94 protein-coding genes, 9 tRNA genes and 1 riboswitch are annotated in these 105,368 nt (G+C 55.1%); of the genes, 67 read left to right on the forward strand and 36 right to left on the reverse strand.

What is annotated here, in order from left to right; genetic code table 11:
• From GXP58_00155 to GXP58_00175, 5 genes are all read left to right on the forward strand, one after another.
• The coding region (locus GXP58_00155; protein NOY52021.1) for a hypothetical protein at positions 1-961 on the forward strand (961 nt) is incomplete at its 5' end.
• 28 nt (positions 962-989) lie between these two features.
• A complete protein-coding gene (locus GXP58_00160) occupies positions 990-1,574 on the forward strand; it encodes a hypothetical protein (protein NOY52022.1) in 585 nt (194 codons plus the stop codon).
• Positions 1,562-2,227 (forward strand): nucleotidyl transferase AbiEii/AbiGii toxin family protein, encoded by a 666-nt coding sequence (locus tag GXP58_00165; GenBank protein NOY52023.1) that lies wholly within the window; start codon positions 1,562-1,564, stop codon positions 2,225-2,227. Before GXP58_00160 ends, GXP58_00165 begins: the two co-directional genes overlap by 13 nt.
• Positions 2,228-2,390: 163 nt before the next feature.
• Positions 2,391-2,894 carry a molybdopterin-guanine dinucleotide biosynthesis protein B gene (mobB, locus tag GXP58_00170; protein ID NOY52024.1) on the forward strand — a complete coding sequence of 168 codons (504 nt, stop codon included), beginning with the start codon at positions 2,391-2,393 and terminating at the stop codon, positions 2,892-2,894.
• A gap of 229 nt (positions 2,895-3,123) precedes the next feature.
• Positions 3,124-3,747 carry a ParA family protein gene (locus tag GXP58_00175; GenBank protein NOY52025.1) on the forward strand — a complete coding sequence of 208 codons (624 nt, stop codon included), beginning with the start codon at positions 3,124-3,126 and terminating at the stop codon, positions 3,745-3,747.
• A 90-nt stretch (positions 3,748-3,837) separates the two neighbouring features.
• On the opposite strand, the gene GXP58_00180 is transcribed toward GXP58_00175, so the two are convergent.
• The 4 genes from GXP58_00180 to GXP58_00195 form a co-directional block, all read right to left on the reverse strand.
• Positions 3,838-4,584, reverse strand: a complete 747-nt coding sequence (locus GXP58_00180) for a PEP-CTERM sorting domain-containing protein (protein NOY52026.1) — start codon at positions 4,582-4,584, stop codon at positions 3,838-3,840.
• Between the two features lie 47 nt (positions 4,585-4,631).
• Positions 4,632-5,552 (reverse strand): PEP-CTERM sorting domain-containing protein, encoded by a 921-nt coding sequence (locus GXP58_00185; protein ID NOY52027.1) that lies wholly within the window; start codon positions 5,550-5,552, stop codon positions 4,632-4,634.
• A gap of 678 nt (positions 5,553-6,230) precedes the next feature.
• Positions 6,231-6,908, reverse strand: a complete 678-nt coding sequence (locus GXP58_00190; protein NOY52028.1) for a glycosyltransferase — start codon at positions 6,906-6,908, stop codon at positions 6,231-6,233.
• A 14-nt stretch (positions 6,909-6,922) separates the two neighbouring features.
• On the reverse strand, positions 6,923-7,234 hold the full coding sequence (locus tag GXP58_00195) for a TatA/E family twin arginine-targeting protein translocase (GenBank protein NOY52029.1): 312 nt from the start codon (positions 7,232-7,234) through the stop codon (positions 6,923-6,925).
• A 324-nt stretch (positions 7,235-7,558) separates the two neighbouring features.
• Between GXP58_00195 and GXP58_00200 the strand changes: the two genes are divergently transcribed.
• The 5 genes from GXP58_00200 (at position 7,559) to fdhD (ending at position 12,710) form a co-directional block, all read left to right on the forward strand.
• On the forward strand, positions 7,559-8,665 hold the full coding sequence (locus GXP58_00200) for a pyridoxal phosphate-dependent aminotransferase (protein ID NOY52030.1): 1,107 nt from the start codon (positions 7,559-7,561) through the stop codon (positions 8,663-8,665).
• Complete coding sequence (locus tag GXP58_00205) at positions 8,659-10,062, forward strand: L-seryl-tRNA(Sec) selenium transferase (protein NOY52031.1); 1,404 nt, start codon at positions 8,659-8,661, stop codon at positions 10,060-10,062. Before GXP58_00200 ends, GXP58_00205 begins: the two co-directional genes overlap by 7 nt.
• 33 nt (positions 10,063-10,095) lie before the next feature.
• Positions 10,096-10,815 carry a twin-arginine translocase subunit TatC gene (tatC, locus tag GXP58_00210; protein ID NOY52032.1) on the forward strand — a complete coding sequence of 240 codons (720 nt, stop codon included), beginning with the start codon at positions 10,096-10,098 and terminating at the stop codon, positions 10,813-10,815.
• Between the two features lie 125 nt (positions 10,816-10,940).
• Entirely contained in the window at positions 10,941-11,846 is a 906-nt protein-coding gene (locus GXP58_00215) for a LysR family transcriptional regulator (protein ID NOY52033.1), read from the forward strand.
• 48 nt (positions 11,847-11,894) lie between these two features.
• Positions 11,895-12,710 carry a formate dehydrogenase accessory sulfurtransferase FdhD gene (fdhD, locus tag GXP58_00220; GenBank protein ID NOY52034.1) on the forward strand — a complete coding sequence of 272 codons (816 nt, stop codon included), beginning with the start codon at positions 11,895-11,897 and terminating at the stop codon, positions 12,708-12,710.
• Positions 12,711-12,749: 39 nt separating this feature from the next.
• Here fdhD and GXP58_00225 read toward each other — a convergent pair whose 3' ends face one another.
• The 4 genes from GXP58_00225 to GXP58_00240 form a co-directional block, all read right to left on the reverse strand.
• On the reverse strand, positions 12,750-13,160 hold the full coding sequence (locus GXP58_00225; GenBank protein ID NOY52035.1) for a 4Fe-4S dicluster domain-containing protein: 411 nt from the start codon (positions 13,158-13,160) through the stop codon (positions 12,750-12,752).
• A 65-nt stretch (positions 13,161-13,225) separates the two neighbouring features.
• Positions 13,226-14,155, reverse strand: a complete 930-nt coding sequence (gene cysK / locus GXP58_00230; GenBank protein ID NOY52036.1) for a cysteine synthase A — start codon at positions 14,153-14,155, stop codon at positions 13,226-13,228.
• 22 nt (positions 14,156-14,177) lie between these two features.
• Positions 14,178-15,389 (reverse strand): hypothetical protein, encoded by a 1,212-nt coding sequence (locus GXP58_00235; GenBank protein ID NOY52037.1) that lies wholly within the window; start codon positions 15,387-15,389, stop codon positions 14,178-14,180.
• Between the two features lie 17 nt (positions 15,390-15,406).
• Positions 15,407-15,868, reverse strand: a complete 462-nt coding sequence (locus GXP58_00240) for an Rrf2 family transcriptional regulator (protein ID NOY52038.1) — start codon at positions 15,866-15,868, stop codon at positions 15,407-15,409.
• Positions 15,869-16,043: 175 nt separating this feature from the next.
• Between GXP58_00240 and GXP58_00245 the strand changes: the two genes are divergently transcribed.
• Together GXP58_00245 and dksA are read left to right on the forward strand one after the other, a co-directional pair.
• Positions 16,044-17,774 carry an ABC-ATPase domain-containing protein gene (locus tag GXP58_00245; GenBank protein NOY52039.1) on the forward strand — a complete coding sequence of 577 codons (1,731 nt, stop codon included), beginning with the start codon at positions 16,044-16,046 and terminating at the stop codon, positions 17,772-17,774.
• A 94-nt stretch (positions 17,775-17,868) separates the two neighbouring features.
• Positions 17,869-18,258, forward strand: a complete 390-nt coding sequence (gene dksA, locus GXP58_00250; protein NOY52040.1) for an RNA polymerase-binding protein DksA — start codon at positions 17,869-17,871, stop codon at positions 18,256-18,258.
• 28 nt (positions 18,259-18,286) lie between these two features.
• Here dksA and GXP58_00255 read toward each other — a convergent pair whose 3' ends face one another.
• A complete protein-coding gene (locus GXP58_00255) occupies positions 18,287-19,057 on the reverse strand; it encodes a 2-hydroxyglutaryl-CoA dehydratase (GenBank protein NOY52041.1) in 771 nt (256 codons plus the stop codon).
• Positions 19,058-19,206: 149 nt separating this feature from the next.
• Here GXP58_00255 and GXP58_00260 point away from each other — a divergent pair, with 149 nt between their 5' ends.
• From GXP58_00260 to GXP58_00300, 9 genes are all read left to right on the forward strand, one after another.
• The gene (locus tag GXP58_00260; protein ID NOY52042.1) at positions 19,207-19,764 is read left to right on the forward strand and encodes a methyl-accepting chemotaxis protein; all 558 of its coding nucleotides are present in this window, start codon (positions 19,207-19,209) and stop codon (positions 19,762-19,764) included.
• Between the two features lie 141 nt (positions 19,765-19,905).
• On the forward strand, positions 19,906-23,067 hold the full coding sequence (glnE, locus tag GXP58_00265; GenBank protein NOY52043.1) for a bifunctional [glutamate--ammonia ligase]-adenylyl-L-tyrosine phosphorylase/[glutamate--ammonia-ligase] adenylyltransferase: 3,162 nt from the start codon (positions 19,906-19,908) through the stop codon (positions 23,065-23,067).
• A gap of 312 nt (positions 23,068-23,379) precedes the next feature.
• Positions 23,380-24,528 (forward strand): alanine--glyoxylate aminotransferase family protein, encoded by a 1,149-nt coding sequence (locus GXP58_00270; protein NOY52044.1) that lies wholly within the window; start codon positions 23,380-23,382, stop codon positions 24,526-24,528.
• 40 nt (positions 24,529-24,568) lie between these two features.
• Positions 24,569-26,140: a phosphoglycerate dehydrogenase gene (locus GXP58_00275; protein NOY52045.1), complete on the forward strand. Its 1,572-nt coding sequence runs from the start codon at positions 24,569-24,571 to the stop codon at positions 26,138-26,140.
• A 129-nt stretch (positions 26,141-26,269) separates the two neighbouring features.
• The gene (locus tag GXP58_00280) at positions 26,270-27,565 is read left to right on the forward strand and encodes an adenylosuccinate synthase (protein ID NOY52046.1); all 1,296 of its coding nucleotides are present in this window, start codon (positions 26,270-26,272) and stop codon (positions 27,563-27,565) included.
• Positions 27,566-27,672: 107 nt separating this feature from the next.
• Positions 27,673-27,748, forward strand: a tRNA-Lys gene (locus tag GXP58_00285).
• Between the two features lie 43 nt (positions 27,749-27,791).
• Positions 27,792-27,869 (forward strand) — tRNA-Glu (locus GXP58_00290).
• Positions 27,870-27,967: 98 nt separating this feature from the next.
• Positions 27,968-28,043 (forward strand) — tRNA-Val (locus tag GXP58_00295).
• Between the two features lie 208 nt (positions 28,044-28,251).
• A tRNA-Asp gene (locus tag GXP58_00300) sits at positions 28,252-28,328 on the forward strand.
• Between the two features lie 45 nt (positions 28,329-28,373).
• Here the strand turns inward: GXP58_00300 and priA are convergent.
• Positions 28,374-30,611, reverse strand: coding sequence for a primosomal protein N' (gene priA, locus GXP58_00305; protein ID NOY52047.1), 2,238 nt, complete (start codon positions 30,609-30,611; stop codon positions 28,374-28,376).
• A 142-nt stretch (positions 30,612-30,753) separates the two neighbouring features.
• On the opposite strand from priA, the gene GXP58_00310 reads away from it, so the two are divergent.
• The 5 genes from GXP58_00310 (at position 30,754) to GXP58_00330 (ending at position 35,735) form a co-directional block, all read left to right on the forward strand.
• Positions 30,754-31,809: a P-loop NTPase gene (locus GXP58_00310; GenBank protein NOY52048.1), complete on the forward strand. Its 1,056-nt coding sequence runs from the start codon at positions 30,754-30,756 to the stop codon at positions 31,807-31,809.
• 96 nt (positions 31,810-31,905) lie between these two features.
• Positions 31,906-32,856 carry an AAA family ATPase gene (locus GXP58_00315; GenBank protein ID NOY52049.1) on the forward strand — a complete coding sequence of 317 codons (951 nt, stop codon included), beginning with the start codon at positions 31,906-31,908 and terminating at the stop codon, positions 32,854-32,856.
• The gene (locus GXP58_00320; protein ID NOY52050.1) at positions 32,840-33,016 is read left to right on the forward strand and encodes a hypothetical protein; all 177 of its coding nucleotides are present in this window, start codon (positions 32,840-32,842) and stop codon (positions 33,014-33,016) included. The genes GXP58_00315 and GXP58_00320 overlap by 17 nt, the downstream gene beginning before the upstream one ends.
• A 635-nt stretch (positions 33,017-33,651) precedes the next feature.
• Complete coding sequence (locus GXP58_00325) at positions 33,652-35,043, forward strand: sigma-54-dependent Fis family transcriptional regulator (GenBank protein NOY52051.1); 1,392 nt, start codon at positions 33,652-33,654, stop codon at positions 35,041-35,043.
• Between the two features lie 212 nt (positions 35,044-35,255).
• On the forward strand, positions 35,256-35,735 hold the full coding sequence (locus GXP58_00330; protein NOY52052.1) for a chemotaxis protein CheW: 480 nt from the start codon (positions 35,256-35,258) through the stop codon (positions 35,733-35,735).
• A gap of 43 nt (positions 35,736-35,778) precedes the next feature.
• On the opposite strand, the gene GXP58_00335 is transcribed toward GXP58_00330, so the two are convergent.
• Positions 35,779-37,677 (reverse strand): hypothetical protein, encoded by a 1,899-nt coding sequence (locus tag GXP58_00335; protein NOY52053.1) that lies wholly within the window; start codon positions 37,675-37,677, stop codon positions 35,779-35,781.
• Between the two features lie 224 nt (positions 37,678-37,901).
• Here GXP58_00335 and GXP58_00340 point away from each other — a divergent pair, with 224 nt between their 5' ends.
• The 5 genes from GXP58_00340 to rodA are packed head-to-tail and all read left to right on the forward strand — an operon-like array spanning position 37,902 to position 43,327.
• Positions 37,902-38,927 carry a rod shape-determining protein gene (locus GXP58_00340; GenBank protein ID NOY52054.1) on the forward strand — a complete coding sequence of 342 codons (1,026 nt, stop codon included), beginning with the start codon at positions 37,902-37,904 and terminating at the stop codon, positions 38,925-38,927.
• Positions 38,928-38,958: 31 nt separating this feature from the next.
• Positions 38,959-39,816 (forward strand): rod shape-determining protein MreC, encoded by an 858-nt coding sequence (gene mreC / locus GXP58_00345; GenBank protein ID NOY52055.1) that lies wholly within the window; start codon positions 38,959-38,961, stop codon positions 39,814-39,816.
• Positions 39,813-40,319 (forward strand): rod shape-determining protein MreD, encoded by a 507-nt coding sequence (gene mreD, locus GXP58_00350; protein NOY52056.1) that lies wholly within the window; start codon positions 39,813-39,815, stop codon positions 40,317-40,319. Before mreC ends, mreD begins: the two co-directional genes overlap by 4 nt.
• A gap of 27 nt (positions 40,320-40,346) precedes the next feature.
• Positions 40,347-42,227 (forward strand): penicillin-binding protein 2, encoded by a 1,881-nt coding sequence (mrdA, locus tag GXP58_00355; protein NOY52057.1) that lies wholly within the window; start codon positions 40,347-40,349, stop codon positions 42,225-42,227.
• Positions 42,227-43,327, forward strand: coding sequence for a rod shape-determining protein RodA (gene rodA / locus GXP58_00360; protein ID NOY52058.1), 1,101 nt, complete (start codon positions 42,227-42,229; stop codon positions 43,325-43,327). Before mrdA ends, rodA begins: the two co-directional genes overlap by 1 nt.
• A gap of 38 nt (positions 43,328-43,365) precedes the next feature.
• Here rodA and GXP58_00365 read toward each other — a convergent pair whose 3' ends face one another.
• The 12 genes from GXP58_00365 to rpmH form a co-directional block, all read right to left on the reverse strand.
• Positions 43,366-43,932: an isoprenylcysteine carboxylmethyltransferase family protein gene (locus tag GXP58_00365; GenBank protein ID NOY52059.1), complete on the reverse strand. Its 567-nt coding sequence runs from the start codon at positions 43,930-43,932 to the stop codon at positions 43,366-43,368.
• Positions 43,933-44,007: 75 nt separating this feature from the next.
• Positions 44,008-44,454 carry a polymer-forming cytoskeletal protein gene (locus GXP58_00370; protein NOY52060.1) on the reverse strand — a complete coding sequence of 149 codons (447 nt, stop codon included), beginning with the start codon at positions 44,452-44,454 and terminating at the stop codon, positions 44,008-44,010.
• 29 nt (positions 44,455-44,483) lie between these two features.
• Positions 44,484-45,353 carry a ParB/RepB/Spo0J family partition protein gene (locus tag GXP58_00375; GenBank protein NOY52061.1) on the reverse strand — a complete coding sequence of 290 codons (870 nt, stop codon included), beginning with the start codon at positions 45,351-45,353 and terminating at the stop codon, positions 44,484-44,486.
• Positions 45,304-46,098: a ParA family protein gene (locus tag GXP58_00380; protein ID NOY52062.1), complete on the reverse strand. Its 795-nt coding sequence runs from the start codon at positions 46,096-46,098 to the stop codon at positions 45,304-45,306. Before GXP58_00380 ends, GXP58_00375 begins: the two co-directional genes overlap by 50 nt.
• 238 nt (positions 46,099-46,336) lie before the next feature.
• Entirely contained in the window at positions 46,337-46,999 is a 663-nt protein-coding gene (gene rsmG / locus GXP58_00385; protein NOY52063.1) for a 16S rRNA (guanine(527)-N(7))-methyltransferase RsmG, read from the reverse strand.
• Between the two features lies 1 nt (position 47,000).
• The gene (gene mnmG / locus GXP58_00390) at positions 47,001-48,878 is read right to left on the reverse strand and encodes a tRNA uridine-5-carboxymethylaminomethyl(34) synthesis enzyme MnmG (GenBank protein ID NOY52064.1); all 1,878 of its coding nucleotides are present in this window, start codon (positions 48,876-48,878) and stop codon (positions 47,001-47,003) included.
• A 51-nt stretch (positions 48,879-48,929) separates the two neighbouring features.
• Complete coding sequence (gene mnmE, locus GXP58_00395) at positions 48,930-50,342, reverse strand: tRNA uridine-5-carboxymethylaminomethyl(34) synthesis GTPase MnmE (protein NOY52065.1); 1,413 nt, start codon at positions 50,340-50,342, stop codon at positions 48,930-48,932.
• A 129-nt stretch (positions 50,343-50,471) separates the two neighbouring features.
• Positions 50,472-51,215 carry a KH domain-containing protein gene (locus GXP58_00400; protein NOY52066.1) on the reverse strand — a complete coding sequence of 248 codons (744 nt, stop codon included), beginning with the start codon at positions 51,213-51,215 and terminating at the stop codon, positions 50,472-50,474.
• A gap of 44 nt (positions 51,216-51,259) precedes the next feature.
• Complete coding sequence (gene yidC / locus GXP58_00405) at positions 51,260-52,870, reverse strand: membrane protein insertase YidC (protein NOY52067.1); 1,611 nt, start codon at positions 52,868-52,870, stop codon at positions 51,260-51,262.
• Positions 52,871-52,919: 49 nt separating this feature from the next.
• Positions 52,920-53,129: a membrane protein insertion efficiency factor YidD gene (gene yidD / locus GXP58_00410; GenBank protein ID NOY52068.1), complete on the reverse strand. Its 210-nt coding sequence runs from the start codon at positions 53,127-53,129 to the stop codon at positions 52,920-52,922.
• A 45-nt stretch (positions 53,130-53,174) separates the two neighbouring features.
• On the reverse strand, positions 53,175-53,510 hold the full coding sequence (gene rnpA, locus GXP58_00415) for a ribonuclease P protein component (protein ID NOY52069.1): 336 nt from the start codon (positions 53,508-53,510) through the stop codon (positions 53,175-53,177).
• A 16-nt stretch (positions 53,511-53,526) separates the two neighbouring features.
• Positions 53,527-53,661, reverse strand: coding sequence for a 50S ribosomal protein L34 (rpmH, locus tag GXP58_00420; GenBank protein ID NOY52070.1), 135 nt, complete (start codon positions 53,659-53,661; stop codon positions 53,527-53,529).
• Positions 53,662-54,314: 653 nt separating this feature from the next.
• On the opposite strand from rpmH, the gene dnaA reads away from it, so the two are divergent.
• The 22 genes from dnaA to GXP58_00530 all read left to right on the forward strand — a co-directional run bounded on the left by dnaA (position 54,315) and on the right by GXP58_00530 (position 74,324).
• Entirely contained in the window at positions 54,315-55,670 is a 1,356-nt protein-coding gene (dnaA, locus tag GXP58_00425; GenBank protein NOY52071.1) for a chromosomal replication initiator protein DnaA, read from the forward strand.
• A gap of 16 nt (positions 55,671-55,686) precedes the next feature.
• A complete protein-coding gene (gene dnaN / locus GXP58_00430) occupies positions 55,687-56,802 on the forward strand; it encodes a DNA polymerase III subunit beta (GenBank protein ID NOY52072.1) in 1,116 nt (371 codons plus the stop codon).
• Positions 56,803-56,810: 8 nt separating this feature from the next.
• The gene (locus GXP58_00435; GenBank protein NOY52073.1) at positions 56,811-57,947 is read left to right on the forward strand and encodes a DNA replication/repair protein RecF; all 1,137 of its coding nucleotides are present in this window, start codon (positions 56,811-56,813) and stop codon (positions 57,945-57,947) included.
• Positions 57,948-58,020: 73 nt separating this feature from the next.
• Entirely contained in the window at positions 58,021-60,426 is a 2,406-nt protein-coding gene (gyrB, locus tag GXP58_00440) for a DNA topoisomerase (ATP-hydrolyzing) subunit B (GenBank protein NOY52074.1), read from the forward strand.
• A 13-nt stretch (positions 60,427-60,439) separates the two neighbouring features.
• A complete protein-coding gene (gyrA, locus tag GXP58_00445; protein ID NOY52075.1) occupies positions 60,440-62,881 on the forward strand; it encodes a DNA gyrase subunit A in 2,442 nt (813 codons plus the stop codon).
• A complete protein-coding gene (locus GXP58_00450; protein NOY52076.1) occupies positions 62,868-63,695 on the forward strand; it encodes a tetratricopeptide repeat protein in 828 nt (275 codons plus the stop codon). The genes gyrA and GXP58_00450 overlap by 14 nt, the downstream gene beginning before the upstream one ends.
• Positions 63,696-63,865: 170 nt before the next feature.
• Positions 63,866-65,170, forward strand: a complete 1,305-nt coding sequence (gene serS / locus GXP58_00455) for a serine--tRNA ligase (GenBank protein NOY52077.1) — start codon at positions 63,866-63,868, stop codon at positions 65,168-65,170.
• Between the two features lie 10 nt (positions 65,171-65,180).
• Positions 65,181-65,266, forward strand: a tRNA-Ser gene (locus GXP58_00460).
• A 281-nt stretch (positions 65,267-65,547) separates the two neighbouring features.
• Positions 65,548-65,641, forward strand: a tRNA-Ser gene (locus tag GXP58_00465).
• Positions 65,642-65,934: 293 nt separating this feature from the next.
• Positions 65,935-66,022: transfer RNA gene (locus GXP58_00470), tRNA-Ser, on the forward strand.
• Between the two features lie 327 nt (positions 66,023-66,349).
• Positions 66,350-66,426, forward strand: a tRNA-Arg gene (locus GXP58_00475).
• 101 nt (positions 66,427-66,527) lie between these two features.
• A complete protein-coding gene (locus tag GXP58_00480; GenBank protein ID NOY52078.1) occupies positions 66,528-66,956 on the forward strand; it encodes a nucleoside deaminase in 429 nt (142 codons plus the stop codon).
• Between the two features lie 114 nt (positions 66,957-67,070).
• Positions 67,071-67,159: transfer RNA gene (locus tag GXP58_00485), tRNA-Ser, on the forward strand.
• A gap of 198 nt (positions 67,160-67,357) precedes the next feature.
• Positions 67,358-68,998: a DNA polymerase III subunit gamma/tau gene (gene dnaX / locus GXP58_00490; protein NOY52079.1), complete on the forward strand. Its 1,641-nt coding sequence runs from the start codon at positions 67,358-67,360 to the stop codon at positions 68,996-68,998.
• 36 nt (positions 68,999-69,034) lie between these two features.
• Complete coding sequence (locus tag GXP58_00495) at positions 69,035-69,358, forward strand: YbaB/EbfC family nucleoid-associated protein (protein NOY52080.1); 324 nt, start codon at positions 69,035-69,037, stop codon at positions 69,356-69,358.
• Positions 69,359-69,406: 48 nt separating this feature from the next.
• Positions 69,407-70,006, forward strand: coding sequence for a recombination protein RecR (gene recR / locus GXP58_00500; GenBank protein NOY52081.1), 600 nt, complete (start codon positions 69,407-69,409; stop codon positions 70,004-70,006).
• 47 nt (positions 70,007-70,053) lie between these two features.
• Positions 70,054-70,629, forward strand: coding sequence for a pyruvate synthase (locus GXP58_00505; protein ID NOY52082.1), 576 nt, complete (start codon positions 70,054-70,056; stop codon positions 70,627-70,629).
• Positions 70,626-70,916, forward strand: a complete 291-nt coding sequence (locus GXP58_00510) for a 4Fe-4S dicluster domain-containing protein (protein NOY52083.1) — start codon at positions 70,626-70,628, stop codon at positions 70,914-70,916. The genes GXP58_00505 and GXP58_00510 overlap by 4 nt, the downstream gene beginning before the upstream one ends.
• A gap of 11 nt (positions 70,917-70,927) precedes the next feature.
• Complete coding sequence (gene porA, locus GXP58_00515) at positions 70,928-72,109, forward strand: pyruvate ferredoxin oxidoreductase (GenBank protein NOY52084.1); 1,182 nt, start codon at positions 70,928-70,930, stop codon at positions 72,107-72,109.
• Positions 72,110-72,126: 17 nt separating this feature from the next.
• Positions 72,127-73,071 (forward strand): pyruvate ferredoxin oxidoreductase, encoded by a 945-nt coding sequence (locus GXP58_00520; protein NOY52085.1) that lies wholly within the window; start codon positions 72,127-72,129, stop codon positions 73,069-73,071.
• A gap of 133 nt (positions 73,072-73,204) precedes the next feature.
• A complete protein-coding gene (locus GXP58_00525) occupies positions 73,205-73,705 on the forward strand; it encodes a roadblock/LC7 domain-containing protein (GenBank protein NOY52086.1) in 501 nt (166 codons plus the stop codon).
• 25 nt (positions 73,706-73,730) lie between these two features.
• Positions 73,731-74,324 carry a gliding-motility protein MglA gene (locus GXP58_00530; protein ID NOY52087.1) on the forward strand — a complete coding sequence of 198 codons (594 nt, stop codon included), beginning with the start codon at positions 73,731-73,733 and terminating at the stop codon, positions 74,322-74,324.
• A gap of 65 nt (positions 74,325-74,389) precedes the next feature.
• On the opposite strand, the gene GXP58_00535 is transcribed toward GXP58_00530, so the two are convergent.
• A complete protein-coding gene (locus GXP58_00535) occupies positions 74,390-75,463 on the reverse strand; it encodes a response regulator (GenBank protein ID NOY52088.1) in 1,074 nt (357 codons plus the stop codon).
• A gap of 139 nt (positions 75,464-75,602) precedes the next feature.
• A riboswitch (cyclic di-GMP riboswitch) is annotated at positions 75,603-75,679 on the reverse strand.
• A 275-nt stretch (positions 75,680-75,954) separates the two neighbouring features.
• Here GXP58_00535 and GXP58_00540 point away from each other — a divergent pair.
• The 4 genes from GXP58_00540 (at position 75,955) to GXP58_00555 (ending at position 80,153) form a co-directional block, all read left to right on the forward strand.
• Complete coding sequence (locus GXP58_00540; protein ID NOY52089.1) at positions 75,955-76,827, forward strand: DUF547 domain-containing protein; 873 nt, start codon at positions 75,955-75,957, stop codon at positions 76,825-76,827.
• A 59-nt stretch (positions 76,828-76,886) separates the two neighbouring features.
• Positions 76,887-78,902 carry a glycogen debranching protein gene (locus GXP58_00545; GenBank protein NOY52090.1) on the forward strand — a complete coding sequence of 672 codons (2,016 nt, stop codon included), beginning with the start codon at positions 76,887-76,889 and terminating at the stop codon, positions 78,900-78,902.
• 74 nt (positions 78,903-78,976) lie between these two features.
• Positions 78,977-79,486, forward strand: a complete 510-nt coding sequence (locus GXP58_00550) for a polymer-forming cytoskeletal protein (GenBank protein ID NOY52091.1) — start codon at positions 78,977-78,979, stop codon at positions 79,484-79,486.
• A 142-nt stretch (positions 79,487-79,628) separates the two neighbouring features.
• A complete protein-coding gene (locus GXP58_00555; protein ID NOY52092.1) occupies positions 79,629-80,153 on the forward strand; it encodes a class I SAM-dependent methyltransferase in 525 nt (174 codons plus the stop codon).
• Positions 80,154-80,157: 4 nt separating this feature from the next.
• On the opposite strand, the gene GXP58_00560 is transcribed toward GXP58_00555, so the two are convergent.
• The 6 genes from GXP58_00560 to rpsF form a co-directional block, all read right to left on the reverse strand.
• Positions 80,158-81,696 (reverse strand): DUF4388 domain-containing protein, encoded by a 1,539-nt coding sequence (locus GXP58_00560; GenBank protein ID NOY52093.1) that lies wholly within the window; start codon positions 81,694-81,696, stop codon positions 80,158-80,160.
• 370 nt (positions 81,697-82,066) lie between these two features.
• On the reverse strand, positions 82,067-83,239 hold the full coding sequence (locus tag GXP58_00565) for an LL-diaminopimelate aminotransferase (GenBank protein ID NOY52094.1): 1,173 nt from the start codon (positions 83,237-83,239) through the stop codon (positions 82,067-82,069).
• 24 nt (positions 83,240-83,263) lie between these two features.
• The gene (locus tag GXP58_00570; protein NOY52095.1) at positions 83,264-84,064 is read right to left on the reverse strand and encodes a 4-hydroxy-tetrahydrodipicolinate reductase; all 801 of its coding nucleotides are present in this window, start codon (positions 84,062-84,064) and stop codon (positions 83,264-83,266) included.
• Between the two features lies 1 nt (position 84,065).
• A complete protein-coding gene (gene murA, locus GXP58_00575) occupies positions 84,066-85,325 on the reverse strand; it encodes a UDP-N-acetylglucosamine 1-carboxyvinyltransferase (protein NOY52096.1) in 1,260 nt (419 codons plus the stop codon).
• A 75-nt stretch (positions 85,326-85,400) separates the two neighbouring features.
• Positions 85,401-85,655, reverse strand: a complete 255-nt coding sequence (gene rpsR, locus GXP58_00580) for a 30S ribosomal protein S18 (GenBank protein ID NOY52097.1) — start codon at positions 85,653-85,655, stop codon at positions 85,401-85,403.
• A 3-nt stretch (positions 85,656-85,658) separates the two neighbouring features.
• Positions 85,659-86,015 (reverse strand): 30S ribosomal protein S6, encoded by a 357-nt coding sequence (gene rpsF, locus GXP58_00585; protein ID NOY52098.1) that lies wholly within the window; start codon positions 86,013-86,015, stop codon positions 85,659-85,661.
• A gap of 208 nt (positions 86,016-86,223) precedes the next feature.
• Between rpsF and glpK the strand changes: the two genes are divergently transcribed.
• The 4 genes from glpK to hcp all read left to right on the forward strand — a co-directional run bounded on the left by glpK (position 86,224) and on the right by hcp (position 90,644).
• Entirely contained in the window at positions 86,224-87,729 is a 1,506-nt protein-coding gene (gene glpK / locus GXP58_00590; protein ID NOY52099.1) for a glycerol kinase GlpK, read from the forward strand.
• 61 nt (positions 87,730-87,790) lie between these two features.
• A complete protein-coding gene (locus GXP58_00595; protein NOY52100.1) occupies positions 87,791-88,285 on the forward strand; it encodes a ferritin family protein in 495 nt (164 codons plus the stop codon).
• 192 nt (positions 88,286-88,477) lie between these two features.
• Positions 88,478-88,678 carry a cold-shock protein gene (locus GXP58_00600; protein ID NOY52101.1) on the forward strand — a complete coding sequence of 67 codons (201 nt, stop codon included), beginning with the start codon at positions 88,478-88,480 and terminating at the stop codon, positions 88,676-88,678.
• Between the two features lie 295 nt (positions 88,679-88,973).
• The gene (gene hcp, locus GXP58_00605; GenBank protein NOY52102.1) at positions 88,974-90,644 is read left to right on the forward strand and encodes a hydroxylamine reductase; all 1,671 of its coding nucleotides are present in this window, start codon (positions 88,974-88,976) and stop codon (positions 90,642-90,644) included.
• A gap of 192 nt (positions 90,645-90,836) precedes the next feature.
• Here hcp and GXP58_00610 read toward each other — a convergent pair whose 3' ends face one another.
• Positions 90,837-91,058: a CopG family transcriptional regulator gene (locus tag GXP58_00610; GenBank protein NOY52103.1), complete on the reverse strand. Its 222-nt coding sequence runs from the start codon at positions 91,056-91,058 to the stop codon at positions 90,837-90,839.
• Positions 91,048-91,320, reverse strand: a complete 273-nt coding sequence (locus GXP58_00615) for a BrnT family toxin (GenBank protein NOY52104.1) — start codon at positions 91,318-91,320, stop codon at positions 91,048-91,050. The genes GXP58_00610 and GXP58_00615 overlap by 11 nt, the downstream gene beginning before the upstream one ends.
• A gap of 202 nt (positions 91,321-91,522) precedes the next feature.
• Here GXP58_00615 and GXP58_00620 point away from each other — a divergent pair, with 202 nt between their 5' ends.
• From GXP58_00620 to GXP58_00635, 4 genes are read left to right on the forward strand one after another with little or no spacing between them, the layout of a single operon-like run.
• On the forward strand, positions 91,523-91,840 hold the full coding sequence (locus GXP58_00620) for a hypothetical protein (protein ID NOY52105.1): 318 nt from the start codon (positions 91,523-91,525) through the stop codon (positions 91,838-91,840).
• Between the two features lie 13 nt (positions 91,841-91,853).
• On the forward strand, positions 91,854-93,932 hold the full coding sequence (gene fdhF, locus GXP58_00625) for a formate dehydrogenase subunit alpha (protein ID NOY52106.1): 2,079 nt from the start codon (positions 91,854-91,856) through the stop codon (positions 93,930-93,932).
• A gap of 29 nt (positions 93,933-93,961) precedes the next feature.
• Positions 93,962-94,990, forward strand: coding sequence for a hypothetical protein (locus GXP58_00630; protein NOY52107.1), 1,029 nt, complete (start codon positions 93,962-93,964; stop codon positions 94,988-94,990).
• Entirely contained in the window at positions 94,987-95,820 is an 834-nt protein-coding gene (locus GXP58_00635) for a hydrogenase (protein ID NOY52108.1), read from the forward strand. The genes GXP58_00630 and GXP58_00635 overlap by 4 nt, the downstream gene beginning before the upstream one ends.
• On the opposite strand, the gene GXP58_00640 is transcribed toward GXP58_00635, so the two are convergent.
• The 4 genes from GXP58_00640 to GXP58_00655 form a co-directional block, all read right to left on the reverse strand.
• The gene (locus GXP58_00640; GenBank protein NOY52109.1) at positions 95,792-98,317 is read right to left on the reverse strand and encodes a glycosyltransferase family 1 protein; all 2,526 of its coding nucleotides are present in this window, start codon (positions 98,315-98,317) and stop codon (positions 95,792-95,794) included. The genes GXP58_00635 and GXP58_00640 overlap by 29 nt on opposite strands.
• A gap of 136 nt (positions 98,318-98,453) precedes the next feature.
• Positions 98,454-100,817, reverse strand: a complete 2,364-nt coding sequence (locus GXP58_00645; GenBank protein NOY52110.1) for a phosphoketolase family protein — start codon at positions 100,815-100,817, stop codon at positions 98,454-98,456.
• 19 nt (positions 100,818-100,836) lie between these two features.
• The gene (locus GXP58_00650; GenBank protein NOY52111.1) at positions 100,837-102,039 is read right to left on the reverse strand and encodes an acetate/propionate family kinase; all 1,203 of its coding nucleotides are present in this window, start codon (positions 102,037-102,039) and stop codon (positions 100,837-100,839) included.
• Between the two features lie 150 nt (positions 102,040-102,189).
• Positions 102,190-103,467, reverse strand: a complete 1,278-nt coding sequence (locus GXP58_00655) for a TIGR03790 family protein (GenBank protein NOY52112.1) — start codon at positions 103,465-103,467, stop codon at positions 102,190-102,192.
• 249 nt (positions 103,468-103,716) lie between these two features.
• On the opposite strand from GXP58_00655, the gene GXP58_00660 reads away from it, so the two are divergent.
• Positions 103,717-104,043 (forward strand): winged helix-turn-helix transcriptional regulator, encoded by a 327-nt coding sequence (locus GXP58_00660; protein ID NOY52113.1) that lies wholly within the window; start codon positions 103,717-103,719, stop codon positions 104,041-104,043.
• A partial coding sequence (locus GXP58_00665; protein NOY52114.1) for a TolC family protein occupies positions 104,040-105,368 on the forward strand: 1,329 nt, incomplete at its 3' end. The genes GXP58_00660 and GXP58_00665, both read left to right, overlap by 4 nt.

A 105,368-nucleotide genomic window follows, 5' to 3' on the forward strand; every position in this document is an offset into this window, starting at 1 on the left:
TGCCGGGTTGCTCAATCCTCTTGTCCGGGGAAATTCACAGAATGTTTCACAAGAAAACAACAACCTCTTCAACACATTCAAGTTAGAGAAGATTGCAAAGCTCTTCGACCAACGGATGAACCGGGCACGTCGGACCTTAGGACTCAGCAGCCAACCCCCGGGCGCACTCCTTCGTCCCTCCCGGTGGCTTCAGATCTTTCTGACCACCCACGAGTTGGAATTTCTGCAGGAGGACTTAGGCCCTACGGCGGTCTTCGTCGGCCCGTCATGGAAAGGACGCAACGAGACGGTGGCCCAAAAGGATTTCCCCTGGGACTGGGTCTTGGAGGGGCCACCGATTGTATACGTTTCCCTGGGCAACTTCTTCAACAGGCGTCCCGATTTCTTTTCCCGGATGATCAAAGCATTGGGCGGGTATTACCTACGGGTTGTCATCAGCACGCCACTCGCCGGATCAAGGCGGTTCCGACACCTCCCCTCAAATATCCGGTTCTTCCATAAGGTGCCCCAACTCTCGCTGCTTCCCAAGGTGTCCCTGTTCTTATTCCATGGAGGGAACAACTCCATGAATGAGGCCATGGCCGCCGGCGCCCCCATGTTGATTACCCCCATTGGGGGTGAGCAGATCTATAATGCCGAACGGGCATACCGACTCGGCGTGGGTCTTTATACTGATGTAGACCACACCAGCCCGGATGAACTGCGCAGAATGACGTTTCAAATCATCCGGGACGATTCTTTCAAAACCTCCGCTGACCGGGCACGCCGAATGCTTTCCCGCTGTGACGCCCCTGGGATTACGGCCACACTCATCCAGAGAATCCTCGCAACCGGGAAACCGATCCAGCGGCCGGCCAGTGAAAGACCGACACTCTACTGCGACTCCCCGCTGCCGGACTGGGCATCATTTTTTCCCGGTTCATCACCGCTTGACATCGGGCATTATACTGAATATACTTAATTAACAAGTCTGTTAAGAAAGTATATTTATGTCACTTCGCCAACTTCGCGCAATCCAAGCGCTCTATTTTACGTATCAGGATGTAGCGGACCTCTTGAAGATCACACCGCAGTCCGCCATGGTGACTTGTTCCCGGTATGTGCGGTCCGGAGACCTTGTCCGCCTGAAAAGAAATTATTATATTCCGAGAGAGAGGTGGAGCAGGTTGGCCGAAGATCAGATCTTTGTTCTTGCCAACATGTTGCAAGTTCCATCTTATATCTCGTTAACAACGGCCCTTGTTTTTTACGGGTATACAACGCAGATTCAACGGGATTATATCGAATCCGTGGCCGTGAAACGAACCCGTGAATTCCGGATCGAGGAGGTTACCTTTTCTTTCACGAAGATCAAGAAGGATTACTATTCGGATTTTATCAAGAAAGAGGGCTTCTTTATCGCCACGCCGGAAAAGGCCCTGATCGATACATTATACCTGGAGTCCCTGGGGCGCTACCGATTGGATATCGGCTCTATCGATTTCAGCAAATTCGACAATAAGGTGATTCGCAAGGTTGCGTCCAGATACACGGACAAGGTTCGACAAAGGGCGGAGGAACTATGCGGGACTTGATCACACACGAAAAACTTGAGATAGAAGTATTGGAAGCTTTGAATTCCCGGAAACTTCTGGAGCCCCTTGTCTTTGGTGGCGGAACCATGCTCCGGCTCTGCCATGATCTCAATCGGTATTCAGCGGGCCTTGATTTTTGGTTCGTGAAAGAAACGGATACCTCCGCCTATCACAAGAGAATGAAGGCATTCCTGAATGAGCGTTATCAGGTATCGGATGCACACAATAAGCGATATACCCTGGTTTACGAATTCCGGACCGCCGGGTATCCCAGGCATCTGAAAATCGAGATCCGCAAAGAGATCCGGAAGTGCAAATGGAAAGAGATGATCGCTTTTTCAAAACACACCCATCGCCAGGTGCTCCTGAAAGCCATGACGCTGGAACAGATGATGCAGAACAAAATTGAGGCCTTCCTGGACAGCGAAGAAATTCGAGATTGTTTCGATATGGAATTCATGCTCCGAAAGGGGGTCTCCCTTCAGACCCCGAAAAACCAATTGGAGAAATTGCGAAGCAGAATCCTGAAATTCAAGGCCCGGGATTTTTCCGTAACCCTCGGCTCTCTCCTGGACCGGGAGACCCGGGAGTACTACAGGAAGAACCGTTTCGAATACCTGGTCGGGAACATCAATCACCTGCTTTCAGAGTGATGAAAGGAAGAGCCCCCGGCGAAGGCAACGGCCACATAGTCAGGCTTCTTCCCGTCAATCACCTTCCTCTCCCGATTTTCAAGGAGAAGTTAAGAATTCCCATTTCTTGACAAGCCGGTCGCAGCCCCCTAAGATAACCGCCATGGACACTGAAAGACATCCGATGCCCGTCCTCTCTTTTGTGGGCCGGTCCGGTTCGGGCAAGACCACCTTTTTGGAGAAATTGATCCCCCTCCTCGTTACCCGCGGCTGCCGCGTGGGGGCACTGAAACATGCCCATCATATGGTGGAGATCGACAAACCGGGGAAGGACTCTTATCGCCTGCGGGAGGCCGGGGCCGTCGAGGTCGTCGCCTCCGCCCCGAACATGCTGGCCCTGATCCGGACGGAGGAGGCCGACCTTCCCCTCCGTGAAGCCCTCTCCTATTTCCGGAAATCCGATCTGGTGCTGATCGAAGGATATAAAGGTGAGGACCTGCCCCACATCGAGATCTTCCGGCAGAACGCCGGTCATGATGCCCTTCTCTTTCAAACCGGCCCGCCGCCGTCGGCACTGATCACCGACGCAGACTTTCCGGGGATCCACTGCCCGGTCTTTGCTCTTGATGATTATGAAGGCGTCGCGGAATGGATGGTAAGGGTTTTTTTAAGAAACCGACGTCCTTAAATCTTTGCAATAAGATGGTTGTGGGCGGCAAAGTAAAAAGTTCCAGATGCAAGGAGCGAAGGTTTGGAGAAGTGAGGCGTACTTTTCCGTACGCCGCAGCGAACTCAAAACCTGATAAACGCAGCAGATGGACTTTTTACACAGCCGCCGTCCTTGACGTGTCCGGCTCAATCTGCTATACACTACCTCCAAACTTATCCTTTATTATCATTCCTCGGGAGACAAACCCATGAAATCAATCCTCATCGCCAACCCCAAAGGGGGGTGCGGCAAGACGACTCTCGCCGTGAATTTGGCCTCCTACTACGCAAGGCGCGGAAAGTCCGTCGGACTCGTAGACCTGGACGACCAGGGAAGTGCCATGGGCTGGCTCGGCCTGCGCCCGGAAAAGCATCCCGGAATCAAGGGATGGCATGCCGCCCGGGGCGGTCGGTCCTCCTTCAACGGTTCGGATGTGATCATTATGGACGGCCCGGCACGTATCACGTCGAGCAAACTGGAGAAGGCCCTGAACAATGCTCATGTGATCCTCATCCCCGTCCTCCCCTCCCTCTTCGACATGGATGCCGTGGCCCGTTTCCTGGAAGGGGTCTGTGCTCTGCCGGCTGTCAAACGAGGGAAGAAGCGGATCGGCCTCGTAGGCAACCGGGTCCGTTCCAACACCATCAGCACCCGCGATCTGAAGAAGGCGTTGAAGAAGATGCCGCCGAAGGTCGTGGGGAATCTCTCCGACTCCCAGATCTATGTCCGGGCCGGGGCGCTGGGACTCGGGATCTTCGACATAGCGCAAAGCCAGTGTCAGCACCTGCGGGATGAATGGAAGTCACTCATCCGCTTTGTGAACAAAGACTGATGCTGCAAAAAAGTCTTCCGGTAAGATGAAAGGCGGCGGGAGAAAAATCTCCCGCCGCCTTTTTGTGGATCGATACTTTTTCAAACGATTCTATCGGTTTATCCTTCCCTTCCGGCTCAGGGCAACGAGTCCCAGCAAACCCGTCCCCAGGAGGAGAAGGCTTGCCGGTTCGGGAACGGCCGAGGCATGCTGGACCACATCCTGAGGATCGATCTCAGGGTATCCGGACGCCTCGGCAAAATAGGTATAATCGATATCCGTCATCGGCACCCACTCGGGCATCAGCTCCACTCCAGGAATGGAGAGAGAAAAACCGTAGTCACCGTCCATGACCGAAACGGAGGCAAGGTCCGTCCATTGCAGCTCATCGGTCGACCCGTTCGTGGCGTAAAGCTCCGCCCAGGGGGGGCCGGGAAACATCTGGTTCCACTGAAAGTTCAGAACATATTCCGCACCGATCGGGGCAAGACCCAGCCCGGACAGGTCGGGGTAGCCGACCCCCATCTCGACGGTGGACGGTCCGTTGTAGGTAAACTGCGCCCCCGTCAGGGGGTCCCGATCCACATCCAGCTCGATGATCCCCCGGGAATAGGTGTTGTAACCGGCGATCGAATTGTAATAAGCGACGTTGAAGACCAGGGCGCTCCCGACCGTTGTCGTTTCCACACTCTGTACGTCCATAAACCCTCCGGCCTGCGCCCAGGGAAGATAGTCCCCCTGCGGATCCATGACCATTGTCGCCTCCACAGGAGACGTTCCGAACCAAACGAGGCTCAGGACCAGCAGGACAGCAGACAACAGGACTAATTTATTCTTGTTTTTATGGATATTTTTCATGGATTATTCTCCTCATTTTCCCTGTTCACAGGGAAGAGATTTATATTCTATGATTGTTTCTTCCGCCTGATGCAGAGCAAACCGGCCAGTCCCGAACCGATCAGCAGAAGAGACGCCGGTTCGGGGACGGGTGTTGCCAGAAAACCGTGATATCCAGATCCGTCACTGTACATTCCGACGGCCTGTCCAGCATCATTAATACCGGAGATATAGAGCTCGGATGCACCAGGCAGGTCGATCACACTCATAATCCCGTCACTCTGAATAAAACCATGCCATGCGCCGGTTCCATCCATATAGCTTCCTGCGATCTGTCCGGAATCATTGATGTCTGCAGCTTCGAGCCCGTTTGCGCCGGAATAATCAATGGAGCTGAAGATTCCGCCGGATAGTAGAAACCCGTGAGTGCCTGATCCATCTCCGTATTTGCCCACCACCTGATCCAGGTCATTGATACCAAAGGCCTGCGTCCAAGTTGCACCGGGAACCTCAATGGAACTTGAGTTGCTCCCGGAGATCAGCAAACCATTATTTCCGTAAGCATCAAGGTAATCGCCCACAATCTCACCGGCATCGTTGATCCCACGGAGCTGTGTCGAATAGGACCAGGGATAGTTGTAATCAAAGGAAGTGAAGTTTCCGTTATAGAGCAGATAGCCATGCAGTCCGTTTTCGTCCACGTAAGATCCCACTACCTGGCCGTTATCGTCGATGTCCGAGGCAATCGTAAGTCCGGGATAGTCAAAGGAGCTAAAGAGCCCTCCGGATAGGATAAATCCATGATCCCCTGTCCCATCCTCGTAAATTCCGGTGATCTGACCGGCGTCATTTATGCCGTAAGCATAAGTAGAAGACGCTCCGGAATAGTCAATCGTGCTGAAATGATAACTGGTTGCGGACGCTGCCTGTCCCAGACACAAGATAAAACAAGATGTCATCAGGACAAAACATAAATAGTACCTCTTCATGAATGTTCCTCCTCGCATAGTGTCCTTTTACAAGTGATTCAATCCCGTAATCCCCCTTCTCCCTCAAACCGACTTGAGGAAGAATTTGATCCTGTAAAGCTGTTCCGGTTCACCTCCTTTCTTTCGTGATGTTATTGAAATAAACGTCCACCCCATCCACAGGGTCGCATCCCCCACAAACACCCGGCAGTCCCGGCACAACGTCGCGCACAAATCCGGCCGGAAAGATCCGGAAGACCGAAACCGCGGATGATCCAAGTCATTGCCCTGCAGGACGTCCCGAAGAACGTGAGGGAGATGCTGGTTTTCTTGTGTTTTCCCATTGGATCCGGCACCGAAAACTGTTGCACTCGATGAACCGCGTGCCCGAAAAGGTGTCGCCAACGGAAGCGAGGAGGCGGGTTCGTTCAACAATGTTCCAACCCTGCATCGAAAATAAAGCAAGGATCATGCCAAAGCCTCGGGAAGGCACTTGCCCGTTCTAACCTTTCGGCAATACAAGGGAAAGCAGTATTTTCACTCAGAAGAAGAAATCGGCGAAACCCGGCCGAATGGGACAAATTTTCACAATCTTATCGATCAAATTCCGGGGTTTGTCAGGAATACCGGGAGGTCTATCCCAATGGGACAGTTTTGCATGCCCTGTGTGACATTACACAAGTGCGACGGAATATCGGGTTATCTCCGAGGAGGTGGTCCCTTGCGGTCGAGTGCGGCAAGAAATCCCCGCGTGGATCTTCCCGGGATCTGTTGCGGATCCCTTTGGAGATCCAGGAGGTCCTCAAAGGTGTCGGCATCAATCCATTCCGGCATAAACCGGATCGAGAGTCCCATATTGCGGGCATTATCAAGCATCTTCGGAAGGACCCTCTCCGTTCCCATCTCCACACCATCGTACAGGGAAGGTGCCGGACGGCGCAGGGCCAGGAGATAGTAGCCGCCGTCATTGGCCGGGCCAAGGGTCATGTCGTAATCCTTGAGGACGGCAAAGGCCTTACGGATATGAACGGCCCGGATCTGGGGGGTGTCTGTTCCGATCTGCACGATCCGGTCATACCCCTTTTCAAAAGCGAAACTCACGGAATGAGCACACCGCTCCCGCAAATCCGTCCCCTGCTGGGGAATCAGGGCGATTCCTTCCGGGGCAAGTTCACGGAAAAAGGAGTACGACTCACGGGGAGTGTAAAAGAGGTGAATATCCGTCCCCTTGGCCTGTGATGCAGCCGCCAGTGTATCGGCAATAAAGGCGGAAGAGAGAGCCGCCGCCTGATCCGGGGTAAGGGGAGGGGTCATGCGTGTTTTTGCTTTTCCCGGCCGGGGTTCTTTTGCAAGGATGAGGAGGGCTTGCTTCTGCATTGCTGGAAAAGATCTCAGGAAGTCTTCTCACTTTTGTTGTCGACCGGATCCTGCTTTCCTTCATCCCCCGGATCCGGTACCGGCGGGGTCGGAACGGCAGCGGACGGCCCGGGAATGGAGGGTGGTGGCTTCACAATATCGTCTTTTGCCTTTTCTTCTTTCTCCATCTCCATGTCGATAGTACTCTTGAAATCCTGTGAGGCCCGCTTGAATTCCGCAAGCCCACGCCCCAGGGAACGGGCAAGGTCAGGAAGTTTCTTGGGGCCGAAGATCAAGAGCGCCACCACGAGGATGACTAACAGTTCCGGCATCCCGATTCCAAACATGATTCTTTTCCTCCATAGAGTGAATCGATGTCTTTATACTATGCAGCGCCGGTTTTTTTGTCAAGGTGAAAGGGATATCAGCCCAGGCACAAAGGCAGCAGGCACATAGGCACAAAGTTTCGGGGCATAAAAGCAGATCCTTTCTTTCGTTGAATCAATGGATTTTCCCGGGTTGATTTCCCTGTGCTTGACTTCGCAGGAAGGGTTCAGGTATCTTACAGCAACTGTTGACGGCATCCGATCAATCCGTGTGACGCTGCATAAAACATAAGGTGAAAGCTCTTGTTCTCCGAAACGGCCCTAAAAATTCCTCCATTCATCGTCATGGACATCCTCGAAGAGGCCCAGGCGATGGAACGGAAGGGGAGGAAGGTGATCCATCTCGAAGTGGGGCAACCCGATTTCCCGACCCCCCCCGCGGTCCGGAAGGCGGGGATTGAGGCAATCCGGGCCGGCAAGACCCACTATACCCACAGCTTAGGGCTTTTGCAGCTTCGTGAGGCGATCTGCGAATGGTATGAGAAGACCTACGGTGTTTCGGTTACGCCCGGCCGGGTCCTGGTCTCCCCCGGCACCTCGCCGGTGATGCTCCTCCTCTTCTCCCTTCTCCTCGATCCGGGAGATGAAGTCATCCTCGGGAACCCTTACTATGCCTGCTACCCGAACTACATCCGGATTTTCCGGGGGGTCCCGAAGTTCATCATGACCCGGGAGGAGGCGGGGTTCCAGTTGACGGCGGAGGCGGTCCGGGAAAGGATCTCCCCGAAAACCCGGGCGATCCTGATCAACTCTCCCTCCAATCCGGCGGGGACCCTCATCCCGGAAAAAGAGATGCAGGCCATCGCAGAACTCGGCCCCCCGGTGATCTCCGATGAGATCTATCACGGATTGGTCTACGAGGGACGCGCCCATTCGATCCTCGAATATACCGACCGGGCCATCGTGATCAACGGTTTTTCCAAACGGTATGCCATGACCGGATGGCGCCTCGGCTATGCGATTCTGCCGGAAGCGATGGTGCGGCCCCTGCAGCGGCTGCAGCAGAACTTCATCATCTCCGCTTCGGACTTCGTCCAGTGGGCGGGGATTACGGCCCTGAAGGAAACGGGGAAACAGTGCGCGGAGATGGTCCGGACCTACGACGAGCGGCGCAGGTTCATGATCCGGCGTCTCCGGGAGATCGGGTTCGGCGTCGCCGTCGAACCGACGGGGGCCTTCTATATCCTGGCCAACGCACGCCGGTTTTCCGATGACTCCCATGCACTGGCACTGGAACTGCTCCGAAAGACCGGTGTCGCCGTCACACCGGGGATCGATTTCGGAGAAAACGCCGAAGGGTATCTTCGCTTCTCCTATGCCGGAAGTCTCGAAGTCATCGGCGCCGGCCTTGACCGCATCGACGCCTATCTTCGGGAAGGGAAGGAATCGTGAAATCTCTCCGGGAAAGATTGAAGGCCCTCCCCTCTGTGGAAAAACTCTTGCAGGTACCGCAGATCGTACAGTTCCTGAAAGAACGGCCCCGCTGGATGGTCCTTGACGCCATCCATCAGGCCCTTGATGATGAGCGGACAAGGATTCGCTCCGGTGCCGGGGAGTACGCCCCGGCGGCTCTGGTGCCGCGGATCGGCAACCTTCTCCGAAGGATCAACCGCCTCCACTTGCACCGGGTCGTCAATGCCACGGGGGTGGTCATCCACACGAATCTCGGCCGCTCGGTCCTGACGGAGTCGATGATGGAAAATGTCACGGCCGTCGCCTCGAGTTATTCCAATCTTGAATATAATCTTACAACCGGCCGGCGGGGATCCCGCTACAGCCATGTGGAGGCACTCCTTTGCCGGATCACCGGGGCCGGGTCGGCCTTGGTGGTCAACAACAATGCCGGCGCCGTTCTGCTCGGCCTCAACACTCTGGCGGAAGGGAAAGAGGTGATCGTCTCCCGGGGGCAGCTCGTGGAGATCGGCGGCTCCTTCCGGATCCCCGACGTGATGAAGAAGTCGGGCTGCACCCTTGTGGAGGTCGGCACAACCAACAAGACCCATCCCGCCGATTATGAAAAAGCCGTTACCGAGCGGACCGGCTGTATCCTCAAGGTCCACATGAGCAACTTTACGATGCAGGGGTTCACGGAGGAGGTGGGACACCGGGATCTTTTCTCTATCGCCCGGGCGCACCATCTCCCTCTCATGGAGGATCTCGGCAGCGGCAGCCTGCTTGATCTCTCGCCCTGGGGTCTCCCGAAAGATCCGACGGTGCAGCAGAGTGTCAAAGCGGGGATCGATCTTATCACGTTCAGCGGGGACAAGCTCTTAGGCGGTCCCCAGGCGGGGATTCTCGTCGGAAAAGAAAAGATCCTCGACCGGGTAAGGAAGAATCCCCTGACCCGCGCCCTCCGGGTCGACAAGATGACGTTGGCCGCCCTGGAGGTTACCTTGCGGAAATATCTTGATACGGACACGGTCCTCCAGTCCATCCCCACCCTTCGGATGCTGACGGAACCGCCGGAGGCCCTCAAGGCCCGGGCGGAAAAGCTGGCCGGGGCGATTTCTTCGAATGCCGGAGGAGGTCTTTCCGTCGAGGTTCATTCCGATCACTCTCAAGTGGGCGGCGGCGCCCTTCCGGAGGCGGCACTTCCGACCTTTGTGGTGGCCCTTGAATCATCCGTGCTTACCGTCAACCGGCTGGAGGAACATTTTCGTAAGGCCGATCCGCCGGTGATCGGACGGATCTGCAGGGGGCGTCTCTTTCTCGACATGCGGACCCTGCGGGATAAGGATTTTGAGGCGGTTATCGCCGCAGCGGATTCCCTGGGCCGGGAAAATGAATAGCATGAAATCTGCTTATCGGCCGGAGGAGTTTCTATGACGGAAGATCAAAAAATGCCGGTAACGGGACACCTTGAAGAACTCCGTTCCCGCCTGCTCAAAATCGTCACCGCCATCCTGGTCGGAACGATCGTGGCCTATTTCTTCCGTCATCAGGTGCTGGCGTTCCTGGAAGTACCGATCAAGAAGGCCTTGAAGGATAACCCCCTGCGCTTCTTTTCCCTCATGGAGCCCTTTATCGTCCACATCAAGGTCGCAGTCTATACGGGGATCTTCTTTTCCGTCCCCGTGATCCTTTATCAGGTCTGGATGTTCGTCTCTCCCGGCCTCCTCGAAAAGGAAAAAAAATATATCCTCCCCTTTATTTTCATGGGGAGTATCTTTTTCCTTCTCGGTGCATCTCTCTGTTATTTCATCATCCTCCCCTATGGTACGGAATTCTTCATCAACTTTGATAAAACCCTGCAATCCACGATCAATATTGCCGGCTATATCAATTTCTGCACTCGTCTGATCCTTGCCTTCGGGATTGTCTTCCAACTTCCCCTTGTTCTCCTCCTGCTCAGCAAAATCGGACTGATCTCCTCAAAGACCCTTTCGGGCTACCGTAAATATGCCTATATCCTCTTTTTCATCATCGGGGCGATCCTCACCCCGCCCGATCCGTTTACACAGATCCTCATGGCAACTCCTCTGGTCTGCATGTATGAACTGAGCATCTTCTTGACCCGCGTATTCGGGAAGAAAACGCAATAACGAAGATTAAGTTTATTTTTTGTTGTACACATCCGTTTTACAAATCATTGACCCTTCGGAGGACTTGTGGTAGGTTATTAAAATATTTTATAGCCCCATTAGCAAACCTTCTCAACGGGTGTCTTATGGACGATCACAAGCTGAAGGTCTTCTGCTCAGTAGCGGAGACGAAGAGTTTTTCCAAAGCCTCCAAGGCCATGTATCTGACCCAGCCAGCGATCAGTCTGCAGATACGCTCGCTGGAAGAAGATCTGGGCACAAAACTTTTTACCCGGAGCAACAAGGCAGTCTCCCTGACAAAGACGGGAGAGATCCTCTATCGTCATGCCAAAAAGATCCTCTCTTATTATGGAGAGATTGAAAAAGAGATCAACGAAGCGACGGGACTGGTCAAGGGAAAACTGATGATCGGCGCCAGCACCACACTGGCGACCTATTATCTCCCCAACGTGATCGTCAAGTTCAAGAAACGTTACCCCGACATCCTCATTGACTTCGAGCGGGGAAACACCCGGAAGATCATCGACAGCCTGCTCCACGCCCGGATCGACCTGGGGCTTGTGGAAGGGGAGGTCAATGATCAGCGTCTGGAGGTAGAAAAAATGAACTCCGACGAACTGCTCCTGATCGTGAACAGCGATCACCCCTGGGCGGGCCGGCAGGATCTCTCGATTCATGAGATCATCGAAGAACCCTATATCATGCGGGAAGAAGGATCAGGGACTCGCCAGGTCGTGGAGAGTACCCTGGAGCGGGCCGGGATTCATGCCGGGGATCTGCATGTTGAAATGCTTTTAGGGAGTACGGAGGCGATCAAGACGGCCGTTGAAAACGGGCTCGGGATCTCGATCATCTCCGGTTCGGCCGTTCAGAAGGAAGTGAAGTTCGGTGTCCTGCGCGCCCTCTCGTTCAAGGACATTCGGTTCAAGCGGGATTTCAGCCTCATCTATCAGAAAAAATCTTTCCGGACGCAGCCGGTGGAAAAATTTATTGAATTGCTGAACCAGACCCCCATGGCCTACCGGACCTGAGAAAAACGGACGGTACGCCTCCCCCTCCCTTCCGCAGGCAGGAGAATCATGGCTGAAGAAAACGGGAAAAACTTCATTCGACGGCTGATCCATCGTTATCAGGATGGTACCCTCCGGCAGCTCGAAGACAGGATCACGACGGAACGTCCTCTCCATGTGGAGATCAACGGACAGGAGTTCATCACACTCCTTTGCACGCCGGTACGGCGGAAGGAACTGACGGCCGGCTTTCTCTTTTCCGAAGGATTTGTACGAGAGCCGACACAGATCCGGGGCCTCGATCTGTATGAAAAAGAGGATCGGATCAACGTAACTCTCACCGGGATCGATTTCAACCTTGAAGACCGGACCAGGAAGATCACCCTTACCTCGGGCTGCGGACGGGGAACCATCCTCTGCGATGTGATGGATGCCCTGAATCTCGGCCGGGCGGATCCGGGGCACACCTTCGCCCCGGAAAAGATCCTCGACCGGATGAGGGAACTCGAACGCTGCTCCTCCACCTATCTCGCAACGGGGGGAACCCACAGCGCCGCCCTCACCGACGGGGAGAGGCTCTGGGCCTTTGCCGAGGACATCGGGCGGCACAACGCCGTTGATAAGGTTCTGGGCGCCTGTTTTCTTGACGGTACCCCCACCGATGACAAGGCCCTCCTCGCCAGCGGCAGGATCTCTTCTGAAATCATCATGAAGGCGGGGCGGAGCCGTTGCCCACTCCTGGTGACGCGCGCGGCACCGACGGATCAGGTGGTCCGGATTGCCGAGACCCTCCGGATCACCCTCATTGGTTTTGCCCGGGGAAAACGAATGAATATCTACACCTGCCCGGAACGGGTCCTCGGGGGAAAGTACATAGAGAAATAATGTACGTATTGCATGTTTTTACTGAACACCGACCGTTGCCTACTTGATATGGACCTGCATTGCCCTGGACGGGCAGGTTCCCACGCAGAGTTCACAGACGATACATTTTTCCGGATTGAAACTGACGAGCATGGTCGACCGGTCGATGGAGATGGCGCCGCTGGGGCAGACCCCCGTGCAGGCACTGCACTGGTAGCATCGCTCCTCTTCCTTGATGATCTTCTTCGCCGTATCCAGAACTTCCACGCCCGACTCCTTGAGATAGGCAATTCCTTTCTTGTAGTTTTTCAAATCTCCCGCAATTTCCAGGACCATCTCTCCTTCGTCGTCGGGACGGATCGCCGCCTTCAGGATATTAAAGGTCAGATTGAAGTCCTTGATCAGCCGATAGACGATCGGTTGGCTAATCCGGTCACTGGAAAATCGCAGGAGGACTTTTTTCGCTGCCATGGTTTGATTTCTCCTTGATATTATCATTTCATGAAAAGACGCTTTGCGCTTTTGATGAGATGATTCTATTCCGTTGTATACAGGTCCGTACTCAAATACCTCTCTCCCGTATCCGGAAGGATCACGACCACCGTCTTTTGCACGCCTAAATCCCGGGCGACTTCCAGGGCCGCCACCATGACGGCTCCCGACGAGATCCCGCAGAGGATTCCTTCTCGTCGGGCCATTTCCCGTGCCGCCTCGGCCGCTTCCTCATCCCCCACGGGAAAGACCTGATCGACAATCCCCATATTCATGACCTCCGGGACAAAACCGGCGCCGAGCCCCTGGATCTTGTGGGGACCGGGCTCACCGCCGGAGAGAACCGCCGAGGTCTTCGGCTCCACGGCCACAACCCGGACGGAAGGATGATAATGTTTCAGGATTTCGCCCACCCCCGTGAGGGTCCCTCCCGTACCCACACCGGCCACAAAGGCATCGATCCCGGAACCCACCTGATTCAGGATCTCCTGGGCCGTCGTCATCCGATGGATCTCCGGATTGGCCGGGTTGTTGAACTGCTGCGGCATAAAGTAATCGGGATGGGCCGCATCAAGCTCCTCCGCCTTCCGGATCGCTCCGCTCATCCCCTCGTTTCCAGGCGTCAGGACCACTTCGGCGCCGTAGGCGTGGAGAAGAGTCCGCCGCTCCTCGCTCATGGTTTCCGGCATGGTAAAGATCGCCCGATACCCTTTCACCGCCGCCACAAAGGCCAGACCGATCCCGGTATTGCCGCTCGTCGGCTCCACGATCGTTCCGCCCGGTTTCAGTTTCCCTTCCCGTTCCGCCGCTTCGATCATGCCCAGGCAGATCCGGTCTTTCACACTCCCGCCCGGGTTGAAAGACTCGAGCTTGGCCAGGATCCGGGCCTCCCCGGGGCCGGTCATCCGCTGTAATTGCACGACCGGGGTATTTCCGATCAGATCGGTGATCTTTTCCACATTTTCCCGTTTCATGAACCTCTTCTCCACACGGTTGTTATATTCGTTCTTTCAGGGGTTTGAAGGAGATGCCCGAATCCGCCGATGGGAGCAATTCCTGCGGCTCTCCGAGGAGAAACTCTCCCTTGAGAATCCATTCCTTCAGGGTTTCCGCAATCTCGACAGCCATGGGATAACTCGATAGGGAGGCGGTCTTCACCTCTTTTCCATCAATCGTAATCTTCCCTGATTTCAGTTCCTTGTAATTGACCTCGCCGTAGCTTTTGGAAACACCCTCGGGGTAATCGATACCGTAGTCGACGATCTGGGTCACGATCTGTTCATCGGAGACGCCGGTCGACCGGGCGATTTCTTCATTCAGGACCGGGATGGGAACCCCAATTCCCAGGGCGAGGGTGCTGCCGTACCCCTGAATGCTCACTCCCTTGATATAGCGGGTGTTCATCCCCCGCAGGTCTCCATAGGTGGCCAGGGTCCCGGCCGGCGCCCGGACCACACCGTTTTCCCCCCGCTTGACCGTGGGATTGTGCTGAGTGCCGGGGGCCACCACGTAGCCGACCCCGCCGCCGATAAAGATCCTCGTTCCCAGCCCGATCGTCCGGTAATAGGGATCGTTGAGCAGAGGAGAGAGCTGCCCGGCGCTGCAGTAATTGGCATTACCCGCCTTCGGTTTGAGCCCGCCCATGTAAGTATAGATCATCTTCGAACTCAGATTAACGGCACAATTGTAATTCTGGTAGGCATTCCGGGGATTAAAAAGATAACATTCATTCAGGCCTTCGAGATTGATCATGCTTTCCAGCTCTTTTCTCGGATAGCAGTCGGTTCCGTAAGAGAGGGCCTTCATCCGGACATCACGCCCGGCGATCAAGTCTTCGATCACATGGCCGCCGCCGTAGAGAAACTTCCCCGGATAGACCTTGTTGGCCGGATCGTCATCCGGAATCTCGGTAACGCCGATGTAGAGATCGACCGCCGCCAGACCGGCATAAGCGGAAACGCCGTTCAGCCAGGCCTTCTGCACCTTCATTTTCGGTTTGCTGTGCCCGAAATTCAGAAAGGCGCCGGAGGAACACATCGGCCCGTAGGTCCCCGTCGTCACCACATCGACCCTTTTCGCCGCTCCGACCGCACCTTCTTTGTTGACGATATCGATCATCTCCTCCGCGGTGACCACAACGGCCTCTCCCTTTTTGATCCGGGCATTGATCTCCGCGTAGGTCTTGGTTACTTCTGCTTCCTTCGCCATCCTCATCTCTCCTTCACCTAAATGGAAAACATCAAACAGTGACTATCCCCCTTCAACCCCAGCTCATTCGCCCGCCGACAGAGATCCTCCAGGGAGATGGCATCGAAATATTCCGTCAGGAGGTCCCCCGCCCCCTCCCAGACCCTTCGGGTGACACACTTGTCGATATAGTGGCAGGCCGAACCGTCCTCTTCCATGGTCGTGCAGGGAACCGGCTCGATCGGTCCTTCAAGCACCCGAATGATGTCCCCTACACTGATTTCACCGGGTGCGCGGTGGAGGGAATAGCCCCCCTTCGGTCCCCGGGTACTGTCGATCATCCCCGCCTTTTTCAGGACGAAGAAAATCTGTTCCAGGAAACGGCGCGGGATCCCCTGCCTCTTCGAGATTTCATGGATCTGCATGGTCCGCCCCTCCCCGTAATAGGCAATGTCGAAGAGGGCCCGGACCCCGTATTGGCTTCGATTGGAGAGCTTCATAAACGAACCTTAATCTTTACCAAAAAAATCGTGTTCTATATTTATAGATTACCCGATGGACAAAGTCAAGTTGTTTCGTACTGATTCAGGTCCTTTGCCCTTTTCCCGGGATTGACAGCGATCTCCCCGTGTGATAGAGAGAATCCGGACCCGTCCGGAGGAGAGAAGGGGAAATATGAAGACCATCGAAGCACTCAAGGGGATCCTGACCCGAATCGACGGTCGGGGATACAAGGCGTACAAGGATCTGAAGGGGACCTACGATTTTGGGTTCTTCACCCTCCACATCGATCATGTCCAAGGCGACCCCTATGCCGCCCCGTCGCGCCTGCGGATCAAGGTTCCACAGGCGGAAGCCGGACTGCCCGCCCGTCATTTTGCAAACCGCTTCCGGCGGATCGGTCTCGAAGATTTTCTGACCCGCTCCTTTGCCGCCGCAATCCGGAAAATCGCCCGCGGGAGCCGGGGGATGGGCAAGAGCGGCTTGATCGCCATCGACTGCGGCAATCAGGAAGTGCTGGAACGAACCTCCATGTTTGTTTCCTCCTCCGAGGTGGAAGCCCGTTTCGTGATGGGGCTCCCGGCACGAGGCCGGTCGATCCTCGGCCGGGAAGCGGCGGAGATGTTTCTTGAGGAGGTCCCGCAAATCGTGAGGCAGTCGCTCTTTCTGTCCCACCTTGATACCGGCCGGATGGCGCTCCATGTCGACGTTGTGGAAGATCATGCCGCCCTGCAGAAGACGCTCAAAGAAAGAAAACTCGTCGCCTTTATCGCGGACGGATCGACTCTCCCCCGCCGAAGCGGGATTGATCTCCGTCCACTGCAGGAAGGCGCCATTCCCTTTGCTTCTCCTCCGGCCTTCCGGACTGTTCTGAGCGCCCCGAACCGGGGAGAGATCACCGGCATGGGGATCCCCTGCGGGGTGACCCTGATCGTGGGGGGCGGGTTCCATGGGAAATCGACGATCTTAAATGCCCTGAAATATTCTATCTTTCCCCATATCCCCGGCGACGGAAGAGAGTATGTCGTGACTGACGCCACGGCCGTCAAGATCCGGGCCGAAGACGGCCGGAGCATCTCCGGTGTCGACATCTCTCCCTTCATTAACAACCTTCCCTACGGCAAGGAGACCGGATTTTTTACAACCATGAATGCCAGCGGCTCCACTTCCCAGGCGGCCAACATCATGGAGGCCCTGGAGATGGGGAGTCGGCTCCTGCTGATCGACGAGGACACCTCGGCCACGAATTTCATGATCCGGGACCACCGGATGCAGTCCCTGGTCGCGAAGGAGAAGGAACCGATCACCCCCTTTGTCGATCAAATCCGGCCGCTCCGTGAAGACCTCGGCGTCTCAACGATTCTGGTCATGGGCGGATCGGGAGACTACCTGGACCAGGCCGACCGGGTTATCCTGATGGAAAGATACCGTCCCCTTGACGTTACGGACCGCGCCCGGGAGGTCGTCGAAAAGATCGCCACCCTGCGCCGACCGGAAGGGAGCGGAGGTTTCGGAAAAGTTATCGATCGCAGACCCCTGCCTGCCTCCTTTGATCCGAGCCGGGGAAGGCGGGAGGTCAGGATCGATGCCAAAGGTTTGCAGGAAATTCTCTTCGGCCGGGAGCGGATCGATCTTTCCGCCGTGGAACAGTTGATGGAGATCTCCGAGACCCGGGCCGTCGGAGAGATCATCCACTATTTCGCGAAGACCTGTGTCTTGCGGGGAATGAACCTGCGGGAAGGCTTGACCCTTGTCCTGCAGGAAATGAAGGAAAATGGCCTTGACCTCCTGTCCCCTTACAAGCTCGGCTGCTTTGCCATGCCCCGCATCTTTGAGGTCGCCGCGGCCGTCAACCGGATGCGTTCTCTGAAAATCTCCCGGGAAGGCGAAGAAGAATCAAGGTGAATAAAACTTGACATTAAAAAGTGGAATTGCTAACATTTAGGAATTCAATTCCTCCTGCATCAGGAACCGTTGTTAACCGGGAGACGAGGCGCAGATGGCTCCAAAGAATGGATCGGCAAAACAGAAGAAAACATTCGAGAAGATCAAGAAAGGTCTTGTCCGGAAGAAGCAGTTGATTCTGGAAGGGGCAAACGAGGCGATCACCAGCCAGCTCGTTAAAGAGAAGGAGAATCTTCCCGAATTAGGAGATCAGGCCTCGGCCGAAATCGATAACAACTTTCTTCTTCGCCTGAAAGGTCGTGAAAAGAAACTTCTGGCCAAGATCGATCAGGCACTGGAACGGATCGATAACGGGACCTTCGGGATCTGTGAGGAATGCGGGCAGGCGATCGGATTGAAACGGCTTGAGGCCCGGCCCGTCACCACCATGTGTATCGAATGCAAAACGGATCAGGAAGAAAAGGAAAAGATCAAAAAGACCTGACCGCCCCCCTCATCCCATAGGCTGTTGCTTAAGGCAGTTTTTGCGCCGCCAGGGCCGCTCCCAGCGCCCCGACAATCTGGGGCATCTCCGGAACCTGCAGGGAAACCTTCAGGCCGGCCTCCAGTGCCTGTACCACCCCCCGGTTGTTTGCCACACCGCCGGTCATGATCACAGGCGGGACAGCAGCAATCCGCTTGAAAAGTGCCACCGTACGTTCTGCTACCGATGTCTGAAGACCGCAGACGATCTCTTCTACGGCCCTTCCTTCGGCCAGAAGGGAGATCACCTCCGATTCCGCAAAGACGGTACAAAGATTGCTGATAACCGCCGCCCGGCCGGGATCGTGGGAGACCGCACCAAGTTCACGAAGATCCATCTCCAGGACCTTCGCCATCACCTCCAAGAACCGGCCCGTCCCCGCCGCACAGCGGTCGTTCATGGCGAAATCGACAACATGACCGGCCTCGTCGATCCGGATCACCTTGCTGTCCTGCCCCCCGATATCAATCACCGTCCGGGTCTCCGGAAAAAGATGAAAGGCTCCCCGGGCATGGCAGGTGATCTCCGTAATTCGGGCGGTGGCCGGGGAGACCTGTTTTCTTCCATAGCCTGTTGCCGTAACGGCGGTTAGGGACGCCCGTCCGAGCTTTCCCTTTTTCAGGGCGATCTTCAAAGCCGCTTCCGCCGCCCGGCCCCCGCTCACCCCGGTATCAACAATCCCGTAGGCATATAAACGTCCATGCGATAAAATCACGGCCTCGGTCGACCTTGATCCCACGTCAATGCCGGCATAAAACATATAACATCCTGATTTTGTTATAGAATTTTGTAATCATAACATTCGAACGTATACTTTGCAAGACTTTCATGGCCCCCATTCGCTTTGCCTTGACACATTTTCCATAACTGGGCTATACTGAAAGAAATAAGGTTATAGGTATTGTTTTCATGGAAAAGGCCCACCTGAAAAAACAGCGTTATTTCATTGAAAGGGATCTTTTCTTTCAAACACTGACGCTTCTGCTCACGGTCCTGTTAGGCGGATTCCTTCTGTTGCTCCTTTCCAAGACGATCAGCGGCTATGTCGACTCCTCCATTCTTTTTTTAATGCTCTTTGCCGGCTATTTCCTCCTGATTATCTTCTTTTCCTGGTCCCTGTCGCGTAAATTCATCGGCCCGTTCAGCCGTCTGAAGGCGAACATGAAGGATATCTCCCAGGGAGATTTTACGCTCCGCCTCATGGTCCGGAAAGGAGATGACGTTCGGATTACGCACTTTGTCGAAGAGGCCAATCGCATGGTCATTTCATTCAATAATGCTATTGAAAAGATCAAGGACCCCTGCACGGAGCTAGACGCCCTTGCCGTTCAGATGATTCGGAAGCTTAAAACCGATAACGACATTCCGAAAGCGGAATGCCTGGAATTACTCCAGTCCCTGCAGGAACGGACAGCCGTCATCAAGGAGTCTGTCGGACGTTTCAAAACAGGCAAACGCTCGCTTTAGACCCTCCCGAATGATTCGTCCCGGATCTTTTCTTATCCCTTTTCAATCGATTTTGACAATCACTGCCATTTCGGATATTCTGCCGGTATCATTAGATGGACGGCGGACAACGCTTCCCATCCCTCTACCCGGCAGGCCGGCATGGGCACAATCAAACATTTCCTTCAGGAAGGTCCCTCCCGGAAAAGATTCGAGGCCTTTCTCGCTCCTTTTCGCCTGCGGGGGACCCCTTCGGTTCGGAAAAACCTTGCTTCTTTACAGAAACTTTTAGCGCCCCACTGCGATCCGGAACGGTTTCTTTTGCGGGCCTTGCACTCCATCGGAGAAACGGCCGACTCAGAACAGGCGCTCAATCAACTGGAACGTTTTTTCCACGCCCTCGACGATCCGGCAACGGTTCTCCCGCTGCTGACCGAAGGGCGCCCCGCACTCCATACCCTTTGCACCCTCTTCGGCGCCAGCCCTTACCTTTCCGGGATCCTGATCCAGGAGCCCTCTCTTTTTGCCTGGTTGATGCAGGAGCGAATCTGGAGCGGTTCCGTCGATCGTGAGGCGCTGTTGGAAGAGATTCTCATGGCCTGCACCGAAATTGAACAAATCGAAGAGGCCTATCCGATCCTGCGACGGGTCAAACAACGGGAGATCCTCCGGATCGGCGCAAAAGACCTGACGGGCTTTGCCGGGATTACCGAAACCATGGAAGGGTTGACGGCCCTCGCCGAGGCCTCCCTGGAGGCGGCCCGGCAGGTGGCGGACCGTTTCCTTAAAAAACGGTTCGGCACCCCGCAGATCATCGACCCGGACGGCAACCCGGGGGAATGCCCCTTTGCCATACTCGGGATGGGGAAACTCGGGGGGGAGGAACTGAATTTCAGCTCCGATATCGATCTCCTCTATCTGTACGAATCGGATCAGGGGGAGACAACGGGGATTCCCGACACCTCGGGGAGGGTTCAGGGAAAGATCGAGAACCATCTCTATTTCGCCCGTCTCTGTGAACGGATCACCGACATGATCCAGGCGAATACGGAAGATGGTTTTGTCTTCCGAGTCGATCTCCGTCTCCGGCCGGAAGGAGGCCAGGGCCCGGTCGCTTCCTCTCTGAGAAGCTACGAACTCTATTACGAATCCTTCGGGCAGACCTGGGAGCGGGCAGCCCACCTCAAGTGCCGGCCCGTCGCCGGCGATCTCGCCCTCGGGCGGAAGATGATCCGGCTTCTGCGCCCCTTCGTCTACCGGAAATATCTCGACGACGGGGCTATTGCCGAAATACGGGAAATGAAGGGACGGATCCTGCAAAAACTCGCCCGGGGGCGTGCCCGGGAATTCAACGTTAAGCTCGGTCCGGGGGGGATCCGGTCAATCGAGTTTCTGATCCAGTCCCTGCAGCTTCTCTTCGGCGGAAAGATCCACTGGGTCCGGGAGCACAACTCACTGCGGGCCCTGCACCGTCTCTGCGACAAGGAGATCATTACCTATGACGATTATGCCGTTCTCTCCAAGGCCTACCTTTTTCTGCGGGACGTGGAACACAAACTGCAAATCGAACACCAGCTTCAGACCCAGACGCTTCCGAAAGACCCCGCCGCTCTCGATTGTTTGGCATATCGCTGCGGTCTGAGCGGTGGCCGCGAACTGATGGAAGAACTTTCGACCCACACCGCCCGAGTGGAAGCCCTCTTTGAAGAACTCTTTCGGCAAGAGGAGGAAGGAACGGAAAGTATCTCCCCTCTTCCGGCCATTGCCTCGGGGATTGCTGAGGGTGACGAGGCGGCTCGGGAGCTTGCGCACCTCGGCTTTGCCGATCCCCGGCGGGCGTTAAAGAATATTGAGATCCTCCGGGAGGGTCCTCCCTATCATCACAACTCCTCCCGTTGTCGTGCCGCCTTCCTTCAGCTCGCTCCCGCCCTGCTCCGGGAGGCCGGCACCTCACCCGATCCCGACATGGCCCTAAACCACCTGGAGCGCTTTGCCTCGGGCTACCAGGCACGGGAAACCTTCTATGCGATCCTTGGGAAAAATTCCGAAGCCCTGCACCGAATCATCGCTCTCTTCAGCATCAGCAGCTATCTTTCAAACCTGCTGATCCGTCATCCCGGAGCCATGGAGATCCTCCTCGGGGGCGACCTCCTGGAGCAGTGTGTCCTGAAGGATTCCTACTACCGGAGGATCATGGAAGAGGTGAAGCGCTCTTTGCCCGGTGGTCCGGTTCTTGATCTGATCCGGCGGTTCAAACATCTCGAAGAATTAAAGATCGGCCTTCGGGATATCCTGAGCGAACCGGATCTCCTTCAGACGGCCCATTCCCTGAGTGGCCTCGCCGATGCCTCCCTGGAGGCGGCGTACACCCTTGCATTCGAGGAACTGACGAAGGTCTTCGGTCCTCCCCGGGCAGAGGGAGGAGAACCGGCGGAACTTGCGATCTTCGGGGTGGGAAAGCTCGGCTCGCAGGAGCTGATCTACGGAGGAGACCTCGATCTCCTCTTCGCCTACACTGCCGAAGGGGAGACGGAAGGACCCGAACGAATTACCAACCGAGACTTCTTTACCCGTCTCGCCAGCCGGATCGTTTCTCTCCTCTCCACCCTCACGGGGGAAGGGGCCGCCTACCGGATCGACCTGCGTCTTCGTCCCCTCGGGGAAAGCGGCCCCCTAGTACAGTCGCTGGAGGGGTACCGGGGCTACTTTCACCGGAGCCTGATGCCCTGGGAACGACAGGCCCTGACGCGTATCCGCTTCTGCGCCGGCGGCAACCGATGCGGAAGGGCACTGATCGACGTCATCGAAACGACCCTCTTCGACACCGCTCCCCTGCCGGATCTGGCCGAATCGGTCCGCACCATGCGAAAAAAGATCGAGGCCGAAAAAAGCACTTCACGGCGCCGGGAAATCCATTTCAAGACCGGGGCCGGCGGATTGATCGATATCGAATTTCTTGTTCAGTATCTGACGCTCCGCTATGGTCATACAATAAAGGAACTCCGATTTGCACCTCCGCTCTCTGTTCTGGAGGTCTGCCGGAACCGGAGTCTGATTGGAGAGACCGATTATCAAGGGCTCAGAAAGGGTTATCTCTTTCTCCGGCGCCTTGAGGGGAGAGCCCGCATCCTCCAGGACCGCCCCATCACTTCCCTCTCTTCCGATCCCGGTATGAACCGGGCACTGGCCCTCCGGATGGGCTATCCGGTCCGTGGAGAAGACCCGGGCACGGCCCTTCTCCGTGATCTGAAGATCACGACACAAAGGACACGGAAGATTTTCGAACGGATCCTGAGCAACCAAAAAGCCCCCGGACTCACCTGAAAACAGAAATTCCCCCAAAAACAGCCATTCTGCAGGTCTACCTTTTTGAAAAGAAGAAGGAAGCTCGTTTTATAACGTATCCGGGAGGAGGTATCAATGAAATATAGCGACGTTGTCGGTAGATTACGAGACCAAATTGCAAGATTTCCGGAGGAACTTTCATCTTTTTTGCCTTGACATTGAATATCCCCTATGCTATCAACAAAACTTTGTTTTGGAGTAACTGCTCAGGCCTCATCTCCTTTTTACCCGGTGTCTCATGCGGTTTGGCATCGGCGAATACTCAGCCAGCTTGCGGAGGAAGGATCTACCATGAAAAAACGTTATCTCCTGGCCCCCGGGCCGACACCCGTACCGCCGGAAGCACTGTCGGCCATGTCGGAACCGATTATTCACCATCGCTCACCGGAATTTTCCGTGATTATGAAAGAGGTTCTTGAGGGGTTGAAGTGGCTCTTCCAGACGGACAACACGGTAATGCTCCTCACCGCATCGGGAACGGGCGGCATGGACGCCGCCGTGAGCAATTTCCTCTCCCCCGGTGATAAGGCGATCTGTGTGCGGGGTGGAAAATTCGGTGAACGCTGGGCCGAGATCTGCGAGGCCTACGGCATTACTCCCATCAACATCGACGTCCCTTGGGGCGCCTCGGTCAAACCGGAGGCCATTGAAGAAGCCCTGGAAAGGGACCCTTCCATTAAGGCCGTTTATGTTCAGGCAAGCGAAACCTGTTCCGCCTCGGTCCATCCGATCAAAGAGATCGGAGAGATCGTTCGGAAGCACGACGACACAATTCTGGTCGTTGATGCCATTACGGCCATCGGCGTTATGGACCTCCCTGTAGACGCCTGGGGCGTGGATATTTGCATCACCGGTTCACAGAAGGCCCTCATGCTCCCCCCCGGCACCGCGTTCATCAGTGTCAGCGACAAGGCCTGGGGATTCAATGAAACCGCAAAATGTCCTCGCTTCTACTTCAACCTGAAAAAGGAGCACGCCAAGGCCGAGGCGGGACAGACGAATTTCACCAGCCCCGTCGCCATGATCATCGGCCTGAAAAAAGTTCTGGAGATGATGCGGGCGGAGGGATTGCAGAACATCTTTGCCCGTCATGCCCGACTGGCGGACGCAACCCGGACAGCGCTGAAAACATTGGGATTGGAACTACTGGCCACCGGCATCCCGAGCAATGCCGTCACCGGCGCTTATCTTCCGGACGGGATCGACGGCGGCGCATTCAACAAGAAACTCCGTGAAGAATACGGCGTCACCATAGCCGGAGGCCAGGCACAACTCAAGGGAAAGATCTTTCGCGTCGCCCATCTCGGCTATGCCGATACGATGGACGTCATCACCGCCATCGCGGCCATTGAGCGGGGGCTCCATGCCTTCGGGTATGATTTCGAACTCGGTTCCGGTGTACGGACAGCGGAAGAAGTCCTTTACGGGAAAACGCAATAGTCGATTCCAACATGCATGAAATTCAAAAAGGAAAAGGATAATGAAAATCCTGATCAGTGACAATCTGGCCGCCGAAGGTATGAAAATTTTCGAGGAGGCCGGTTTTGAGGTCGATGCCCGAACCTCCACCCCGGCCGATGAGATCCTGAAGATTATCGGGGAATACGACGGTCTGGTCATCCGGAGCGCCACAAAGATTACGCCGGAACTGCTGGAGAAGGCGACCCGCCTGAAGGTCATCGGACGCGCCGGTGCCGGGCTCGATAACGTCGATATCCCGGCCGCCAGCCAAAAGGGGGTCGTCGTTATGAACACCCCCGGCGGCAACACGGTGACCACCGCAGAACATACCGTGGCCATGATCATGTCCCTCTGCCGGAATATTCCCCAAGCCACGGCCAGCCTTAAGGCCAATAAATGGGAGAAGAAGAAATTCACCGGCACGGAACTGATGGGGAAAACTCTCGGCATCATCGGTCTCGGGAACATCGGGAAAAACGTGGCAAAGCGTGCCCGGGGGCTCGAGATGAAGGTGGTCGGCTACGACCCCTACATGACGGAGGAGATGGCCCGCTCCCTCGGTGTACGCCTCGTCTCCCTGGACGAGATCTATGCCGAATCGGATATCATTACAGTCCACACACCGATGACACCGGAGACGAAACACCTGATCAACCGAGATACCATCGCGAAGATGAAAGACGGCGTCCGGCTCGTCAACTGCGCCAGGGGAGGGATCATCAAGGAAACCGATCTGCTCGAGGCGCTGCAAAGCGGGAAGGTCACGGCGGCGGCGCTGGATGTATTCGAAACGGAACCGCCCGTCGACAATCCGCTTCTTGCCCTCGATAACGTCATCGCGACCCCGCATCTCGGCGCATCCACGAGCGAGGCCCAGGTCAACGTGGCCGTGATGGTTGCCAGCCAGATGGTTGAATACCTGACCACCGGCGTCGCGAAGAACGCCCGAAACATGGCTGCCGTTTCGCCCGAGGAGATGGAGAAAATCCAGCCCTACATCTCGCTGGGGGAAAAACTGGGATCCTTCTTGGGCCAGGTCGCCGACGGGCGGGCCGACCGGGTGACCATGGAATACTTCGGTGATGCCGCCGATTTGAACAGCGAACCGGTTACCACGGCAATCCTCAAGGGTTTTCTCTCCAATTTTGCCGACGTCAATTATGTAAGCGCCCCTTACCTTGCAAAAGAGCGGGGAATCAAGACCTCCGAAGTGAAGTCGAATGAAAGTCCCAACTTCAAGAACAAGATCACAATTAGCGTGGAAGGAAAATATGGGAAGAACTCCATCTCCGGGACCCTGTTCAACAACCGGGACCCGCGCATCGTCATGGTCGATGGGATGACGCTGGAGGCCGTCCCCGAAGGAGAGATGCTCATCTTTCGCAACCACGACAAGCCGGGGGTGATCGGTAGTGTGGGCCGGGCGCTTGCCGATGCAAAGATCAACATCGCCCGGATGCAGTTTGGTCGGGAAGAACCGGGCGGCAAGGCGATCTCCATCGTCAATGTTGACAGCCCCGTCGATGCGGAACTTCTGGACAAACTGGCGGTCCTGCCCAATGTCGTCGATGTTCGGGTTGCACGCCTGTAATCCCCCGACAGAGCAAAATTTTCATCCGCACCGAAGTATCGGAAATCAGCGACATCTTCTTGTTCCTCGGCAGAATGGAATAAGGAGTGTAATCGTCGTGTGCGTCAGACACCCTGAAAGGAGTCATTGGTGGCAACCTTAGTTGTAGTCGGCAGTCAGTGGGGAGACGAAGGAAAAGGAAAAATCGTAGATCTTCTCACGGAAGATGCGGCGCTGGTCGCCCGTTTCCAGGGGGGACACAATGCCGGACACACCGTCGTCATCGGCGACGAGGAACATATTCTCCACCTGATCCCTTCGGGGATTCTCCATCCGGACAAAGCCTGCGCCATTGGAAATGGCGTGGTCATTAATCCGGCGGCATTGATCGAAGAGGTCAAAAAACTGGAAGAAAAAGGATGCACCGTAGACGGACGCTTCCACGTCAGCAAGAACGCCCACCTGATCATGCCCTACCATATGGCACTGGAGATCGGCAATGAAAAGGCCCTGGGAACGGCACGGATCGGGACCACCGGACGGGGGATCGGCCCCGCCTACACCGACAAGATGGCCCGGTGCGGCATGCGCGTCTCCGATCTGCTCCATCCGGACCTCTTCCGGGAGAAGCTGAAGACAAATCTTGAATATTACAATTTCCTGATCCAAAAGAAATTCGGGGACAAAGGGCTGGAAGAGGGGCCGATCTTTGAAAACTACATGGGCTACGCCGAGCGGATCCGGGGATGGGCCGACGATGTCTCGTTGCGGCTTCGGGAGTCGATGAAGCGGGGAGAAAATATCCTGTGTGAAGGAGCACAGGGGACCCATCTCGACATCGATCACGGGACCTATCCCTTTGTGACCTCTTCCAATCCCACGGCCGGCGGAGCCTGTACGGGACTCGGTTTCGGACCTACCGAGGTGGACCATGTCCTCGCGATCGTCAAGGCCTATACAACCCGTGTCGGCAGCGGTCCCTTCCCGACGGAACAGGAGGGAACATCCGGAGAAGAGTTCCGGCGTGTCGGTCGGGAATTCGGGGCATCCACCGGACGGCCAAGACGATGCGGCTGGTTTGACGCTCTCCTGGTCCGTTATTCCGTCCGAATCAACTCGTTGACCTCCGGCGCCCTGACCAAACTTGATGTTTTGGACGGTTTTGATCCGATCCGCATCTGTACCGGATACAAATACAAAAACTCCCTCCTGACGGAATTTCCTACAGAGCTTTCCGTTCTGGAGGAGTGCAAACCCGTGTACGAAGAACTCCCCGGATGGAAGAAAAATACGATCGGCACAAAATTCATCACCGACCTGCCCGTCCGGGCCCGGGAGTATATCCGGAGACTGGAGGATCTCATTGAGATTCCCTTCTCCATCGTCTCCACCGGCCCGAAGCGGGAGGAGACCATCATGATGAACAATCCCTACCGGCAGGGTTGAAGAAAGACAAGAGCAAGATTTCCGGAATTCATTTTTTATTGACAAACATTTCCGGATTTTGTATAGTTTTCAACTCTTGACCAGGGCGGATTGTTCCGCCTGATTAAGGGCCGTTAGCTCAGTTGGCAGAGCACCGCCCTTTTAAGGCGGGTGTCGTTGGTTCGAGCCCAACACGGCTCACCAGAACAAACGGGGAATTGAAAGAATTCCTTTTTCATACAAGACGGTCCCCATCGTCTAGCCTGGCCCAGGACACCGCCCTTTCACGGCGGCGACGGGGGTTCAAATCCCCCTGGGGACACCATTATGGCTTTATGGGCGGGTAGCTCAGTTGGGAGAGCATCCCGGTTTGCAAACGGGAGGGTCATTGTATCTGTCCTGCTGAGTCGGCAATAACATCGTGGGCGGGTAGCTCAGTTGGGAGAGCATCGGCCTTACAAGCCGAGGGTCACAGGTTCGAGCCCTGTTCCGCCTACCATAAAAATTTAAAAACACCTGAGAGCAGCTTTTCTGGGGGGGCGGTAGTTGACGATTTCCGGAAGTTCCTTCCGCAAATCGTCGAAATGAAAGGAAAGACATTCATCTCCTCTGCATTTCACAAAAACAGCGAAATACAGAGGGTGCATTTTCAGTTGGTCAGAATGCCGGCCTGTCACGCCGGACAAAAAAAGAGCAGCTTTTCTGGGGGGGCGGTAGTTCAGTTGGTTAGAATGCCGGCCTGTCACGCCGGAGGTCGCGAGTTCGAGTCTCGTCCGCCCCGCCAGAAAAGCTGCTCTTTTTTGTCCAGGTGTCGGATGCCTTACTATAATTATTGGAAATTAACCGGATCGACATCGACGGTCAGATCTATGCCGGAAGTCCCTTTGAGGCCGGTGAACCGCTTGATTCCTTCTCCCACAAGACGGTTCAAAGATCGGACGCTCTTCCCCTTGATCAGCAATTGAAACCGTTTTTTTCCCCGCAGTGTCGAGAGGGGTGCTTGGGCAGGCCCCAGGATCTCCATTCCCCGATGGTGCAGGGCGAGACTCCTTAGGATCTTTCCAAGTTGTGTTGCGGCATGTTCCACTTTTTTCCCTGAGTTTGCGGACAGAACGAGATTGACCAACCGGGAATAGGGGGGATAGTTGAGAGCTTCCCGGAAGGAGATCTCCTCGTCATAGAAACGGGTATAGTCGTGTTCCACGGCGGCTTGGATCGAGTAGTGCTCCGGCGTATAGCTCTGCAGGTAGACCTTGCCCTTCGTCTTGCCCCGACCGGCCCGGCCGGCGACCTGTATCAGGGTCTGGAAGGTTCGTTCCCCGGCGCGGAAATCCGGGTGGTGCAGAGAGGCATCGGCATTCAGGACACCCACCGTGGTGATCCCCGGCAGATGATGTCCCTTGGTGACCATCTGGGTACCGATGAGAATATCTCCCTCCCGGGAACGGAATCGGTCCAGGATCTTCTGCGCGGCCCCCTTTCGGCGGGTGGTATCCCGGTCGAGGCGGAGAAGAACGGAATCATGAAAGGTCTTCTCCACCACTTCTTCAATCCGTTCCGTGCCGCATCCTTTGAGTTCGAGGGTCTCGGTCTTGCATTCGGGACAGGATTGAATAAGAGGGGTGGTGTAATCACAGTAGTGACAGGTGAGATGCCCTGCCCCGCGGTGGTAGGTGAGACTGACGCTGCAGTTCGGACAACGGTGGACATAGCCGCAGGTAGAACAGAGGAGGAAGGGGGAAAACCCCCGTCGATTCAGAAAGAGGAGAACCTGTTCTTTCTTCTGTAGCCCCTCTCGCAGGGCTTCGATCAGTTGCGGGGAGAGAGGATCCCCGTTTTTAACCTCCTTCATGTCGATCAGGCGGATCTCCGGGAGTGGGCGTGCATCGATTCTCTGGTTCAGGGTCAGCAAGCGATATTTCCCCGACCGGGCATGGTGAAAGCTTTCCACCGAGGGGGTGGCGCTCCCCAGGATCACCGTCGCATGATTCTGCTTGCCCCGGACCACCGCCAGATCCCGGGCGTGATAGCGTGGCGTCTCCCCCTGCTTGTAGGTAGTGTCGTGTTCCTCGTCGACGACAATAATGCCGAGGTGGGAAAAGGGGGCGAAGACGGCCGAACGTGCGCCGATGGCGACGCCGGCCTCGCCCCGTCGGATCCGCCGCCACTGGTCGACCCGTTCCCCTTCGGAAAGACCGCTGTGGAGTACGGAGACCTTGTCTGCAAAACGGGAGCGGAAGATCCGGACCAGTTGCGGAGTGAGTGCGATCTCCGGGACGATGACGATGGCCTCTTTTCCCCGGGCAAGGGTGGTTTCAATTGCCCGGAGATAGACTTCCGTTTTTCCACTTCCGGTGACCCCGTGGAGGAGAAAAGGTTGAAAAAGCCCCTCCTTAAGCGAGCCGTTGATCTGCCGGACGGCCTTTTCCTGTTCCTTCGTAAGTCTCGGAGGGGAGGACTGTTGGGGCTTCTCCCCGGCGAAGGGGTCCCGCAGAACCGTTCGTTCCTCTCTGCACAGGAACCCGTTTTTCACCAGACGTCGCAGAACATCGGGGCCGGTACCGGTCCGGGTCCGGAGAAAAGCCGAAGTATATTCTCCAGGGGATGCAAGAAATGCCTTCAGGACCCGAACCTGGGCCGGGGTTTTTCGCTCCAGTCGGGGCAGCTGCTTCCGGATCTCTCCGGCAGGGAGATTCATCCGGTAAACCCTTTCTCTTTTCTCCCGTACCGTGTCGATCCCGGCAGGAAGGACACACCGGATCACGGTACCCCAGGGGGCCAGATAGTAGTCGGAAATCCAGCGGGTCAGACGAAGCATCTCTTCCGTCAGGAGGGGAGCTTCATCGAGAACATCGGAGATGTCCTTGAGTTTCGGAACAGAGCTTTCCGGAATCCGGGAAACGAGATAGCCGATGGTTTTCCGGCGTCCAAGGGAGATCCGTACCCGAATACCGGGGAGGGCGGATTTCCTCAGGGAAGAGGGAATAGTGTAGTGAAAGATCTTTCGCACGCCCGGCACCACCACCTTGGCAATGCCGGGTCGGATGTCTTCTCCCCGGGCTTTCATGGAAGAATTTTAACAGAGGGAATCTTTGAAAACAAGATACACTTTTTGCTTGCAAGGCCCGTTCTACTTTTGTACAATAGCCACCCAAATCTGAACAATCCATCATTGAATCGTACCGCATAATTTTCCCTGTCAGGAAAAGATGGTGTCGAAAAAAGAGTTTTATACTCTTGAAGAAGTTTGTTCTACCCTGGGTTTGGAAAAAAGCCTCATCCAATTCATGGAACGGGAATTCGGCGGCTTTTTCGGTTTCTCCAAACTCTCTCCCTTCCCCTCACTTTACTCTCAAAAACAGGTGAAGATCTTTGGAAAAATCCACCGGCTCCTCAATCGTCCCGATCTCTCTATAGCGAAGATCAAGGCGGAGTTTCGGCAGCTCTGTCTGGAGCGGGGCAAAGGGGTCTTCGTGATCACCGTTGCCAGTGGAAAGGGAGGGGTTGGGAAAACCTCTCTTGCCGTTAACCTTTCGGTCATGCTGGCACATCGGGGGCTGCGGACGGTTCTCTTTGATGCCGACTTCGGACTGGCGAACGATCATGTCTTCCTCGGTCTTAACCCGCAAAAAACCTTGATCGATCTTCTGAAGGGAACGGCACCGGTGGAAGAAATCCTTGCCGAAGGCCCCTTCGGCCTGAAACTGATTCCGGGGGCTTCGGGGGTCTTTCAATTAGCGGAGATGAATCAGGATCAACGGGACCTTTTAGTGGACGAGATGATCCGCCTTCGTAAGATGACCGATGTTCTGGTCATCGATACTTCCGCCGGCATCTCCCGGAATGTCCTCCATTTTCTCGGACTGGCCGATGAGGTGTTGGCTGTCACGACACCCAATATTGCGGCGACCCTAGATGTATTCGGCCTGCTCCGGGTAGCCGCCGGACAAAACGTCCCGGGAAATCTGAATCTTCTCGTCAACCGGGCACACAGTCGGAGAGAAGCGGAGCAGGTCCACGAAAAGATTGCCCGCTGTTCGGATCAGTTCCTCGGGAAGAAAGTGGGGGCTCTCGGCTTTATCCTGGAGGACCCCGCCATGGAGAATGCGATTCAGCGCCGGAGATCTCTTGCAGAATGGTCTCCTCTGGCGCCTTCCATCGTCTGCCTGGAGAAGGTTGTACAAAAATTGGTGCGGAAAAAAAAGCAGTGGAAGGGGGGGAGCAAATCAAAATTTTACGATCTTTTCTACCCATTGGCGGTGTAGAAGGGTCATGTGGGGAGTCTGGACCGGCGTCAACGCTTTCGGCCCCGGCAAGACCTCTTTCCGGAGAGTTGCAACACACACAAAGGAGGACAAGACATGTCGGAGTTTTTCAATGCACTGAACGAGGTCTCGGTGGCACCGGATCCCGATGAGGGTGTGACGGCGGATCTTACGGAACTGATCTCTGCCGATCCAATTGTCCTGGATCGGGCGGAGGAGGGGAGCTGGAACCGCGCCCCGATGAATCAGATGAACTTTTTCGGGTTGATATCCCACCCGTTCAGTGATGCCGTAAATCCCGACTTCTTTTACAGCAGTCGAGGCCACGAAAGAGCACTGAGGAAAATGGCCATGACGGTTGAAGACAATATTTCATTGGGGCTGGTCCACGGAAAGAGCGGGACGGGAAAATCTCTCCTCTCCGTAATGCTCCTCAAACACCTCGATCCGGAAAAGTACCGTTCCGCCCTGGTACTCGTTTCACCCGGAATGACGAAAACATCCCTATTGAAAGAGATCCTGAGGGAGTTGGGAGAATACAATGAAAAGCTCCCCTCGAAGACCCAGGATCTCCTCGACCTGCTTCATGAACAGATCATTGATCTCTACAGTCACCAGCGGAGGCTGGTCATTCTCATTGACGAGGCACATTTCCTCAGTTCCGGGGCACTCCACCTGTTGCGGACAATCAGTAATCTGGAGACACCACAACAGAAGCTTACCACCTGCCTTCTCTTCTCAGAGGACCTTTTTCTTCGGCGTCTTTCCCATCCATCCTACCAATCCCTCCGGAACCGGATGTATATGAAAGTGCGTCTCTCCGGTATGGAAGCGGACGAGACAACCCAGTACATCAAATATCGCCTTCTTGCCGCCGGCTGCAAGGAACCGATGTTTGATGAAGCGGTCTATGCCGAAATACAGAAGGCGACCGATGGTGTGGCTCGGGACATCAGCAGGGTCTGTCATAACTGCCTGGCGGAAGGCTTCCTGCAAAAGAAGAAAACCGTTGATGTGGAGCTTCTCCGGAATGTCCTTGACGAATGACGGACGGCATTCCGTCCGGAGGAACTGGAAGAAGACCGACCTCCGGCAGGGGAAGCTCAACCCACAGGAAATGCAGACAAAGAGGTCCCGGGGAAAGGGGGTGACCCCGGATTTCCAGGAAGATCCGGAAGCACTTCTTTTGATCCCTCCTGAGAAATAACGTTATTGCAATCCACGAGGCTCCGATTCGTCCATGGGGTGAGCTGTCCGTATGCGGGCACGTACAGGCGGCCCCTCTCGGCATGCTATGCCACAGCATTGACGACACGGGACCACGCACATTATCGGGATGGCAAGCGTGTTTGCAAAGCATCCCCTTGTCGGTGCCCCTGCTCTCTGTTCTTTCTTCCAAGCCTTCCTATATCTCTTTTACTTTTCTGTAGCATTTTACGACCTCCGTCATCATTACCGTAACAAGAATGCCCCAGAGAAGCAGGGAACCGTGTATCTCCATGTTTTATATTCTTCTTATATTCTATGACCTTATAAAAAGTCACAAACCGCCTTTTTATAAGACCGGGGAGGAGAATCCTCTCCCGCCATTTTAAGTAAATTCAAATGGTTCCGCCCCCACCCCAGGCCGGGGCTTACCCACCCTCGGCTTGTTAATGACTTCTTGCGAAGCCATCATATTTCAACTTGTTAAAATATTTCATCCGCATTGGCACAATATTTGCTGTTTTCAATTTATGGTGTTGTGCGGATGGACGGACCACGAATTCTAATTCCTTTCGGATATCCTTCGTACGGGATCCTTCAGGTCGGCGAAAGAGAATGAACCGGGAAGAGATGTACATGGAAGCCAAAATTCTTGTCATCGACAATGACCCCTCCATGTGTGAGATGTTGCACAAATTTCTGACGGAAGCGGGATATCGGGTCCGGTGGACGAGAAATGCAAATGCGGGATTAGCCCTCATGGTTGAGGAATCGTTTCAACTCGTTATTACCGATTTATGTATGCCGGAGAACGACGGCATGAAGGTCTTGCGTTCCATCCGGGAGAAGGAGCCCGGACTTCCGGTGGTTCTGCTCACCACCCATGCCACAATGAATACCGCTGTAGAGGCGATCAAGATCGGGGCCTATGACTATCTGACGAAGCCCTTCAACCCGGACGCCGCTGAGATCACCATTAAAAATGCTCTGACCCACAAACGTCTGGTCGATGAAAACAGGAAGTTGAAACAGCGGCTCCGCCATGTGAAGGAAGATACCCGAATCATCGGGGTCTCTTCACCAATGAAGGAGGTTTTGCGTCTTGTGGAAAAGGTAGCCCCCACCGATGCCACCGTGCTGATCCAGGGTGAGAGTGGAACGGGCAAGGGACTCATCGCCCGCAGGCTGCACCGAATGAGTCACCGGGCCGGAAAGACCTTCCTGTCCATCAATTGCAACATCTCTACCGGGATGTTGCCGAAACTCTTCGGGGATGAAAACAGTGCCTTCTCCGGGACGCTCACCACCGGAGAGAGGCTCTTCAATGCGGCGGCTGGAGGGACCCTTTTTTTTGACGAAATCGGAGATATGCCTCCGGTCATGCAGGGGAAACTGCTCCGTGCCTTGCAAAATCATGAGATGTTACCCCAGGCAGAAAGGAGATCTTTCCCCGGAAATGTCCGCATCCTGTCGTCGACCCGTAAGGACTTGAAGAGAGAGGTTGAGGCGGGACGGTTTCGGAAGGACCTGTTCTACCGGATTAATCTTTTCACCATTTCTCTGCCGTCATTGCGGGACCGGACCGATGATATCCCTCCTCTGGTGAATCATTTTCTCCGGAAATACAACCGGGAATTCGGAAAGCATGTGGAGGCGGTCTCGCCCCGGTTGATGCACTTTTTCCTGCAACACTCCTGGCCCGGAAATGTGCAGGAATTAGAGAACTATATAGAACGGGCGCTTCTAAGAACCGAGGGGAACGAATTGAAGCTCACTTCTGTGCCCGGGGAGTTTCGCCAACAATTGGAAGACGCTCAGGCAGGCAAGGCGGAGAGCATGCTGATCTTCAAAGAGGCCAAGGAGCGATTCGAACGGGATTATATTCTCACCATGCTGAAACGGCACAACGGCGTGATCTCCCGGGCAGCCCGGGAAGCAAAGATCCCCCGCCCGAACTTTTATGAGAAGCTGAAGAAATATGGAATTTCGCCGAGAAAGAATCCAATGATCAACAGTCATGCCGGCTGACTTGTCAACCTGCGTAGTGATCCCACCAATATTAATCAACGACCCCATCGCAAGTGAATGAGGTATCAATTTCTCTGTTCGGCACAAGCCTCGCAGCAAGCTGCGGAGAGTCAGGCCCGAAACGCGAAAATCTGTTGAAAATACAGGGTTCCTCATATATCATAAAAGAATCAAGCTTACAGGATAACGGTCATCAATTTCAAGGGGACTTCATGAAGACCCGGAAAAGCAGAGAGAAAGTCAAGGAAGCGGATCCTCTTCTTCAGATGGTCAGTTTTCATTTGGGGAACGAGAACTTTCTGGTCGATATTCTCCGAATCCAGGAGATTATTCGAAGGATTGAGATCTCACGGATGCCCAAAGCACCGGAGTATATCGAGGGGGTTATCAATCTGCGGGGAACCGTGATCCCGGTGCTGGATCTTCGGAAACGTTTCGGGATCCTCCTCCCGGAGAAGAACGCGGAGGAGCGGATCATTGTAATCAAAACCGAAGGAAAGCCGATGGGGATGATCGTCGATTCCGTGGCGGATGTCCTGCGGATACCGAAAGAAACCATCGACCCGGCTCCGACCGTTGACTCCGCCGTGGATGCCCAGTATATTTCGGGCGTGGCAAAGGTCAAGAAAAAACTCCTTTTCCTCCTCAACCTGGAGCCATTGCTCCGCCTCTCGGAGCAAAACATGCCTTGACAAGACCCGCTTGGTCGTCACAATATTTGCGAACAGGACCCGCTCAGATCCGGTCAAGGAGATCCTGATTCACCTTCACGGTTGTCCCCTTGCGGATCTGGTTGACCCAGGCCGCCAACAGGTTTTTCTTCTTCTCTTCCCGCAAAGATTTTTTAATCTCTTCTTTAGCCCCGGCATAGGCGGATTCGTCGGCGGGGATCTTTTTCCGAAGAAAGAGGACATACTCCCCTTGCTTCGTCTCTATCCGGTCGGCAGGGTGATCCGCCGTCAGGGCAAACGCTGCCTTCGTAAAATCGGGGGAGACGGGTGACTCCGTACGGGTAAACGGAGCCGTCGTCTTCGTTTCCACGGCCTTCGCCTGCTTCGCCGCTTCGACAAAGGGGTGTTTCCCCTTGAGAGCCTTCACCATTTCCACCGCCGCTTTCCGGACATTCTCTCGTCCCATTTCCACGGCGACCGCCGCATTCACCTTCGCCCGGACCTCTTTTAAGGCCGGAATGCGGGGCGGACGACGCTTGAGTACCTGCAGCAGGAGAAAACCCTGATCACCCCGTACTCTTCCGACGCCGTTGTCCCCGGCGGCAAAGGCCTCCTCATTAAACGCTCGGGCCAGATCCGTGGGAATCCCCGCAATCCGGTTGTCTGCACGTGAAAAATACCCCGTTTCCCGAAGGGAGTATCCCGCCTCTTCGATGGCACCCCGGAAATCTTTCCCCTTCCGGATCTCGGCGTAGAGATGCATGGCCTTCTTCCTGGCGTGATGAAGGGCTTCTATGAATTTTAATTTCGCTTCGATCCGGGGACGAACCTCTTCGAAGGATTTTGCAATCGCCGCCTTGTGATCTTCCATTTTGATGATATGGAACCCGAACTTCGACTGAACAATCCCGCTGGTCTCTCCCGGCTGCAGAGCAAAGGCGGCCTTTTCAAAGGCCTTGACCATCTGTCCCTTTGCAAAATATCCAAGATCTCCACCTCGGGAAGCACTCGAATCCTGCGAATACTTCCGGGCCAGCTCGGTAAAATCCTGTCCGGCCTTTACCTGTTTCAATATTCCCTCGATTTTTTCACGCGCCTTCTGCAAGGCTTCCCCGTCGGCATTCCGGGGAACCCGAATCAGAATATGACGGACACGGATTTTCTCCGGCTGGACATAATCTTCCTTGTTTTCCTTGTAATACCGCTTTGCCGCCCCTTCCGGGAGAGTGACTTCCCGGAAAAAATCCTGCGGTGTCAGGTAAGCATAGAGAACATTGATCTCCTCCTTCGTCCGGAAATCCTCCTGATGCTTCTCGTAATAGGCCTGCGCCGCGGCTTTCCTGATCCGCCCCTTCGGCCGATGGTCATCGGCACGAAGGAGGGCATATTCAATCACCACCTTTTCATTTTGTCTTACATAGGCCTGATGAATCTCCTTTTCCGAAACCTTTACGGTATCCCCGATAAGATCCTCAAGTTTCTGCACCTGCAACGCAGCCCGTTGACGGTTTTCAAAAATAGTGGGGGTCATCTTGAAATACTGGGAGAGGGCGGTCCGGTAGGCCCGCTTGCTGAAGGTTCCGTTTTCCTGAAAATAGGGGAGTGTCTCGATCGATCTCGCCAGCTCTTCATTGGGGATCTCAATCCCCATCCGCTGCGCCTCCTGTTGGAGAAGCCGCTGACGGATCAGGCCCTCCAGGGTCCTCTCCTTGAGGTTGAGCTTTTTCACCAGTTCGGCAGGGAGATCCTGAAACCGATCCTGCATACGCTGCAGTGCACGCTCATATTCCACGGCGGAGATCTTCTCACCGGCAACGTGGGCCACCCAGTTTTTTTCTCCCCGCTTGCCGCTCCCCCGACGGGCACTGCCAACCCCCCAGGCGTAAAAGATCGTCGCCAGAAAGGCACCGATAATGAACCACATCACTACCGACTTAATTTTATTACGCATCAGATAGAGCATCTTTTTCTTCTCCTTGTATGATAATTATCAAACTTCTTTTCACGAGTTCGTTGATTTTAATACAGGGGAAATCAATTTACAAACGAAATCTGACCGTACCATCGGAGTTTTCTCTTGAAATAATCTCATTTTTTCATTATATTTAAAATAGTTAGACTGATTCATCCCTTTGCCGGACCCACTCACAGCCAACACTTTTTTCGCGAGCATAAGGAGTCGATTCCATGATCCTGGACACGATCTTAAGCTGGGTCTCAAGCGACCTCGCGATCGACCTGGGGACCGCCAATACCCTGGTCTACGTTAAAGGCAAGGGGATCGTGCTGAACGAACCCTCCGTGGTCGCCATCCAGACCGATACCGGCAAGGTTTTAAAGGTCGGCAAGGAAGCAAAAATCATGGTGGGACGGACACCTGGCAATATCGTCGCCATCCGCCCCATGAAGGACGGCGTCATCGCCGACTTCAAATACACCGAGGCGATGCTCCGCTATTTTATCCAGAAGGTGCATAACCGCAAGTCCCTGATCCGCCCCCGGATCATCATCAGCGTCCCCTCGGGAGTCACCCAGGTGGAACGGCGTGCGGTACGGGATTCGGCCCAGTCGGCCGGTGCCCGGGAAGTCTACCTGATTGAAGAGCCGATGGCAGCGGCCATCGGGGCGGGCCTTCCCATCACGGAGGCGAACGGCAACATGGTCATCGACATCGGCGGCGGGACCACGGACATCGCCATCATTTCTTTGGCGGGGATCGTTTACAGCAAATCGGTACGGACCGGCGGCAACAAGATGGACGAAGCGATCATTCAGGCGATCAAAAAGAAATACAACCTCCTCGTGGGAGAACGAACCGCGGAAGAAATCAAGATCGAGATCGGCTCGGCCTTCCCCATCGAAGAGAACAAGAATTTGGAGGTCAAGGGACGGGACCTGGTCTCGGGGATCCCGAAGACCATTGTCATCAACGAAGAGGAGATCCGGGATGCCCTGATTGAGCCGGTCTCGCAGATTGTGGAAGGGGTCAAGGCCGCTCTGGAAAACACACCCCCGGAACTCTCGGCCGATATCGTCGACAAGGGAATCGTCCTGGCCGGAGGTGGAGCGCTTTTGCGGGGGCTCGATATCCTGCTGCGGGAAGAGACCAGTCTTCCCATCACGATTGCAGACGATCCCCTCTCTACGATTGTGCTGGGTACCGGCCAGGCTTTGAATGAAATCGAATTGTTGAAACAGATCTCTATCCGCTGATACGGCCACAGCGTCGTATGGACCCGAGGGTATGTCCACCTTATTTTCTCATTTCAGACAATCTTTGACGCTCCTGGCATTGCTTCTTCTCTCTCTCGTCCTAATGACCAGCCAGGCCGACCGGAAAGCCGGGGGGAACGATTATCTCTCCATTCTTTTCGAGGCCGTCTCCTGGGTTGAAACGGGGCTCTCTACGATCTCTTCGGGGGCCCTCGGAATCTATCAGGGATATTTTCACCTTGTGGACGTAAAGAGAGAGAATCAAGCGCTCCGGAAACGGGTGGCCCTTCTGGAAAACAGGTTGCACATCCTCCACGAAAAGGCTGTGGAGAATCAACGTCTGCGGAAGCTCCTCCATTTCCAGGAAACCCGCCCCTTCGCCCTCCTTCCCGCCGGCGTCGTGGGCAAGGATTTCAATAGCTGGTCCCGAACGCTGGTGATCAACCAGGGAAGCCGCTCCGGCGTACAAACAGGCATGGCGGTGGTCCGCCCGGAAGGGGTCGTAGGGCGGATCCTTACGACTTCGAATCATTTCTCTCTGGTGCAGCTCATTTTAGACAGCAACAGTGACATCCCCGCCATCGTCGAACGGACCCGTGCGGAAGGGATCGTCTCCGGAAAGATCCCCGATCGTTGCAGAATAAAATATCTCAACCGACTCGCGGATATCGTTGTGGGGGACCGTGTCCTCTCCTCAGGCCTGGGAGGAATCTATCCCAAAGGACTCATCATCGGCACGGTCAACTCAGTACACAAAAAGAAATACGGCCTCTTTCAGGAAGTCATCATCACCCCCGCCGTCGATTTTGCTAAAGTAGAAGAAGTCTTTGTTGTAAAAAACCGCCGCCTCTCCGAATATGACAAACTGATGAAAAGTAGACAGGAATGAAACCAATCCCTTACCTGCTCCTGATCACCCTTGCGATACCGGTCCAAATCCATCTCTTGAGTCTTCTCCCTTTCTCCTGTCCCCTGGACTTGATTCTGGTCATTACTTTCTACGCCGGCTATTTCCACGGGAAAAGCCGGGGGATGTTCATCGGCGCCTATCTCGGTCTTTTAACGGACGTTCTTTCAGGCGAACTGTTAGGGACCCAGATGTTTCTCAAAACCCTGATCGGTTATCTGGCAGCGGTCTTCGGGTTCAGTATTTTCAGCAAGAATCTCGGGGTTCATTTTCTGCTCCTTGCAATCATCTCCCTGTTAAACGGTTTTTGCAATCTTTTCCTGCTGCACCTATTCAGGGAAGGTCCGACCCTACAGGAGGCACTGATCCCTCTGATCCTTCCGGCCGCTTTCTGGAACGCGGTGATCGGCTCCCTTTATGTCTTTCTGAGCCGGCGACGGGCCGGAAACCGGCAGATTTTCGCGGAAGAGGGCCATTCGGAGTAACGACGGTCAACATACGGAGAGTCTTCCTTGAGTATCCACCCGTCACTTCCCTCCTTGCAGCTCCTGCATAGGCGGACCCGCATCGTTGCCGCCTTTCTGGCCGGCTTCTTCGTCATCCTCGTCGCCCGGGTCTGGTATCTGCAGATCCTGCAGGGACACATCTACAAAGAACGTTCCATCAGGCAGCGAACCCGTATTCAGCGAGTTTTCGCCCCACGAGGCGAGTTTTTGGACCGGGAAGGACGGATCCTCGTCGACACCCGGCCGGGCTTTAACATCACGATCACCCGGGAGGATGTGCAGGATCTCGATCAAACCCTTCAGCGCCTCTCCCGCCTGACGGGCCTTTCCCCGGAGAAGGCGAAGGAAACTCTCCGCCGGGCACGCGAGAAGGGGACGCCTGCCTTTCAGCCGATCCGTCTCCTCACGAATGTGAACTGGAAAACCGTTGCCCTGTTGGAGGCCACCCCAATGAACCTGCCGGGAATCGATATTTCCCCGGAGCCGTTGCGCAACTTCCGCTATGGCGATCTCTTCGCTCACGGCTTCGGCTATTTAGGCGAAATCAGCCGAACGGAGCTTTCTCAGCCCGCCTTCCGTAACGATCGTGTGGGGGACGAGATCGGCAAAGCCGGTCTCGAAAAGATTCTGCAACAGGAGCTGAAGGGGACCGACGGCTTCCGGCGGGTGGAGGTCAATTCCCGGGGACGAATCATCGATGAAACCGCAGGACACCCCCCCGTTCCCGGGAACCGGATCTTTTTAACCATAGACCTCGACCTCCAGCGAACCCTGGAGAAGGCCTTCGGCAACCAGGCAGGCGCCGGTGTCGTCCTCAACGTTAACAACGGAGAGATCCTCGCCATGGCCAGCCGTCCCACCTTTCGTCCGGACCTCTTCTCCGGCGGCATTCCCCGGAAAAAATGGAACGAGCTCCTCCACGACCCCCTACATCCCCTGACCAACAAAGCCATTTCGGGCCAGTACCCCCCCGGTTCGGTCTTCAAGATCGTCGTGGCCGTTGCAGCCCTGGAGGAAAAAGTCATCTCCCCCGATGAAACCATCACCTGCCGCGGCTATATCGGTTTCGGCGGACGGCATTATCGATGCTGGAAACGGGGGGGGCATGGGAAGATCGGCCTCACGCGGGCACTGATCGAGTCCTGTGACGTCTATTTCTACGAGGTCGGCGAGCGACTCGGAATCGACAAGATCGCCGAGTATGCCCGCAGCCTCGGTTTGGGGAGCCCCACGGGGATCCTCCTGGAAGGAGAACGGGCCGGGCTCATCCCGGACCGGTCCTGGAAACAGCGGGTCCGTAAGGAGCCCTGGTTCCCGGGAGAGACCTTGAGCGCCTCCATCGGCCAGGGCTATATCCTGGTCACCCCGATTCAGCTGGCCAACCTGACGGCCACGATTGCCAACGGCGGGACCCTCTATCGTCCCCAACTGGTCCGCCGGATCGAGGACTACGAGGGAAACCTCCTCGAGGTGAGGAGTCCTGAGGTTTTACATGATGTCCCCATCTCCTCCCGGACGCTCCACCTGATCACCCACGCCCTTGAAGGAGTGGTTTCGGGCAAACACGGCACCGGTCGACGGGCAAGAATTGAGGGGATACGAATTGCCGGCAAGACCGGCACGGCTCAGGTAGTGAGGATGCGTCAGGAAGAAGAACGAAAGGAGGATCTCCCCGACCGGTATCGCGACCACGCCCTCTTCGTCGCCTTCGCCCCGGTGGAGAAACCGGAGATCGCCCTGGCGATCATCGTGGAACATGGGGGGCATGGCGGCTCGGCGGCCGCCCCCATTGCCAGGAAGGTCCTCCGTGCCTATTTTAAGAAAAGCGGTCGGATAATAGAGATCGCCGGCCGTTCCACCCCCCCAGCCAAGGAGAAGAAACCGTGATGCTCGACCGAAGACTGATTACCCATTTTGATTTCGGATTTCTTTTTCTGGTCCTGCTGATCTCCCTGATCGGAGAGGGAGCTATCTACAGCGCCTCTCATTTTGCAGGCAGTCCTCCCTCCGACCTCTACCTCCGGCAGCTCTACTGGATCGGGATCGGGCTCATCCTGCTGCTGGCAACCATCTCCATCGACTACCGTTCTCTTCATCGCTATGCCTACCTGATCTATGCCGTGTCTGTCGGGCTTCTCTTGGTCGTTTCCTTCAAAGGTGCGATCGGCATGGGAGCACAACGCTGGATCGTTGTGGGCCCTCTGACACTGCAGCCCTCGGAGTTGGCCAAGATCGCATTGATCCTGGTCCTCTCCCGATATCTTTCGGACATCCAGGAACGGGGGGGCTTCACCGCCGGACATTATTTTAATCTCGCGCTGCTGATCGGTCTTCCCCTCATTCTCATCCTGCGCCAACCGGATCTGGGGACCTCTCTTATGCTTCTCTTCATTGCCGTCACCCTGCTTTTTCTCGCCGGAATGCCGGTCCGTTTCTTCACCTATGCCGGGGTGACGGTTCTGGGCGCCGTCCCTTTTCTCTGGCGCTTTCTCAAGGATTATCAGAAGCAGCGAATCCGGGTCTTTTTCAACCCGGACCTTGACCCGAGCGGAGCAGGATACCATATCATTCAATCCAAGATCGCAATCGGGTCGGGAGGGTTTCTGGGGAAAGGGATCATGCACGGCACCCAGAGTCAGCTTCGATTTCTGCCGGAGCAGCACACCGATTTCATCTTCTCCGTTATCGCAGAAGAAACCGGATTTATCGGAACCCTGATCCTGATCCTGCTTTTTGCCTACCTCATCTTCAAGGGGATCAACATCGCACTGAAAACGCAGGACCTCTTCGGGACGCTCGTGGCAACGGGGATTACAACAATGATCGCCTACTATATCCTGATCAATATCGGGATGACGTCGGGTCTCTTTCCCGTCGTCGGCGTCCCTCTTCCCTTCATCAGTTACGGAGGGTCCTCCCTGATCACACTCTTCATCGGGGTCGGTTTGATTCTGAATATCCGGATGCGTCGATTTCACGAAGGGTAAAAAGAAATGCTCCCTTTGCGGCAGGAAGCGGAGAGGAGTTAGTGAAGATTGCGTGCAATCAGGACGAGCAATGCAACAATAAGGCCGCCGTTGACAATATGTTCCCCGTTTTTCACCCACTGGCGCCCGGACCATTCCCCCGATCCGCTCTGGTAGGGGGTAAACCTGGGCCACATGGACCGGACATTCTCCTGATACCGGAGGAATTCATCGCCGAAGAGTTTATGCAGGGTCCGCTCTTCCTTGTGAATAGAGGGGATATAGAGCCAGAGGTAGAGAAAAATGAAAAAGGCAAAGGCGTAGAGGAAATATCCGGAGAGGAGACAGAACCCGACGGCAATCAGGACATTCCCCACATAAAGGGGGTTTCGCACGAAGGAGTAAGGCCCCGTTGTTGCCAGCTCCCGGTCTTTTTTCACATATCCCCCGGCCCAGAAGCGGATGGCGATTCCGGCAACGGAAAACAGAAGTCCGGCCAGAACACTTCCCGTTGAGGCCGGCCGCCCGATCACGGTTAAAACAATAAGGAAAAAAATTCCCACGATCTGCCGGATCGCATGAGGTTTTCGAATCTTCTTCATAATATAATGTAATGTCTCTTCCACAAAAGGCTCCTGAAATCGAAATTCATCCAAAAATTGATTGACCAATCCACCATTGCCGGTGGATTTGAAAAAGGGCTATTTCCCGATCTTCACGGACTCCTGAAGCAGGGGGGTAATCTTGAGTTCCGGTTTTCGGGCGGCCTGGCCCATCTCGCACTTTCCCTCAAAGACAACCCCGTCTTCGATCACGATCACCGGCGTCTGTATGTTTCCATGGAGCACGGCCGGCGCATAGAATTCCGCCCGGTCCTTGACGGTGATGTTCCCCTGGATCTTCCCCCGGGAGATCAGCCGTCCCACATCGATATTGGCATTGATCTCGGCATCCTCACCGATGATCAGGGTATCCTTGGCAATGATCTCACCCTCGACCTTCCCGTCGATCTTGACCGTCCCTTCGTAGGTCAAAACACCCTTAAACGAGGTTTCTTTGCCCAAGATCGTGTTGATATCTCCGGAAACCGAGGGGGACGGACCGCTGTTCTGACTGCCGCGATAATCGTTCCGTTTTTTGAAATTCATCATCTCTCCTTAGAGTCTTCCCTTAACCTTCAGGGATGGGTCGTTTCCCGCAGCAGGGTAATCAACCGTTCCCGTTCCTTCGACGAGGTATAGGTAATCTCGATTTTTCCCCGACCGCTGTGATCATGGATCCGAACTTTTGTTCCGAATCCCCGTCTCAGTGCTTCCTCCATGGCCCGGACATGGACGTCCGTCTTTTTTCCCGGCGCCTTTTCCTTCTTGCCGGAGAGATCCTTCCGGACTCGCTTCTCCGTCTCCCGAACGGAAAGTCCCTTGCGGATGATCTCCCGGCCCAGGGCAAGTTGCTGTGAGGCGGACGAAAGAGAAAGAAGGGCCTTAGCATGACCCGCCGTCAGTTTCGATCGGCGGAGATATCCCTTTAATTCCTCCGGGAGGGAGAGAAACCGAAGGGCATTGGCAACGGAGGAACGTTGCTTTCCCAGTTTGCGGGCGACCTCTTCCTGGGTCAGGTGAAATTCCCGCATCAGTTGATCGTAGGATTCCGCCGCTTCCATGGGGTTGAGGTTTTCCCGCTGGAGATTTTCAATCAGGGCAAGTTCCAGGGAGTCCTGTTCCGAAACCTTTCGTATGAGCGCCGGAATCCGGACGATCCCCGCCTGCTGTGCGGCACGCCACCTCCGTTCTCCGGCAATGAGTTCAAAATCCCGCCCCCGCTGCCGCACCAGAACCGGCTGAATCACTCCCCGGTTTCGCACGGATCGAACCAGGTCGGCCATCCCTTCATCTGTAAATTCTTTGCGCGGTTGATGCGGATTGGGAAGAATACTCGCCACGGGGAGCTCCCTCACTCCCTCCTCTTCCGTCCCCTGTTGCATGACCGGGATCGGCTTATCCGGAATAAGGGCCGACAACCCTTTGCCCAATACTTTTCTCGACATGATGAATCACTTCCTTTGCAAGACTGAGATAACTTTGCGCCCCCCGGGAGCGGACATCATAAAGCAAAACCGGCATCCCGTGACTCGGGGACTCTCCAAGCCGTACATTCCGGGGGATCACCGTTTCAAAAACCAGCCCTTCAAAATGCCCCCGGACCTCCTCGGCTACCTGTAGGGAAAGGTTGTTCCGAACGTCAAACATGGTCAGCAGGATCCCCTCGATGGAGAGGTGCGGGTTCAGGTTCTCCCGGACCCGTTGAATCGTCCCCAAAAGATGGGAGAGCCCCTCTAATGCATAGTATTCACACTGAAGAGGAACGATGACCCCATCCGATGCCGTCAGTGCATTCAGTGTAAGAAGCCCCAGGGAGGGGGGACAATCGATGAGGATAAAGTCATATTGACTGCGGAGCCCGTTCAGGACCTCCTTAAGGAGAAATTCCCGGTTCTCCAGATTGACCAGCTCAACTTCGGCACCGGCCAGGGCCATGGAAGAGGGGATCAGGGCCACTCCATCGATTGCCGTGGAAAGGGAAAGCTCCCCCGGATCCCCGCCCTGAAAAAGATCGTAAACGCTCCCGGCAACGGATGTCCGGTCAACGCCGAATCCGCTGGTGCCGTTTCCCTGCGGATCAATGTCCACGAGCAGAACCTTCTTTTCCGCCACGCCTAAAGAGGCGGCAAGATTGACTGCCGTCGTCGTCTTGCCCACTCCTCCCTTTTGATTGGCAATGGAGAGGATCATGCAGAGAACTCCATCTCGACCGGCACATAAAAACTTCGGTCAAATATTATAACACATTGATTTTAATAGGAAATTTATATTTGCTCCTTGGCGTACATCTCGCAATGTTTTTCCTTACGATATCACAGAACTCCTTTCAGGAAAAGGAAAAAGGGGACCCTTTCGAATCCGACGATTTCAACAAGCTTTGCTCCAAATCCGGATAGATGCTGAAAATGTTCCACGTGGAACATTTGGATTATTTTTTGATCTTTTCAACAATCACAACGTTTCGGGTGTGGTGAAGAAAGGGGACCTTCAGGGGGGCAACCTCCCCCACACGGAGCCCGAGACACAGAAGTCCTTTTTCGATCCTTCGCAGCTCCTCATTCACACTTCTCGATTTTTGAAACAGATAGATCCCGTCTTTCCGGAGCAAGTGAGCCGTCCAGTGACAAACCTTGTCGATACTTGAAACCGCCCGACAGAGGATCCGGTCGAAGCCGGCCTCGATCCCTTTCCCATATTCATCCGCCCGCATCGTGGCCACTTCGGCCCCTTTCAGGGAGAGGGTGCGGATCATGTGTCGGAGAAAAACGGAACGTTTCTGCGATGCGTCGAGGAGAACCAGCCGCAGGGCCGGCTCCACGATCTTGAGGGGAAGACCCGGCAACCCGGCGCCGCTTCCTACATCCAGGACGGAAAGACCGGGAGTAATCCGGCCGGTCTGAAAGAGGGAAAGGGAATCGAGAAAGTGATGGATTTCAATATCTTCCCGTTTCCGGTGTCCCGTGAGATTGATCCTACGCGACCAGTCCATTAACTCCCGGGTATAGATCTCAAAAAGTTCTTTTTCGACGGCCCCGAGGGTTAAGCCGAGGGCTTCGGCCCCTTCAAGGAGTATTCCTTGTTTTTCAGCCAATTCAACTTCTCCCGCCGCCGTATTTTTTCAAATAGATCCGGATAATCGACAGGGCCGCCGGTGTTACACCGGAGATACGGCCGGCCTGCCCAATCGATGCAGGACGGATCCGTTCCAGCTTTTCCACCACCTCCAGCGAAAGCCCGGGAAGCCGACTGTAGTCGATCTCCTCTGGAATCCTGACCTCCTCCATTTTGCGATATCTTTTTACCTGCTCCGTCTGCCGCTGGATGAAACCATCATATTTCGCCTCAATCTCACAGATCCTCCTTACCTCCCGGTCCAGGTCCGGTCTGGATTGATCCAGGCCGGCCGTTTTGTCGTAGTCAAGTTCGGGACGCTTGATTAGACGAAAAAGGGAAGTCTTGTTGTGCAAAGGAGCGCTCGCTACCGAGGCAAGGCGCTCGTTAACCTCGGCCGAGGGGAAGAAAAAGGTCGTTCGTAATCGCTTCATTTCTCCTTCGATCTTCTCCTTCTTTTCGCAAAAGGCCTCATAATCCCCCCGGGAGATGAGACCTACCTGGTACCCTTTCTCCCGTAATCGAAGATCGGCATTGTCCTGACGCAACAAAAGTCGATATTCCGCCCGGGAGGTAAACATCCGGTAAGGCTCTTCCGTTCCCAGTGTAACCAGGTCGTCAATCAGGACCCCGATATAGGCCTCTGAGCGGTTCAGAACAAGGGGCGGACGTCCACGGATCTTTTGGGCAGCATTTATCCCGGCCATCAGCCCTTGAGCCGCTGCTTCTTCATAACCGGAGGTCCCGTTGATCTGCCCCGCGTGGTAAAGTCCGGCGATCAACTTCGTTTCCAGCGTCGGGAAAAGCTGAAGGGGGGAGACATAATCATACTCCACGGCATAGCCCGGTCGCATGATCCTTGCACGGGAAAGCCCGGGGATGGACTGAACCAGCTCTTTCTGGACATCGAAAGGTAGGCTGGTGGAAATCCCGTTGGCGTAGACCTCCTCCGTATCGAGTCCCTCCGGTTCAAGAAAGACCTGATGCCGGTCCTTTTCAGGAAACCGGACCACCTTGTCCTCTATGGAGGGGCAGTACCGCGGTCCCACCCCCTGAATCCGGCCGCTGTAAAGAGGCGACCGGTCAAGGTTTTTCATAATGATTTCATGGGTCCGATGGTCGGTATAGGTGATATGGCAGGGAACTTGTTCCCGCCGGATCGACGGGGTGGAAAAAGAGAACGGCTGCGGATCCGGATCCCCATACTGCGGGAGCAAACCTGAAAAATCGATGCTCGGCCCATGAAGTCTCGGCGGGGTCCCCGTTTTCAGACGACCGATGGTAAATCCCAGGGATCTCAAATCATCCGCAAGCGCTACGGCAGGGGGTTCCCCTGCCCTTCCGCCCGGAAAGCTGGAAACTCCTACGTGAATCAATCCCTTGAGAAAGGTTCCCGTCGTGACGATCACTGCCTTCGCTCCGTAATGATAACCGAGATCATTCTCCACACCGAAGACCTTCCGGTTCCGGATCAACAGTCTCTTTACCGTCCCCTGCTGCACAACAAGGCCGGGCTGATTCTCCACGATCGATTTCATTCGCAGCCGATACCCCTGTTTGTCGGCCTGCGCCCTTGGGGCCTGAACGGCCGGCCCTTTACGGGTGTTGAGCATTCGGAACTGGATCCCCGTTGCGTCGATGACACGCCCCATTTCACCACCCAGGGCATCGATCTCGCGAACCAGATGCCCCTTGGCCAATCCTCCGATGGCGGGATTGCAGGACATCAGGGCGATATGGTCAAGGTGAAGGGTCAAAAGGAGGGTGGAACAACCGAGCCGGGCGGCCGAGAGAGCGGCCTCACAGCCGGCATGCCCAGCGCCGATTACGATAATGTCGAACTGCTCATCCGTTGTCACGGCATCTCCTGCACAATTTTTATTCAACGGAAATGTTCCACGTGGAACATTCTATTTTCCAACACAAAAGGAACTGAATATCCGGTCGAGGATATCCTCCGTCACCACCTCCCCGGTAATCCGGCCGACAGCATCAAGAGCCTCCCGAAGGTCAAGACTCAAAAACTCTTCGGACATCCCCTCGTGCAGGTGCCGGATTACACGCATCAAGGCCTCCCGTGCCTCTTTCAGTGCATGAAGATGTCGGGTCTGCGTGACGATGACCGATTCGCTGAACGCCTTCTTTCCTTCAAGAATCAGGTCTTTTAATCGGACCTTCAGTTCTTTGATTCCATCCGCGTGCAACAAACAGGTATGGATCATAATTTTTGGTGAGATCTCTTTTATTAGTTCTCCAAAGAACTGATTTCCCCTGTTTTCATCCGGCACAAGATCTTTTTTATTAAAGATCAGGACCACATCCTTTCCACGGGTCAGTCGGACAATCTCCCGGTCTTCTTCATCGGGACGACGGGAAAGATCAAAAAGAAGGAGGATCAGGTCCGCACGTTCAATAGCCTCCCGGCTTCTCCGGATTCCCTCTCTTTCCACGGGGTCTTCAGATTGCCGGAAACCCGCGGTATCGAGAAAACAGAAGGGAATTCCCTCGATATTCACAGTTGATTCAATCACATCCCGGGTCGTGCCCGGAAAAGGGGTCACAATGGCCCTATCTTCCTTGAGAAGTCGATTCAGAAGGCTTGACTTTCCGACATTGGCCTTCCCTATAATCGCAGTCATGAGCCCCTCCTCGATCACTTTCCCCTCCCGTCCGGTATCGATGAGGCTCCCGAGATTCTTCAAGAGACTATTTATCTTTCCTTCAAATGCCACGGAATCAATCGGGTCGTTCTCCTCTTCTGCAAAATCGATGGAGACCTCCGTCTCCGCCAAAAGTTCAATCAGTGACTCTTTCACCTTCTGCAGACAAAGCGATAATTCTCCATTTAACTGCTGCAGGGCAACCCGCAGAGCCGTCTCATTCTTTGCGGAAACAAGAGACATGACCGATTCGGCCTGGGCCAGGTCGATCCGTCCGTTCAAAAAGGCCCGCTTTGTGAATTCTCCAGGCTCCGCCGGCCTTGCACCAAGCGAGAGCAACAACTCCATGATCCTGCGGATGACCACAACTCCGGAATGACAGTTAATCTCTACGACATCCTCACAGGTGTAGGTCTTCGGCGCCCGCATAACCGTCAGGAGGACCTCGTCCAGGACCGTCCGGGTCTCCGGATCGATGACCTTCCCGTAACGGATCGTATATCCCCGGCTTTTCCGCAAGGCCCGTCCCGAGCTGTCCACAAAGATCTTCTGCGCCAGGGGAAGTGCCTGAGATCCACTGATCCGGATAATTCCGATCCCCCCCGGTCCGGGCGGAGTGGAGATGGAACAGATGGTATCCTGATTCAACGGATTTTCTTTCATGATTTTTCACCCAAGAGAAAAAAGAGGCGAGGAATATCCCCGCCTCTTCCGGTGAATGCACTCTTCATCCGACCGATTCCTCTGAATTTTATTAGTGATACCGTTTAGTTACGGACTGTTCAGGTCTGCCTATTTCGGCAAGACGATCACCTTCTTCAGTACCCCATCCCCCCGACTGACCGTCTTTACTTCCTCATCATTTTGCAGGGTGATATGGATGATCCGCCGATCCTGGGACGACAAGGGAGCGGTTGAGAAGGGTTTCTGGCTCTTAATGACCTTGTTCCGGGCCTCCAGTGCGATGGCTTGAAGTTTTTTCTCCCTTCGGATCTTATATTCCTCAATATCCACAATAATCCCGGCCCGGGATTTGGTTGTCTTGCTGTACATGAGGTTTACCAGATATTGTATTGCGTCCAGGGTCTGCCCCCCTTTACCGATCAGAATACCGGAATCCTTGCCGACGACGTTCATATGGACCCGTTCGTCTCGAATACGGGACTCGATCATCCCTTCCATCTTCATTCGATCGATCAGGCCGGACAGAATCTCCTGTGCCAATTCCAAATCAACCTCAGCCTTTTCTTTTATCTCTTTCATCGGGGATTCCGATGGAACGGTTGGTTGTTTTTCCAGCGGAGGCTCGGTCCGTACTTCAACTAACGGATCTCCGACAGATTGAATCACGTTTTTCCCGGCCCCTTTCATGGTCACCCGAATTTTGGCCAAACGCGAACCGAATCCTAAAAATCCTGTCTTTCCGTCATCCAGTACCTTGATCTCCACTTCCTCCCGATTTGCACCCAGCGTACGCAGAGCATTCGTAGTGGCTTCCTCAAGGGTGCGGGCTTCCATCTCCACGGATTTTTCCATATTTTCAAACCTCCGAAACCGATCAGTCAACCACATCAAAAAAATTATGCCGGAACCGGTTTTTTCTGTTGATTGATATAGAGTTGCTGTGCAATGGTCAGTACGTTGTTTATCAGCCAATAAAGAACCAGCCCCGACGGAAAATTCAAAAACATAAAGGTAAAGATTACCGGCATATATTGAAACAATTTGGCCTGCTTCGGATCCATGGTGCTGGGCGTCATCTTCTGCTGTAAAAACATGGTAACGCCCATCAATAATGGAAGGGGCCCAACAGCAAAGTGTCCGACATGTCCAAAAAGAGTATCCGCCGCAGAAAGATCATGAATATAAAGAAAGGGTGCCTGCCGCAATTCAATGGCATTGAGCAACACATTGTACAGTGCAAAAAAAACAGGGATCTGAATCACGAGAGGAAGACATCCGGAGGCCGGGTTGACCTTATATTTTTTGTAAAGCCCCATGATCTCCCGATTCATTACCTGAGGATCTTTTTTGTACTTTTCCCGTATGGCGCTGATCTCCGGCTGAAGCCGCTGCATCTCCTGCATCGACTTCTGCTGCTTATGCGTCAGGGGAGCAAAGATTAACTTGATAAAACTGGTCAGAAGAATAATTGCCACACCGTAATTGCCGACCACCCCATAGATCCCTTTGAGGATAAAAAACATCGGTTTCGCCAGAAAACCAAAGAAACCAAAATTAATGACCTTCACCAGTCCGTCTTTTTTAAGAATCTTATACTCCTTCGGACCGGCATAAAAATTGTAAGAAAGGATCTTCCCCCGTCCGATAATGCCAATCACATAAGAAATGCCTCCCTTTTGTTTAAAAGATTCCATTACGGCCATATCCGCAGGCTTTTTGGGAAGAAGGGCCGTTAAAAAATATTTTTCTTCAAAGGCCGCCCAGGGAATCTCTCCGGAAAGATTTTTTCTTTCTTTCATATTCTTGAATTTTATCCGCTCCACTTTTCCGGACCGTTGAAGGACCGGTCCTACGTGATTATAGCGTCCCCCCGGTGCTTTTTCGTCCTGTTTTTGAAAATAAGATCCTACAAGAAGTTGTATACTTCGGGATTGATCTTGAGTAATTTCAAGTCCCACCCGATAATCATCTCGATGAAAAATAAATCTCTTCTCAAGCCATCCTCCATTCGGATTTTTGTAGGTCATCTTCAATGTGGCACTTTCCTCTTCGGAATTTAGTGTAATCTCCCGCCTGGAGGGAGCAAAATCAGCATTCAGAATTTTTCCATCCAGGAAAATTTGAAGCGGATAAAAACCCATGCTGTCATGAATCAGATGAATCGGATTTCCCTTCTTGTCATGGTAAGCTTTGATAATGATTTCCTTGATCACTGCATTTTTTGTGGAAATAAAATAGGTTGCAAGGTTGGTATCCACACGCACGGTTTTTTCCGGAAGTTGAGAAGTTCCGGAGAAAAAGTTTTTCTCCGATGACTTCAGAGGATTTTTCTCTACTTCCTCTCTTTTGTTCCCTTTCGGAATCACAGTAAACTTCTCTGCAGGTTTTGATAAAGCCTGAGATTGTACACTTTTATCTTCAATCCTGTCCATTGTAGGAAAGAGATATTGATATCCGAAGAGTACGATAAGAGAGAGAGCAAAGGCCAATAATGCCCTTTTTTCCATAATTTCTCCTGATAACGGAATCATTCTGAACAAAGAAGGAGTGAAAAAATCAACTCAGAGGATCATAACCACCGGCATGGAAGGGATGACAACGAAGAATCCGGGAAACTCCGAGACGCCACCCCTTCAACATGCCATATTTCCTGATCGCTTGAGCAGTGTATTCCGAGCAGGTGGGAAAATAACGACAATGATTCATCGTAAGGGGGGAAATCCATTTCTGATAAAATCGGATAAATCCGATATTAATTTTCTTCAATCCTTCCATTCCATTTACCAATTACCAAAAAACAAGGCCGGATTCTTACGACACCTTGCTCCTTTTAATCAGAGCCTTACATTCCAAAAGAATCTCCCGGTAGGATGAATGGACAATTGCTTTTCGTGCAACAATGACCCGATCAAAAATATCCTGATTTTGCCGGAGGTGACACCGTACCACTTCCTTCAATCTCCGTTTAACCCGATTTCGAAAAACCGCATTTCCGATCTTCTTGGATACGGCGATGCCGTATCGGCTGATTTTTCCTCCCCGATCACAGGTATAAACAATCATGTTCTTCCCGACCTTTTTATCACCCTCCCTGTATACCTCCCGATATTCCCAATGTTTTCGGATCCATTGATCTTTTTCTTTCATGATATTGTCGGAGAATCTATACTCCGATTCGTTTCCGGCCTTTTGCACGTCGGCGTTGAATAATTGCTCTGCCGCTTCTGGTCTTCATTCGAGTGAGAAACCCGTGTGTTTTCTTCTTTTTCCGGTTATTCGGTTTGAATGTAATCGACATCATTATCTCCTTTAATCCATTGGAATGAGAGAGTATATTCCCTGTCTTTTTTGATGTCAAGAATAAAAGGTTTATAAATCGGGGGAGGACAAGAGATTGTGCCTATGGGGGTCATTGTGGAGTACTCCTGCTTTTATTAAATATTTTAAAATAATATAGTAGCAGTAGTAGTGTTGAAGAATTTCGTGTAATACGTATCTAATGTGTTGATATCTAAAGTATTTTGTCTGGGGGAATCTTGTGAGCGATTTCTTCACTTGTCCACGGGTATTCTTTTTTAAATATAAATCCACATTTTTTTCACATCTTCAATAACATCTTTCTCACAGAAGAATGAAGTAATCATGAATAATTTTAATGAAGAAAATTGAAAAAACATCTTGCCATCAAAAAAACCATTTGTTATGTTGAGAACCTATCTCTCAATTCAGAGGCGTCGGATTTGGACCGAAAAATTAATCAGCCCGGCAGAATGGTTCTGAAGATATGCGGGAACCTGCAAAATCTGTTGAATAGATGCCCTCTATTTCATGTAACTATTTCAATATAAACAAGAAATACTTTTTTCCACAGTTGTGGAAAAGTCTGTTGATAACGAGGAAAAACAGGACAATTCCGATCGACCGGAGGACCTCTCTCAAGAGGGTTTTATTATGAATACGTGGGAAGAAATCACTGAAATTTTGAGCACACGTCTGACTAAACAGAGTTTTGACAACTGGTTCAAATCAACAAAACTCTTCAGTGAAAATGAAAACGAAATTCAGATTGCCGTACCGAACAAATTTTTAAAAGACTGGATTGAGACCCACTATTCCGATTTGCTGAACGATGTTATCGAGAACCTTGATTTTCAAAAGAATCTTTCCTTCCGGGTGGATCATAAATTTCAGGATAAAGAACCATTGCAAGATCCGGTACTCCCGGAGATGCCTTCTCCGAAAACCTCCGTTTCTTTAGAAGAACATGTACCTGCCGGAAAGGGAATTTCTTTTTTGAACGAACGGTTTACCTTTGAAAATTTTGTTGTGGGACCAAGTAATCAATTTGCACATGCTGCTGCACGGGCCGTTGGAGAAGTCCTTTATAAGGCCTATAATCCACTCTTTATCTATGGTGGTGTCGGACTTGGAAAGACCCACCTCATGCATGCTATCGGACATCACGTGCATTCCGTCAACAAGCAGGTCCGTATATGTTTTGTCAGTACGGAACATTTCATGAATGAAATGATTAGCTGCATCCGATATGACCGGATGGCCCATTTTCGTCAAAAATACAGAAACATGGATGTACTTATGGTCGATGACATCCAGTTTCTTTCCGACAAAGAACGAACCCAGGAGGAGTTTTTTCATACCTTCAACGCCCTTTACGATGCCAGAAAACAGTTAGTCTTTTCCAGCGACCGCTATCCCAAAGAAATTCCCAACCTGGAGGAGAGGCTTCGTTCCCGTTTTGAGTGGGGTCTTCTTGCGGATATTCAGCCGCCGGATCTGGAGACCAAGGTAGCCATACTCCGGAAAAAGGCGGAGATTGACGGAATCCACCTTCCCGATGATGTGAGTCTGTTTCTGGCGAAGAAGATTCGCTCCAACGTCCGTGAGTTGGAAGGTTCACTGATCAAATTAGGTGCGGTTGCTTCACTCACCTCCCGGGATATCTCCGTAGGCCTGGCCCAGGAAGTTCTCAAAGATTTTCTGAATGAAAAGGAAAAAATCGTTTCCATTGCCCTGATACAGCGTTTTGTCGTCGAACATTACAAGGTAAAAATTGCAGACCTTAAATCCAAAAAGCGGAACCAGTCGATTGTCCTGCCCCGGCAGGTGGCCATGTACCTCTGCCGAAACCTGACGGACAGTTCCCTGCCGGAAATCGGCAAGAATTTCGGAGGAAAAGATCATACCACGGTGATTCATGCCTGTAAAAACATTGATACAAAGATCAAAACCAATCCGGAATTAGCGAACACTATCCAGCAACTGAAAGACAGGGTCCTCTCCAATTGATCATGAGGTTTTGAATATGAAATTCACGATTGAAAAAACGGACCTCCTTTCCGGCCTTCAGAAGATTCAAGGGGTGGTTCAGGCGAGAAGTACCATGCCGATTCTTTCCAATGTCCGCATGGAGGTGGGGAAAGATCAAATCCGGCTCTTTGCGACGGACCTGGAAATCGGACTTCAGGACAGTGTGACGGCAAAAGTGGAAGAGGAAGGCAAGATTACCGTCTCCGCAAAGAAACTCTATGAAATTGCCCGGGAATCCCGGGAAGGATCCCTCCGGATTGAAACAGAAGAATCCCGGGAGATCATAATCCGTACCGGCAAGTCGAGCTTCAAGCTTCGCTGTCTTTCGGCAGATGAGTTCCCTTCCTTTCCGGAGATTAAGGAAACAAACCGGATCCGGATCCCGACAGCGGTTTTATCGGAAATGATTAAAAAAACGGTCTTTGCCGTCTCCTCCGACCTGACGCGTCCGGCATTGAATGGTGCCCTGATTCACTTTCCCGGTGCCGGGCAATCGGACATTGAGATGGTCGCGACCGACGGCCACCGGCTGGCACAGGTCATCCGCGAACTCAAGATATCAAATACCCCCAAAGAGCAGAAGGTGATCGTTCCCAAAAAGACACTTTTCGAGTTGAGGAAACATCTGGATGAAGGGGAACCCGGAGAAATCGAGATTGTTCTGTCGGACAAACATATCCTCTTCCAGGAGGGATCCTATATCCTTCTCTCCCGTTTGATTGATGGGCGCTTTCCCAATTATGAGGAAGTAATCCCCCGGGAACATCCCCGGAGCGTCTCTTTGGACCGAGAACTTCTTCAGGGAGCGGTACGCAGGGTCTCGATCCTCTCCGATGAAAAAACACATGCCATCAAACTGAACTTCAGAAAAGGAGAACTACAGATCTCCTCCAGTAATCCCGAGATGGGAGAAGCCGATGAAGTTCTGACCACGGACTATTCCGGCGAAGAAACCTCCTTCGGTTTCAATGTCCGTTATATGCAGGATATTACTTCGGCCCTTTCCGGTGAAGAGGTACGTATTCATTTTCTGGATGCTGCCAGTCCCGCCCGTATAGAAGATCCCGGCGATGCCGGTTTTGTCGGCGTGATCATGCCGATGCGTGTCTGACCTTTTCCATGAAAATACGGCAACTTTCCCTGAAGCATTTCCGGAATGTGAATTCCTGTCTCCTGTTGCCGGATGGGGGTGTCAACATCCTCTTCGGGGAGAACGGCCAGGGGAAGACCAATCTCTTGGAGGCGATTTATTTCCTCTCCCACCTGGGGAGCTTTCGACCGGGTTCACAGAAGGATCTGGTCCTGCAGGGGAGGCTCTGGGGTCAGGTGCAGGGGGCTGTGGAAGACCGGGGCGTATTTAAAGAAATTCTTTTAACGATAGGGGAAAAGGAGAAAGGCATCCGGGTGAACGGAAAACCGGTGTCCCGGGGGGTTGATTATTATGGTACCTTGGATGTTATCCTCTTTTCTCCGGAAACCCTGACGCTCGTCAAGGGGGGGCCGGAAGGGCGAAGACGGTTTCTGGATCGTGCAATCTCCCGCCTCGACCGGCGCTATCTTTACGACCTCAAGAAATATCGCAAAATTCTTCACCAACGCAACGGACTTCTTCGCCTCATCCGGGATGGAAGAGTTTCCCGTGTGGAGTTGCCGGCCTGGAATGAACAACTGGCCCGGACGGGAAGCAGTATCCTTCTGGGACGGTATCGCTTCCTGAGGGAATATGAGATCTGTGCGACCGGAATTTTTCAACAGCTTGTCCACAAGGGGAGCAAACTTCGCATTCTCTACCATTCCACGTTGATGCAAAAGGGAAAAGCAATCAATGACGGACAGGCGGAACTACAGGAAAAATTCATGGCCGGAATGGACATCGTTGCGGACCGGGAGGTTCGGTGCGGATCGACCCGGATCGGGCCCCACCTGGACGACCTGATTCTTGAGGTCGATGGCCGGCCGGCGAAAACCTTTGCCTCCCAGGGAGAAAGTCGAATGCTGACCCTGGCCTTGACCTTGAGTGAGGCACTCTTTCATTCTGAAAAAAAGGGGACCGCCCCCGTTTTACTCCTGGATGACGTGACCTCCGAACTCGACCGGGTCCATCGCCGGCGTTTGAGCGGCTTTCTTCGGCAAATGGGGCAGGTTTTCCTGACCACGACGGACCGGGACCTCCATCGGAAAATAGAGGTTTCCTCGACCGGTTTTCTCGTGGAAAAAGGTGAGATTGCTCTTGTAAAAAAGGGACGGAAATTGTAAGATAGTCCGTTGATTTCCATGGGAGGAACCCCTCCCGCATGCTGTGCATACGTCAAATCCCTGGAGTTCCACCATGACTTATGATGCAGAGAGTATCAAGGTATTAGAGGGTCTGGAAGCCGTCCGGAAACGGCCGGGCATGTACATCGGTGATACGGGAAACTACGGACTGCACCATATTGCCTACGAGGTGATCGACAACAGCGTGGATGAAGCCATGGGGGGCTTCTGTACGGAGATACAGGTTACCATCCACATGGACAACAGCCTTACGGTTGTCGACGATGGGCGGGGAATTCCCGTGAATCAGCATCCGACGGAAAAGATCCCCGCCGCCGAAGTGGTGATGACCAAACTCCATGCAGGCGGGAAATTCGATAGTGCTTCCTACAAGGTGTCCGGCGGACTTCACGGGGTCGGGGTCTCCGTTACAAACGCCTTGTCGGAATGGCTGGAGCTGGAAATCCGACGAGACGGTGCCGTCTATCAACAACGCTACGAAGTAGGCGTCCCTGCCGGGACGCTCAGGAAGATCGGCAAAACCCGGAAGCGGGGGACGAAGATTACCTTTCGGCCGTCCCGGGAGATCTTCGAGGTGACGGAGTTCAGTTTCGACATTCTCGCCAAGCGGCTCCGGGAACTCTCCTTTCTGAACAAGGGACTCAAAATTTCCCTGACCGATGAACGAAGCGGAGAGGAGAAGCTCTTTCATTACAAGGGGGGGATCGCCTCTTTTGTGGAGCATCTTAACCGGAACAAAACGCCGCTCCACAAGAAACCGATCTACCTCGAGCTGGAACGGGAGGGAGTCTCTATTGAAATCGCCATGCAGTACAACGACAGTTATTCGGAAAACCTATATTCCTTTGCAAACAATATCAATACCATCGACGGCGGCACCCATCTGATCGGGTTCAAATCCGCCCTGACCCGGACCCTGAATGCCTATGCCGCGCAGAACAACCTTCTGAAAAAGGTCAAAAAGAGTTTAAGCGGCGATGATGTCCGGGAAGGTCTGACGGCGGTTATCAGCGTGAAGGTACCCGATCCACAGTTTGAGGGACAGACGAAGACAAAGTTGGGCAACAGCAATGTCAAGGGGATCGTGGAAGCGGCCGTCAACGAATCGCTGGGGACCTTCTGCGAAGAAAACCCCTCCGTGGCGAAAAAAATCATCATGAAGTCCGTCAATGCACTCATGGCCCGGGATGCCGCCCGCAAGGCCCGCGACCTGACGCGGCGGAAGGGCCTTCTGGAGGTGGGCACCCTGCCGGGGAAGCTGGCCGACTGTTCGGAGCGGGACCCCGCCCGGAGTGAGATTTTTATCGTCGAGGGAGACTCGGCCGGGGGGTCGGCCAAGATGGGACGGGACCGGCGTACCCAGGCGATTCTGCCTCTCAAGGGAAAGATCCTCAATGTGGAAAAAGCCCGTTACGATAAGATGCTCTCCTCCCAGGAGATCAAGACCCTGATCACCGCTCTCGGAACGGGGATTGGAAAGGACGATTTTGATATCACCAAGGCCCGCTACGGCAAGATTATCATCATGACGGATGCCGATGTGGACGGGGCCCATATCTCCACCCTCCTGATGACCTTTTTTTACCGGCAGATGCTTCCTCTCATTGAAAAAGGATATCTCTTTCTGGCCCAACCGCCTCTCTACAAGGTCAAACGGGGGAAGTCGGAAAAATATATCCCCGATGAGGCGGCCATGGAAGACTATCTTTTAAATGCCGGGATCAATGGTCTGAAAATGAACAAGGAAGACGGATCCAGGACCTTTACCAGCCAGAAAGGGGTGGAGATTCTCAAGACCCTCATCCGCTATGAAAAAATCCTGGAACGATTCGAAAAGAAACGGATCAGTGCCAACCTGTTGCGGGCCATGGTACTCGAAGGGGGGGTAAACGAAGAGACGCTGAAGAACAGGAAGACCCTGGAGGCCGGCATGAAACGGGTAAAAAAGTACCTGAAGATCTTTTTCCCGGAACTTTCCAGCGCGGATTTTACGGTAGAGACTGATGAGGAGTACGGCTGTTACAAGGTTCTCTTCAGGATCCGGCAGAACAGCGGACTCCGGGAGGGGGAGATCGGGCAGGAGCTGCTCGAGTCGCCGGAATACAAGGAATTGCTCCAGCTCAATCCCCGAGCACAGGGACTCGGCATGCCGCCCTACCGGGTACAGGATAACGGGGAGAGTGCCGAGTTTACCACCTCCCGGAAACTGGTCAACTTCATTCTTGACCGCGGCAAAAAGGGACTAACCATACAGCGTTACAAGGGGTTGGGGGAGATGAATCCGGAACAGCTTTGGGAGACGACGATGAGTGTGGAAAAGCGGCGCCTCCTGCAGGTGAAGATCGAAGATGCTGTGGAGGCGGACGAGATCTTTACCGTACTTATGGGCGACCAGGTGGAACCCCGGCGGGCCTTTATTCTGGACAATGCACTGAAGGTCAAGAACCTCGACATCTAAGCGAAGGAGAAGCATGGAACAGAAAGGTATCGTCCTTCCCGTCAATATCGAAGAGACCATGAAACGGTCCTATCTTGATTATTCGATGAGCGTCATCGTCGGCCGGGCCCTCCCCGATGTGCGGGATGGTCTCAAACCGGTCCACCGGCGGATCCTCTATGCCATGTTCCGGGAAGGGCTCCTTTCCAATAAAAAATATTCCAAATCGGCCGGAGTGGTCGGGGAGGTGCTGAAGAAGTTTCATCCCCATGGTGATTCCGCTGTCTATGACAGTCTGGTCCGGATGGCCCAGGAGTGGAATCTCCGCTATCCGCTGATCGACGGACAGGGAAATTTCGGGTCCGTCGATGGGGATTCGGCCGCCGCCTACCGTTATACGGAGGCACGTCTGACGAAGATTGCCGAGGAGATGCTGGCCGACATTGACAAGGAAACCATTAATTACACGCCGAATTTTGACGGCTCCGTCGACGAACCTTCCGTCCTGCCGACCCGTATTCCCAACCTCCTGATCAACGGATCGGCGGGAATTGCCGTGGGGATGGCCACCAACATTCCGCCCCACAATCTCGGGGAAATCATTGCGGGTCTGATGTTGCTGATCGATAAACCGGATGCTTCCCTGGAGGAGATCCTCGCCGTTATCCCGGGGCCGGATTTTCCCACGGGCGGGTTCATCCTCGGCTGGGAGGGGATTCGTCAAGCCTACACCACGGGACGGGGAAAAGTGCTTCTGCAGGCCCGGACCCTTGTGGAAAAAGGGGCGCGCAAGGGGGCAAAAGACGCTATCATCGTGACGGAGATTCCCTACAGCGTGAACAAGTCGAGGCTTTTGGAAGAAATTGCACGGCTGGTGCAGAGCAGGAAGATTGAAGGGATTACCGACCTGCGGGATGAATCGGACCGGGAGGGGATCCGGATCGTCATGGAACTGCGCAAAAACGAGATCGCCGAGGTTGTTTTGAACCAGCTCTTTAAACACACCTCGCTTCGCACGACCTTCGGGATCATCCTGCTTTCTCTGATCCACAATGAACCGAAGATCCTGGGGATTCGAGAGATCCTGCGTCATTTTCTCGACCATCGCAAAGAGGTTGTCACCCGCCGGAGTCTTTTCGATCTCAGGAAGGCCGAGGCCCGCGCGCACCTCCTCGAAGGATTCAAGATCGCCCTGGACAACCTGGATGCCGTGATCAAGCTGATCAAGGGCTCCCGGGATCCCGAGACGGCCCGGACGGGCCTGATGAAAAAATTCAAGTTGACGGTGGAACAGGCCCGGGCGATCCTCGAGATGCGTCTTCAGCGCCTGACCGGCCTTGAGCGGGACAAGATTCTTTCCGACCTGAAAGAGACCCGTACCCTGATCAAAAAACTGAAGTTTATCCTGGAACATGAGGATGAAATCCTGAAGATAATCCAAAGGGAATTAGCAGAAATCCGGGATCGATACAACGATCCGAGACGCAGTGAAATCATTGCCCGGTCGGCCGAGCTTCGGGTGGAAGATCTGATCGCGGAAGAGGAGATGGTGATTACCATCTCCCACTCCGGTTATATCAAGCGGAATGCCGTCAGTCTTTACCGCGCGCAACAACGGGGCGGCCGGGGCGTCACCGGTATGGGGACCAAGGATGAGGATTTTGTGGAGCGCCTTTTTGTGGCGCAAACCCATGATTTTATCCTCTTTTTCACCAACATGGGGAAGGTCTACTGGTTAAAGGTACACGAGATTCCCCAGGCGGGTCGGGCCGCCCGGGGGAAGGCAATCGTCAACCTGCTGCAGATCTCATCCGCAGAGACCATTACCGCCACCCTGCCGGTAAGGGAATTTGATGAAAGCAAATACATCATCATGGCTACCCGCCGGGGGATCGTTAAAAAGACCTCTCTCGCGGCTTACAGTCATCCCAGGACGACCGGGATCATGGCTCTCTCCCTCGATGCCGGTGACCAGTTGATTCGGGTCGGCATTACCAACGGGGATCATGACATCCTCCTGGGGACCCGTGACGGGATGGCCATCCGATTCCATGAAACCGAAGTACGCCCCATGGGGCGGGTTTCCCGCGGGGTCAAAGGGATCTCCATGCGGAAAGAGGATGAAGTGATGGGCATGGAGGTGGTCAATCCAGGCGAAACCCTGCTCACGGTCACGGAGAACGGATTCGGAAAACGTACGAAGATCTCCGAATATCCCGTCCAGGGACGCGGCGGCAAAGGGGTGATCACCATCAAAACCACGGAACGCAACGGCGAAGTGATCAACGTCCGGCAGGTCTCCGACGAAGACGACCTGATGATCATCACCCGCAAAGGGCAGATCATCCGGATGAAGATCGCCGGAGTCTCGGTGATCGGACGGAATACCCAGGGTGTCAAATTGATCGGTATTGAAGCAGGAGACAAAGTCACCGGTGTGGCCACCCTTGCAGAAAAGGAAAGTGAAGAGGAATGATCGCCCGGGAATCCTCCGGTGTCTGTTCATACTCCTTCTTTTGAGTCTTGCCGCCTGCCGGAATGATCCGTCGGAGCAACTGCTCCTCAAGGCCGGAGATGCCTTGCGGGAAGGGCGGGTGGAAGAAGCACTCTCCGACTACACTCAGGCGGTCTCACGTGATCCCCATACGGAAACTGCACAGGAAGCGAATTACCGGATCGGAGAGATCTACCGTCTTTTTAAGAACCAGCCGGAAGAGGCGATCGGATTTTTCCGGAAAGCCGCCGACGACGGAAGACTCTCCCGGTATGGAGAAAAGGCGCAAAAGAACATTGCGGAGATTTATCAGCAGGAATTCAAGGATTACAAAAAGGCCATTCCGGAATTACAGCGCCTCATCGACCGTTTCCCCGCCTCACAGTCGGCCGCAGAGGCGCAGTACCGAATCGGCCAGAGTTATATGGCGCTGAAACAGTATGATCAGGCCCGCATTGAATATTCCCGGCTGCTTGACCGCTACGGCAGCAGCGAATATCGGGATGACGGTGCCTACCGGATCGGCGTTGCCTATGAGCGGGAAGGTGATTTCAAAGCCGCCCGGCGGGCATATGAAAGTTTTCTCACCCACTATCCGGACAGTCCCCTCGTGCCGAATGTACGCCTTGGACTGGCCAATATTCTGGAGGAATTAGGGGAAATTGACGGGGCACTGAAACAGCTTACCTTACTGGAAAAGAACTATCCCAACCAGGAAGTGATCCTGAGAAAGCTTGATGCATTGCTGAAAAAGAAGAATACCGGTAAGACCGTGGGTTTTTCCGAAAAGAAATGATCTTCATCCCCTCTCGGGGGAAACCGTTTGACTTCCTCCGGACGGAATGATAATTTATCCGCTCCATTTTTACGGAGGAGAGGGCGCTTTTCACGTGATTTCCTCTTCCGGCAAGTTCGCCGGAGGCGGAACGGGCGGATTTCCGGAAGACAGACCGTGGATTTTGGACTATGTTTGATGCAAAATTTGTACGAAACAACATCCAGGTCTTGGAGCGGATGACCGTCGAGAGAGGCGATCCGGTTTCTCTCGATGAGTTTGTACAGCTCGATGCCGAGAACCGGCATTTACGGACCCATCTGGAGGAGGCACAGCACAAGATCAACATTGTCTCCAAAAAGATCGGCCGGCTCAAGCGGGAAGGAAAGGATGCAGGGTCACTCCAGGAAGAGATGAAAGAGGTCTCCTCTCGGATCAAGGAGTTCAAACAGAAAAAAGCGGAGGTTGATGAGTCGATCCGTTCCATTCTGTTGCAGATCCCGAACATTCCCCACGAGTCCGTTCCCGACGGCAAGGGCGAGGAGGACAATGTCGAGGTCCGGCGCTGGGGGCATGCTCCGGAGTTTGATTTTGTGCCGCAGGCCCATTGGGACATCGGTGAAAAACTCGATATTCTCGATTTTGCCCGCGGAGTCAAGCTGGCCGGTGCACGTTTCACTTTGTATAAAGGGATGGGCGCCCGTCTGGAGAGGGCGCTGATCAACTTTATGCTCGATATCCAGACCGGGGAGAAGGGCTACCGGGAAATTCTGCCCCCCCTTTTGGTGAACCGGACGACCATGACCGGTACGGGTCAACTTCCGAAATTTGAGGAAGATCTTTTTCGGGTTCCCAAGGATGAGAAGGAAGACTATTATCTGATCCCCACGGCCGAAGTGCCGGTCACCAATATCCACAGAGAGGAGATTCTTGAGGGTGAGCAGCTCCCTCTTTACTATACGGCCTTTACCCCCTGTTTTCGAAAGGAAGCCGGTTCTTACGGGAAAGACACCCGGGGGCTGATCCGCCAGCATCAATTCAACAAAGTGGAGCTGGTAAAGATCGTGGAACCGGAGACTTCCTATCCGGAATTAGAGGGGCTCCTGAAGGATGCCGAAGAGATTCTGCAACGTCTCAATCTCCACTATCGTGTGGTCACTCTTTGTAAGAGAGATCTCGGGTTTTCGGCGGCGAAGACCTATGACATCGAGGTCTGGTTGCCGGCACAGAACACTTTCCGGGAAATCTCCTCTTGCAGTAATTTCGAGGATTTTCAGGCCCGGCGGGCTTCGATCCGCTACCGTCCGGAACCAAAAGCGAAACCGGAACTGGTCCACACGATCAACGGCTCCGGATTGGCCGTCGGGCGGACCCTGGTCGCGATCTTGGAGAACTATCAGCAGGCCGACGGCAGCGTGATCATCCCCGAGGTCCTGCGCCCCTACTTGGGGGGTGTCGAGAAGATAGAGAAAAGAGCAGTTACCGGATCCGGATAGAGGTCTTTCGGGAGGAGTGGCCGAGTGGTTGAAGGCGGCGGTCTTGAAAACCGTTGTGCGAAAGCACCGTGGGTTCGAATCCTACCTCCTCCGCCAGGTTTTTGCGAAGCAAAAACCTATGGCAATTCGCGATGCGAATTGCAGAACAACAAAAATAAGAAGAGGTAGGATGAGAAACCGGGTTCGACCCCAAGATACCTTCAGAGGAGCCGCCGAAGGCGGCAAGGATAAGATCTTAAGCGGGACGCGCTGCGTCCTGAAGCGGAGCGGAAGGGCGGAAAGCGCAATCCTACCTCCTCCGCCATTTTGTCGCTTCGCGACAAAATAATCAATTTGCAAAGCAAATTGTAATATAATTTTACTTCGTAAAATTATCAGGAGAGATGGCCGAGTCGGCTGAAGGCGCTCGCCTGCTAAGCGAGTGTAGGGCTTAACACCCTACCGAGGGTTCGAATCCCTCTCTCTCCGCCATGTTTTCGTTGCACGAAAACACCAAGTAGTTTGCTTTGCAAATTGCGATAGCCATAAAGAGAGAGGGTGAGAAGCCTCGCTGGTTCGATCCCAAGATACCTTAATGTGATGGCCGTCGAAGACGGCAAGGATAGATCTAAAGCGGGACGCGCGACACCCCGTAGCGAAGCGTAGGGGTGGAAAGCGCAATCCCTCTCTCTCCGCCATATTTTCGTTGTACGAAAACATCGAGCAATTCGCTAAGCGGATTGTGATCACTATAATGATAGAAAGAGAAAGAGACGAAAACCCGAGGAGAGGTGACCGAGAGGCCGAAGGTGCACGACTGGAAATCGTGTGTAGTGAAAGCTACCGGGGGTTCGAATCCCCCCCTCTCCGCCATGTTGAAAAGTTTGGCGGATCATTGGGAGATTACATCGAACCGGATCGTGGTACGGGGGGGAATGAGAAGCCCCGTTGGGGTTCGACCCCAAGACACATCCAGAGGAGCCGCCGTAGGCGGCAAGGATAGATCTAAAGCGGGGCACGCGACGCCCCGGAGCGAAGCGGAGGGGTGGAAAGCGTGAATCCCCCCCTCTCCGCCATGTTGAAAAGTTTGGCGGATCATTGGGAGATTACATCGAACCGGATCGTGGTGCGGGGGGGAATGAGAAGCCCCGTTGGGGTTCGACCCCAAGATACCGGTTGAAATTTTTTGAAAAAATTTTAGCGCCCATAGCTCAGTTGGATAGAGCGTTGGACTACGAATCCAAAGGTCGCAGGTTCGAATCCTGCTGGGCGCACCATCATTTCAGTCTGCTGAAAAATGTCTACGAATGCTACTCAGCTTCTTCCGGTTAAGATCGAGAAGATCCGTCCGCAGAGTCTATCCCCGGACCACTATTTTATGTGCCGGGCATTAGAGGAGGCGGTCCTGGCCTTGGAGCACCGGGAGGTGCCGATCGGGGCGGTTGCCGTATCGGAGGGAGTCATCGTCGGGCGGGGCTATAACCGGAAGGAGACGGACCGGGATGCCACGGCCCATGCCGAGATCCTGGCCCTGCGGGAGGCTTCGGAGACCCTCGGTCGATGGAGGCTGACCGATGTGACCCTCTATGTGACGCTGGAGCCCTGCGTCATGTGCGCCGGCGCCATGGTGCAGGCCCGCCTCGGACGACTTGTCTTCGGTGCTTATGACCGCAAAGGTGGCGCCTGTGGATCGGAGTTCCATATCACACAGGATTTCCGGCTCAACCACCAAGTGGAAACCCGGGGGGGCGTGATGACGGAGGAAGCGGAACGGCTTCTCTGCACTTTCTTCGCCCGTCTCCGGTAGCCCGGTTGCAGGGTTTGCTTTGGCTTTGATTTTGTCTCTTTTGTTTGGTATTTTTTCGGGCTCACGCAATTTGCTCCGCAAATTGCTATATGATTTTACGAAGTAAAATTATCAGGAGAGATGGCCGAGCTGGTCGAAGGCGCCTGACTCGAAATCAGGTGTGGGGCAACTCACCGGGGGTTCGAATCCCTCTCTCTCCGCCATGTTTTCGTTGCACGAAAACATAAAACATTTTGCGTCCCCTCTTCGGGCGAAGAACTTCGGGTCCTGCGCAACAGAAAGGTGTGAACCGGGTCAGGCCGTGATTGGAGCAGCCCTAAGCATTCTCTTTTGTGTGCCGCAGGGAAGCCTGAAGTTTCTTCGCTCGAAGAGGGGTTGTAAAGGGAAGGACGATACGGATTATGTCATACCGGGTATTGGCACGAAAATACCGTCCCCAGACCTTTGAGGAGATCATCGGCCAGGGGCATATTACACGGACCCTCCAGAATGCCATCGAGGCCGACCGGATTGCCCAGGGATTTCTCTTTTCCGGTATGCGGGGGGTCGGAAAGACCACGCTGGCCCGGGTCTTTGCAAAGGCGCTGAACTGCAAGTCCGGGCCGACCCGAACTCCCTGCAATGCCTGTGATCACTGCCGGGAGATCACCGATGGAAACTCGGTGGATGTGATCGAGATCGACGGTGCTTCCAATACCGGTGTCGATGATGTGCGTGAACTTCGTGAAAACGTACTGTATGCTCCGGCACGAACCCGTTACAAGGTCTATATTATTGATGAAGTACACATGCTATCGAGAAGCGCCTTCAATGCCTTGCTGAAGACTTTGGAGGAACCACCGTCCCATGTAATCTTCATCTTTGCCACGACGGAACCCCACAAGGTTCCGATTACCATTCAGTCACGCTGCCAGTGTTTCAGTTTTCGAAAAATTCCCCTGCAGGATGTGGCGGCGCAGTTACTCCATCTTGCGGCATCGGAAGATCTTGAACTGGACCCGGTTGCCGCACAACTGATTGCCCGTGCCTCCGAGGGGAGCATGCGGGATGCGCAGAGCCTAATGGACCAGGTCGTCTCCTTCTGCGGGACAACCATCACTTCTGCCGAGACACAGAAGGTGTTGGGACTGATCGACCGGCAGGTGCTGGATGCGTGTACCCGGGCCCTGGTAAAACAGGATGCCGCCGGGGCCCTCGCCTTGGTGGAGGAGTTAAGCAGCGGGGGACAGGATCTGACGGAGTTCTGCAAGGCGCTGCAATTGCATCTGCGGAACCTGCTGATGATCCGGATTCTGGAGAGCCCGGAAAAGATTACGAGCCTGCCCGCGGAGGAGATCGCCCGTTTAAAAGAACCGGCGGAGGCCCTGGATGAAGGCCGTCTGATCGCTTTTGTTGAACACCTGAATCGGACGGAGGAGGCGCTTCGGCGGGCGACGACACCGAGGTTTCTGCTGGAAGTTGCCCTGGTGAAGATGACCCGGATGCAGCCGTTACGGGAATTTCGGGAGATTGCCGACCAACTGCAGGGACTCGAACGACGTCTTGCCGCCGGACACTCCCCGGCGGAAGGCTCGATTCCGCCTGTGGCGGTCCGGAAGGATGCTGCGATGCAGGTCCCGGACGGAGGCGCTGCCGCCGGGAGCGTAGCAGATCGCTCGGAAATGGATTGGGAGACGATGGTCCGGCATGCACAAAAGACTTCTCCTCCCGTCGGGTCGATCCTCGAACATGCTTTTTTGAAGAGCGTCGCGGGTGATCGGATCGAGATCGGTTTTGCGAAAAAGGTTCATCTCGATATGGCACGGAGAAAGATCAAACAGATCCGGGAAATCCTGCAGGGATCTTTTCATTATGAACCGGCTGTGGAGCTGGTCCTGCATGAGCAACCCGGTTCGACACCGCTGACCCTGCAGGCGAAAAAAAAGGAAGCGGCCCGTGTGAGGAAGGAGCAGCTCACGCAGGAAAGTCTGCAGCACCGTGTTGTCCGGGAGGCTGTGAAAGTCTTCCATGGCCGGATTACGGAAGTCCGTGAATTCTCCTGAGATCCTTCGAGGATGTTCGATTGTTGAGGTACGCTGATGTCCAAAAATATGCTCGGTGATCTGATGCGTCAGGCCCGACAGATGCAGGAGAAGATGAAAGACCTTCAGCGGGAGGCCGGAAGCCGGGTGGTCGAGGCCTCATCCGGCGGCGGGATGGTAACGGTACGGATGAACGGCCGTCAGGAACTTCTTTCCCTGCAGGTTGAACAGGATCTGCTCGACAGCGAGGATTCGGAGATGTTACAGGATCTGATCGTGGCCGCCGTCAATGAAGGGATCCGGAAATCCAGGGAAGTGATGGAAGAGGAAATGAAGAAGTTGACCGGAGGGCTGAATTTCAATATCCCCGGACTTTTCTGATCCCGCATGCGGCGGGGTTGTCGGCGCGAATGAGGAGAATACGGGACGGTGGTAGCCTCTTCCCTGACCAGGCTGATCGAAGAGCTGAAACGGCTTCCGGGGATCGGAACCAAGACGGCGCAACGGCTTGCCTTCTTCCTGATGAAGATGCCGAAGGATCGGGCCCTGGGGCTGGCCCGGGCGATTGAAGAGGTCAAGGAGAAGATTCGTTTCTGCCGTCGATGCGGAAATCTTGGGGAAGGGGAGCTTTGTACTGTTTGCCGGGACTCCCGACGGGACGCAACCCTTATCTGTGTGGTTCAGGAGGCGATGGATGTTATGGCTATCGACCGGACGGGAGAATACCGGGGTCTCTTTCACGTTCTCCACGGTGCCCTGTCGCCGATGGACAATATCGGCCCCGATGAGTTAAACCTGAGTTCGTTGATGAAGCGGCTGCATGAGCCGGATGTGCGGGAAGTCATTCTGGCGACAAACCCGACCATTGAAGGAGAGGCGACGGCCCTCTACCTGGCCCGGCTGATTCATGCGAAAACGAGGATCAAAGTCAGCCGGATTGCCCACGGCATTCCCATGGGGGGCCATCTGGAGTATGCCGATGAGGTCACCCTCTCGAAGGCGCTGGAGGGGAGACGGGAAATTCAATAACGGAAGAGTGGAACGAGCCGCCCTTCCCGATACATCAAAGAAGGAGAATTCTTATGTCGATCACCGAAGTTCGATGGCACGCACGGGCCGGTCAGGGAGCCGTTACCGCGGCAAAGATCCTGGCGGAGGCAACGATGGCACAGGGAGAATATGTGCAGGCCTTTCCGGAATATGGACCGGAGCGGATGGGGGCCCCCCTTCGGGCCTACAACCGGATCAGCGATGCCCCCCTGACCATGCACTGTCAGGTGACCAATCCCAATGTGGTCATCGTCGTCGACAGCTCGCTGCTGGAGACGCAGGACGTGACCGACGGCACACCGGAGGATGCCGTTTTCCTCGTCAACACGACCCACTCCCCCGCGGAGGTTGCCGAAAAACTGGGACGCCCCGTCGACCGAGTCTTTACGGTGGATGCCACGCAGATCTCCATCGACTGCCTCGGGCGGCCGATTCCCAATACGCCCCTGTTGGGTGCCCTTTCCAGGGCGACGGGGCTGGTCAAACTTGACGTCCTGTTGACGGACCTGGCGGTGAACCTGAAGAAAAAATTCCCCGAAAAAATCGTGCAGGGCAATACGGCTTCGGTGGAACGAGCCTACAAGGAGGTAAAAGGAATATGAGCGGACTCAAAAACTGGAAGGAACTGACTCCCGGCGCCGTCATTGAAGAGGCGGGGAATGCCGCAAAGTATGAGACCGGCGGCTGGAGGACCTACCGGCCGGTCCTCGATGAAAAGAAGTGCATTCACTGCCTGAACTGCTGGATCTCCTGTCCCGATACGGCGATTATCGTCCGGGACGAGAAGATGACCGGCTTCGACTATGATCACTGCAAAGGGTGCGGCGTCTGTGCCGATGTCTGTCCGAAAAAGGTGCAGGCGATCTCGATGGAACAGGAAGGAAAATAGAGGGAGATATCATGGGACAACGAGTAGCAATGACAGGAAACATCGCCATGGCCAACGCCATGCGCCAGATCAACCCGGATGTGTGTGCCGCCTATCCGATCACACCCTCCACCGAGATCATGCAGCAGTTTTCAAGTTTTGTGGCGGACGGATTGGTAAAGACGGTCCTGGTGCCCGCCGAGAGTGAGCACAGCGCCATGAGCGCCTGTATCGGCGCCGCCGCCGCCGGCGGCCGGGTGATGACGGCCACCTCTTCCCAGGGACTGGCCCTCATGTGGGAGATGCTCTTCATCGCGGCGGGGAACCGGCTTCCCATCGTACTGGCCATGGCCAACCGGGCCTTGTCCGCCCCGATCAATATTCACGGCGATACCTCCGATGCCATGGGGGCACGGGACTCCGGCTGGATCCAGATCTTCTCGGAAAATGGTCAGGAAGCCTATGATAATCTGATCCAGGCCGTGCGCATCGCCGAGCATCTTGATATACGTCTCCCCGTCATGGTTGGGATGGACGGTTTCATCATCAGCCACTCCATCGAGAGCATGGAGTTGTTAGACGATGAAAAGGTACGGGATTTCGTGGGAGAATATACCCCGAGTCGGCCTCTTCTTGACATTCAACATCCCCGGACCTACGGTCCCCTCGATCTGCAGGATTATTACATCGAACACAAACGGCAGGAATACGAGGCAATGAAAAATGCCAAGTCGGTGATCCTGGAAGTGGCGAAGGATTTTTCGAACCGCTTCGGCCGGGAGTACGGCCTCTTTGAGGCGTACCATCTTGATGATGCCGAGGTCGCCATCGTGGTCTTGAACTCCGCGGCCGGGACCGTCAAGACGGTTATTGAAGAACTGCGGGCCGACGGGGTGAAGGCGGGTCTGTTGAAACCCAGGGTCTTTCGCCCCTTCCCGGCGGAGGAGATCGCCGCCGCCCTCTCCGGTGTCAAGGCGGTCTGTGTAATGGACCGGGCCGACGGGGTCAATGCCGTCGGCGGACCCCTTTTCCCGGAATTCCGTTCCGCCCTGTATGATGCAACTCCCCGTCCGATGATCATCAACAAGGTTTTCGGGCTCGGCGGGCGCGACCTCGGTCTGCACCATGTACGTGAGGTCTTCGCCGAATTAGGGAAGATTGCCGAAACCGGAAAGATTGAAACCCTGGCCGAATACATTACTGTTCGAAACTGAACCGCAAGGAGTCTATCATGTCCAAACTGACACTCAAGGAACTTTCCAAACAGGAGGAACTCTTAAGCGGAGGGCACAGACTCTGTGCCGGGTGCGGCGCTTCCATTATCGTCCGCCAGATCCTCTTGGCCGCCGAGGACCCCGTGGTCGTGACGAGCGCCACCGGGTGTCTCGAAGTGGCCACGACCATCTTCCCCTACACTGCCTGGAAGGTCCCCTTTTTCCATTCAGCCTTTGAAAATTCCGCCGCCACGGCGTCCGGTGTTGAGGCCATGTATCAATCCCTCAAAAAACAGGGAAAGATCAAAGAGAAAATCAAGTTTATCGCCTTCGGCGGTGACGGGGGGACCTACGACATCGGTTTCCAGTCTCTTTCGGGAGCACTGGAGCGGGGTCATGATTTTACCTATATTTGTTACGACAACGGGGCCTACATGAACACCGGGATTCAGCGGTCGAGTTCGACCCCGATCGGCGCTGCGACGACGACCAGCCCCGCCGGTAAGGTGGTGCCCGGCAAGATGCAGCACCGGAAGAACCTGACGAAGATCGTGGAGGCCCACAATATCCCCTACCTGGCCCAGGCAAGTCCCTCCAAACCGATGGATCTGATGAAGAAGGTTCGCAAGGCCCTGGCCACGGAAGGTCCCTGTTTTCTGAACATTGTTTCCCCCTGCAACCGGGGATGGCGTTCCGCCCTGGATGGAGCGATCCGGGAATCCCAGCTTGCCGTCGATACTTGTTTCTGGCCCCTGTATGAAGTCGAAGAGGGGAAGGTGAAGATTACCTTTAAACCGAAGGAGAAAAAACCGATCGAAGAGTGGCTGAAGGTCCAGGGGCGTTTCAAACATCTCTTCAAGCCGGAAAACGGATGGATCATCGAAAAAATGCAAAAAAGGATCGACCACGACTGGGAAAAACTTCTGGCCCGCCATGAGGCGGATCAGCCCGTGAAAGAGTAGAGGAAAAGAGAGGGGAAATTAAATGATTGTAATTTATCTAACTCCATGTTATATATAATATATTAGCAATTTCGCCGATCCGCCCCAATCTTACGAGCCCTTCTTGAAAGAGGGTCCATTCAAGAGGTTCACCATGGCTGCACAAAACACCAACCTGGTCCTTTACGAAGAGGATGTTGTCAGGATAGAAGAAGAGATCGCCAGACTTCGTCAACAGACAAACTCCAACCTTATTTTTCTGGTGGACCGGGACGGCCAGTTGATCGCTTCCTGTGGGGACAAGGAAGACCTCGATACCACGTCGCTTGCTTCTCTGACGGCGGGGAATATCGCCGCCACGGGAGGGATGGCAAAACTCATTGGGGAAAAAGAGTTTTCCATTCTCTTTCATGAGGGGGAGCGGGACAATATTCACATCTCTATTATCGCCAAACGGGTGATTCTCGTGATCATTTTCGACCAGCGTTCTTCCCTTGGCATTGTCCGTCTCCGGGTCAAAAAAAGCTCGGAGACCCTGGCCCGTATTTTTGAAGAGGTCCAGCAGAAGAAAGAGAAAGAGGGACAGGACGCGGACGGCCTCGGCTCACCGTTGGAAGAAATTACCGATGAAGATATAGACCGGCTTTTCGGGTAAGCAAACCAACGATTAGAGGGTAAGCATGTCTTTCATCAACTATTCCTCCCGAGAGATCAACTGCAAGATTGTTTACTACGGTCCGGGCCTGGGCGGCAAGACCACGAACATCCAGTATATCTACGACAAGACCAATCCCGAGGCCAAGGGGAAGATGATTTCCCTTGCCACGGAAACGGAACGGACCCTCTTCTTCGATTTTCTCCCGCTGGCTCTTGGGACGATCCGGGGGTTCAAGACCCGCTTTCATCTCTATACCGTTCCGGGGCAGGTCTTCTACGATGCCAGCCGGAAGCTGATCTTGAAAGGGGTCGACGGCGTGGTTTTTGTGGCCGACTCGCAACTGGAGCGGATGGATGCCAATATGGAAAGCGTTGAGAACCTGAAAGAAAACCTCATGGAGCAGGGGTATGACTTGGCCAAAATCCCCTATGTGGTTCAGTTCAATAAGCGGGACCTGGACAATGTCGCCACCGTGGAGGAACTGCAGAAGGCCCTGAACCCGATGCAGGTTCCGTGGTTTGAGGCGGTTGCTCCCGGTGGAAGCGGAGTTTTTGAGACCCTCAAGGCTGTGGCGAAGCAGGTCCTCATGCAGTTGAAAAACGGCGGAGGGAACTGAAAAAAAATCCCAGGGCAAAACCGGCGTGCATTACGCCCGCTTTTTTTGAACGGTTAAGGTGCTTGTCATTTTCTCGATAACCTTGAAATATTCTGTCGGTGCAGTTTTTCCCGGAGTTTCTTCAGCCGGTCGATTCCCCCTTTGATACGAAAGACCTCTTCCATCATTGCCTGGGTATTATCGGCCCCGGCAAAAGCCCAGTCCACCTCTTCCTCTTCATGGACCTGGAAATCCCCCCGGTTGTTTTCATTACGCAGGAGATGTTCGATGACCGGTCGTGCAGCGGTTACAAGGGTTTCCAGAAACCAGATCTCCTGCTCCGTGAAGGGGGTGTTGCTCCGGGCGGAACAGAGCAGGAGTGTCCCGACGCTTTCATCTTCGGCAAGCACCGGGACAAGAACCAGCGACCGATAAGGTGTCTCTTTGAGATACCGCCGAACGAAGACCATGATCGGCTCCGTTCCAACATCGGGGATTACCAACATCTCCCGGCTGTTTAAGACCTCAATCATCTCCGGATACCTTTGCAGATCGATCTTAAGGTGCTGTAGCGCCGGGTTGTCACTGGAAGCTTCGACAATACCGGTCTTCCGGTCTTCATAAACGCGGACAAAAGAACATCGGTCGACCCCCATAATTTCAGCCACATTCAGTACCAGCGTAAAGAGCATGTCATGAACCGTTTCTTTCGCATAGAGGGAGTGGATCATCTCCTGGATCAGGTAGAGTCCTTCCCTTTCACTGCTCAACCGGGCGAACCGTTCCCACAACTCCAATTGCCGTTCCACCCGGGCCAGCAGATCGAGCCTTTCCACCGGTTTTGCGATCAAATCGTCCGCTCCCGACTGCAAACCCTCCAGGGTACAGAGGTCTTTCTGCTCTGCAGCCATCAGGATCAACGGGATCTCCTGCATGGACGGAATCATTCGTAACTGCCGACAGAGGTGGAGACCATCCATTCGCGGCAGCTCGGTGGCGGCCAGCACCAGGTCCGGCTGGAAGCGAATCAACTTCTGCAGACCTTCTACCCCGTCAGAGGCTTCTTCCAGAGAATAGGGATAGGCGGACATGATCTCCCGGATGCGGCTCCGTGCACGGGTATCGGAGTCAATGACGAGAATGCGGGTATAATCGATCATAGCGGTCTCTCCATTGCTATTCGGATCGAAACACGGGAGTGAATCGAATTCACCGGAAACCTGATGATACGAAAGAGATCTTTCGGATGGATGAGAAATGAATGGAATGAAATTATCGGAGGTGTTTGCATCACTTATTTTCGGCAATCGACCAACCATTTAAGGTTGTCGACTTTGCGCCCCGTCCTTTCGGAAACCGGTTAGCCATTTTCGTTATAATGATATTTTAAGTATAGCTTATTTGATGCGGCTGGACAATTAAATTAATGCCGGGTTTCTGTCGCCTTCGGAGGTCCCACAAAGCAGAAAGATCGGCATTTTATAAATAATTTTATAAACGAAATCAATGAGATAGATGAATCACGCCGGAAATCGCAGGTTTGTCATTATTCTGGGGAGGAATCTTGCAAATTCAATGGTTTTTTTTGAGTTGTAGCGGATCGTTTTCTGAGATATGAATGGAGAAAAAGTTCAGTCGAAGAGGTGAAGAGATGGATTTCAGAACCCGGGAAGGACGGATGGAAGCTCTCGTACTCAGGAACAGTCGTCCAGCCTGGATTATGCTGTTGGTCCTCCTTCTGTTATTCTGTATGGCGATCAAATCCGCCGGGGCAATCCCTCTGCCGAATGAGGCCTGGGGAAAACTGTTGGCCGGGTTTGTGCATGAAGGTCGTGTCGACTACGATGGGATCGAAGCTCACCCTGCACTTCTTCAGCAGAGCCTGAAGGAGTTTTCCCGAATTACCCGCCGGGTATATGATAAATGGTCCAGGGAACAACAGCTCGCCCACTGGATCAACGCCTACAATCTTTTCACCGTCAAGGCGGTTGTTGATCATTATCCGCCGAAGGGATGGAACTTCCTTTACCCAAGGATCAGTATTCGTCAGATCAGCCGGGTCTGGGACCGGAAGGAATACCGCACAGCGGGAGAACGGCTCTCCCTGAACCGGATTGAGCATCAAATCCTTCGTCCTCTCTTCCGGGAACCGAGAGTCCACTTTGCCTTGGTCTGTGCCTCCCTGGGGTGTCCCCCCCTCCCTGCTCAACCCTATACCGGGGAGAACCTGGAGGTCATGCTCAACCGGCAGGTGAGGATCTATCTTGACGATACCGACCATGGACTTCACTGGGACCCTGCCACGCGGACACTCTCCCTGTCACAAATTTTCTCCTGGTTCGGGGAAGACTTCCGGGGTTACACGGAAAGACACCGCCTCTTCAGAGCTCTGCCGGCAAAACAGAGAAATGCTCTGAATTTCGTGTGGGAATACCTTCCGGAGCGGATCAGGAAATCGTTGACAGCGGAACCGTTCCGGATACATTATATGAAATATGACTGGTCCCTGAATGGCCGTCCATAATGACTCTTTCTTAATTTGCCCGATTACGGAAACCACCATCGTCGAAAAGGGACGATCCCTTGACGGAACCATTGATCCAATCACAAATCCATTTCGGCCGGGAGGTTCTGAGCGATTTTTCCCGGTCAACCGCACTGGAATGGATTGAAACGAACGGGCTGGGCGGTTATGCTTCCTCCACGGTGGTCGGTGCAAACACCCGCCGTTATCACGGCCTTCTCGTTGCCGGCGGCGAGGGGTTCTCCCGTTACGTCCTCCTCTCCAAACTGGAAGACTTTCTCATTACCCGCGGCATTCGATACAACCTGAGCAGCAATCAATACCGGGAGACGATCCATCCCGGCGGACATCTGCTGCTCGACGGTTTCGACCGTTATCCCTTTCCGACCTTTCATTACGATCTGGAGGGAGTACGGATCAAAAAGGAAATTTTCCTCCCCTACGGCCAGGAGACCGTGGTTATTCTCTACACGATGCTGAGTCCGGGGAGAGCGGGGAGGCTCCATGTCCGTCCGCTCATTGCCTTCCGCGATGCTCATGCCCTGACCCGCGAAAACCCGGTTCTGGACAATACCGTCATCATGGGAACCGGCAAGGTTTCGATTCATCCCTATCCGGGAATGCCGACACTGACCTTTTACCATCACCGGGGGACCTTTGCCGGTCCATCCTACTGGTACCGGGATTTTCATTACCCCCGGGAACGGGAGCGCGGCCTGGAAGATGTGGAGGATCTTTTCAGCCCGGGTGAGTTCGTTCTGCCTCTTACCAACAACCATCCGATTGCCCTTGTCATTACCGCCGGGGAGAGTGACCCGCAGTCCGCACACCTCCTGCGGGAAAAGGAACTCCAACGGAGACGGGACCTTCTCCTTTCCCTGCCCGTGCGAGACGAGGTCACCGAGTTACTGACGCTGGCCGCTGACCAGTTTTTCGTTCGGAGCCGATCTCATCGAAGTACCGTGATTGCCGGTTATCCCTGGTTTGCCGACGGGGGCCGGGAGACGCTGATCAGTTTGCAGGGACTGGCCCTCTGTACCGGACGTCACCGGGATGCCCGGGCGATTCTCCGGGTCACGGCCCGGAGAATACAGGACGGACTGGTTCCCAACCGGACTTTGGAGGGGACCGGAGAAGCGGACTACCGGGCAGCGGACGCTTCGCTCCATTTTCTGATTGCCGTCGACCGGTATCTTTGTGCAACACGGGACGGGGACTTGTTGAAGGAACTTTTTCCGGTTATGGAAAAGATCGTAGCAGCCTACCGTCAGGGAACTCGTTACGGGATTGCCATGGATGCCGGCGACAAGCTACTCCATGCCGGAGTGCCGGGTCTTCCCGTAACCTGGATGGACGCGAAACTGGAAGATTGGGTCGTTACCCCCCGTCAGGGGAAGGCGGTCGAGATCAATGCCCTCTGGCATCATGCACTGCAACGTATGGCGGCCTGGTCGGACGGTCTTGGAATTTCAAGAGACTATGGTTGGCTCGCGGAAGAGGTTCGCCGTAATTTTGCCCGACGTTTCTGGTATGCCGAGGGGGGCTATCTCTATGACGTGATTGATACCGACAACGGACCCGATGCGTCCTTTCGGCCGAACCAGATTACGGCCCTGGCATTGGCTCCTCCTCTGATCGGGCAGGAGCGGGGGAGGGGCATCCTGAAGGCGGTACGCCGACGGCTGCTTACCCCGTTCGGACTGCGCAGTCTTGATCCCGAGGATTCCGCTTACCGGAAGCATTACGAAGGGAGCCCCTGGGAACGGGACAGCGCCTACCACCAGGGAACGGTCTGGCCCTGGTGGATGGGTCCCTTAACTGATGCCTTTCTCCGGTATTGTCCGGAGGAGCTGAATTCTTCCTGGCTCAACCCGTTGATCGGGCAACTTTCGGTTTACGGAGTCGGAACGATCGGTGAAGTCTTCGACGGTGATCCCCCCTACCATCCGGGGGGCTGCATCGCCCAGGCCTGGAGCGTGGCGGAACTTCTGCGGAGCTATCTCTCTCTTCAAGATGTCTTCGGGGGGAAGGGGATGAAAAAAAGTTCTGTTGCGTCCCCCTCGGTTTTGAGTTAGACTGATCAATATAACCGTGTCATTCGATACGCTGGTCCCACCGTCAAGATCACCATATTTCAGGAGGTGTCCCCATGTTTGAGCGTAAAGAAATCTTCCGGAAATCCGAATCGGGAAGCATCCCCATCCCCCGCACCCCTTCCTCCGATACGGGTTTATCCGCCAAGTCGGTCTTCATCGGCCAGTCAATCTTTATCAAGGGAGAACTGACCGGAAATGAAGACATGGCGATTGAAGGAAAAGTGGAAGGACATATTCGGCTCCAGGACCATAATGTCACGATCGGATCGAACGGAACCATTGAAGCGGAGATCTTTGCCAAGAACATCACCATTATGGGAACGGTACAGGGAGATGTCCATGCGGAAAGTCTTGTGGAAATCAAGAAGACAGGAATGCTGACGGGTGACATTGTCGCTCCCCGCGTCATTATCGAAGACGGAGCCCGCTTCCGGGGCAGCATCGACATGGAAACACGGGCCTCCTCTGCGGGGTCGGGTTCTCCGAAGCAGGAGAGCAAGGGAAAAGAGAATACAGCCGCGCTTGCCATCGAAAACCTGAAAACAAAGGCGGAAGCCTCCTGACCGGGGTCTCCGGTAGATCCCGGCACGCTGATGTGCCATTACATGTCCGTCCCCTGGAATGAGCTGGTTTCCTGTATCAAAAGTCCGGCATTGCACAACTTCAACGGCACCGAAAGGTCCCCTTCAGACCCCGTTGCGTACAGTGGAACGGTTCTGTACAATCCTGCATGAAGGCACACGTCCCGCGCTCCTTGACCTGGGCGCCCCGTGCAGTTCCAATATCAACTTCTTCGGGAAAAAAGGATTCAAGATCTTTGTGGAAGATTTTCTGCAGAACTACTGTGAAGCGGGACGGCGGCTCTCCGCTTTGCCGCAACTCTTAAATTACTCCACGGCGGCTTTCGAGGGGGTTTTCTGCTGGGACATCTTTGATTTTCTGCACCCCGACGATTCTCCCCGAATGGCTGAACGCCTGCATGCTCTTCTGAAACCTTCGGGGGGACTCCTGGCCCTCTTTTACAGCCGTGATGATCGGATTCCACGAACGATCTTCCGTCACAAACTCACAGACAGCGGGCAGGTCCTGCACGAAGCCGTTTCGGGAATGGGGGCTCAAGGGCATCGGTATGCAAACCGGGAGATCATGCGGATTTTCTCCGCGTTTGATATCGACAAATCCTTTCACCACAAGAGCGGGTACAGGGAATATCTTTTTCGCAAACGATAGAGGGTTATCGCGAGGGTGTCAGCCCCTTCTGAATCGTTGCCATCGTCTTGATCAAGGGACGATCGGCCCGGATGGCGGGAGGAAGCTGCTGTAGGATTACCTGTCCCTCGGATCGGTTTTCAAAAACCCCGACAAGAAGCGCATAGGCCTTCCTCTTCCCCTCTTGATAGGGGACGAGCATGGCATCCAGGCCGGACGGAAGCCGGTTCATGTCCTGTGCCAGGAGGGCAAGATTTTCCCCGACTTCCACCTGAATGGTGTATTCCGAAGGAGGAGTGTTCTGCAAACGCCGGGTCCATGCGGCCATCCGTGACGCCCGGGTGGGCGGAGAATTCTGCTCCTGCTGTGCCGCGATCGGCGAAGGTCTCAAAAGACGATCCATGAACTGTACCCGCCCGGGTGACAGGAAAAAGATCCCGATGCAGACGGCCAGAACCGTTAGAAAGAGATAAATCAAACCGGTATGGCTTCTATTCTCCGGGGTCTCTGGAGCCTCAACGGCTTCCTCTTCTCCGGAAGCCTCTCCATCCATGCCCTTTTTTGCCTTCTCTTCCGGGGCATTGACCGGCCTGGGGGGGATGGCTTCCTCCATGATCATTTTCTCCGTGGTCGGGGGAAGTTGATCCTGCGCCGGTTCCGTCGTGTCCGAGGCATGAATTCCCTCCGGCGAGACGAGAAAGTCGTTTCCGGCAACCGCTTGCTCTTCCTTTTCGTCTGTCGAATCATAGGAGGTCATTCCCAGGGAACTCCGGGCCGATGCCGTCAGATCGACGACGTCTTCTTCTTCCTCCTTCCGGTCCTTCCGGAAAGGAAATTTAACCAGACTGTGACAGAAAAGAACGAGCAGGGTGCGCAGGGTCGTGGCGCGTTCCAGGCCGGTACTCTCCACAATCGCTTCAATGGAACGGACCCCGTCAATCCGCCGAATGACGGAAAGTTCTTCCGCCGTAAAGTTGAGTTTCTCATATTCCATGAAACGGTCTGTGGGAACGGGAGACTGAGAGAGATCACCGATCATTCTTCCAAGGGTTTCACTGTTCGGAATCTGCCGGATCCCGAACAGCAGCATATTCGAGAAGGAGACCTTGTAACAGTATAAATTCTGCGGCAGAGACCGTTCGTCAAAACGGAACCCCCCTTTCTGCAAGCCGAAGAGACTGAAAAGAATGGTCAGGAACTGACGCCGGGCATAAGCAAAGAGATCCTGTGCCGTAATTATCTCTTCCCGGAGGAGAACCGCCCCGAAACTGTTTTTTGTTCCCCGCTGTGCCAGCAGGGTCTTTTCCTGCTCTTCCCGGGAGATCACCCGGCGGGCGATCAGAAACTCACCGAACAATTCCGACTTCAGGTTTGATCTGGCGGCCGTTGGTACGCCATTTTGCAGAAAGATCCGCTTAATCACCCGGTTACAGGTTACCGTCAAGACCCCGGTTTTTTTTGCGGCCTCCAGGTAGACCAGTAATTTCGGAAAATAGAAATGGTGAATATTCCCCCAGAGCAGAGCCTCCCGTTCGCTTACCTGTGCTTCAGGACCAAACCCCATCCGTCACCTCACTTGAAATCGGGACCCATCATCTTTGATGGTGTCGTAAAAAGTCGTTTTTCGGATTCCGTTCATGGTTCGACAGGCTACCGAGCATGGTGAGCCGGTCGAACCACACGAACGGAATATCAATGGTTCGCCCTGAGCACGCCTGTCCTGAGCTGGTCGAAGGGTCGAAGGGTCGAACGGACTTTTTACGACTTCATCATCTTTGCTTGCGCGTCTAAACCTGATTGTTTATCCAAGAGGTACTTCTTGCAGTATTATTATAATTATATAACAGGTTGGCGATTCTGCCAATAAATGGAATTCCGATAAAGGGGGACCCCCCCTCGGAGGAGGACATACGATTATGAAGGGGATGATTCTCTTACAGGATCTTACGAATTCTCTCCGCCGCTTCCGCCAGCCGTTCCTTTGAGACCGTCAATGCAAAGCGGACATACCCTTCCCCGGAAGGACCGAACCCGTTGCCGGGCGTGACGGCGACCCCGGCCTTTTCAAGGAGGAGCTTTGTAAAGGAGGTGGAGTTGTGTCCCGAAGGAACGGGGAGCCACAGATAGAAGGTCGCTGTCGGCGGATCACAGGTCAGGCCCGACTGCCGCAACCCGGCGATGAGAGTGTCCCGCCGCTCCTGATAGAGGTTCCGCATCCCTTCCACAGCGGACTGGTCCCCGCCGAGGGCCTCGATCCCGGCTTCCTGGACGGCCTGGAAGATTCCGGAGTCGAGATTGGTCTTGATCTTCCCGAGGCCGGCAATGACCGGGGCGGCGCCGCAGACGAAACCGATCCGCCAGCCCGTCATATTGTAGGTCTTGGAGAGGGAATGAAACTCGACGCCGACATCTTTTGCGCCCTCCACTTCGAGAAAGCCGAGAGGTCTTTTCCCGTCATAATACATTTCCGTATAGGCCGCATCGTGACAGACGATGATCTCCCGTTCCCGGGCGAAACGGACCACCTTTTCGAAAAAAGATCTTGAGGCTACGGCGGCGGTTGGATTGTTGGGATAGTTGAGAAAGAGGAGCCGCGCCCGTTCGGTAATTTCAGAGGGGATCCGATCGAGATCGGGAAGGAAACCGTTCTCCCGCAACAGCGGCATCCGGTAGGGTTCCCCTCCGGCCAGGAGGGTCGCGATCTCGTAGACGGGATACCCCGGCTCTGGAACGAGAACGACATCTCCGGGGTTGATGAAGGCAAACGGGATGTGACCGATCCCCTCCTTGGATCCGATGAGCGAGAGGATTTCACAGGCGGGATCGAGGGAGACGTTGAACCGGCGGGCATACCATCCCGCCACGGCCTCCCGGAAAGAAGACATCCCCTGATAAGAGGGATACTGATGGTTTTCGGGACGGTCGATGGCCCGATGCATGGCATCGAGAATATTCTGCGGTGTGGGCTGATCGGGGTCCCCGATCCCGAGCGGGATTACGTCAACCCCCTTGTCAATCTCGGCCTGCTTGAGCCGGTCGAGTTCCGCAAAGAGATAGGGAGGGAGTCCCTTCAGCCGATTCGCGATCTGAAATTGCCTTTCCGTCACAGTTTCTCCTTGTTGTGAGCCATGCTACATTTCCAGTACATCCAGCATGGAATAGAGTCCCGCCGGTTTTCCGACGATCCATTTGGCCGCCCGGACGGCGCCCCGGGCGAAGGTATCCCGGCTGGAGGCCGAATGCACGATTTCAACCCGTTCGCCGATGCCGCAGAACATGACCCTGTGGTCTCCGACGATGTCGCCTCCCCGGACAGCGTGCATGCCGATCTCCTCTTTCGTCCGCGCCCCCGCCAGCCCGTGACGTCCATGGACACAGGCGGTTTCAGGATTCCGGTGGAGGGCCTTTGCGATGACCTCCGCCAACTTCACGGCCGTACCGGAAGGGGCGTCTTTTTTGAAACGGTGATGGGCTTCGAGAATTTCCACATCGTAGTCCGGTCCGAGGGCCGCGGCGATTTCAGGGAGGATCTTGAAGAGGAGATTGACACCCACGCTCATGTTCGGAGCCAGCAGGTGAGGGGTCTTTGCTGCGGCGTCCCGGAAGAGAGCGATTTGGTCGTCTGAAAATCCCGTGGTCCCGATCACCATGGAGATTCCGGCCCGGCTCACCTTGCGAAACAAAGGAAGGGTAGCTTCGGGCAGGGTGAAGTCGATGAATACATCACAGCCGGAAAGAAGATCCTCGACGTTTGTGGACAGCGGGATGCCCTGGGTCCCGATACCGATCAGTTCCCCGATGTCCTTGCCGGCATCGGGATGATCCGTACGCTCCAGTGCGCCGGAAAGACGGATCCCTTCCTCGTCCTGCAACAGCCGGATGATCCGTTGTCCCATTCGTCCGGTCGCTCCCGTCACAACGGCATGAATCATCTCAGGACTCCTTTTCCCGCCGGATTGCGGCGCCCAAGCCTTGGAATTTTTCTTCCATTCTTTCGTATCCCCGGTCTAAATGGTAGACCCGGGAAATGATCGTCCGACCTTGCGCGGCGAGTCCCGCAAGGATGAGTGAAGCGCTGGCCCGAAGATCGGTGGCCATGACGGGAGCCCCGTTCAATCGGTGTACGCCCCGCACGATGGCGCTGTTCCCCTGGACCTTGATGTCGGCGCCCATGCGCCGCAGTTCCGCGACATGCATGAAACGGTTCTCGAAAACCGACTCGGTAATAACGCTTGTTCCTTCCGCCAGGGTCATGAGGGCCATGAACTGGGCCTGCATATCCGTGGCGAAGGCGGGATACCCGCCGGTTTTTACGTCGACCGCCCGGAGCCGTCCCGAAGGCAGAACCCGAAGCTCATCCGGGCCGACCTCCATCATGACGCCCGTTTCCAGCAGCTTCTCCGTCACTGCCTCCAGGTGTGCCGGACGACAACCGGAAAGGGTGACATTCCCTCCGGTGATGGCGCCGGCCGTGAGAAACGTCCCCGCCTCGATCCGGTCGGGCATGACGCTGTAATCCATTCCGCCGAGGGTTTCGACCCCTTCGATTTCAATCCGGTCGGTTCCGGCACCCTCGATCCGGGCACCCATGGAACCGAGGGCATCGGCCAGTTCCCGGACCTCCGGTTCACAGGCGGCATTTTCAATCAGCGTCGTCCCCCGGGCCAGGGTTGCGGCCATCATCAGGTTCATCGTTCCCGTAACGGTGGGGAGATCGAGATAGATCCGTGTGCCCTCTAATCGTTTACTCGATGCGCAGACATACCCCTTTTCGATGCGGAGGCTGGCACCGAGTTTTTCCAGTCCCATGAGGTGGAGGTTGATCGGTCGGGCGCCGATGGCGCACCCCCCCGGAAGGGAGACATCGGCCCGCCCGAACCGGGCGATCAGGGGACCCAGGACCAGCACGGAAGCCCGCATGGTTCGGACCACCTCGTAGGGGGCTTCAAATCCGGTAATCTTCGTCGGGTCGAGGCGCCAGGTGCCGGAAGGGGTCTTGTCGATTTCGACACCGAGTCCTTTGAGAAGCCGCTCCATGGTTGTGACATCTCGAAGATCCGGCACGTTGGAAAGGGAGCAAAGTTCCTGCGAAAGGAGGGACGCGGCCAGGATCGGAAGAGCGGCATTCTTGGCGCCGCTGATACGCACCGTACCCTGCAACGGAATCCCACCCTCAATGATGATTCGTTCCATCCGTTCTTCCCCTCCGGTCCGGTCCTGTCCGAAGGGGACGCCTGGAGCAGGACCGGGGATCTTTTACGAGAGTGCTCAGGCCTCGGCAAAGGGAAGCAGTGCTATATTCCGCGCCTGTTTGATGGCGGTCGTGACCCTCCGCTGATGAGGAGCGCAATTCCCGGAGATCCTGCGGGGAATGATCTTGCCCCGTTCGGTGACGAAATTACGCAGGAGCTTGATATCCTTGTAGTCGATCACCTCGATCTTGTTTTCACAGAAACGACAGATCTTTTTCCGGAAAAATACTTTCTTCTTTTTTCTGCCTTTTTTTCGATCTCGCGGTCTCATGTTTTATTCTCCTGTTTCTGCATCTTCCGCCGGGGCGGTCGACTCCTCTTTCGGGGTGATCGTCTGAAGCTTGTCCTCATCAATGCGGAGCGTCATGTATTTGATGACGCCGTCATTGACCCGGTAATTTCGCTCTAATTCACGAATGCCTTCGGGTTCGCCGGCAAACTGCATCAGAACGTAATGGCCTTTTTTCTGTTTTTTGACTTCATAGGCCAGACGTTTGACCCCCCAGTCTTCCACGATGTGCATCCTGCCGCCCTGTTTCTCGACAATGCCGCTCATGAGTTCGGTGATTTTTTCCGACTGTTCCGAAGGAAGATCAGGCTGGAGAATAAAGATCGACTCGTAGTAGTTCATGTTCACCTCCTTACGGGTCTATAGCCCCGGACACATTCCGGAGCAAGGAGTTATGGATAGAATACAGACCCACCGGCCTGCGAAGAATGTACCTTTTAGCATAATCCGGGAGAGGAAGCAAGTTTTTTCCGGTGTTTTGTTGACAAAGAATGCGGCAGGAATTAGTGTACGGCCATACGGAAAAGACGTGATAGGAAGGAGAATCAGGATGGCGGACCATGTTCTGGCCTTCGACCAGGGAACGACAAGCTCCCGGGCGATCCTCTTCAACGGGGAAGGAGAGGTTGTCGCCTCGGAGAGTCGTGAATTTCGACAGATCTATCCCCGGCCGGGATGGGTGGAACACGACCCGATGGAAATCCTGAACTCACAGATTCGGGTCGTACGAGATGTCCTGCAGAGGTGCGGCATCCCCCCGGAGGCAATCGCCGCCATCGGGATCACGAACCAGCGGGAGACAACCGTCGTCTGGGACCGGTCGGGAAGACCGCTCTGCAACGCCATCGTCTGGCAGTGCCGGCGGACCGCTTCCTTCTGCGATGAACTCAAAGAGGAAGGGTGGGAAGAACGGATACGGGCGAAGACAGGTCTTGTGACCGATGCCTATTTCTCCGGCACCAAGGTGAAATGGATCCTCGACCATGTGGAGGGGGCACGGGAGCGGGCCGAGAGAGGGGAACTCCTCTTCGGCACCATCGATTCCTGGCTGGTTTACAATCTCACCGGGGGATCGGTCCACATCACCGACTACACCAATGCCTCCCGGACCCTGCTCTTTAATATCCATGACCTCGCCTGGGATGAAGAGATTCTGGAACGTTTCGGTATTCCGCCGTCGATGCTCCCGGAGGTCAAACCGTCGAGCGCCCTCTATGGAACGACGGCAAAGGAACTCTTCGGCGCCGAGATCCCCATTGCCGGGATCGCCGGCGACCAGCAGGCGGCCCTCTTCGGCCAGGCCTGTTTCGGGCCGGGGGTCGCCAAGAACACCTACGGGACGGGGTGCTTTCTCCTCATGAATACGGGGGAGCAGGCAGTGCCGTCTCCGTCGGGCCTTTTGACCACCATTGCCTGCGGCGTCGACGACCGGGTCGAGTATGCCCTTGAGGGAAGCATCTTCATGGCCGGTGCTTCCATCCAATGGCTCCGGGACGAACTCCACCTCATTGAATCCGCTGCCGATTCGGCGGCGCTCGCCTCCGCCGTCCCCGATACGGGCGGGGTTTATCTCGTCCCCGCCTTTGTCGGACTCGGCGCCCCCTACTGGGACCCCTATGCGAGGGGAACCATCGTCGGCCTTACCCGGGGGGCCAACCGGAATCATCTTGTCCGGGCGGCGCTGGAGGCGATGGCCTATCAGTCCAGCGATCTTCTCGGCTGCATCGAGGCCGATACCGGCATAACGTTGCAGACGCTTCGCGTTGACGGAGGCGCCGCCGCCAACGATTTTCTCATGCAGTTTCAGGCGGACCTGCTGGGACGCCCCGTGGAACGTCCGCAAGTTCTGGAGACCACAGCCTTCGGGGCGGCCTGCCTGGCCGGACTGGCCGTCGGACTCTGGAAGGACCGTTCGGAGATTGCCGCAAAACGGAAAGTGGGAAAGGTCTTTGTACCGGTCATGAAGGAGGAGCGTCGCGAGATTCTTTACAACGGATGGCGGAAGGCTGTGGAACGATCGAAGGGGTGGGCACAGGATTCAGCGGCAGGATTGTGAAAATTCTTCACTTATGTTATAGAGGAATCATTGATATTATATTTTGCGAGAGGAGACCCGTATGACGCAGAAATTTACCGGACAGGAGATTGTAGAGATTGCCATCCGGATCGAGAAGAACGGCGAGAAGCTCTACCGGACGCTGGCCGAGCAGACCGGATACATAACGGTGAAAAACGCCTTCAATGCCCTGGCCAATGAAGAGGAGAAGCACATTGCCTCTTTCGACCGGATCCGGGAGATCATCGGCGGCTTCACGCCGCCGGAAGCCTATCCCGGCGAATACGCCCTCTACCTCGAAGCCCTGGTGGAAGAGAATGTTTTTGCCAAACAGGACCTCTTCAGGGAATTGGCCGGCAAGGCGGCAACCGTTCAGGAGGCCCTCGACCTTGCGATCCGGTTTGAAAAGGAGACCCTGATCTTTCTGCACGGCATACGGGACGCCATGGAGCATGACGACATGCCCGTCCTCAACGAACTGATCATGCAGGAAAAAGAGCATGTACTGAAACTCTCGGAGATCAAAAAGACCCTGAAAATAAAGGAGGCGGAATAGATTTTTTTCCTTGCTTTTATGTACACCCTGTGCTAAAAGGAAATTCAGGATGTAAGAGTGGCTGCATCTTTCGTGTGAATCAGGTAAAACATTTCGCACACCTGCAAGAAAGGGTTCGGACTTACCTGTAGGCCGTTAGAAACAGCTCGGTGGCACAAAAGTTTCATTACGGGGGTAAAGGAGAAAAGAGTTATGTCAGAAGGTACGGTAAAATGGTTCAACGATTCAAAAGGTTTTGGTTTTATCGAGCAGGAAAACGGCCCGGATGTGTTTGTACATTTTTCCGCCATTCAGGATGAAGGATTCAAGTCTCTGAATGAGGGGGAAAAGGTTCAATTCGATATTGTCGACGGCCAGAAAGGCCCCCAGGCGGCAAACGTCGTTAAGCTTTAATTCCTCATCTGTTCCCGAAAAACAATACAGGCCCCATGGATTCAACCTCCAAGGGGCTTTTTTTGTGTTTACATCCTTGAAGTATCAGCATCGGTTTTTTGGAGTTCCATGTTTGATCGGTCCCGTTAATCGTTGGATGCGGTTTGCTTTATATGTGCATATTCGTATTTTTTAATCATAATTGTGATATAGATCCTATGCAGAGCAGGAAGACTCCTCTATACTCGCATCAAGTTTGATGGTTGTTCACAGTTTGTCAAATCATTTATCACGCAAGAAGGAGGTTTCAATGAGTATGTTCTGTTATCAATGCGAACAGGCGGCACAGGGAAAAGGGTGTGAAAAGGTGGGGGTCTGCGGCAAGGATCCGAAGGTCGCCGCCCTGCAGGATCTGATGATCTACCAGGCAAAGGGGATCGGATGGCTTGCCCATCATGCACGGGGATTGGGCGAGAAGAACGAAGGGGTTGATCGTTATATCGCCAAGGCCCTTTTCACCACCGTCACCAATGTAGATTTCGATCCCGACCGTCTGGCACAATGGATTCGGGAAGGCGGACGGATCCGCAGGATTGCCGCCGATCTTTACCGGGAGGCGGAACGGAAATCGGGCGGAAAGGTCAATGAAACGGCGTGGCCGGCGCCCGCGCTCTATGAACCGGCGGAGTCGATCGAGGTCCTCCTTAACGAAGCCGGGAATCTTGAAGGAGTAGGTGTCACAAACGGCGCCGATGAAGATATCCGTTCCCTCCGGGAACTCCTGATCTACGGCCTCAAGGGGATGGCGGCCTACGTCGATCATGCGGCCCTCCTCGGCAAGGAAGAGGATTCCGTTTACGCCTTTTTTCACAAGGCCTTATCCGCCGTTTGTGCTCCGGACATTGCCATGGAGGCCCTTTTGGGGCTCAACATGGAGTGCGGCACCATGAATCTTACGGCCATGGAACTCCTTGACGCCGGGCACACGGAACGCTTCGGCCACCCCGAACCGACACCGGTCCGGACGGGGCTGAAGAAGGGACCGGCCATCATTATCACCGGCCATGACCTTGTCGATCTCGAAGCGCTCCTGAAGCAGACGGAAGGGACAGGCATCAATATATACACCCACGGAGAGATGCTCCCGGCACATGGATATCCGGGCCTCAGGAAATATACACATCTGGCCGGTCACTTCGGCACGGCCTGGCAGAACCAGCGGAAGGAATTCGACGGGATCCCCGCTGCGATCCTCTTTACCACCAACTGCATCCAGAAACCGAAGGAAAGCTACATGGACCGGGTCTACACCACCGGTCTTGTCGCCTGGCCGGGGATCACCCACGTGAAGAGAACGGACTTCTCCGCCGTCATCGAGAAAGCAAAGGCCCTTGGGGGTTCCGCCGAGGACCAGGGAGGGACAACCCTCACCACCGGTTTCGCCCGCAATGCCGTCCTCTCCGTCGCCGACAAGGTCGTCGGGGCGGTCAAGAGTGGGGCGATCAAGCACTTCTTCCTCGTCGGCGGCTGCGACGGCGCCAAACCGGGGCGGAACTATTACACCGAATTTGTCGAGAAGGCTCCGAAGGATACGGTGATCCTGACCCTTGCCTGCGGGAAGTTCCGCTTCAACCATCTCGACCTGGGCGACATCGGCGGGATTCCCCGGCTTCTCGATATCGGCCAGTGCAACGACGCCTACTCTGCGATCAAGATCGCTTCAGCCCTCGCGGAGGCCTTCGACTGCGGCGTCAACGACCTGCCTCTCTCCTTCATTCTCTCCTGGTACGAGCAGAAGGCCGTGGTCATCCTGCTTTCGCTCCTGGCCCTCGGGATCAAGGGGATCCGGATCGGACCGACCCTTCCGGCCTTTCTCTCCCCCAACGTCGTCAACTACCTGGTGGAAAACTTCGACGTCAAACCGATTTCCACCCCCTGTCTCGACCTGGCGGAGATCATGGAAGAGAAAGTTTGCACGGAGGCGTAACCTCTCCAGGTGTGTAAAACAAGAAGGATCGGTGCAGATCATGCACCGATCCTTTTTATTTGGGACGATGAACGCGGGGATGCCGATGGCATATCCCCTGATAACCATTGCGATGGGTGTCAGTCGCAGGACGGTGAATGAACCCTGTACCGGGAGGCACGGAGAACAGAATAATGTAAGGCCGGGCGGGATTCAAACCTTTTCCAACCTTTCAGCAATCCAGATCTTGATGATCGACTGTCGAGGCACGCCAAGTCGTTTCGCTTCCTTGTCCAGGCGATGAATCATCCATACCGGAAAGTCCACATTGACCCTCTTCTGATTCTGGCCGGGTCTCCTCGCTTTTGACAGATCAAGGAATTTCGTAATATCTTCCCCGGAATCAAACTTTTGATCCAGATCCTTAGCTTTCATAAATTTCAATCTCCTCTTTGCGGGATCGGCGCACGGAAATAATCCTGACGCGTTCGTTTCGGTAAGTTATGATCGACGACCAGCATTTGCCGGAGATTCTACCGATGACCAAAAATCTTTCTTCGTCAATGGTTTTCGCAGGAATCTCGATTCGATCCGGGTCATTCCATAAAGTTTGAGCTTCAACAAAATCGATCCCGTGTTTCTTCTTGTTCATCCGGTTTTTTCGGTTATCGAATTCAAACTCCATAATGGTATATATAATATACTTAAATTATACTAAAAGTCAACCATTATGTTTGCTAACGTAACCAGCAAAAGGGGTCAACCAGCAAAAGGGGTCAAGTCTGCTCTTGGCTCTTATCCCAGTGCCTCTGTACAACGCTTCAACTTCTTGACCCGATTCAATTTTCCTGTTAGTTTTTCCTAATTATGTTGTCAATGACAAGCAGAGAGGTATGGCCATGTCGGATGATTGCCGGAAGGTTTCAGTGGTTATTGATGACCGGGAAGCCCGCAGCGGACTGCCTGAAATCCTCGGTTCTCTTGAAGAGGTGGAGGTCTCCTTCCGTCGCCTTCCGTTAGGAGATTATGTGGTCGATGGTCTGTTCCTTTTCGAGCGGAAGCGCCTCCCCGATTTTGCTGCTTCGATCCGGGACGGAAGACTTTTTCAGCAGACGGCACGACTGGCTCTATCGGAGAAACGGTCTGCACTGATCCTTGAAGGGCGGGGACGGGATCTTGCTGCGTGCGGGACAATTCTCAATTTCCCCCGGCTGTGATATACTGACGGGCATGAAGAAAGTCTATACGATCTGTCCCTACTGCGGGTGTGGGTGCGGTCTTTATCTGCATTTGTCCCACAACCGGATCACCGGCGTCTCCCCCAGCCGGGCGCATCCGGTCAACGGGGGAATGCTCTGCGTGAAGGGGTGGAACGCCCACGAATTCATTCACCATCCCGACCGGCTGGCCTCCCCCCTCCGGAAAACGGAACGGGGCCGGGTCCGGACCTCCTGGCGGGATGCGCTGAACCTGACCGCCTCCCGGCTCTCCGCCATTGCCGCTGAATACGGTCCCGATTCGATCGGTTTTCTCAGTTCCGCAAAGTGCAGCAATGAAGAAAACTATCTCATGATGAAATTCGCCCGCGCGGTCATTGGGACGAACAACATCGATCACTGCGCCCGGCTATGCCATTCGTCCACCGTGGGCGGCCTCTCCGGAACCTTCGGCTCGGGCGCCATGACCAATTCCATTGCCGAGATTGATGAGGCAAAGACCCTCTTCGTGATCGGTTCCAACACGACCGAACAGCATCCCATGATCGGGATGCACATGCTCCGTGCCGTGGACCGGGGCGCGACCCTGATTGTTGCCGACCCGCGGAGGACCCAGATCGCCGAGTTTGCCCGGATTCATCTACGGCATCGGAGCGGGACGGATATTGCCTTGCTGAACAGCATCATGAATGTGATCATCCTCGAAGGGCTGGTGGATATCGAATTCGTGAAGCGGCGCACGGAAAATTTTGATGGCCTGATGAATGTTGTCAACTTTTACACGCCATCCGTCGGCGCCAAGGTCACCGGTGTTCCTGCGGGAATGATCCGCAAGGCGGCGCGGATCTTTGCGACGCAGCAGCGCTCCATGCTCTTCTATGCCATGGGGATCACCCAGCATATCTGCGGGGTGGACAATGTCCGGGCCTGTGCCAACCTGATCATGTTGACGGGTCATATCGGGCAGCCTTTTTCCGGGTTGAACCCGTTGCGGGGGCAGAACAATGTGCAGGGGGCCTGCGACATGGGGGCGCTTCCCGATTTCTATTCGGGCTATCAGGAGGTGAGCGATCCCGCTGCGCGGCGGAAATTCTCCCGTGCCTGGGGAACCCCGCTTCCCGACCGGCCGGGGATGACCCTGACGGAGATGATCGATGCCATGGCGGAGGGGAAGATCCGTGCCCTCTACGTGATGGGGGAGAACCCGCTCCTCTCCGATCCGGACCTGAACCACGTTCGGGAGGCGTTCAGCCGACTCGATTTTCTGGTAGTCCAGGACATCTTTCTCTCCGAGACGGCAAAGATCGCCGATGTCGTCCTCCCCGCCGCGAGCTATGCGGAAAAAGACGGCACCTACACGAACACGGAGCGGCGCGTACAGAAGGCCGAGCAGGCGCTTTCACCCTTTGGGGAGAGCCTGCCGGACTGGCAGATCCTCTGTCAGCTTGCAAACCGCATGGGCTATCCCATGTCCTACCACGGGACCTACGAGATCATGGAGGAGATCGCCCTTTTGAGCCCCTCCTACGGCGGGATGCTTCACCACCGGCTCCATGAAAATTTCGGGCTCCAGTGGCCCTGTCCCGACCTGAACCATAAGGGGACCCCTTACCTGCACCGGAAGAAGTTCGCCCGGGGTCTCGGTCGGTTCATCCCCGTGGAATTCATTCCGGCGGCCGAGCCGGTTGACGGAGATTATCCCCTGCTGCTGACGACCGGACGGATCTATTTCCATTATCATACCGGGACGATGTGCCGACGGACCTCCACACTGGAACGGGAGGAGCCGGAATGTTTTGTTGAGATGAATCCTTCCGATGCCGAAGGTCGCGGCATCCGGAACGGACAAATCGTCCGGATCACCTCCCGACGGGGCACCCTGACGGTCCGAACCTTCCTGACGGAGAAGACCCCGGCGGGAACGGTCTTCCTCCCCTTCCACTTCCGGGAAGCGGCGGCGAACCTTCTGACATGTGCCGCCACCGATCCCGAAGCGGGGATCCCGGAATTCAAGGTCTGTGCCGTCCGGGTGGAACCCCGGACCGCCGGTCGACATCCGGAAAAAGAACAGGAAAAGATTCTTCATCACTGACGGCTTTGTCGTCACGGAGCAACCGAAACATGGGCAAGGCCTGTATCCTCGACAAGAACCATCTCCCCTACTGGCTGCGGCAGATCCGTAAGGAGCGGAGACTAATCGCTCCCATGGTTACGATTGCGGGGGATCCGGTCTATAAGGAGGTCGGCAATATTCACGAGATCCAGCTTGATGGTCCGGCGTGCCTCCCCTCGGTCAAGGAATTCTTCTTCCCGCAGACGGAGGTAATGTTCCGGTGCCGGGAAGGAAAGGTCCGGGAAGAGGTCCTCGGAGTCCCCACGGTCATCTTCGGACTCCGTTCCTGCGATGTCGCGGCATTGCACAGAGTCGATCGGTTCATGGGTGGAGATTTTCACGATCCCTACTATGAAAGAAAACGGGAAAATACGATTCTTGTCTCCGTCGGTTGCAACCGGCCCGATCCGACCTGCTTCTGCATGAACCTCGGCACAGGCCCTTTCCTGCATGAGGGATACGATATCCAGTTGACCGATCTCGGATCCCGCTATTTTGTGGAGACCGCATCCGGCCGCGCCGCAAAATTGCTCCGGAAGTTTCGATACCTCTTCAGGAACCCCTCAAAAACAGATTATGAAGATCAATATGAAGCAATCCACCTCTCCAGGACCTGTTTTGAAAAACGGATGAACCTGGAGGGGGCCCGGAAGGCCATGGCCGCGGGGGAGGTGCCCGAGGCGTTCTGGCAGTCAGTCACGAAACGGTGTTTCGAATGCGGCGGCTGTGTCTATGTCTGCCCGGTCTGTACCTGCTTCAACGTCCTCGACCGGAAGGAGGGCGGTACCGTCGAGCGGTGCAGAGTCTGGGACACCTGTCTCTTCAAGGGATTTACGAGAATGGCCGGAGGGGTCCTGCCGAACCGGGAACGGGTGAAGAGGACAAAACGGTGGTATGAGCATAAGATTCTGCATGCACCGGAGCAGATCGGGGCCTTCGGCTGCGTGGGATGCGGTCGGTGTACCCTTGCCTGCCCCGGCGTGATCGATATGGCGACGGTGGGGATGCAACTGACCAAAGGGGTGGAGCAGCCGTGAAGTCTCATAACATCTACACCCCCTTTTCTGCTGAAATCCGGTCGATTGTGAAGGAGACGGCCGATGTCCATCTTTACCGGTTCTCCCTGCCGGAGGGGACGGTCTGCCCGCCGGGCCGGTTCTTCATGGTCTCTCTCTGGGGAGCGGGGGAGGTCCCGATTTCCATCGCTTCCCATTCCGAAGCAGGTGAGTGGCTGGAGCTGTGCATCCGGAGGACCGGCCATGTCACCTCCGCGATAGACCATCTGCAGGAAGGGGATCAACTCTGGTTGCGGGGGCCCTACGGGAACGGCTTTCCCCTTGAGATCGCCGAGGGGGCCGAGATCGTAATTGTTGCAGGGGGGATCGGCATGGCGCCGCTCCGGCCCCTCCTCTACGAATTCACGGTTCCGGGAAAAGGATACGGCGGGGTGACGCTGATCTACGGTTCCCGGACACCGGAGGAGATTCTTTTCAAAGAAGAGATCGAAAACTATACCGCGCGGGGAATCAACGTGAAGTTGTGCGTCGACCGGGGTGACGGCAGCTGGAGCGGCCATGTCGGGCTGGTCACCGATCTGCTCGGCGACATCCGGAGCGACATGCAATCCACCGTAGCCTATCTCTGCGGACCCGGGATCATGATCCAAAATGTCACCCGTGACCTGCACCGCATGGGGATACCGCACGACCGGATCATTACCACCCTGGAGGCCCACATGAAATGCGGTGTCGGCAAGTGCGGCCACTGCTATGCGGGCGGCAAATATATCTGCACCGACGGTCCCGTATTTACCTACCGGGAAATCATTGAAAACCGAATCACCGGGGATACCAGGAGATCAGGTTGAGCTCCAGGGGGACCTGTGCCTCCGGATGATAGGGAAGCAGGCGCGGTGTGAAATCCCCGGCCGGACGTGATGTCCTGATCCGGCAGGTATACCGCTCCCAGCTTGGAGTACCGGGAGCCGGGGCCTCGTGGTTCATTTCCTGCCGTACCGCTTTTTCGGAATTCGCGGATTCCGCGTAGAGTTGTACCTGCACAAAGTCCGCAGGAATCCCGCCGATTTCCAGCAGGACCTCGAAGGACCAGCCGTCCGGTTCCTGCCGTGCGTTGAACTTCCCCCATGAAATTCTGTTCCAGAACCGGGTCAGGGTCTCTTCCCAGTTCCGGAGTTCTTTCGCCAGGCTTCCCCGGTTCTCCATTCTCTGTTGAAAGGCCGCGGCCGCAGGGAGATAGATCTTTTCAGCATATTCCCGGACCATCCGGTTACTGCTGAAACGAGGAGTGAGGTGGGCCATGCTGGCCCGTATTCGGCGGATCCAGGCTTCCGGGAGATCATTCCCGTTCCGGTTGTAGAACTCAGGTATGACCTCTTCTTCGAGGAGGTGGTAGAGCTGTTCGGCTTCAAGACGGTCCCACTCCCCTGCAGGGTGTTCCCGGCCGTCTCCCAGCGCCCACCCCACTTCGGGGGAGTAGGCCTCTGCCCACCAGCCGTCGAGGGACGACAGGTTGAGTCCGCCGTTGACCAGGACCTTCATGCCGCTCGTCCCCGAGGCTTCCCAGGGGCGCCGCGGATTGTTGATCCAGACATCGACTCCCTGGACCATTTCCAGGGCCAGGTCCATGTCGTAATCTTCAAGAAAAACCACACGACGGTGTACCTCGGGCCGTTCCGCGAACCGGGTCCATTGCCGCACAAGTTCTTTGCCGGTTTCATCCTGCGGGTGGGCCTTGCCGGCCACGATGATTTGCACGGGCCGTGCAGAATCGCGGAGCAGACGAATCAGGCGTTCCGGATCCATCAGCAGGAGATTCGGACGTTTGTACTCGGCGAAACGGCGGGCAAATCCGAGGGTCAGTGCGTCCGGATTGAGGACCTTCTCCGCCTCGGCCACCCGGTTCGGTGGAAGTCCCTGCTGTCCGAGGTGCCGGGCAAGGCGCCTGCGGGCGTAGCGGACAAGATCCGCCCGTTCCGCGCGGCGGCAGGACCAGAGATCCTCATCACTCATCTTGCTCAGGATCGCTCCGGTCAGGGTTTTTAGTGTCCCCTTCCACCGGTCTTTGCCGCAGACCTGTGTCCAGGCCTCATCCGCCCAGGGAGAGTCCCAGGAGGGAACATGGACCCCGTTGGTAATGTGCGTGACCGGCACTTCCTGCTCCGGCCATCGGGGAAAAAGATCCTGAAAAATTCGTCGGCTGACCTTCCCGTGCAGGCGGCTGACCCCGTTGATGGTGCCGCAGGTGCGGAGCGCCAGGTAGGCCATATTAAACGGTTCCTTGCTGTCATCGGGATCCCGGCGTCCGAGGGCGGCCAGTTCATGAGGAGAAACGCCTAAGCTTGCGGCATAATCCCGGCCATATTTTTCCAGGAGATCCCGGGAAAAGAGATCGAAACCGGCGGTCACCGGCGTGTGCGTGGTAAAGATATTTCCGGGACGGCTTGTCCGGAGGGCGTCCCGGAAGTCGAGGTCTTCTTTTTCCATGAGATGCCGGGCCCGTTCCAGCGTCACGAAAGCCGCGTGCCCTTCGTTGAGATGGCAGACCTCGATGGGAAGACCGAGCGCCTCTATCAGCCGCCAGCCGCAAATCCCCAGGGCGATCTCCTGGGCCAGGCGCATCTCGTGCCCGCCGCCGTAGAGCTTGCCGGTAATCCCCCGGTCCATCGGGCTGTTCAATGGGTCGTTGCTGTCGAGCAGGTAGAGCAGGACCCGGCCGACCTGTGCCTTCCAGACGCGAAAACGGACGGTTCGTCCGGGGAAGTCGTAAGCGACGTGCAGCCAGGAGCCGTTTCCCGCGATGACCGGTGTAATAGGGAGGCTCGCCGGATCATTATAGGGATAGATCTCCTGCTGGCGGCCACCGGCATCGACGACCTGCCGGAAATAGCCTTCCTGATAGAGCAGGCCCACACCGGCCACCGGCACGCCGAGGTCGCTTGCCCCCTTGAGATAGTCCCCCGCCAGGATCCCCAGGCCCCCGGCATAGATGGGAAGGGCCTCGCTGAGGCCGAACTCCATGCTGAAGTAGGCGATCGTGGGCAAAGGGGTCTCCCCGAAGATTCCATGGCTCCAGCAGGAACAGCCGAGATATGCCGTACGGGCTTCGGCCAGACGTTCCAGTTCTTTCCTGAATTTCCCATCCCCCGCCAGCTCCTCCAGCCGCTCCCTGGAAAGGTTCTGCAGGACCACGTAAGGGTTGCGGGTTCGCTCCCAGGTCTCCGGGTCCACGTCATTCCAGAAGGTGTCCCCGTCATGGCTCCACATCCAGCGCAGATCGGTTACCAGGTCTGCACAGGGTTCCAGCCCGGGGGGAAGTTTTCTCGGGAAAAAGGGTGCGGTCTCCATGGCTTTGCTCCTTGTGCATGTTTTTCGCTTCTGATTTGCTTTGCGTCCTTGGCGTCCTTCGCGAGAGGCCGCTTTCAGATTTTGCTTTTTGATCTTGTCTTACCCTTTGTGCCTGTGTGCCTCTGCCCCTCGCTTCTCAACTGTCCCCCTTCCATCGCCACTCGATAATTTCAGGCATGTCTTCACCGTACCGCCGGATGTATTCCTTGTGTTCGATCAGCCGGTCCCGCACGAACTGTTTGGTATAGGCTGCGACGGCATCGAGTTTCGGCACACGGTCGATCACGTCCGCCATCAGGTGGAACCGGTCCAGATCGTTGCGGACGGCCATGTCGAAGGGGGTGGTCGTGGTTCCCTCTTCCTTGTAACCCCGTACGTGCAGGTTTCCGTGGTTGGTCCGCCGGTAGGTCAGGCGGTGAATCAGCCAGGGATAGCCGTGGAAGGCGAAGATGATCGGCTTGTCCCGGGTGAAGAGGGCATCGAAATCCCTGTTGGAAAGCCCGTGAGGATGTTCTTCCTTCGGCTCGAGGGTCATGAGATCCACCACATTGATCACACGGATTTTAAGATCCGGCACATGTTCACGGAGAAGATCCACGGCCGCGAGGGTCTCCAACGTCGGAACATCCCCGGCGCAGGCCATGACCACATCGGGATCGGCACCGAGATCGCTGCTTGCCCACTCCCAGATCCCGATCCCCGAGGAGCAGTGCTTGACGGCCGCATCCATATCGAGGTATTGGAGGGAGGGCTGTTTCCCGGCCACGATGACGTTCACGTAGTTCCGGCTCCGCAGGCAGTGATCGGTGACCGAGAGGAGGGTATTGGCATCGGGGGGGAAGTAGACCCGGACGATGCCGGCCTTCTTGTTGACCACGTGATCGATGAAGCCGGGGTCCTGGTGGGAAAAGCCGTTATGGTCCTGGCGCCAGACATGGGAGGTAAGCAGGTAGTTGAGGGAGGCAATGGGGCGACGCCAGGGGATTTCCGTCTCCGTGACCTTGAGCCATTTGGCGTGCTGGTTGAACATCGAATCGATAATATGGATGAAGGCCTCGTAGCAGGAGAAGAAACCGTGCCGTCCGGTCAGGAGATACCCCTCCAGCCAGCCCTGGCAGGTATGCTCGCTCAGGATTTCCATGACACGGCCGTCCGGCGCAAGATGGTCATCCTCGGGAATCTTCGGGTCCATCCAGGTCCGGTCCGTCACTTCAAACAGGGCGCTCAGGCGGTTCGAGGCGGTCTCGTCCGGACCGAAGACACGGAAATTGTGCATATTGCTTTTCATCACATCCCGCAGGAAGCGGCCCATCACCCGGGTCGCCTCGGCGGTCACCCGGCCCGGCTCCGCGACTTCGACGGCATACTCCTCAAAGTCCGGCAGTTTGAGATCGCGGAGCAGGATCCCCCCGTTGGCATGGAGATTGGCCCCCATCCGGCGCTCCCCCTTCGGGGCAAGTTCGGCCAATTCGGGACGCAGGGTGCCCTTCTCATCAAAGAGTTCTTCCGGCCGGTAGCTCTTCATCCATGTTTCGAGCAGCGTGACATGTTCGGGCTTGGTCGCCATCTCGGCAAAGGGGACCTGGTGCGACCGCCAGAACCCCTCGGTCTTGAGCCCATCGACCTCTTGGGGGCCGGTCCACCCCTTGGGGGTCCGCAGGATGATCATCGGCCAGCGGGGCCGGCCGGCCAGGCCGTGGGTCCGGGCCTCGTCCTGTATGGTTTTGATCTCGTCGAACACCGTCTCCAGGGTTTCGGCCATGACCCGGTGCATTGACTCGGGTTCCTCTCCTTCCACGAAGAAGGGATTGTAACCGTAGCCGACAAAGAGGTCCTTCAACTCCTCATGAGGGATGCGGGAAAGGACCGTGGGATTGGCGATCTTGTAGCCGTTTAAGTGCAGAATGGGCAGTACCGCGCCGTCACGAACCGGATTGAGAAATTTGTTCGAGTGCCAGGCCGTGGCAAGAGGTCCGGTTTCAGCCTCCCCGTCTCCCACCACGCAGGCGGCAACCAGATCGGGATTGTCAAAGACGGCGCCGAAGGCGTGTGCGACCGAGTAACCGAGTTCCCCCCCCTCGTGAATGGAGCCGGGGGTCTCCGGGGCGACATGACTCGGAATCCCGCCGGGGAAAGAGAATTGCCGGAAGAGCTTCTTCATTCCTTCCGCATCCCGTGAGATGTTCGGATAGAACTCGCTGTAGGTCCCCTCCAGGTAGGTATTCGCCACCAGGCCCGGACCGCCGTGGCCGGGGCCGGCGATATAGATCATGTTGAGATCCCGTTCACGGATCATCCGGTTGAGATGAACGTAGATAAAATTCAGCCCCGGCGTGGTCCCCCAGTGCCCCAGGAGTCTGCGCTTGATGTGCGGAAGCGACAGGGATTCCCTGAGCAGCGGATTGTCATAGAGATAGATCTGGCCGATCGAAAGATAGTTGGCCGCCCGCCAGTAGGCGTCCATCTTCTTGAGTTCCTCCTGTGACAACGATTGATTCATGGCAGCCTCCACTGTGGTTTTATGGTGCTACATTACGGAGCAGGTAGGCCGTATGCCGGGCGATCATCAGCTCCTCATTCGTATGGGTCACACGGACCGTAACCCGGGAACCGGACGCCGAGATGATCGGCGCATGGCTCCGGTTCCGCTCCGGATCAAGCGTGAGTTCCAGGAATTCCAGTCCGTCGCAGATGCGCCGCCGGATCTTTGCGGCATGCTCTCCGATCCCCCCGGTGAAGACAAGGGTGTCAAGCCCGCCCAGCGCTGCCGTCAGCCCTCCGAGAAACTTCCGGGCCTGGTAGCAGAAAAGGTCCACGGCATCTTTGGCCCGGGGATCTTTTTCTTCTTTTGCCAGCAATTCCTTCATATCGCCGGAAGTTCCCGAAACCCCGAGAAGGCCGGACCTGCGATTCACCAGCTCATTCAGCTCCCGGGGTGTCATTCGCTTCTGTTCCAGAAGGTAGAGAAGCAGGCCGGGATCGAGATCCCCGGATCGTGTGCTCATGACCAGTCCCCCGGCCGGGGTAAAGCCCATGGTCGTATCGAGGCACTGTCCTTTGTGCACGGCGGCCATGGAGGCGCCGTGTCCGAGGTGGGCGATGATGATGCGGCCGGCGGCCGCCTCCCGGCCCGCCTCCTGTTTCAGCACCTCCATGATATATTCGTAGGAAAGACCGTGAAATCCGTATCGGAGGACTCCATTCCCGAACAAATCTCCCGGGAACGGGTATCGCTGGGCCACGGGGGGCATCCGGCGGTGAAACATCGTGTCGAAGCAGGCAACCTGGGCCAGGGCGGGATAGTCCCGGCCGATCGTTTCGATGGCGGACAACTCGTGGGGGAGATGTTCCGGCACGAAGGGGGTCAGGCGTTTCAGCTCCGCGAGCAGCCCGGGGGTGATCCGTTCCGGCCGGCTGTGGCGAATGCCCCCGTGTACCACCCGGTGCCCCACCGCGTCCAGGTCCCGATCGAGGGCCTGCCCCCGCAGCCGGTCGAGGAGAAGCCGCATCGCCGTCCCGTGGTCGGGAAGGGAACGTTCCTCATGGATCCACGTTTCGCCCTCCCCGTTCCGGGCGGAAAAGAGACCCCCGTCCGGTCCGATTCCCTGCATCTCTCCCGTCAGGATTCGCTCCTCCTCTTTTTCCATTCGGTAGAGAGAGAACTTGATGCTGGAAGAGCCGCTGTTGATCGTCAGGATCTTTTTCCGGTGTTCATCTTCCATGAAGATCCGTCACTCCAAGCCGGGGGTGGAGGAAACGCGCAACATTCATGCCATCCGAAATTAGCAGAGAGATTTTGCAGAATCGTCATTTTCTCTTTCATAATTCCGGTGGAACAGTGCTTCATGGTTTATCCCCTTTCCCGGTTTCTGTCAAGCCGGCGGCGGCGGAGGGGTCAACAGGAAATAGGCGGGACGGTTCTTGAAGGGGGTATAGAGCGGGTCTCCGATCAGGACCATCCGCCAAGAGAGAAAAGGGTTGCTCAGTGCAAAAACCTCCACGAGGGTATAGCGCCCGGTCATGAGCAGGGGGAAGAAAATCGAGGGGGGTGGAAAGGCCGCGAGATAGGGCTCCGCCACCGGCCCCAGGGTTGCCGTCACCCCTTTTTCAATCATTCTTTTTACCCAGTAGTTCCCTTTCTTCCCGTGCAGGGATCTGCATTCGGCACTGGCCACATGGTACCCCACTGCGCCCCTGACCCATGTAAAGGCATCCCGGTATTCTGCAAGGCTGTACCATCCGCAATAGAGTGCCGCGTTGGGGCAGTCGCCCGGCCCGAAGAGTTCCGGCCGACTATCCAGAACCACGGGAAAGGCTGCCTTCCGGAGGATTTTTGCGGTTCTCCGGATATTCTCGTCATAATTCCCGTAAGCGCTCTTGCCGGATCTCAGTCCCCTGGCATCGAGGTATAATTTGCCGGAAAGCCCTCTCTTTTCCACCCGGATTGCCGTTTCAACCAGGCCGCGGGCCAGTGCGACCGTCGGGGCGTCTAATCGGCTCACCAGCAATACCGGTTTCTTCCTGCCGCCTTTTTCTCGATTTCCCAGGAAATCGGGATTGGGACGCGGCCCGGCAAGCGGATAGGGAACGGAAAGAAGAAGGGCAAGTTCGGAGTCCACCGACGCAACGGTATCCCTGCCGGAAAGATGATTGAGTTGTGCATTTACCCTGCGGATCTCCTCCTTCAATCTCCGCAGGCTCCCCTTTTTCCGATCCTTTTGAAGAACGGAGAACGCCTTCTTCTTTTTCCGGACGGATTTCCGTACCGCCCGGACCTCCCCGTCCGAAACCCCGGCGGGGCGTTGCGGGCCGATCCGGAGGGGGACGCCGTAGGTGGTCACGATACAGCGAATCTTCTCCCCCCGGGAGCGAAGCTTTCTCACGATCTTTCTAAGGGGGGCAGCGATCAACCGCGCATAGTCACGCCGGGAGATCTGTTCTCCTTTCGGCATGTCAAGGGCGGAAAGATGTCCGGCGGGAATGTGCCTCCGGGCCATGTAGAATTTCCCCAGTCGCACCGATGCGGAGGTGCGGGAATTCACCAGGACCAGGATCTCTTCCGGGAGGAGAACGGCTTCCGCCGGTGTCGACAGAGGAACGACCACAGAAAAGAAGCAAAGCAACAGGAGTGAGAAGATTTGTGCAGGCATGGTGATGAGATATTTTATACGCGTAACGCCCTCTCTATAAAATCTAATGAAGGTTTTTTCCCGATGGCTCCATCCATCCGTAGCCATCGGGTGCAAGGCCGGACTACATCCGTAAAATCAAGATACATTTTGTTTCGGGAATCCACAAGGGGGATTTTCAAATTTCGTGTCAATGGTATCGGAAAGTGCTTGACATTTATGATTATATGAGTATATGGTCATATAATGTTAATTAAAGAGAGGGTTCGCATGAACGAGATCATGATCCGCCAAGCGGCGGTGTTAAAGGCGCTTGCTCAACCGACCCGGATGCAGATCCTGGAGCTGCTCCGTCAGGGGGAGCGCTGTGTCTGTGAGATTATCCCAGCGCTCCAGGAGGAGCAGTCCAATCTTTCCAAGCATCTTGCCTCGTTACGACACGCGGGGATTGTGAATCTACGCAAGGAAGGCACCAGCAATTACTACAGTGTTCGTCACCCCGAGGTCTTCCGGATCCTCGATCTGGCCCGGAAGATCGTTGAAAATGAGGTCAAACGATCCGCAAACATGTTGAAGGGATTAAAGGTCAAATCATGAGAAAAGGTTTCTTCACGTCACGACTCCACGTTGCGGTCCTGGCCTGCCTGCTCCTCCTCTATCCGGTGGTTTCCGATGCCGGGGAGGCGCTGACCCTTGACCAGGCTTTCCATACCGCACTGACCGAAAGCCCCCTGGTTGCCCGGAGCCGTCAGGATGTTGAGGCTGCAAGTCAGGGAAGAAGAGCCGCTCGGGGAAAGCGGCTTCCCCGGATCGACCTGTACGCCCGGGCCGTACGGTTGAGCGATCCCCAGGTGGTGATCCCGATCAAGAGCTTTAATATGAAGACCCCTCCGGCCTTTAGTCGCGATCAATACGGCGCCGGTGTAACCTTCCGGCTTCCTCTCTATGAAGGCGGTCGTCTCAAACGTGCGGTGACTGTCGCCGAATTCTCCAGGGAGATCTCCAAGTCCGGGCTCCGGCTGACGACCCAGGACCTGCTGGCCGATGTCACCAACATCTTCAACCGGATCCTCTATCTCAAGGGGTTGACCGCAGCGGAAGAGGAAACGTTGACGGCGCTGAAGAAGGCACGAGAAGATGCGGCGCTCAAGCTGAAGGTTGGACGAATCGCCCCGGTCGATCTCATGCGGATTGAGACCCAGGTGGCCGAACAGGAACAGGCATTGATCCAAAGCCGGGAGGATCAGAGGCGGTCGCAACAGACCCTCGCCCTGCTTCTCGGCTGGAAACCCTCCCGGGAACCCGAGGCGGTAGGCACATTGGCGCCCCCGGCGCCCGGATCCGTTCCGACCGAGGATGAAATCGCAAAGACCCTGATCGAAAAACGCCCCGATATCCAAATGGCGATCGGAAAGGTTCGGAAGGCGGCGGCCACAGTCGAAATGATCCGGGGATTGCATCTCCCTTCGGTGGACCTGGTGACGGATTACGGCAAGAAGACCGGAAGCGGCGGACAGGGCGGCGAAGAGGTCTGGTCCGGGGGGGTCGTCGTGAATCTCAACCTTTTCAGCGGCGGCACGATCTCGGCCCAGGCCGCGCAGGCCGAAGCCCGCCTCTCTGCTGCCGAGGAAGAGCTCCGGCAGGCGAAGCTCAAGGCCCGGACCGAGATCCTGCATGCCCTTTCCGGTATGCGGGAGGCCCGGCATCGGTTTGAGGTGGCCGCTTCGGCCAGGAAGACCGCAGAGGAGACCTACCGGATCGAAGATCTCCGGTATCGGAAGGGGGATGGTACCGTGACGGACAGCCTTCTGGCCCAGGGGGCCTGGCTGTCCGCCCGGGCGAACGAGCTGGCTGCACTCTTCGATATGCAGAAGGCGGTCGTGGACTACCGGCTCGCTGCGGGCACCATTGATGAGGGGCTG

This window comes from Deltaproteobacteria bacterium (assembly GCA_013151235.1).
Lineage (GTDB): Bacteria > CG2-30-53-67 > CG2-30-53-67 > CG2-30-53-67 > CG2-30-53-67 > JAADIO01.

Coding starts and splice junctions, on each gene's coding strand:
- serS (NOY52077.1), top strand. CDS start 63,866: ATGTTTGATGCAAAATTTGTACGAAACAACATCCAGGTCTTGGAGCGG.
- GXP58_00520 (NOY52085.1), top strand. CDS start 72,127: ATGTCCAAACTGACACTCAAGGAACTTTCCAAACAGGAGGAACTCTTA.
- GXP58_00310 (NOY52048.1), top strand. CDS start 30,754: ATGGTGTCGAAAAAAGAGTTTTATACTCTTGAAGAAGTTTGTTCTACC.
- GXP58_00320 (NOY52050.1), top strand. CDS start 32,840: ATGTCCTTGACGAATGACGGACGGCATTCCGTCCGGAGGAACTGGAAG.
- dksA (NOY52040.1), top strand. CDS start 17,869: ATGGCTCCAAAGAATGGATCGGCAAAACAGAAGAAAACATTCGAGAAG.
- rpmH (NOY52070.1), bottom strand. CDS start 53,661: ATGTCGATTACATTCAAACCGAATAACCGGAAAAAGAAGAAAACACAC.
- GXP58_00160 (NOY52022.1), top strand. CDS start 990: ATGTCACTTCGCCAACTTCGCGCAATCCAAGCGCTCTATTTTACGTAT.
- rpsF (NOY52098.1), bottom strand. CDS start 86,015: ATGAACTACTACGAGTCGATCTTTATTCTCCAGCCTGATCTTCCTTCG.
- GXP58_00620 (NOY52105.1), top strand. CDS start 91,523: ATGTCGGATGATTGCCGGAAGGTTTCAGTGGTTATTGATGACCGGGAA.
- dnaA (NOY52071.1), top strand. CDS start 54,315: ATGAATACGTGGGAAGAAATCACTGAAATTTTGAGCACACGTCTGACT.
- GXP58_00375 (NOY52061.1), bottom strand. CDS start 45,353: ATGTCGAGAAAAGTATTGGGCAAAGGGTTGTCGGCCCTTATTCCGGAT.
- GXP58_00325 (NOY52051.1), top strand. CDS start 33,652: ATGGAAGCCAAAATTCTTGTCATCGACAATGACCCCTCCATGTGTGAG.
- GXP58_00180 (NOY52026.1), bottom strand. CDS start 4,584: ATGAAAAATATCCATAAAAACAAGAATAAATTAGTCCTGTTGTCTGCT.
- rnpA (NOY52069.1), bottom strand. CDS start 53,510: ATGAAAGAAAAAGATCAATGGATCCGAAAACATTGGGAATATCGGGAG.
- cysK (NOY52036.1), bottom strand. CDS start 14,155: ATGAAACGGGAAAATGTGGAAAAGATCACCGATCTGATCGGAAATACC.
- GXP58_00480 (NOY52078.1), top strand. CDS start 66,528: ATGTGCCGGGCATTAGAGGAGGCGGTCCTGGCCTTGGAGCACCGGGAG.
- GXP58_00530 (NOY52087.1), top strand. CDS start 73,731: ATGTCTTTCATCAACTATTCCTCCCGAGAGATCAACTGCAAGATTGTT.
- GXP58_00165 (NOY52023.1), top strand. CDS start 1,562: ATGCGGGACTTGATCACACACGAAAAACTTGAGATAGAAGTATTGGAA.
- GXP58_00330 (NOY52052.1), top strand. CDS start 35,256: ATGAAGACCCGGAAAAGCAGAGAGAAAGTCAAGGAAGCGGATCCTCTT.
- GXP58_00315 (NOY52049.1), top strand. CDS start 31,906: ATGTCGGAGTTTTTCAATGCACTGAACGAGGTCTCGGTGGCACCGGAT.
- rodA (NOY52058.1), top strand. CDS start 42,227: ATGCTCGACCGAAGACTGATTACCCATTTTGATTTCGGATTTCTTTTT.
- GXP58_00260 (NOY52042.1), top strand. CDS start 19,207: ATGGAAAAGGCCCACCTGAAAAAACAGCGTTATTTCATTGAAAGGGAT.
- fdhF (NOY52106.1), top strand. CDS start 91,854: ATGAAGAAAGTCTATACGATCTGTCCCTACTGCGGGTGTGGGTGCGGT.
- GXP58_00215 (NOY52033.1), top strand. CDS start 10,941: ATGGACGATCACAAGCTGAAGGTCTTCTGCTCAGTAGCGGAGACGAAG.
- GXP58_00570 (NOY52095.1), bottom strand. CDS start 84,064: ATGATTCATGCCGTTGTGACGGGAGCGACCGGACGAATGGGACAACGG.
- glnE (NOY52043.1), top strand. CDS start 19,906: ATGGGCACAATCAAACATTTCCTTCAGGAAGGTCCCTCCCGGAAAAGA.
- dnaN (NOY52072.1), top strand. CDS start 55,687: ATGAAATTCACGATTGAAAAAACGGACCTCCTTTCCGGCCTTCAGAAG.
- GXP58_00175 (NOY52025.1), top strand. CDS start 3,124: ATGAAATCAATCCTCATCGCCAACCCCAAAGGGGGGTGCGGCAAGACG.
- GXP58_00510 (NOY52083.1), top strand. CDS start 70,626: ATGAGCGGACTCAAAAACTGGAAGGAACTGACTCCCGGCGCCGTCATT.
- GXP58_00240 (NOY52038.1), bottom strand. CDS start 15,868: ATGAAGCTCTCCAATCGAAGCCAATACGGGGTCCGGGCCCTCTTCGAC.
- GXP58_00645 (NOY52110.1), bottom strand. CDS start 100,817: ATGAATCAATCGTTGTCACAGGAGGAACTCAAGAAGATGGACGCCTAC.
- mnmE (NOY52065.1), bottom strand. CDS start 50,342: ATGAAAGAAAATCCGTTGAATCAGGATACCATCTGTTCCATCTCCACT.
- mobB (NOY52024.1), top strand. CDS start 2,391: ATGCCCGTCCTCTCTTTTGTGGGCCGGTCCGGTTCGGGCAAGACCACC.
- GXP58_00335 (NOY52053.1), bottom strand. CDS start 37,677: ATGCTCTATCTGATGCGTAATAAAATTAAGTCGGTAGTGATGTGGTTC.
- dnaX (NOY52079.1), top strand. CDS start 67,358: ATGTCATACCGGGTATTGGCACGAAAATACCGTCCCCAGACCTTTGAG.
- fdhD (NOY52034.1), top strand. CDS start 11,895: ATGGCTGAAGAAAACGGGAAAAACTTCATTCGACGGCTGATCCATCGT.
- murA (NOY52096.1), bottom strand. CDS start 85,325: ATGGAACGAATCATCATTGAGGGTGGGATTCCGTTGCAGGGTACGGTG.
- GXP58_00340 (NOY52054.1), top strand. CDS start 37,902: ATGATCCTGGACACGATCTTAAGCTGGGTCTCAAGCGACCTCGCGATC.
- hcp (NOY52102.1), top strand. CDS start 88,974: ATGTTCTGTTATCAATGCGAACAGGCGGCACAGGGAAAAGGGTGTGAA.
- glpK (NOY52099.1), top strand. CDS start 86,224: ATGGCGGACCATGTTCTGGCCTTCGACCAGGGAACGACAAGCTCCCGG.
- GXP58_00225 (NOY52035.1), bottom strand. CDS start 13,160: ATGGCAGCGAAAAAAGTCCTCCTGCGATTTTCCAGTGACCGGATTAGC.
- GXP58_00610 (NOY52103.1), bottom strand. CDS start 91,058: ATGAAAGCTAAGGATCTGGATCAAAAGTTTGATTCCGGGGAAGATATT.
- GXP58_00600 (NOY52101.1), top strand. CDS start 88,478: ATGTCAGAAGGTACGGTAAAATGGTTCAACGATTCAAAAGGTTTTGGT.
- GXP58_00550 (NOY52091.1), top strand. CDS start 78,977: ATGTTTGAGCGTAAAGAAATCTTCCGGAAATCCGAATCGGGAAGCATC.
- GXP58_00640 (NOY52109.1), bottom strand. CDS start 98,317: ATGGAGACCGCACCCTTTTTCCCGAGAAAACTTCCCCCCGGGCTGGAA.
- GXP58_00255 (NOY52041.1), bottom strand. CDS start 19,057: ATGTTTTATGCCGGCATTGACGTGGGATCAAGGTCGACCGAGGCCGTG.
- GXP58_00650 (NOY52111.1), bottom strand. CDS start 102,039: ATGGAAGATGAACACCGGAAAAAGATCCTGACGATCAACAGCGGCTCT.
- tatC (NOY52032.1), top strand. CDS start 10,096: ATGACGGAAGATCAAAAAATGCCGGTAACGGGACACCTTGAAGAACTC.
- rpsR (NOY52097.1), bottom strand. CDS start 85,655: ATGAGACCGCGAGATCGAAAAAAAGGCAGAAAAAAGAAGAAAGTATTT.
- GXP58_00270 (NOY52044.1), top strand. CDS start 23,380: ATGAAAAAACGTTATCTCCTGGCCCCCGGGCCGACACCCGTACCGCCG.
- GXP58_00245 (NOY52039.1), top strand. CDS start 16,044: ATGAAGACCATCGAAGCACTCAAGGGGATCCTGACCCGAATCGACGGT.
- GXP58_00400 (NOY52066.1), bottom strand. CDS start 51,215: ATGGAAAAATCCGTGGAGATGGAAGCCCGCACCCTTGAGGAAGCCACT.
- yidC (NOY52067.1), bottom strand. CDS start 52,870: ATGGAAAAAAGGGCATTATTGGCCTTTGCTCTCTCTCTTATCGTACTC.
- GXP58_00435 (NOY52073.1), top strand. CDS start 56,811: ATGAAAATACGGCAACTTTCCCTGAAGCATTTCCGGAATGTGAATTCC.
- GXP58_00195 (NOY52029.1), bottom strand. CDS start 7,234: ATGTTTGGAATCGGGATGCCGGAACTGTTAGTCATCCTCGTGGTGGCG.
- GXP58_00525 (NOY52086.1), top strand. CDS start 73,205: ATGGCTGCACAAAACACCAACCTGGTCCTTTACGAAGAGGATGTTGTC.
- GXP58_00370 (NOY52060.1), bottom strand. CDS start 44,454: ATGAATTTCAAAAAACGGAACGATTATCGCGGCAGTCAGAACAGCGGT.
- GXP58_00595 (NOY52100.1), top strand. CDS start 87,791: ATGACGCAGAAATTTACCGGACAGGAGATTGTAGAGATTGCCATCCGG.
- gyrA (NOY52075.1), top strand. CDS start 60,440: ATGGAACAGAAAGGTATCGTCCTTCCCGTCAATATCGAAGAGACCATG.
- mreC (NOY52055.1), top strand. CDS start 38,959: ATGTCCACCTTATTTTCTCATTTCAGACAATCTTTGACGCTCCTGGCA.
- GXP58_00630 (NOY52107.1), top strand. CDS start 93,962: ATGGGCAAGGCCTGTATCCTCGACAAGAACCATCTCCCCTACTGGCTG.
- GXP58_00560 (NOY52093.1), bottom strand. CDS start 81,696: ATGGGGTTTGGTCCTGAAGCACAGGTAAGCGAACGGGAGGCTCTGCTC.
- GXP58_00655 (NOY52112.1), bottom strand. CDS start 103,467: ATGCCTGCACAAATCTTCTCACTCCTGTTGCTTTGCTTCTTTTCTGTG.
- GXP58_00190 (NOY52028.1), bottom strand. CDS start 6,908: ATGCAGAAGCAAGCCCTCCTCATCCTTGCAAAAGAACCCCGGCCGGGA.
- porA (NOY52084.1), top strand. CDS start 70,928: ATGGGACAACGAGTAGCAATGACAGGAAACATCGCCATGGCCAACGCC.
- GXP58_00200 (NOY52030.1), top strand. CDS start 7,559: ATGGACATCCTCGAAGAGGCCCAGGCGATGGAACGGAAGGGGAGGAAG.
- GXP58_00660 (NOY52113.1), top strand. CDS start 103,717: ATGAACGAGATCATGATCCGCCAAGCGGCGGTGTTAAAGGCGCTTGCT.
- GXP58_00235 (NOY52037.1), bottom strand. CDS start 15,389: ATGGCGAAGGAAGCAGAAGTAACCAAGACCTACGCGGAGATCAATGCC.
- GXP58_00275 (NOY52045.1), top strand. CDS start 24,569: ATGAAAATCCTGATCAGTGACAATCTGGCCGCCGAAGGTATGAAAATT.
- priA (NOY52047.1), bottom strand. CDS start 30,611: ATGAAAGCCCGGGGAGAAGACATCCGACCCGGCATTGCCAAGGTGGTG.
- GXP58_00495 (NOY52080.1), top strand. CDS start 69,035: ATGTCCAAAAATATGCTCGGTGATCTGATGCGTCAGGCCCGACAGATG.
- GXP58_00185 (NOY52027.1), bottom strand. CDS start 5,552: ATGAAGAGGTACTATTTATGTTTTGTCCTGATGACATCTTGTTTTATC.
- GXP58_00535 (NOY52088.1), bottom strand. CDS start 75,463: ATGATCGATTATACCCGCATTCTCGTCATTGACTCCGATACCCGTGCA.
- GXP58_00380 (NOY52062.1), bottom strand. CDS start 46,098: ATGATCCTCTCCATTGCCAATCAAAAGGGAGGAGTGGGCAAGACGACG.
- GXP58_00540 (NOY52089.1), top strand. CDS start 75,955: ATGGATTTCAGAACCCGGGAAGGACGGATGGAAGCTCTCGTACTCAGG.
- gyrB (NOY52074.1), top strand. CDS start 58,021: ATGACTTATGATGCAGAGAGTATCAAGGTATTAGAGGGTCTGGAAGCC.
- mreD (NOY52056.1), top strand. CDS start 39,813: ATGAAACCAATCCCTTACCTGCTCCTGATCACCCTTGCGATACCGGTC.